Genomic DNA, 114,897 nt, shown 5'->3' with positions numbered 1-114,897 from the left:
AACGCGATTCACCATTTTCATGCTAAAGACACTTATCTGGATCAAGACAACATTAATATGTATGGATTAACAGACATGCAGCCATATGGTGAAGTTCAAACGCGTGCTTGGACATTCAGATCTGTTGGGTGTGGGCATGATGTGAAAGAGTGGTCAGATATGATGAGTGCCTTACGTACGTATGGATATGACTATGTTGTGAGCATTGAACATGAAGATCCAATTATGTCTGTTGAAGAAGGATTCCAGCGGGCTGTTACGAACTTAAAGAGCGTTTTAATTGAAGAAACCCCTTCTGAATTGTGGTGGACGTAGCTTTTATCGTTTGATGAAAGGAGGAACAACGGATGAAGCGACTTTTAGTAGGAATGTCCACATTGGCCTGCACCCTGCTCTTAACAGGGTGCGGCAGCAGTGGGGCAAAGGAAGACGATGTTGTACACTTAGAATTCTTTTCAAACAAATCAGAAAGCATCGGTACGTATGAAGGGATGATTGAGAAATTTGAAAAGGAACATCCGAATATTGATGTCTCTCTTTATGCTCCACCAGAGGCTGAGACTGTTTTGAGAACGCGTCTTGTTAAAAATGATCTGCCAGACATTGTCTCTCTAGGGGGGAATGCTCTTTATAGTGAATTAGCTCAAGCTGGTATTCTGACAAACTATGAAAATAGTTCCTTACTAAATGGAGTTCAGCCAGCTTACATTGACATGCTAGAAGAGTTGGAAGGGTCAGAAACAAAAGGGATTCACGGAATTCCATATGCTGCAAATGCAAATGCTGTTATTTATAACAAGGATAAAATGAAAGAATTAAATGGGGAAGTACCCGAAACATGGGATGAATTTATCGCTTTGTTAGAAAAAGCGAAAGCTGAAGGTGAAATTCCGATTTACTTTACGTTAAAAGATGCGTGGACAGGGTTAATCCCGTGGAATGCCGTTGGCGGGAACTTGCAGCCTGACTTATTTGCAGAGAAAAAGGCTAACGGAGAAGCAAGTTTTGAAAGCGATTACGAAGAAACAGCCCAGAAGACGAAGCAACTATTAAACTACGGTCATAAGCATATGTACGGAATGGCGTACAATGAGGGAAATAATGCTTTTGCAAATGGTGAAGGTCTCTTTTATCTGCAAGGAAACTGGGCGATTCCTGAGTTACTTAAAGTAAATCCAGAATCAAATCTAGGCGTATTCCCTCTTCCTGTAAGTAACAATCCGGAAGAAAACGAACTTGTTTCGGGTGTTGATGTTCTTCTTTCAACCTTAAAAGATTCAAAGCACCCGAAGGAAGCCCGAATGTTCCTTGAATTTATGACAGAAGAAGCGCAATCAGAACAATACATGGAAGAACAATTTGCTTTTTCAGTACTCGAAGGACTATATCCTAGCGACCCTAAGCTAGCGGGATTTAGAGAAAACTTTGAAAAGGGAAAAATTACGAGCTTCCCAGATCACTATTATCCAGTCGGAATGGGTGCTGAGAATTTAATTCAGGAGTTTTATTACCGCAAAAATGTCACAGCCTTTTTGAAGAAAATGGACAATGAATGGGACAAAATTGAACGTAGACGATAAGGGGGAGGGAGAGTTATGCTCCATCGAGGCCGTATTTTTTACTTTATGACAATACCAGCCTTGCTGCTGTTTTTCGTATTTCATACGTATCCAGCACTTCAAGGCATCTTTTATAGTTTTACGAATTGGAGAGGATATGGGGAGTGGGAGTTTGTTGGTTTGAAAAATTACTTCAACGTCTTCCAAGACTTTCGTGCCCTACACGCCTACGGCTTCACTTTTCAATTTGCCATTGTTGGGACCATTTTAGTGAATATCTTAAGTCTAATTATTGCCCTAGGTCTTAACGCAAATGTTTACTTTCAAAAAACACTTAGAGCGATCTACTTTATTCCTAATATTTTAAGCATTCTTATTGTCGGCTTTATTTTTAAGTTCATCTTTACACAATTTTTGCCTCAGATTGCCACATTTACAGGAATCGAATCTCTATCACAAAGCATTTTAGGAAATCCAACTACAGCATGGCTTGGCATTGTCCTTATGGCGGTTTGGCAAGCAACCGCTTTTAATACCATCTTATATCTAGCTGGCTTACAAACGGTACCAGGCGATATTTATGAAGCAGCGGCAATTGATGGGACAGGGCCGTGGAGAAGGTTTTTTAGCATCACATTTCCATTAATCGCTCCTTTCTTTACAATCAATATGGTTCTTTCCATGAAAGGATTCCTAATGGTGTTTGATCATATTGTTGCGTTAACAGGAGGAGGGCCTGGGCAATCAACGGAATCGATCTCTCTGCTTATTTATCGAGGGGGATTTGGAGGAGGCGAATTTGCCTACCAATCCGCGAATGCGGTGATTTACTTTATTATTATTGTTGCGATATCTATTTTCCAACTACGTGTCCTTCAGAAAAGGGAGGTTGACTTGTAGTGATTAAGAAAAAGAAAAATGTGTTTGTTACGATACTTCTTATTATTGGAACATTTGCTATCTTTCTACCGCTGTATTTAACGATTAATATTGCTCTAAAGTCACCAGGGGAGATGTTTAATCCATTACTATCTCTGCCGCAAGAATGGCGATTTCAAAATTTTACCGATGCTATAGAAGCAACGAACTTTTTTCAAGCCTTTAAAAACAGTTTTCTTGTTACCTTTTTCGTTGTCGTTTTTACGGTGCTAACAAACTCACTTGTTTCCTACGCAATTGCCCGGAACATGCATAAAAAGTATTTTAAAGCGCTTTTTTATTACTTTATTAGCGCGATGTTTGTTCCCTTTCCAATCATTATGCTCCCGATTGTAAGACAAACGGCGCTTTGGAATATGGACAACTTAGTTGGCTTAATTTTTCTTTATATTGTTTATCAGCTTTCATTCAACGTTTTCTTGTATGTTGGGTATATCAAGTCAATCCCGATCGCTCTAGAAGAAGCAGCAATTATCGATGGGGCAAGTTCATGGGGCGTCTTTTGGAAAGTTGTATTTCCCTTATTAGCGCCAATGAATGCAACAGTCGCAATTTTAACTTGTTTAGCTGCGTGGAACGATTTTATGTTGCCGCTCGTCATATTATCAGATCCAAGCGATGCAACACTGCCTCTAGCTCAATATATCTTTCAGTCTGAATTCAGCACAAATTACAATTTAGCTTTTGCTTCCTATTTATTAGCGCTCTTGCCGATGTTGATTGTCTATTTAGTTGCGCAAAAATGGATCATCAACGGTGTAACACGAGGAGCGATAAAGTAAAAGGAACGATCTTGATTTAGGAAGGAGAAAATATGGCTAAGTTAAGTTTGAATCATATTTATAAAATGTACGATAAAAACATTACAGCAGTAGAAGACTTTAACCTTGAGATCGGCGATAAAGAATTTATTGTCTTTGTTGGGCCATCTGGATGTGGAAAATCAACAACGCTTCGCATGATTGCGGGTCTTGAAGAGATTTCAAAAGGTGATTTTTATATTGATGGGAAGCGTGTCAATGACGTAGCTCCAAAAGACCGTGATATTGCGATGGTTTTCCAAAACTATGCCTTATATCCGCATATGAGTGTTTATGGTAATATGGCATTTGGGTTAAAACTTCGTAAGTTCTCCAAAACAGAGATTGATCGTCGTGTAAAGGAAGCGGCTCGGATTCTTGGATTAGAAGAATACTTAGACCGCAAACCAAAGGCACTATCAGGAGGACAGCGGCAACGGGTTGCGCTAGGACGTGCAATTGTTCGAGATGCTAAAGTATTCTTGATGGATGAGCCACTATCAAACTTAGATGCCAAGCTCCGTGTTCAAATGCGTTCGGAAATTGCCAAACTGCATCAACGTTTACAAACAACAACAATTTATGTAACGCATGACCAAACAGAAGCAATGACAATGGCAACTCGCCTTGTTGTAATGAAAGATGGCATTATCCAGCAAGTTGGGGCACCAAAAGAAGTGTATGAGAATCCCGCTAATGTTTTTGTTGGAGGATTTATCGGTTCTCCTACGATGAACTTTTTTAACGGAACGCTAAAAGAAGGAGTCTTCGAGATTGGTACAACCCGTATAGGCGTAACTGAAGGAAAGATGAAAACATTGCGTGAAAAAGGGTATGTTGGAAAGGAAATGATTTTAGGCGTGCGTCCAGAAGATTTCCATGACGAGCCCCTTTTTATCGAATCTTCTCAAGATACAGTGATTAATAGCACAGTAGAAGTAGCGGAATTAATGGGAGCGGAAACAATGGTCTATTCACACATCGATGAGCAAAGGTTTGTAGCGCGTGTTGATGCTCGGACAGAAGTGAAACATGGACAATCAATTAAATTAGCTCTAGATATGAACAAAGCTCATTTCTTTGACGCTGAGACCGAACTTCGTATTTCTCTTCCTTAATAAAAAGGAAGCTTTTGCTCTTAAAGGAGTAAAGGCTTCTTTTTTTATAGCATAGTCCTAATTCCTTTTTCCTAATTCTTAAAATGGAATTTCCGAAAGATGATTGTTAACTTTCTGTGAAGGGAAAAGAAAGGTAAAGCAAACAAAGAAAGGAGGGGAAAAAATGAATAAGCTTGGAGTCGCTTCAATCTCTGTTGCCCTTTTTAATATCTTATTGTTTCTTTTACTGCGAGGTCCAGGTGTAAATATAGGTCTTGTTGTGGGGATGTTTGGAGCGCTTTCGGTGCTTGGGCTTGTGTTTGCTGTGCTTTCGCAAAAGTGGCCGTCTGTAGTGAGCGGGGCGGTGCTAAATGGAGGCGGACTTATTTTGGCTCTCATGCTTTTTCTAGCAGAAGGAGCAATATCTTAAGGGGAAATGAAGATCGTAAGGAACACGTAAACTGCAACAGATTCTCGTTAAAGTAGTGTAAAAATACTCCGTGAAAACTTAACTTTTAAATTACCAATTTATTAGATATAATTTCCTTGAATTGTTAATTAAAAGGGGGATTAAACAATGGTTTTTAACAAGATCGATAGTTTTGTGAATCAAAATACCCAAGCGATACTGCCTTACGCAAATTCGTCGTATCAGTCTATCGTATATGAAGGAGGTGAAGCATACAAATGTCATGATACGCCGAAGAAGATTATTGAAGATGCTTGTCTTTTTGCAGGATCCACGTATGCGGGAAGAAGAATCGCCGCAACAAAGTTGTTAGGATATCAACGCAAAACACCAATCCTTGTTTGTCCGCACCGAAGAATATGCTTAATGCCAACAGGAGCTCCTGAACGATTTATGGACTGTTCCTGGTTCTCGGTTTTACATATTGCTAAAATTATTAACAATTATGAAGGAACAAATCATCCAGCAATTCAGTTAAAAAGCGGCGTCTACATTTCCGTTCCAAATTCATACATCGTGCTTCGGCAGCAGTTCGAGCGAGCACAAACATGTTTGAACTTTTTCACAGAACGAGAGAACGATTCTGGATACTTTTCACATTAAAAAGGTTGTCTATAATGAGTGTAGCATAGTAGGGATGAAGTAAGTGTAAAGTAGTGTATAAAAGTAGAAGGTGTGGCGGAAGACTTCGGGGAGAGTCTTCCTTTTTTTATGCTTTTACCTCCTTTCTAAGAAAAAAAGTACTGTTTTAATTTTGTAATTAAAAAAAGTGAAACAAAATAAAATAGTTTTAAAGTCTTGTTAAAAGACAGGGAAGGGAGCCGATATAAAAGATATAAACATTTTTCGACATATTATGCACTAGTTATTTTTAGTAACAAAAAAAGCCTCGAAACTTAGATATATTAATAAAGAAAGCGCTATCTATAATAGTTAAAAATAACTATAAAAAGTAGAAAAAAGATAAATGATGTTTAAAAAGAGAATAGATAAAAAGAAGGACCCTAGGGAAATTGATTAATTTTCAACAAAAATTATCTCTTTCTCTGGGGAATTTGTAATGCTATAATGATTAAAGTTGGAAACAACAGTATAAATATACCTTTTTTATGTTAAAAAACGCCAGAGGAGTGAACTTATTGTTAGATATTCATTGTCACATTTTATACGGCGTTGACGATGGAGCAGAAAATGAAGCGGAAGCGCTCGAAATGGCCCGAGAAGCCGTTCGTGAAGGCATCATGAAAATCATCGCAACTCCACATCACAAAAATGGAAGATATCATAATCGCAAAGAAGACATACTTTTAAAAGTAAAGAAACTAAACGATTCGCTTCAACAGAAGAGGTTCCTCTAACCATCTTACCAGGACAAGAAACCCGCATTTATGGTGAAATATTTGAAGATATTGAAAAAGATGAGTTTCTTCCTTATAAAGGAGAGAAAAGGTGAAAATCTACATAATTTAATCCCTTATGATTCAATTTAAAAAATGAGATTGAAATTTCAAAATCAATTTTTTAAGTGAGGGATAACTAAAATGACATCTTTTTTGTAATGAAATGTAGTTACTATAGTATAAGTAAAATACTTATTTGGCAGTTTAACTGTACTAAATTGATAAATTATAAACTTTGGGGGACATCATGGAAGAATCAATCAACTTGAGAGAGCTGTTTCAAACATTAAAGAAACATCTCTTACTCATTAGTATTATCACAGTTATTTTAACCGCAGCAAGTGGAGTAGTTAGTTATTTTTTTCTAACACCGATATATCAGTCTTCAACACAAATTCTTGTGAATCAATCAAAAAGTGAACAGCAAATTTATAGTCCTAATGAAGTACAAACCAACCTTCAATTAATTAATACATACAATGTCATTATTAAGAGCCCAGCGATCTTAGACGAAGTCATTAAAAAAGAGAATTTAGAAATGACTTCCGGAGCACTAAACGAATTAATTTCTGTTTCAAGTGAACAAGACTCACAAGTCGTGAATGTTACGGTGCAACATGAAGATCCACAAAAGGCAGCAAATATTGCAAATGCGATTGCAACAACATTTCAAAGTGAAATTAAAACGATTATGAACGTTGATAATGTTAGCATTTTAACAAAGGCTGAAATAAGCGATAATCCTTCACCAGTTAAACCTAATCCTATATTAAATATGGCCATTGCTTTAGTAGTGGGATTAATGGTTGGAATAGGCTTAGCGTTCTTACTTGATTATTTAGATAACACAATTAAAAAGGAAAAAGACATCGAAGATCAGCTTGGTCTCCCTGTTTTGGGTACAATAGCTATTATTAATATTGAGGGAAACACAAAGAAAAAGGGAAGCAAAATAGAGATTAACGAAACAAGAGGTGAGTCAATTGGCTCGTAAAGATAAAGATAAGATTTTCCAAAAACAAAATAAGAATTTAATCTCTTTAACAAATTCAAAATCACCAATAGCTGAGCAATTTCGAACAGTTCGTACAAATATCGAATTTTCAAGTCCTGATACGGATTTACGGACAATAGTTGTTACATCTCCCAATCCAGCTGAAGGGAAATCAACAATAACTGCTAATCTTGCTGTTGTATTTGCTCAGCAAGGAAAGCGCGTTTTGGTAATCGACTCTGATTTACGTAAACCAACCGTCCACTATACATTCCATACGGAGAACCATGTTGGTTTATCTAACATTCTAACTAGACAGGCAACACTTGAGAAAACGGTGAAGACAACTAAACAAGAAAATCTATGGGTTTTAACAAGTGGGCCGATCCCACCAAATCCTTCAGAACTTCTCGGTTCAAGAGGGATGAATGCTTTATTAGAGAAGGCCAAGAATGAATATGATATTATCATTCTCGATTCACCGCCCGTGTTAGCTGTAACAGATGCTCAAGTATTGTCAAATTTAACTGACGGAGTGGTTCTGGTTGTTAGTAGTGGGAAAACACAGATAGATTCCGCAAAGAAAACAAAGGAACTACTTGAGAGTGCGAGAGCGAAAATTCTTGGTGTCATATTGAATAATAAAAAAGTACAGAAGAATCAATATTATTACTATGGGGGAGAGTAGTTATATTTTGTCCAATCCCTCCTTTATTTGGTTTTTTAATGACGATTTCCCATTAGAAGTCTTAGAGGATAATGGGGAAATTTAGTAAAAGGTTTAATGGAGGTGAGTAGTTTGATTGATATTCATAGTCACATTTTACCTGGCATTGACGATGGTGCATTGACGATGGAGGATGCGATTAATATGGCGAGGGTAGCTGTAGACGAAGGGATTACGAAGATAATTGCTACTCCGCATCATCAGAACGGAACATTTCTTAATAAAAAACAAGATATTTTAAAGAGCGTAACGGATCTTAATCATGTGCTCCGGCATGAGAATATTCCCTTAGAAGTTTTGCCAGGTCAGGAGACGCGAATTTATGGAGAGTTGTTAGAGGATTTCGAGAAGGGAGACATTCTAACTCTCAATTACACTAACTACTTATTTATTGAGTTACCTTCTGGATATGTTCCAAGGTATACAGAACAACTTTTGTTTGATCTACAGCTAAAAGGGTTGACGCCGATTATTGTACACCCGGAGAGAAATGCTGGATTCATGGAGGATCCTGGGAAGCTACTTAATCTCGTTAAGAAGGGGACGCTTACCCAGGTTACGACTAGTAGTTTGACAGGACACTTCGGAAAGAAAATTCAGAAGTTTTCGATACAGTTAATTGAGGCGAGTTTAGCCCATTTTATTGCTTCTGATGCACATAATACTTCAACAAGAAGTTTTCGTATTAAGGAATCAATCACTGAATTAGATAAAATGTTTGGAAGTCAGGCAGTTTTTTATTTTCAGGAGAATGCCGATTTTCTTATACAGAACCAAGCTATTTATAGGCAAGAACCAAGCCAAATTAAACGTAAAAAATTTTTAGGGATTTTTTAATGTGCTTCCCTGTTATTTAACAACCATTCACTAATTTTTAGACATAGTCCTTACATTTATGGGACTTTGTAGAGGAAACTAGTGAGTAATTTTAAGAATATACCGAAAATAATAAAGAATACCATTCAATATATCTATTTTTTTTTTGGATTCATTATGCATCTTTTGTCGTGGTTTAGGGTGTTTGGTTATAGGGGTTAAATGAACTAAACCTAACCGTTTTAATGTTTAAAGCTTGAATATCGAAACAACCTACTTATATAGAGCTTATTAATTTTTTACGTTAATAAATAACAGTTATTTGGAGGGGGGGTGAAAAGAAAGGTGACAAGCTTTAACAACTACCCAAAGTCTGTAAAAAAAGCCCTGCGTTACATTAGGCAGGATGCCCATCTATCTCAATTAAAAGACTTAGAAGAGATATTCTTGCAGTCTATTAATCTTAGAAAAAGATCTTTAGAAAACAAGAAAATTGCATGTGAATTACATAACGGACTCCCCACATCTAAGAACTAATAATTACTAATCTTTCTTTATAAAACTAGGAATTAATAACAGTTAATATGAAAGGATGTAAATTTATATGGGTGTGAAGGAATTCGAAAAAGGTTCGCTAGGTAAGCCTAACATTAGCAATATAAATGTTCCTAGTGTTCACCGATATTTAATATTCAAAAGCTTTTTTGACTTTATTCTAGCATTAATAGGTATTGTAATTACTTTTCCGGTTTTGGTCTTATTTTGTTTACTTATAAAACTAGAATCTAAAGGACCTGCTTTTTACACTCAAGAAAGGGTAGGTATAAGAGGATCGAAATTTTATGTTATAAAGCTCAGGTCAATGCACACAAATGCTGAGGCAAAAGGGGCACAATGGGCCTCAAAGGATGACCCTAGGGTTACTAAAATAGGGGAATTTATTAGAAAAACGAGAATTGATGAACTTCCTCAACTAATTAATGTGTTAAAGGGAGATATGAGTATAATAGGACCTAGGCCTGAAAGACCTTTTTTTACAGAACAATTTGAAAATGAAATCCCTGGCTTTATAAATAGATTAGCTGTAAAACCGGGCCTGACTGGTTGGGCTCAAGTGAATGGTGGATACGATATCACCCCTAAGCAAAAGCTAGAACATGACTTATTTTATATTAATAATTTGTCTCTAAAAATTGATCTAAAAATCTTTCTAAAAACAATATTAGTAGTTTTCACAGGTGATGGAGCAAGGTGAATCTAACCTAATTTTACTTAGAGTTTTGAAAAGTGGTGGTTTGCGATTTTACTAGAAAAAAATATCTTTAAAAATATCCTACATCTATTCTTCAGCACTGCCTTTACCCGAGTCGCTAATGCAATAACGATAATTTTACTGGCAGGACATATTGGTGCAGAAGAATATGGAATGTTTAGCCTTTGCGTAGCCTATGCTCTTATCGCTGGTTATTTCACTGATATGGGTGTGCAGAATATAGTAATGCGTGAGGCATCTATTGAGAATGCAAATATTTCATCAATAATGTCCGCATATATAAAAATTCGAATATATTTACTACTTCTAACATTAGTTATTTCTGCTCTAATATTCGTTTCTTTTTACGACTCTACCAAGCTAATTAAAGTATTATTTCTACTAGTGTTCCCTACGGTAATTGGATTAACAATGCAGAGTATATCTGTAACTTATTTCCAATTAAAAGAGGAAATGAATTTTATTTCCAAAATTAGAATCCTCTCAGCAACTATTTGTACAATTGTAGTTTTGTTTGGTATGTGGGTAGACTGGGGCGTAGACTTAATCTCATTATTTTATGGATTGTCTTATGTTGTAGCCGGTGTATATGGTTTATATCTTTTGTTTAAAAATATTGAACTTGATCTCAAGTGTAAATTAGAAAAAAGCTCGTTTAGGGGTCTCCCATCATTTATTATAAGTGGTTTATTAATTATGTTAATACCACATATTGGGATGCTGACAATTGAAAAGGTTCTATCATTAAAAGAAGTTGGTTTTTATTCGGTTTCATATAGAATCCCAACGGCTCTTTATCAAATACCCGGAGTTGTTGCGGGGGCATTTTACCCAGTTTTATTTAAACATCATAGCTCCAATAATTACATTGCCCACCGTGAAACGAATATAAAACAAGTGAAGATTATGAGTCTCATGGGAATGTTAGCCTCATTACCATTGTTTTTCTACCCGGAATGGATAATTAAAACTTTATTTGGCGAGCAATGGTTGCCGGCATCACCGTTACTCCAGATACTATCTATAGTTGTGGTCTTACAATCTATTAATTTCCCATTAGGGGACGGTCTCACAACAAAAGGAAAACAACAACTTAGAAGTATGGTGTTAGGTATTTCTGTACTATCTGGTATATTGTACTACTATTTTCTAAGTTTGGAGTTTGGTAATGTGGGTGCGGCCTATGCCGCAGTACTAGTTGAAACTACAATGTTTATTAGTTTTATCATAGTTAACAAAGATAGGATGTGGATCATTAAAAAGGCCTTGCTAGTTAATATTTTGTTGTATTTATTAATATTACTATTAGGAACAAGGCTTTGGGGCCATCTAAATTTCTATGTGGGCACATCTTTGAATTGCCTGTTATTAATTGCATTGTTTATTTTAACGAGTAAAGAAATGAGATGCTATATAATTCAATTTAAAAAATCAAAGCAATTAGACAAGTCAAAGTAATGTATATCAACAAAATAAATTAATCTATGGGAGCGCGATACAATTGTTTAGCATTATAGTCCCTACACTAGGGGAACGAACATTTGAGTTAAAACGCTTGCTAAATAGTTTGACAAAGCAGGAAATTAAACTCGAAGTAATTATAGCGGCACAGGATAATTTCGATCTGTTGGAAGGGGTGATTAATGATTATTCATCCCTGCTTAATATCAAGTTATTGAAAATGGGGAGAAAAGGATTATCCTATGCTAGAAATAAGGCGTTAAAACATGCTTCTGGGGATTTTTTGACATTTTCTGATGATGATTGCTGGTACCCAGATAATATATTGAAAGACATACAATCGCACTTACATAAATCACAAATTTGCACCTTCCAAATTTATGATTTTGATGGGAAACAACATTACAAGAACTATCCAACTAGTGCTCTTCTAAAACATACGAGCCTTTTTAAAGCATTTAAAGTATCATCTATTGAAATTTTTATCAATCTGAGAAATGTGAGTAAGGAAGATATCAATTTTGATGAGTCCTTTGGATTGGGTGCCCGTTATCCAGGGGGAGAGGAAATAAACCTTTTAATTGACCTCATTCGTGGAGGACATAAGGTTGACTACATCCCATTACCTGTTGTCTACCATAAGAAGAATGGTCACAGAATCAATGATAAGGTCCTGGAAGTTAAAGGAGCATTCTTAGCAAGGAATTTTAATGTGTTATTATGTGTGTTTTTAGGAGCTGGTTTTTATTTTAAGAAAGTCAAACATATTGGCTTTAAACTATCTGGAATCATCGCTATGTTAAATGGATTTAGGTCATTTAAGAAAATCCAAAAGGGGGGTGAATAATATGAAAATTTTATTTATATCCCACTACTTCCCACCTGAAACTGGAGCAGCCACAAAAAGAATATATGGTTTAGCTAAACATCTAGTTGAATTTGGACATAAAGTAGATGTAATCACAGGTATGCCGAACTATCCCAACGGAAAGATACAAGAAAAATACCGTAAGAAGTTTTTTTATTTTGAGGAAATGAATGGAATTAATGTATACCGGAATTTTGTTTTTGTTTCTAAAAAAAAGAATACAATTACCCGTTTACTTAATTATTTTTCATTAGTATTTTCCTCACTTTCCTTTATTTTCAATAGAAACCAATACGATGTTGTTATAACCTCATCCCCTCCTTTATTCCTGGGCATTTCTGGTGTAATTTTAAGTAAAATTAAAAAAGCACCTTTAGTGTTTGATGTACGGGATATTTGGCCAGGAGTCGCTGCTGAAATTGGTGAGATGTCGCCCAATTCAAGGGTTTATAAGGTATTAGAATCATTAGAACTCTTTATCTATAGACATTCAAATTTAATAACTGTAGTTACTGATGGTAAGAAAAAAAAGCTAATAAATCGAGGATTAGATGAGAGTAAAGTTGAGCTGATTAGTAATGGATTTGATACGGAGTTCTTAGACTATCAAATAGACGGCAGTGTGGAACATGAATACAAAACCTCCAATAAATTCAACATTTTATATGCAGGTATTATAGGTGTAGCTCAAGGCATTGATATCATTATAAAGGCGGCTGAAAGGCTAATTGAACATAAAGATATACAGTTCCTATTGGTAGGAAACGGTGTAGAACTTGAGAAATTAAAGTTATTAACTCAGGAAAAAGGGTTAACAAATGTTGTTTTTACAAATGAACAGCCCCATGAGCGTATCCGTTCCTTCCTACATTTTTCAGATATCGCTGTTGTACCATTAAAAAACACAGCATTAAAAGATAGTATACCAACCAAAATATATGAAGCTTTAGGTGCTGGTGTTCCAGTTGTTTTAAGTGCTAGCGGTGAATCTGAATCGGTTATAAAGCGATCAAAAGGAGGCATTATCACTTTACCAGGTGATGTTGATGCTTTAGTTAGCGCGATTATGAAACTTTATTCCGATAAAGACTTTTATAAAAACTGTTCCGAAAACGGACAACGATATGTACTAAGCAATTATAGCCGTGGATCTATAGCTAAAAGGTTAGAATCGAGAATTATGAACTTAACTCAAAATCAAGATGAAAGAAGGGTAAATTAATATGAAAATATGTGTTATAGGATTAGGTTATATCGGGCTTCCAACGGCAGCTTTATTTGCAAAAGCGGGGTTTGAAGTCCTAGGCGTTGATGTAAATAGAAAGGCTGTTGATTTAGTTAATAAAGGAGAGGTTCATCTGGAAGAAGTGGGTCTTCCCGAAGTTGTTAAAGAAGTAGTGGAAACCGGTAAATTAAGTGCTTCTTCAATGCCCGAGGAAGCCGATGTATTCATTATAGCCGTACCAACTCCTATTCATGATGATCATACAGCTAATTTAGACTATATTATTGAAGCAACAGAATCTATTGTTCCATACCTTAGAAAAGGAAATGTAGTGATAGTTGAATCTACCATCCCTCCAAGAACAATTGATGACATAGTCGCCCCAATTTTTCAAAGATTAGGATGGGATGTCAACGAAGACTTATATTTAGCGCATTGCCCAGAAAGAGTACTCCCAGGACGTATTTTGATCGAGTTAATTGAAAATACTCGAATTGTTGGTGGATACACCCCTGAAGCTGCTTATTATGCTGCAGAAGTATATCGTAAGATTGTCACAGGCGAGGTAATTGAAACTCAAGCCATAACAGCTGAGATGTCAAAGCTTATGGAAAATACTTATCGTGACGTAAATATTGCTTTATCTAACGAACTAACTAAGATATCCGATAAGCTTGGAGTTAATACTCTTGATGTCATTAAATTAGCAAATCGCCATCCGCGAGTGAACTTACACCTTCCTGGCCCTGGTGTAGGCGGACATTGTTTAGCTGTGGATCCTTATTTCATTGTTGAAAAAGCACCCTTTGAATCCCCTTTGATTACAAATGCTAGGAAAATAAATAATTCAATGCCAAACTTTGTAGTTAATCATGTAAAGAAAATAGTAACTAATGGGGCAAAGATTGCAGTATTTGGTTTAACTTATAAAGGGAATATTGATGACGTTCGTGAAAGTCCAGCAATGGAAATAGTACAGTTACTAACAGAAGAGGGTTATCATGTAGGGGCGTACGATCCCCATGTAGAACAGGAACAAGTAACATTCCCTCTTTCTACTTACAAGGAAGCTATCACTAATGCGGAGTGCATTCTTGTACTTACTGATCATAGCGAATTCAAAGAATTAGATGAGAAAAGCATTGAATTAAATATGAAGACCCCTGTAGTCTTTGATACCAAGAATTGTGTAAAGGTCAACAGTGGATCTATTGTTTACTACAATTACAACAACGTATTCGAGATGGAAGGTTTAAAAAGAGAGGTAGTGCCTAAATAAATATAGTTCTTTGAGACATCGTATTCTATTTCGGTATGTTCATTAAATTTTGAAGATATAATTTAAATTACCAACCTTTATACCCCTATTTGTGGGTATAGAAGAGACTCTTAATTATTATTGTGAATCGGGTTGGTGTATACCCGATTCACGTACACTAGTAATCAGGTAATATTGTATATCTACATATAATTAGCAATGTCCCTTATTATGAGTAGAATAGGCTGATTACCTAAATGATTTACTACGATAATAGGGGAACTTTATGCGAAATATACATTAATACACTATTTGCTAAAAAACTGCTTTTACTATGATGTTATTCTCAAGTTGGACATCCGAGAAAAAGAATAATCCTTGTTATGGAATACCTCAAAGATATACCTATTAATTAACCATTATAATATGTATGGTTATTCAATTATTAGAACAATTAAGTAATCATTTATATTATAGTGGTTAGATTTTAACTTGAGTTATAGTAAAAACGGAGGGATACTTATGAATGGTATTGAGAAGTCCCATAATTCCTCAATACTTCCTGCTTACCTACTTTTTCTGTCCATTACTCTAAGTTCCTACAATATTAATGTTGGTTTTGCTTTAAAACCATATATGATTATCATTGCTGTTTGTTTTGTTCTTAGGCTTAATGGATTTAGATTTTATAAGTTACGGACTTTTGAAGTGGTGATATTTGTATTTTATATTTACTATTGCTCAACTGGGCTATTTGCTAAATACCCTGAATATAGTATTCGTTTGATATTAGGTATAATTATTACCTTAACCTCTTATATTGTAATGAAGGATATCCTTAGTAAAGTTGATATTATGAAACTAGAAAAAATAATTTCAAGCGTTGGAATTATTTTCAACCTAACCTCGATCATCCTTTACGCAATTGGTATGTATTTTCTCCATTTCAATTTTATTGGTAATCAAATAAGGTCTTATGGAGTTTTAGTTGATAGGAGTGTGCCAAGACTGATTGGGACATTTGATGATCCCAACATATTCTCCTTTTGTAACTTTGTTTTCTTTTTCTACTATTTAACACATATCGATTCGAAAAAATCTAAACTAGGATTATTACTAACTACTAGTACACTCTTGCTCACATTCTCTAGGGGGGCGATACTAGCCGTATTATTAGGACTCTTTATGTTTTTTATATTTGCAAAAGTAAAGACAAAAATAAAAATGGTTACATCAGGACTGGTACTCAGTTACCTGCTCATCCAAATTGCAAATTTTTTTCTCTCTATAAACATTTGGGATATACTTACATCTAGATTTGAATCATCAGCCAATGACAATGGAAGTGGGAGGTTTACTCTTTGGGAAAATGGAATAAGTTTATTTAAAGATCACCCTGTTTTTGGTATTGGTTTATTCAATTTTCGTCCATACAATTCCTCTTATTTCGGAAGCGATCGTTACATGCATAATACGTTTTTAGAAGTGCTTACAGAATCAGGGCTTATCGGCTTAACACTTTACTTAATTATATTTCTTCTGTTAGCTATTGACCTTTACAAGGGGCGAAAAAAAGGACCAGATATACGTTATCTGTTTTTTACATTATGTTCAATGATAGTATTGCTTAGTTCACTTTCAATGATTATTAATGAAGTTTTCTTTTTATTCATAGCATTAATATGGAGATATTTATTGGAAAGGGACAGAGTGCTTCATAAATCAGTGTCATCAAAGGGAGGATGACCTATTAAAAGTATCTTGATTTTGTTATCTATCTCATTGTCTATATTTTTGTACTTTGAATTCAAAAATGATTTCTCTAATTCTGAAAATACTTATGAATACAATGTTGTTAAATTTGGCGCAGATGGTCGTGATAATAAAGAGGACGCTTCTTCCATACAAAAAGCTATTGATCAAGCAAATAAAGATGGTGGTGGAAATGTATATGTACCAACAGGAACATACAACATTGAGAGCACAATTGAAGTTAAGAGTAATGTGACCCTTAATTTAAGTAAAGGCGCCACATTATTACCAAGACGAAATGTGAATGTGATTCATCTTCGGTTAGACGGTAGTATCCAAGGGGGTACAATCAATACCTATTTTGTTGAAAATTATGATTCCAGTGTTATTTATCTAGAGGGTAAGGATCGTTTTTTATCTGGCAACCACCTTACTACAATCTCCGATATACAGATTGTTGGAAAAAGAAAAGGCAATGGAAATGCTATTCATTTCTATACACAAAAAAATCGTGATTGTATTTCTTGGGTACATGTAAGTAATCTCAATATTTACGGTTTCGATAAAGCAATCTATTTTAAAACAACTCCAGTAGAAGAAGGAAATCTAAATTGGATTAATGGCAATACTTTTGACCAAATTCATATTAGTGACTCTAACTATGGTATTTATCTCGACGGCCATGCTTCTGTACCATATGAAATATCCGGTAATAGCTTCAACAATATACAAATCCAAATTTCAGAACGGACAAAGTTTGGCATCTATGTCAAAGGAGCTCATAACTACTTTCAAGGTACCATTTGGGATAATAAATATAATGAAGCTGCTAAGTTCGATTCAGACTCCTATAAAAATCAGTTGATAAGTAATATCAGTAAAGAGGGCCTAATTGATTTAGGGAAGCAAAACTCTATCACTACGGCTGAATAAGGTACGAAGAATATCTGATTTTATAATATAAAACAATTCTTAATTATGAGTTATATTAACTGCTTATACCTGATATTCGGTTAAAAAGGGTAGAAAGGTACAGGGATAACCAGGGGGAATTGTATAACTAACAGCGTTATTCAGTGCAGTTAAAGAACACAAGACATTCATTACAGATATATTTTTTATGAAGAGTGATTTAATTCCATTGATTTACTGTACTTAATGCCTTAACTTGTATTTCATTTCTTTAAGTAAACAGTCTATACTAAAGGACGGAATTAGCCTATATCAGCCAATGTTATACCCATAGTAAAAGTCTCCTGCTCTATATTGAGCAAGAGGCTTTTTTGTGTTACAAATATCTTTTAAATTAATTAACGTCCGTAAAAGTGTACTTTTACAATCTGTTATTTTTGTAAGGGATTCAGCTTCCCTAATGTTCTTTTAAGTTTAAAATGGAATTACGAACGTTCTTTAAATCATATATATATTTACGGACATTTAAGGGTAATAATTTTTAACTTTGATGTAGATTTAATATCTTCTGCAGTAGGTGTATCAGCTATTTATAACTTTTTTCCTGCTCACCGATAATGTGGTTATGTGAATTATTTGTACCAGGGAGATTAACATTTATATTAGATGAAAAAGTAATAAAATCATTTGTAAGGTTCTTTAAGTAGTTGTTAGTTTTTGCAAAGAATTGTGGATATAAATAGAAGATGTAGATTACTGTTACCAATGGTGGTAAAATCCCTAATAACAACAGTATCTATTGAATAAAATATAGATTTTTTTGTAATGGGTATCTAAAAAATAAAGACATCCCCAGATAAGGATGTCTTTTTTCCTATCGAAGCATTTGAAGGACGTTCTGTGGCTGTTGATTTGCTTGTGTAAGCATAGCTTGAGAAGCTTGAGCAAGGATAGAGTTTTTTGTCTGCTCCATCATTTCTTTTGCCATGTCAACATCACGAATACGAGATTCTGCTGATGTTAGGTTTTCATTTTGTGTATTTAGGTTATTAATAGTATGCTCTAATCGATTTTGTACAGCCCCAATTTTTGAACGTTGAGATGATACTGTTGTAATTGCATCATCAACCGATTTTAGTTGAGTTTTAAAATCATTACCTGTGTCCGCAAATTTGGTAACATCAATTTGGCTAATAGTAAATCCAGAAGCTTCTACAGTCTGGTCATCTCCATCATCTGGTTCAGCTGCTGTACCTAAAGCAGTAGCACTCATATTTCCAATATTCACTTTAATAGTTTGATCTGCATTAGCCCCAATTTGGAAAACTAAATCTTTTTGATCTGAATCCTTTGTAGCAAAAGTTCCATCTAATAGGTTTTTTCCATTAAATTGTGTACGATCAGAAATTCCAGACTCTCCATCAACACCTCCAATTTCACTCTGTAAAGCTTTAATCTCATCTTGAATAGCCTGAAGGTCATCTTTCCTTTGTGTTCCATCGTTCCCAGCTTGAACAACAAGTTCACGCATACGTTGGAGAATGTCATGTGTTTCATTTAATCCACCTTCAGCTATTTGAAGAAGAGAGATACCATCTTGGGCATTTTTAGAAGCTTGATCTAAACCACGAATTTGGGAACGCATTTTCTCAGAAATAGAAAGACCAGCTGCATCATCTCCGGCGCGGTTAATACGAAGCCCTGAAGAAAGCTTTTCCATATTTTTAGACATTGCATTATTACTTACCCCTAATTTGTTATAAGTGTTTAATGCTGCGATATTGTGATTAATTCTCATTACTACTACCTCCATGTAATAGATCTATTATTTTGGCGGGCACATCCTTGTGTCCATGTGAAATAAAGAGCGGTGATTTACTATAAATCATCCAAGCGCTTTCTAGAAACATCATCTTATGTATCATCTCTCCTCTCTGTTTATATCGGAGTAAAAAGGGAGATGTTAAGTCCTTTTTGGATAAAATTTATATTTTTATAGATAAAAAGGATGGTATTTTAATATTAAATTTCATAATGAAAATATAGAAGTGATAATGAAATATGGGAAGCTATTGTATAAACTAAGCTTCTCCACTATTTGAGCTCTTTCCATTTGTTAAAATACCCTTCTTAAGTCCTCTTTACAAAGATTTACAACTAGGTCTAAAGGTTAACTTCCTCTCAAAAAAGAGCTCTTTTTCCCTATCCAATCCAATTCTTTACTGTTTTATAATGGAAATAACATAGTAGAAAATGAAATTAATCCTAGAAAGGTTAGTTTGTGGAATTTTTCTAAGAGTTCTTTCTCTACTTTGATTACTATGTATTTTTTAAATTAACAGTAAAGGGAGTTTCGTATGAAGAAGAAGTTAGTTATTATCGTTCCGATTGCAATCATTATCCTTATTCTCTTTTTAGTGATCGGAAAATCACCAGAGCCAACTCAGCTTGTGGAAGATTTTCAAGAGAAGATTAGTAGCAATGATGCAAAAGGGTTAGTAGATTTAGTGGAAGTTGATGAAGATGTGAAATGGACGGAGAAAGAAGCAAAGTCAGCGATTGCTTATTTACAAGACAGTTCATCAACATATGAAGATCAAATGATGTATCTTAATTCCCAAGCTGCTCACTATGAATCAGAAGGACAAGCACCAAATCCTTTAATGGCAGATTATCCTGGTGACAGCATTTCAAACATTGGTGCTTTCTATATTGAGAAGGAAGATGGCTTCTTAGGTGATAAATATACACTAAAAGCAAGAGGCTATAAGCTTGAAGTGGAAGCAGAAAAAGACGCAACAGTAAAATTCAATGGCAAAAAGGTAGATATGGAAGGACAAGACTCTAAAGTATTAGGTGTCTTTGGTCCTGGAACATATACGCTAGAAGGGCAGAAGAAGTTTGATTATACAACAGTGAAAGATTCAAATGAATTTACGCTGTTTGATGATGATGACTTTGAAGAGACGGAAAGTTTGACCTTTAGTGGTGAAACAGTGACGGTTTCTTCCGATGTGCCGAACACAACACTTATGATAAATGGTGAGAAAGAAGGAGAAGAGTTTACGAGGAACACCGAGTTTGGTCCTGTGAAAGATGGGATTAAACTACAAGGTATTGTGAAGTTTCCATGGGGAGAAGGAAAGAGTAAAGAGGTAACAGTGGACAGTAATAAACAGTCTTATGAAATTACACCAGATCCTATTGTTAATAAGAAAACAAAAGAGGATGTTAAAAAGACAATTAATGAATTTGCGAAAAATAAGATCAATTCTTTAGTGCAAAAAGATGCTAATAAATTGACGAATGTCTCTGATAATATTAAGAAGGATTATACAGAAACAATTGGCTATTATGATGAAGACACCTATTTTGAAGGAAAGGCACTTGGTACTCGTATTGATTTTTCAAAAGTGGAGTACGAAAAAGGTAGCGGCGGTGTTGACCTTATCCATATTCCAGTAGAATTTCACGAGAAAACAAGAGATGTGTATTCAAGTATTGACACAGATCTTGAGGAAGACTTTGAGGAATCTAATGTCACGCTAGAATACGATGAAAAGAAAAAAAGCTGGATAATCTATGGTGTAACGGGAGATCATCTTACAGATGAAGATTATATGACAAGTAAAGAAGTCGAGAAAACTGAATTTTAATAGGGAAAGATAATCTCATATTTAGACACTATGAGATTATCTTTTTTTGATGGGATTAATTTTTATATAATAGAAAGTAAGGATAGAGGGAGAACAAATGATAAGCATAGATTATCAAGGTCCAAAAATAGCTTTACGAGATATAGGGAAACTTGAGGGGACCCCTAACATAACACTGCCACAACAATATGTGGACTTTTTGCTACAATACAATGGAGGATATCCTAAAGAATCTACCTTTAAAATTTCAGATGATGAAGGAGAAAGTTTGGTTAATAAGTTTTATCATTTGAATGATTTAGACAGGGTGTTTGAAATATTAGAGGGAGAAATTTCAGATGAGTTTCTTTCGATTGCAAATGATCCAGGGGAGAATGAGATTCTATTAGGAGTTAGTGAGGAGTATTTTGGGGAAGTTTACGTTTGGGTTCATAATAGAGAAGAAGAGAACTTGTTTTTTCTCTCTAATAACTTTTCTGCATTTTGTCTTAATTTATCCGAGTAACCATTAGGGAGGATCAACATGAAAAACATTTGGGATACAGAATACGAAACAAAAGCACCTGTCACAGACAGAGAAGTGATAGAAGCTGAGAAAAAGCTTGGCATTAAACTTCCGGAGGCTTATATTGAACTATGTAAAATCCATAACGGAGGGTCCATTATTTATGATTCTTTTCCAACATCAGTACCAACAGGATGGGCGGATGATCATGTCAGCGTAACATCAATTTTTGGAATAGATGAAGAAGGCATTCTATCAAGTTCTTACTATATCGAAGAGTGGGAGCTACCGGAAAACATCTTATTACTAGAAGGTGACGGACACTGGTGGATTGCGATGGATTACAGAGAGAGAAATGAAAATCCACCAATCATCTATATTGATTTAGAAGCAGATGTGGATCCTTTTATTTTAGAATTAGCTCCGGATTTTAAAAGCTTTGTAGAGGGCTTGTATACACATGAAGATTGAGGGGGAAAGTTCAGCAGAGGGTTGCTGAGCTTTTTTATTAGTATAATAGAAGTAATAGAGGAAATTAGGAAAGAGGGAGAAATCTTGCTAACGGTTAATGAATTAATTAAAAGCATATGGTATGGGCCAGCTCCTTCTGTTGGAGAAACTCAAAATATTAGAGCGTCTTTAACAGAGGAAGAGAAGCTAATTTCTCTCATCCAATTGTTTAAGAGTGGAGATTTTTCTTTGAAACATGCTTTAATCCATCTTATGAACAACACTGAAAATGAAAAGCTTTTAAATTTATGTATCCATGTGTTCTGTTCCGTTTGTACGCATGAAGATTTACGAAAAGTAGAAAATTTGAACTTTCTCTCCCGAGTGTCAGAGGATAATGCTTATGTTTTTGCGTCATGTGCAAGAGAGACGCTATCTCCTGAAGTTGTGCCGTATCTTTTAGCCCTACTAGAAGAGTGGGATGATACAGTTGTGGAAGAAGTGATTCGAGATAGTCTAGACCATATTATGGATTACACCCAGAAGCTTAATTGGAACGCTGCTGTTGATGAAATTGGCTCTTATTATATGGAGTGGATGAACACTCTTTCACCGACTTTCTACTATTATAATAGAGAACCTGTCTTGCTAGGAGACCTAACAAAGACTCTTGTTCAAAGAGCATTTGATGTACGAGAACAGAACACCTCGATAAAGATGGAGAGTATCCCTATTTTGTTATCAGTGTGGAGCGGTACGAAATGTCCTGTTCAATATGAAACATTAATGGATGAAGGAGTATTTCAACAGCTTACAGATTACATAGATGCTCTATCAGAAAGAAGCTGGGAAAGAGGCCGAAAATATTTCTACGGGCATAGTGTGGATGGAGCCCTTTAGCTTATGAGAAAATTTATATAAAAAATTTAAAAAAGGAGTTAGGTCCTCATGAACATTTTAGTCACAGGCGGAGCAGGATTTATTGGCAGCAACTTTATTCATTATATGATAGAAGCTTATCCAGCGTATTTCATTGTTAATTATGATGTTCTTACATATGCGGGGAATTTAGATAACTTAAAAGAGAGTCATAACCACGAGCATTATACGTTTATAAAAGGAGATATCAATAATCGGGAGCTTCTTGATCGAGTTGTAAAAGGGCATGAAATTGATGTTATCGTAAATTTCGCAGCAGAATCACATGTTGATCGTAGCATCACTGAGCCAGATGTTTTTATCAAAAGCAATGTCCTAGGAACTCAAACACTGTTAGATATCGCAAAAGAGAACGGGGTTAAAAAGTACGTTCAAATTTCTACAGATGAAGTGTATGGATCATTAGGAGAAACGGGTTACTTCACAGAAGAAACGCCGCTTGCTCCAAACAGTCCATATGCGGCTAGTAAAGCAGGGGCTGACATGCTTGTAAGTGCTTATTATAAAACATATGGACTGAATGTGAATATTACAAGATGTTCCAATAACTATGGTCCATATCAGTTTCCGGAAAAACTTATTCCATTAATGATTACAAATACAATGGAAGGAGAACGGCTTCCGGTTTATGGAGATGGAAAGAACGTCCGAGATTGGTTACACGTTCGAGACCATTGCATGGCAATTGATCTTGTTATTCATAAAGGGGTGGCTGGAGAAGTTTATAATATTGGCGGAGGTAATGAAAAAACAAATAATGAAATTGTGCATTTTATTGTGGAGAAACTAGGCGTTTCAAGAGAACTTATTCTGTTTGTGGAAGACAGACTTGGTCATGATCGCCGCTATGCAATTGATGCAACAAAAGTGGAAAGGGAATTGGGATGGGAACCTACATACACCTTTGAGAAAGGAATGGACGAAACAATCGGGTGGTATGTAGAGAATGAAAAGTGGTGGCGAAAGATTAAAAATAACTAGCAGGATGGTTTACGACTGTATGGTAAAGATTTCATAGAACAATCAGCCCTGAAACTATATTGTCCTCAAATTCGTAAATATATTGGAAAGATATTTTCTTATTAAAATCTATAAAAGAAAAAAGATTGATCGATATAGAAATAAAATACTTTATAGAAATGAGGGCATCATGAAAAAGTCAATTCTGCTTATTCCTGTTATGGTCGGTTTTATAGCATCCTTATTTTCATTTTCTTTATCTTTTGCAGTGAAGCTCCCAGCTCACATCAATAAAACAAATTTTATGATTCACTGGTTAGAGCGTTCGCTTCTTTATGGATTTTTTGTATTTTTAATCTTGTTAATTGCGCTTGTTCTTGTTCATTTTCGTCATGAGCGTACATCTCATGCTACGGAACTTAGAGAGAAAGATATACAGTATGGAAAGAATGGAGCTCCACGAGAAATTCAACACCTAGATTAATGAATGGAATGCTCTAGTATTGTTATGTTAGGGCTAGCTCATATGCCAAGCCTTCCACATAGACTAATATCAAAGGTTATTGTGGAAGGAGGGCGCGTATAATGGATAACTCATCTGACAAACAGAAAGGCATTCCTGACTCACTAGTGGATTCGTTAGTTAATGATGTATTAAGGAAAAACAACCTTGATCCAAGAAAAGTGAAGGGACACTTATCCGGCGATCAAAAAAGAATGCTTCAAGAGCTTTTTGGAGATTTGCAAGAACAAGTCGAAGCGTATGTAAATAAACCAAAGGTAAAGAGAAAAAAGATCCAAAAGCCAAAAGAAGATGAGAAAGAAGAATAAAAAAGAACACCTTTTGATAGGTGTTCTTTTGGTTTTTATGGACAAGTTCTTATCCCTCAGTGTCTTCGTCAGCTCTGTATTCCAAAAGGTCTCCAGGCTGACAATCTAGAGCCTTACAAATCGCCTCTAAAGTGGATAATCGAACTGCTTTTGCCTTTCCATTTTTCAATATAGAAAGGTTAGCCATCGTGATGCCAACCCGCTCTGAAAGTTCTGTTACACTCATTTTTCTTTTTGCTAACATTACATCAATATTGATTATAATCGCCATTATGTTCACCTCAGACCGTTAAGTCATTTTCTGATTTTATATCGATGGCTTCTTGTAAAAGCTTTTGAAGAACAGCCGCAAAGAATGCGATGACTAGTGAAGCAAAGATAGGGACCATTCCAATTAGGATAAGACCTGGGGCATCGTCTAGCTCTGCTACGAAATAAACGAATGGCAGCATTACAACATACAAGATACTAATTGTAATGGCACAGTATTTTATTCTCTGTAAAGCTCTTACAGAAATTTGGGAGAAAGCTTTGTTTTTATCAATGTAGTTTAGAAGTCGGAACGCCTGATACAACGCAACGAAAAATGGGATTGCTGATACATACATAATGATTACAATGGGATAGAGTATATGGGCATACTCTGGATTTGCTGGATGCTTAGCTAAGTAAAATAAGCCAAATATACATAGGGCAAGAGCTGGAGTTCCAATCAGAAAAACAGCTATTTTTAAAAAGATGGTTGAACCTCGTTTCATAAAAAACACCTCACTGATTTATTATCCATTTGAATTTAACACATTATTTATCGAATTACAATAAATAATTACTGATTATAATTATATTTTTATTGCTATAGAAAACTTATTTTTGATTTTAGATAGAGATAAAAAGCATTCCTTGTTACAAAGAAATGCTTTATAAAACTATTTCAGTTATAACTCTTTCAATTAGTCTGTTAGTTCAAGCACAAAGGCAACAATCATAGATTTTGTGAAAAATTAGTCTGTCTGCGATTCTAAAATAATGTCTATTAAGTCATTTTATCAGTAATGTTAAGGAGATTAGAATGGTGGGACTTTGTTCGTTGATAGCTATGAGTGACATGCTTATATCTCCTATAAGATATAACAGAAGTTTTAATAGAGAAGTAGAAAATAGTTCTTTTGAATCAAGGAACGTTTGTTCTTATTGGGTATAAAGGTCTTGCTGTCTTGAAAAAAGCAATCCTTCTTCCTATCCAAATTTTCCATATATTCCTTTAAAATAGTAGTTGGAAAAGAAAAGGGTTTGAGGAAAAAGGAAGGAGAGGATCAATTGGGCTACGATGTATGGGGCGGCGTAAAGAATGTAGCGAGTGATGCTTGGGATAAGACTAAAGACACAGCTAATGATGTCAAAGATAAATTGGAAGATGCAAAGGAAGAAGCGGAACGTCAACTTCTCCGGGCTAAATATTTGGCTCAAGCGGAAGCATTAGATAGCTATGCGAATAATGTAAGAAAAGCGCTTGAAGACTTTAACCAAGCGCCTCAAGAGAACGCGAAAGCTTATAATGCGCATGCGGTTGATTGGCAAGGGAAGAAAAAAGAAGCCTATGATGACTATCAGAATCAGCTTCGCACAGTGGCTGGTGAAGCCCGTGTTGATGGCCAAAATCTTATCATTGAAATCGAGAAGAAAGCCGCTCAGCTCAGAGAAAAGGCAGGTAATCTTGCATGACACAAAATGGTGGATATACAATTGAAGTTGATCCAGACAAGCTTGATGAATTAGCAAGTGGAATTGGTACAGCAGAGATGAAATGTAGCTTTGCCCTAAGTAAATTAAAGTGGGGTATGGGAAGCATAGCTGCTGATATTGCCGGTGTTGGCGGCGGTAATATTAATCACCTTCAAGAGAAGTTTGAAGGCTCTATTAAAAAATATAAAGATCTACTAGATGATTCGCAAGCATTTGTAAAGAAAACAGCTGCAGACGTAAGACAGCTTGATCAATCATGGCAAGCAAAACTAGGACGAGCAATTGGAGAATTTTCAGGCTGGTACGATCTTCAGCGCGTGTTCGGCGAGTATGACCCACAAACAGGTGAAAAAATTACAGGAGGTCAGCGTGCTGAAGCTGGGGTTATGACAATTCTCAACTTCTCGCCAGGAAAAGCCATTGGCGTTGTTGCTAAAGGCGGAAAAATGGCCAAAACGGCAAAGATTGGACAGGAAGCTTCTGCCCTTGGTAAAATAAAAAGTGGTAGAAAAGCCGTTAACCCTGCTGTTTTTAAAGACTTCTTTTCTGGTGCATGGAATAGTATGAAGGGTCGGTTTCGTTCGGCTAAGGAATATTTGGTTAAAGGGCAGGAAGCGGTTAAGCGAGTTCGAGAGAATATCGGTAAGATAGAGGTTCCTGTAGGTGTGCGTGTTGCGGATACAGGCGTAGGGATGAGAACTATAGTGCCGGAGAAAAGATCTATTAAAGATCTTACATCCCAATTTGCCGTTAAGGTTAAAAGTAATGCAACGAAAAAAGTTGATCCAAAGTATGATAATCTACCAAAAATCGATCATCGTGGTTACCCTTATACTGAACTTGATGCAGTTATTGCAAAGGGATACAATGCGGAAGGTAAAGTTGCAGAACGTTGGGTAGTACCTAAGGGATATGAAAGTGTTGAACATTTTCTTGAACATGTTAACGATAAAACTATTAAAGACCACGGTTATGATAGTATAGAAGAATTTAAAACTGTGGTAGGACTTGTTGATAAGCATTTAAATGCTTCGCCAAGACATAATATCGTAAATAAGCCATTAGCGGGAGGTACACATGTGAACGGTGTAGATTATGATGTGTTAGGTTTTCCTATATTTAAAGGTGATGATGTAAAATTTACTACTACATTAAAGGAAGATATGTTCATTGCTAAAGACCGTAAACAATTTAAAGAGTGTACAAGGGATTTAAAGAATGCGATAGAGAAAGATTCAGCACTAAAAGATAGGTTTACTGAAGAACAGTTGCAAGAAATAATGGCTGAAGAGCCATATCACAAAAGCTTTACTTGGCATCATCATCAAGTCCCAGGGAAGATGCAATTAGTGGTTAAAGAGACTCATGGAGTTAATCATTTAGGTGGTAATAAGCTATGGGGAGGAAATATAAGATGAGTGAATTAGAATGGAAGTATCTTGAAAAACCAGCTAGAGATGAAGATATAAAGAAAGTGGAAGAGAAGTTGAACGTGATTTTTCCGGAAGATTATAAACAATGTATTCGAACTAATCATGGAGCTCGTCCAAAGCGCGATATATTTGAGGTAGAAGGAATGGAAAGAGTATTTGGGGCGCTCCTTATGATTCAGACACCAGAAAAAGCCATTGATATATTAAGAGTATATGAAAATTATAAACTAACGCTACCTAAGAATGTTATTCCTTTTGCAGATGACCCATCAGGAAATCTAATCTGTTTTGACTACAAAAATCATAGTGAGAATCCTATTGTCGTATTCTGGGAACATGAAGATGCATGGGAGAAAGAAATGCTAATGAAGGAAGAAGGATTAAGTGAGGAAGAAGCAGAAGAAGTTGCAAGAGAGAATATTTTCTATGTAGCGGACACATTTACGGAGTTTCTTCAAAAGCTACATGAAGATGAAGAAGACTAATTTCATATTTGGAAATATATAAAGGTTGGGACATGCTCCCAATCTTTTTTGTCCTATAAATAAAAAAATAAGGTTTAGGATGAAAGAAGGAAAAACGCTGAAAATAGACAAGGATGGTATTTGAGTATATCCCACTAAAAAAGGACAAACTGTACGGTATCCTGATAGTTATCCAGTTTTTATACCTTATATACATCCTAATATTGAGTTGGTAAAGATCGAAGTTCATTCTCCTAAGAATGATCCAAAAAGTTTTGAAGATGCAAACAAAGCAGCTAAACTTACATAAGATACCGACTCATCAACTTTCAATAAAAGGAGACCATCTCACGGCTACATTTGACATTATTACCAAGGTAGAAAAACTATGATTCTTGTATCGTGTAGACAAAGAAATTCATAATGAATTTAAGTACATAGCATAGATGGTAATCAAAAGTTAATAATAAAAACAGTAAATAAGGAGTGATACCATGGTCAATATTGAAAGAATACATGAGAGTTTACCTAGTGAAAAATTAGAGAGGTTTGAGCAAAATCAAAGCATTATCCTTCCAAAAGAGTATAGAGAGTTTTTATTGAAATATAATGGTGGATATCCGGATTTTAGTATTTATAAGATATCTGATGAACCGGGAGAAAGTGTAGTTAATATTTTGTATGGAATCGGCAGTATGTATGATAATTTAGAGAAAAACTGTACCATTTTTGATGAAATATTAGAGATAGGATTTATTCCAATCGGAGATGAACCAAGTGGAAATCAAATATGCATTGGCATAAACAAAGAATATGATGGGCAAATATTTCATTGGGTTCATGATGAAGAACATTGTGGTATGAAAAATATGTATTTTTTAGTGAGTAATTTTAATGACTTTCTTGCCAGTTTATATGAATAAAGGAGAATATGATGAATTCGTTTAAGAAACAACTTTCTATTTTATATAAAATGCGTTTTCTAGAAAATGAAGGAGATGATATTGAAGTATTTGAGGATATTCTTAATGAATTATCGCATCGAGGCACAAACGATATAATTCCTGATCTTTGTACGGTTTTTGAGGATGATATTGCTGAACCTTCAGCAGGTAGTTACCTAATTGAAACCATTTTCTATATTGCTGAACATAAGGGTTTGGAAGAGGGACTGTATAAATTAGCTATTAGTATTCCTAAAATGTTGCTTCATGCAGAGTTTTGGGCAGAAAGAATTCATCGTACACTTTTAAATTCTAACGATCTAGTAATAGCGTATAGTGAGGCATTAAAAGATGTGAATAGTTCAACAAAACAAATCATTAAAGAGATTCTCCTTACAATAAAAGAGGAAGATCCAGATCTATATCTAGAAAAAGTGGATAAGATTTTAGCAAAAATAGACTAAAATAAGAAGCAATTTAAAAAAGGGTCACAGGAGCGGAAAAGTAGGATGATATTAAAATGGATTCCCCTTATTATTCTCTTTTCTATTTATAAAGAGTTATTTAGTAATGTTAAAGGAAACCTATTTGCAACCCGCTAAATCATCATTTGGAGGAAATGAATAATGGAACTTAATGATAAAGTATATAACCAAATTGTACAATTATGTGATATCGGAAACGCTCTTATTGAGAAAGGTCAAGTTGATAAAGCAATAGAGAGCTACACAGAGGCTTTGGATTTAGTTCCATTGCCGAAAAACGAATGGGAAACAAGTACATGGATTTATACAGCATTAGGCGACAGTTATTTTTATAACGGTAACTATGAATTAGCAAAAAGTCATCTTTATAATGCTCTAAACTGTCCAGATGGAGCTTCAAATCCATTTATTTTATTAAGACTTGGAGAAAGTTTGTTTGAATGTGGAGAGCTTGATAAAGCGAAAGAGTATTTATTAAGAGCTTACATGTTAGAAGGGTACAAACTTTTTTTTGACGAGGATGACAAGTATTTTCAATTAATAATGGATATGATTTAAGGAGGAGAAGGATGGCTGTTTTACAATCCCCAGTAAAAGAAAAATTTGAAAGTCTTGTGGCTCAAAGTGACGAACAATTTGAGAATGGTAACCATAAGGAATCTATTTCGTTATTAGAAGAGGCTTGGGATTTAATCCCTGAACCTAAAGGGATTTATAGTGTACAAAGTTATGGCTTAGTAAAGGATATCATCGACACTTATTTTATAACGAAAGATTTTGAAAAAGCGAAGGAGTGGGCAGATAGAATCTTTTTAACTGGATTCAATCGTATAGATTCAGGTGAAAAGGAGTTTACTTCAGGAAAAGTTGCTTTTGAATTAGGTGATTTAGAGGTGGCAAAAGAGTTTTTTAGTATTGCTAATAGAAAATCAGAAGGAAGATGTTTTGGAAGCCCGAAGGCTATTAAATATCTGAAGTTTTTTAAAAGCTAATGATGTAGAAGGTAGATAAACAGGTAATCTGCCTTCTTGTCATTTTATAAGAAAATTTGGTTTTCGTGTTAGGGAAAATGGCTCTTATACGTGGCGTTATATTAGAATACTAGGGGAAATACAACTAGTTCCTTATGGAATTCCTAAAGGAATGTGGGCAGTTACTCCCTGATAGTTAGAAAAAGGAGTGTTTCTAATGGAAGTAAAAAAAGAATCAGTAATTTTCCCTTTACCATCTGATAGTTTAATAGCTAAGAAAGAGGAACTTTGGAGAGTCGAACTACCAATAGACTATAAAAACTTCATAAAAGTTAATAATGGTGGATCTCCACAAAAGCAGTCTTTTATATGTAACAACCATAGTTATGCAATAAATAGATTTTTATGTATTCTTGAAGCACCAGCAAACACTGAAATGGGGATGTTTGATATTGAGGTAATATGGACTCAACTGGATGAGAGACTTACAGACGATGGAGATTTATTAGGGGTAGTCTTATTACCAATTGCTGTTTTATTCGCTGGTGATTTTCTATGTTTAGACTTTAGAGAATCAAGAAGTGAACCTAAAGTGTGTGTATGGGAGCATGAGAATTCTGCTGAATTTGAACCAGTAAGCTATCATGTAGCAGATACGTTTGATGAATTTTTAAATATGATTGATTAGTACACTTATCTATAGGAATTCTAAAAAGACTTTTAAACGCTCCATAATGCTTGTATCATCATGAGCCATGAGGGATAAAGATATAATCAAGAGATAAATATGATCATAGATAATTTAGGAACTATAACCGAAAGATATCTAGATAAAGCAGAGAATAAAATATAGAAAAAGTTAGGGGGGCTTTGTTTGTCTAGAGATATAACTAGGGATAAAGAGTATTTTGTCTATCTCATTAAAGATGAAGACAGAAGGATTGCAAAGTTTGGAACCCTTATTCATCAAGTTATACAAGAAAGAGGAGAGGATGATCCAGGGGCAAAGACTGCCTATAATTATATATATGGAATGTATTTCAATAGGTTAAAAGCAATGTACTCTGCGGGCTGTTCTTTAGGAGAAATAAAAAGCTATATTCCTAACGTTTTAAATATAATGGAGAAAAGTTGGGATATTGATAGTGGATATGTTGAGATGATATGGATGTTATCAATAGGAATTATGTTAGAAGTTAAAAGAGAAGAGATGGATCGGTTAACACGACTAGTGAAGAAGAGTGGTGTGAAAGACTATTTGATAGATTTTCTAATTTGTTCCTATGACGATGACCATAAGATAGCAACAAGTCATTTTAAATGGAAAGAACCATATGGGTTTCTAGAAAAAATTCTTAATGAAGATAATAAAGAGACGGCTATTAAATTGTTAGAAAATTATCTAAATAAGCAATGGTATAAGGGTCATGACGATATGGACTGGTATGATACTCATAAAGCAGAGGATGAGTATTTATACAGCGGTTATTGGAGTTTTGAAAGTGGGGCAATTGTGAAGATTTTAGGATTAAGTGACGATGTTCTCCAAGGTGTTCGTTATTATCCATATGATTTAGTGCATTTTAATGATAAATAGTAAAGGATTTGCATTTTTAAAGCTCTAAACCTTAAGTAAATTAATAGTAGGAAGTAGTAAAGACTGCTTTAATATCTAAAGAAAAATCACCAAAAGAAGTAACAGTTTATGTTGAGATAATTTACTCTCGGGAGAACCTGCACCCAGACAAATTTATAGTTAATTACACTATTAATGGTAAGCTGAAATATGTAGAGTTTGATAATTTACAAAAGGAGCGAATAAGTAATATGAAAGAATTTGAGGATGGGTTTAGTGAACTACAATCGGATATGATTTCTATATGTATGGAATTCGTTGAAAATCGAGCGGATAAAGTGTATGTGTATGCTTCATGTGAAGAAGGTGTGTTATCAAGCAGTTTCTTTTATTCTATTAATAATACATATGTAGAAGCTCATAAAGTGAATGATGCACTGGAGGATGGGGATCAAACTATTGATGTTTCTCCAAAACGAGGGTTTATGGTATTAGATATTATCAATGGCGATATTAGAAAAATTAGAGCATTATGCAAAGAATATAAAAGAGCTATGCCAACAGAGATGAAATTGGTATACGACGTTAAGGATGGGGAGTTTCAAGCCCAATACAAGTACGATTTAGTTTATACGAATGATGATATTAAGACGGCCCACCATATTGCTGGTGAGTGGTTTGAAGAGGTGAAAAGTAATCATCTTTAAATGGTCGACTGTTAAGGATCTGCTTGAATTTAAAACCATAACTTAGAAAACAAGAACAATTGTTTTCTAAGTTATGGTGGATTTTCACAACACTATAAAAATGCACAAAAATTAATAAAAATTGTTATAAGGAAGATTTCAAAAAAGGATATGAAGGGCTTATTGGAACATGTGCTTAAATTGTTCAAACTGATGGGATAAAAAACTTTGATGAATAGGTAAGAGGGGATATTAGTGTCAATATTAGAAAAAGTAAAACTTTTTTATTATTATTGTAAAGGAGTATGAGAATGTCAAATATAAATGATGCATATGGCGGTTTTATAGTTTCACGGAATGTACTAAATGGTGTACCTATTCAATATAGTTTTAGAGAAGAAAGCTCCATTCCTCAATTAAACGGTTGGAATGTTTTATCAGAGAAAGACGATGATGAGTATATGAACAATCCCGAAAACTTTTCTATTATTAATGCAGAATCAATGTATAGGATAGCACCCCAAGTACTAGAAATTTTTGAAGCTCCTTACGGCACAGATCTTTTCTGGATATATGAAAATGACGTTCATATTGGCTTTTATGATTTAGTTGACGAGTGTATAACAGATATAGATGAAATTTTAAATAAGTCTTCAAAGTAATATAATTGACAAGGCATTAGAAGTAAAGCAAGTGATTCTTTATCACAAGGGCTACATCAATTTAGTTAATTAATAGGCTAACGAAGAAAAGTTAAATAAAAAGAGCTGTCAAGATTGGGATAGATATCCTAATCTTTTTTATACTTTGAACAAGCATATTAACAATACATATGTGAAGACTCATAAAATAAAGGATGCATTGAAGAACAGGGAACGAAATATTGATGTATCTCTAAAATGAGAGTTTATGATATTAAATTTCATGAATGAGGATATGAAAGAGACATGCTAACGGAGATAAAACGATACATGAGATTAAGAGTGAAAACGCAAATATGAGCGGAACTGTAAAGAAGAATTTAAATTATGCGAGTATGATAAAGCTGTAAGTACATACAGGAATAATAAGGTGAGAGATTTTTCTAATTTCAAAACGACTAAGGAAAATTAAGATAGAAGAAAGGGAAAAATAGATTCCTATTTTATCTATTTTGAAGGAGAGTAAAAAGATGCTACTGCCAGAGGAATTTAAAAAGCGCTGGAATGCTAACAAAAATGGCCCTCTTATTAAATTTAATGATAAAAGTTTAAGGAACACGGATTTTTCAAACGAGTTAAAACAGTTTTTGTGTAAAGCTGGCTTACCTACATTTCCTCCTCCATATTTAGAGTTGGAGAAGACAGTAAAGCCTATTACAGCAATATTTAATATGCCAAAAGAGTTGCAGAGATATTGGTTTCTAGGATCAACTGGTTCAGGGAATCCAATATGTATAACGGAAGGGCAAGAAGATGTTGTATTTCTTGATGGTAGTGATAATTATAAAGAAGTATTAATCAATCGTTCTATACCTCAGTTTGCGGAATGTTTACTAATCTATTCAGAAATGATTGGTAAGGCGATAGATGTAAATGGTGAGGATGCTTTTGTTGATAATGATATACCAGATCTGGTAATGGAGTGGTTGAAAAAAGAATTAGAAAGAATTGATGATAAGTGTATGGAAGAAGGATGTTTTTGGTTTGATGAGATTGAAGCTTTGTTTGAATAGCTTGGCTTATAATATTGTATCATGAAAGATTCTTTAGGTTAGTCAAGGCAACCATTAGAAAGGTGATTAGTTTGAGTGAGGGAAAAACAATAAAAATGGAGTTGCTGAAAAGAAAAAGTAGACGGAAGAATTTACTCCAAGAGTTGAACTACATAACATTTACGGAGGAACCTTTTTTGAATGTAGAATATAATGATGCCTTTTGTAAGAAAGTATTTTCTTTGCTTAATACAAAGAAAAATAAAACCCAATTGCAAGGAGACGACTATAAAGAAAACATTCAAAAATCAATCGACTTGTTAAATGAAACTATTCATACTATTAGAGTGACTCCAAAAAGAGGCAGGCTCTTATTTTTTAGAGAAGATGAAATAGAAGCAGTACTGATTAATATGAATGAAGTATTTAGTAACTTACATATGATTCTTGAGTCAACAAAGTTTTTAGCTGGATATGGAGATTTCATACTAGTTGCAGAAGACTTCAGTTTTGGTTTGTGTATAGAACGAACGGAATACTTTTATGAATTTAGCACATGGGGGCTATTGTAAAAATAAAAAATATGAGGATTCTGATTGGCTATAAGCCGTTAGACTTGGTTCTAGTAAAGGATGATAACTTTGTCAACAAAAGAAGCGATGAAGACATATTTCAAAATGAGAAAAGAAGCAGCTGATAAAGGTTTGGACTTTTTATGGAAAACACCTGTTACGAATAACGATTTAATCATTTATGAAGGTGAAATAGACGATGAAGGCTATATTTCATGGCTTCCTGTAGAAATGACTGTTATACAAGACTTTAAGAAATTAGAAGATGAATTGAATATAAAGTTTCATCCATCACTTGTTGAGTATTTTAATTCCTATTGGTTTGCGGACTTAGATGGTTTTTTCAAAGATTACTATATTTGCTTAGAATCAGTGCTTCCAGATGCTGAAATGGTTTCCTTTAGAGAGTCTGTGAAAGGATATAAGAAAAATCATGAAGGTTGTCTAGAGAAAGTCCCGATTGGAATTGAGGGAAATGGATTAATCATTGTAATTGAAAATAGCAGTGGAATTGTTCAATTAGAAGACTATGAGCGAGGGACATTCTCCAATATTGCAAGCAATATTGAAGAATTAATAAGGAACTTAAGGTTGAAAAAGTAGTATCTTGTATATAAGAGACTAGAATACAGAGTTTCTCTAAAAAGGAGGTTACAAAATGGGTGTATCCATTTATTACACTGCACAACGTAAACAAAAACTCACAGACGATGAGCAAGAAGCTATCCATAAATTAATTTTGGATTACTCGGTTGATCAGGAAATTGAAAAATATATCAGTACAGGTGAAGGATATAATTGGACAAGCTTTTATGTTTATGAGCCGGAAAATCCAACGGAAGAGAACGTTATTTTTGAAGGTTCCACTCAGCTCCCTGATAACAGTGAAGAGGCTATGTGGGAAGGTGTTCAACATTGGTCTGCATTGCTCTCACAAATACGCTGTGTGATTTCGGATGCAGAATGGCATGTACATATCGATGATCATGTCCTCTTATGGGATGAGGAGTATTTAGAATATGACTTGTCGAAATAAAGGTAGTGTTAGAAGATTTTAAAATTATTTGGAGTAAAGGTGATATTAACCTAGCTTTTATATTCATTAAAAGGAGGTTTGCAATGATCATAAACGATAAGATTTTTGGTACCCTTTATCATGAATGTGGGTGGACGAACTATACGACTATTAACTTTCTTGGAAATGAACTTAAAATAGATTTAATAGTTGAAGGTGATGAAGCTGGCTTATTCGATCAAGAGCAATATGATGCATACACTTTGTTTATGCAAAAATGGGAACAAGTACAGAAAAGTCTTTTGTATCATATACTAGCCTACTACCAGAAGAAGCGGCATGAACTTGGCTATGATATAGAACCAAATGAAGATTATCCATTAGTTGAAACAACGGACGAAGTCTTAAAAATGATTAACTTAGATGGAATAATTGTTCCGTATGGTGATATTTTTGAAGGACGAGACATTGGACTTTCTTTTCATTGTACATGGGATGATGAAAATGGATTAGGTGTCAGGCTATTAGATGAAAAAGTAGCAGAAGTAGGGTATCAAGATGTTGTGATTTAAAACAGATAGAGGAGTGAAGCACAGAAAGGCGGTTAATGAAATAGTCTAAAGTGTGAGGGAGCTATTCATGAATACTCATTTAACACGTGATAGCGCTTTAAGTATTGCGGAAAATTATAAAAATAAATATAACTTATCAGGAAATATTTTAGAGGAAATAGAACATACGATTACATTTCATGATGAATTTGATAGTGTAAACGGACCTATATGGTTAGTTACTGTAAGCATAAAACCACATGAATTATGTGTAGAGAAGGAATATACAATCGTTGTTTCAGATAAAGAAGAGTTGTTAAATATATTATTGATCCGAATGGGCGTTGTTTTTACCCACATTTAGAATGACATTGAGGATGTTGAATTGAAGGAGTATCAATTAGTATCAAATAGTTTAGAAGAATTGATTATGAATTTGAAATTTAGAGATGAATAATGGAGTTATGATATCTTTGTGTAGTTTTAGAACAAATGTAAATTTAAAGAAGCTAAGCAGCTTTTGGATAAAAGGAGTAAGAGCAGATGCACAACATCCATGACAACCAAATTTTAAATTATCAAGTAGATTTTCAGCAGTCAAAAATAGAGATACATATAGTCAATGAACAAGGAAAGCGGGCAAAGATCCTGTTCCAAGATCTCTTTGCTTATCATTTTGAAGACGAGCTCCCTAATAGCACTTTATTAGATATAGTAGATGAAATGATTGACTCTTTTCTTGTAGAAAATAAGGGTTTGTTGGCTGTGAGAAAAGGCTATAGTTGGCCAATGGATTATGAAGATATAGCGGAGTTAATTATATAAAAGATAATAGTTATCGCTATTATAAACTACAAGCTTCATATGGAATGAATGGATGGGTGTTAGCTAGAAGAATGCTTATTGAAACATAAAAAAAGAAGTGTAGAACAGCTATAAGCCTGCATTATTTTAAAACAAATTATAGGGTTGGAGGTATGAGGAAGAAACAATGAAGTTAAACGAAGAAGTAATTCATAAAGTGTTACAGATAGATTGGTTATCAAATTGTGGTAGAGAAGGAAGCCTACCTAAGCATTTGCCCTTTTCTACTCTAGGTAATCAAAAGGCGGTAAAAAAGAGTATTGATTCAGTGAAATGGGAAAATGTTCGCTTAGAAGAAGTTAATAATCTAACAGGATTTCTCGCTAAAAATCATTCTGATGTTTTCAATGGATATTGGAATACACTTGTAATGGAAATCAAACATAATATTTTACCAGACGTGCATGTAAAAGCAATGGCTAACATTGTAAAACATAACTTGCCGTTAAATATCCTTCACAATGTTGAATACGATGCTGTAAATATACTCATGGTTTTAAGTTATAGAGAATACTATGAATCAAAATTTTACAATATGTTGTATGAGGTTTATGCTACTGGTCATTTGCCTTGTGGTTGGAATGGAAAATATCCGAGAGGGAATTTGCTTGTTTACTAGAGTGAAAATAAGAATCTATAGAGTTGAGTTAAATAGTTTTGAGAAATAATAGAAAAGGAGCTGAAAGTCGGAAATGAGATGGGCCGTCTTAAAACGAGCAGTATTTGGTAGCGTTAGGGAAGGGAATTTAAATGAAGTCATTCGACTTATTGAAGAATATCCGAAAGCTCTTCATGCCTCTAATCATCCTTCTGGTGAAACATTAATTCATGTAGCAGCACAATATAATCATATAGATATTTTAGAATATTTAGTAGAGAAGGGATTGCCACTTGATTGCACATTAAATCATGAGGGATTAATATGGGAGACTCCATTACATTATGCAGCAATGAGCCGAGCATATGAGGTAGTGAATTGGTTGCTCGATCAAGGAGCTGATATAAACGCTGGCCATAAATCTAAATATTCTCAATCAACTCCTTTGATTAAAGCAGCAGCGTGGGGAGACTTAGAGATGGTAAAATTGTTTGTCGATAGAGGAGCTAACATACATGCTTCTTATGAAATAGGAGAAGGAAAAGACACCATGGTTGTCAATGCCGTCAAAAAAGCACAAATGGAAGGATATCCTGAGATTGCAGACTATCTCTACAAGCAAGGTGCCACGGACCCTATTGATCCATATGAAGAAGAACGACAACTCCCAGATGAAGTCTTCTTACTTCGCCATATTGAACAACAAATTGGGACTATTGGAGATACCATAAGTGAAGTTGTACCAGTAAGTGAAGTTTCAATTCAAGTGCATATTATCTCACCAACTTTAGAGCATCAAGAGGTTACATTAGTAACAACAGGAATGAGTGATCAACCAATGGGAGAAGACGTAATTGAGTATGAATTAGAGCATGCAGAGCTTATGTTTGCCCTACCTTCTACATGGCCAACAAGCAAAGAAAAATTAGCAGAAGATCAGTATCGCTGGCCAATAGATTGGATTCGCCAAATTGCCCATTTACCCTTTTTATATGATGGCTGGATTGAAGAAGGAGTCATTATCCCAAATGGTGAGCCACCTATCACTTTTTCAGAGAATGTTCCGTTTTCTAGTTTACTTGTTCTTCGACCAGAAGACCGCTCTTTATCAAACTTTAAACCAGGTTATAAGGAGATTAACTTCTACTATCTTATCCCGCTTTATGAAGAAGAACGCCAGCTTGCGGTGGAAAAAGGGGAAGGGTATCTTTTAGAGAAGTTGAGAAGCCAAGTCTCGAATTTACATGTAATGAATCCTAAGCGAATCAATGTTGGAGGAATTTGAGAAATGCATAGGGGATTAGTGTATAAATTAAAAGTATTTTAATGATAAGGGATGGTGCAAGAAGTAAAGGATACCTCATTCGAGTTATAAAAGAAATCAATCAGATAGAAAGGGCTGATTGCCATTACAACAATCGATCTAGTAGTTTGTCATGATTCAAACGTAAATACATACATTCGATTCTTAAGAAAGAAAACAACTAAATCAATAATGGAAATTAAACAATATATAAGCCTAGGAAAGCCTGTAATCCAATGCGATTATTACGATAGAGATGAATTAATGTTTTTAGTGCAATGTTACGAAAAACTGCTTTCAATGGGAGCGACTCTAGAAATCTATGAAGATGGCAGAAGTCTCTCGATTGAAATGGTCAAAAATTTAATAGGATCAATAGAAGGCATTGAAAAGGATCGAGAGAGAATCGATAATCTTATGTTTGGTGATTTTGAATAAATGGGAGAAACAGAATGAACATAAGTGAAATAAGAAAGCATACTTTCGATGAGGATATTTACTATATCGATGTTTTCCAAGAAAAAATTGTAGTGAACCACCATAATGAGGGAATAATGGTGTTTGATCACAATCTGAATCTATTAAAAGAAATCCCCATGGTTGATAATATGGAGATATATTCTTCTTATAAAAATTTAAAAACAAATGAGCTAATTTTGTATGATTCTTACAATAATGCATTGATACATATTGAGTTGAACTCTTTTAAAGTTAAGATATACACCCACGCTAGAGATTTACCGAATTTCTCGAAACTTTATGAGTGGGAAGGGGAAAAGGTGATATTTGTCACACTTAGTGGTGACTTTCTTATTTTCGATACTGAAAATAATACTCTTAGGCACACAGATAGATCTGAAATTAAACAACATTATGTTGATTTTTATCAACTATGGTTTGAAACAAAGGAGTTTCAAATTGTGACATATAACCATAATGATCGTTCAATTATTTATAAGGGGCGGGAGGAAAAGGAATATGCTTTATACAACCCCAATTATGGTGAGAAAATCATACGGTCAACATCTAATCCTCATGAAGTAGTAGCCTTAGAGAATGTAGTTGTTTCTGTTCGAGAAGAGGATCTTTCAATGCAGCCTCAAATTCACCCTTTTATGTTGTACTCGCATTTAAATATGATATTTGCAAGATGTCAAATAGTAAAAAGAGACTCTAATTTCTTCATCTTTGTGTTAAGTCATCATCAGTTTGAAATTCAAAGTGAATTGGTGATTTATAGGTTGGAAATGGAGCTTTTATAATAAGGTATTTGTGGTAGAAATAGAATTAATATATAAAGCTCTATGTGAAAGATTTAGAGGATTTTGAAAAAGAACAGAACTTAAAACTCCCTCATTCAGATTGAAAGTGTTTGCTGAGTTGCCATAGAGAAGTACGCGAATCCTCCTGTGTTTTTCATCTTTTCTGAAGAGGGAGAAAATCTCCTGAACGTCTTCTATAGTATTGGTAATATGTAAAAAAATTTGGAGAAGAAATTTAATTTCTTTGATGAAATAGTAGAATTTAGTTTTCTTATGTATCTCCCTGCTTCCTGTTAATAACTTTAATTAGAATTTAGTGATTTTTCATCCTCTTTGTCTACTATATGTCCAACCTTCTCCATTCCATAGAAGAAAAGATAGGAAATAATATAAAAGATCAATTCAGAAGAAATATTGTTAAATGTAGCAATATTAAAGTGATTAGAGCTCCATCTCATATACATAAAGAACACAATGAATTGGAGAATTTCAGAAAGAATAAATGCTAATTTACTGTTATCAAGAATTACTCTAATAACGGACTCTAATAGGATGCTAATTGGGATAAGGATGATAAGGCCTATAAAAGCACCCACAGCCATTAATATGGGGCCAGAAGATCTTGTAAAATGAAAGTCTAAAAACAATCCTGCTAAGTACTGCACACCTATCATCATTCCTAAAATGAGAGCGAAAGAAAGGGTTACGATAATAAAGATTGGTAGTATACTTTTTTTCATTGAAATAATAGCAAAAATAGTTAACAAAATGCTAACTGATTTGCTCCTCCTTATTTATAGATTAAAGAATGATTGAAACCAGAAATATCTTCTGTTACATCTTTAGTATAAAGGGTTATTTATTACAAAAGATTATTTTGTTGATAAAGGTATAAGTTAAATTCATTGGAGAATATGTTTCAGTTACTAGGATGAAATCTTCTTTAATGTTAACATTTTACATCTTTAGTATAAAGGATTTATGTAACTAGAATTGTAGTGAAACTTGCTATTCATATTGCTAAGTTTATAATTGCACTGTCTGCAACATCTACAACAAATAGAGAAGAATATTTTCTTTACGAAAATAACAATCCATTAACAAGGAGGCTCTACTATGCAGGGAAAGGACTTTAAATTTCTAGAAAAACTTCTTTCTGAGATGGATGAAGAGAAAGTAATTGCTCAATTAAGTATCATACAAGATCCCTTTACTCTGCATGTATTTGCGGCAAATTATAATTGGGATAACGGTTTTAACATTCCATTCGCTATTCTTGAAAATAAGCATTGTGATTTAGGAACAGGTTTACTGCTTTTTTATGAGGGAGATGGCTATATTTTATTGGTAAATGAAAAAGAAGTTCTAACTTCTGAAAACAAAGAATGGAAAATATTTTTACACACTCTATATAAAAAACTCATGAACTTGGATTTTCATTCACAACAGATTGCTTTTGACTCTGGTCTAACGAAAGTACAAAAGTTTAAACTGCAAAAAGAAAATCCTTCCATTGAAGAAGTATTTATTAATATTTCACAAGGTGTGGAAGTAGATACACGTGTCTTATGAAAGGAAGAGACGAAGATGAGCACTATTGCTTTTAAAATCATATCTCCGTACAACTCAAAATATGTTGCCCCGATTAGGAAACATACAAACTTAGGGTTAACTGCTATCAAAAATAAAATAGTAGATGAAGAGCTATTAGCTAAAGTGGGAGGGAACCACGTTGAGGAATTGGAACAGTTAAAGGAATTAATAGATCAATTGATAGGGTTATGAGCCCAAGTTCAAATATTTGATAGCGGTATTTATAGTAGCGACGTTTTTCACTATGCACAAATCCCTCTTGAGGAATTACATAATAATATTGAAACATTAAAAGAGATAGAAGAGGACTTAAAGGATTATGATGATAGGTTAGTTGATGAGTAAGGGAGAGAATGATTATTACCATATAAATAAAAGGCTAGCTATTGGAGGAGTAAATGATTAGTTTGCAAAGAATCACAAATCATCAAGCACTTACTACTATTTTTGGGGAGATTCCTACGTTTGTTCATTCAGAAGTATTGGATGTTCAGCTTAATTGGGATGGTCCAGCCCTTTCGATAAGGCTATTAACAAAGGAGAGTGTAAGAAACAAACCTAGACGATGGAGTGAGTGGGATGTCGTATATGTGGAACTGTCTTTCTTTGGTGTACAAAACTTGAGAATTAGCGATTATGGAACTAATAATACAATCGTTCAATTTAAGGTTACGAATACAGAAGAAGAAGGAATATTGGATATCACCTGCGATAATGGGGCAACCATTACATGCGCGTTTGACTGCGGGAGAGTAGAAAAAATTACTCCTGGATTAATAGGGGATTAAATACTGACTTTAAATCAACGTATAATATCGTTTTATACTAGGAAGGTAATGATTCATGTGGCATAAAGAATTAAAGCACAGTGAGTTTTTAACGACTTTATATGAAGAAGTTCCTGAACTTTCTCAAATAAGTATAGAATATGTAGAAATCAAAGACGAGGGGAGAAGAATATCTCTAGGTTTTACTATGCCAAGGTTCGCTGATTACCCTCCTTTAAAATGGAAGCAGAGCGGTTATAATGCTGTTTTTGTAGAAGCTGATTTCTTTGATATAAAAGAAATGCAAATTAGCTATCGCAATGAAAAATTGAAAGGTACTATTTATATGAAAGGGACAGAGGAACAATACCATCATGTGTGGATTTCTGGATCGGTGAATTTGAATTTAGTAGCTGAAGTAGGGCTAATCCAAAAAATCAGCGGTTATATCGACGAGTTAGTTTCGCCTTCAAATTGAAGAAATAAAAAAGGAGAAGAAGCAGTGGCAACCCTATATGAAGAGTGTATAGAAGCTCTTGGTCAAGAAAATATAGAAATACTCTCGGATGAAGCAGGAAGAAAAGTTATTAAACAGTTTGAACAGTGTTTTCCTATCACTCAATGGGCACGAGTTGAGTGGGAAAAGGTAGAGAACCATATTCAAGCAGAGTATTTAGAAGACATTGAAGACTTTCTAGAACAATGTGATGAACTAGAAGAGAATGATTTCTACATAATTTGGAATGATGCTATGATGCCAGTAGTAAAAGCAAAATTAGCTTGTATCTTTGATGCGATAGACGATGTTTTAGCGGTAAGTTTTGATACGTGGCTATTTTCACTAACTATAAATGGAGTTGTGGAGTTTCATCACGAAGGGGAGACAAGAGTTGGAGTAATGAATCTAAATCCCAGCAGTGAGTGATAAGAAAGTATAGAAGGTAGGTTATAGTGATATGGATTATACAATTAAAGAGATCAACGGTAATCTTGTCATTTTCTTAATTGAACCGGGGCTAATCGGACTGCAAGAGCTCCTAAATACAATTGATACATATAAGATAACGTTAGAGGGTATTATTGAGAAAATAGATCTTGTCCGTAATGGGGAAAGTAGAGCTGAACAAATTGGGACAAAGAAAGCTATGATTGAGATTACCCCAAATGGCATTGAAATATACGATATGTTTGTTGGACTGATAGAAGATGAAGAACTGTTGTCGACGATTTATTTATCTCATGATGAGCTTTACGAGATTGTTCAAACATGGAAGTGTGAGAAAGAGCAGTATTTTAATAAAGGTAGGGACAAGATGTTTGATTTTTCAATATTAAAAAATGGCAATCACAAATTTTATAAGCTAACAGAAAATGATATTAAGGAAGCGGAAGAACGATTAGGCTTTGCTTTTCCAGCCGAGCTAAGAGCTTTTTATCAGGAAGTTGGATACGGTTTTTTAGATATAAATAATAAAAATTCATTCCATAGAATGCTCGATCCTCATTCTGTAGCAGACATTCGGCTTCGAGAAGGAATTTATGAGTATGATCCAGATTTAGATGATATATATGAGGAAGAAGACGAGCTTATTTTTTATGAAGTGAATGAAGGGGTATATTTAACAATCGATCTTGGGAATAAGAAGCAATCTCCTGTATATTATTTAGGAACAAAAATAGCGGATTCTTTTGGAGCGTTTCTTGAGAAGATGAATAAGGATACGAATTACTTTGATAATATGGTGGACTAGGTAAGGAAAGAGTAGAGAATATAATGAAAGAAGAGACAGGAACAGTATAGTTTCCGTCTTTTTTTATATTGGGAGAATTATATAGGTCTAAGGATGTGTAATGTACTAAAAAGAAAACATTAGTCCTATCCAAGATTACCAAATTTTCCTTTATGATAAAAAATAGTACATAACTTTTACCTTGAATAGATGATTTGTGAAGAACCCTACTGTGATACAACGTAAGAGTGTGGAGGTCTCAAAATGGAAAGTCCAGGTGTAATGTCTTTATGGTTAGGACATTTTGCAACTAAAGAGAAGCTAGAAGAATATATTGAAGTTGAATTTAATGAAGAAGGAGACAGAATCCGGTCTTTGTTTATGAGAGATTTTAAAATGGACTTTTCTGATTATGACGAAGATTTGTTAGAAAAAACGTTTAAAGAAGAAGCTACTTCATCATTAAAACGGCTTTTACAAAATATATCTTACGAAGAGCACATTCTCTCACAATTTGTTTCCCATTATGGAATAGAACTAGGAGAGAGCTTCAATGCTGTTATTGCTGTATACGATACCCAATACGAGGAAGAAAGGGATGAAGTTTTGGTCCAAGGTGGAAGGTTAGTGTATATGGGGTCTGTAGTATATGGGGAATAAAAGGAGAATAGGTGATGTGCATATGGAAGCAACAGTTGGTAGAAATGAAGGAGAATTCAAAGCCTCTTCACTTCCCAAGCAGTATTTGAACTTTTTACATATAGTAAATGGTCTCCAGTTTAATGGATTAAATATCTATGGTGTTGATAAAGGGCTATCGGATATAAAATCAGAGGAATCTATTGAAGGAATAATAGAGATGAATGAGCTTTGGCATGAGAATGCTGAGATGAAGAAGTATATCTTTTTTGGTGATGCTGATATTAGTTGGTATTGCTATGACATGGATGAAAACATGTATATGGAGCTTGATAAACCATCAGGCACGATTGTAAGTTCATTTGATGACTTTGATTTTATGCTAAAAAATGCGTTAGAAATGGCTCTTTCTTAGAAAAGTTGTACAGTAAAAGGAGTTAAGGTAATGGATATTAGAGTGGAAATTCAAAAGCTCTATAATTGTAGACTTTTAAAAACTGAAGAAGAATTTGAACAGTTTGAGAATACGCTAGAACGTCTTGCTGATTATAACGATGAAAGCATAATTAGAGAACTCTGTACGGTATTTGATGATAATACAGAAGATGAAGAAGTGATGTTTGGATTAATTCATTTCATTGAGAGTGTTGAAAAGGAGGTCTACCTAACAGACATGCCTAAAGCTTTACCTAACATGATTGAGAATGCAAAAGAGTGGGCAATGATTTTAAATAAGAGAATTTTAAATCACGAGTTATATAGAAAAGAATATATGAAAATACTTTCTAACATGGACGAGCCTATAAAATTAACGGTAGTGAATTTACTTACTGAAATTGCTGCTGATAATCCCGAGAGATTTCAATTCTCTGTTAATGAAATCATTCAACACTTAAATTAAAATTTTTTATTATAAGAAAAGGAGTTGACCTCAAACGATGAGATGGGCACCAATCAAACGAAAACTGTTTTCCTCTGTAGAAAAAGGAGATTACAACGAAGTTGTAGCTATAATTGAGGAGCATGATAGAGCGCTTCATGCGTCAAAGCATACAGGAGAAACGTTAATGCATATGGCAGCGCGGTGCAACCAGGTTGAGCTGTTAGAATATTTTACGAAGCAAGGATATGAGATTGATTGCAATTTTGTAGGAATGAATGATGATGAACCGATTACACCTTTACAATATGCAGCAGCTGGGGGATCATTTGAAGCCTCTAAATGGTTGATTGAGCATGGAGCACATATTGATGGAGGCGGAATTCCTGGTGGAGTTACCACTCCTTTAATCCATGCTGTTCAAAAAGGAAATCTAGATTTAGTTAAATTATTCGTAGAGCATGGTGCATCCCTTAATGCTTCTTATGAACTTGGAGAAGGTAAAGACACAATGATAGTCAACGCAGTGAAAATGGCTCAAATGAAAGATCACTCTGATATTTTATCTTATCTCTACAGCAAAGGCGCCACAGATCCTATTGATCCTTATGAAAAAGAACGAGAACTTCCCGACGAGGTGTTCTTGCTTCGTCATATAGAACAACAAATTGGACCGATTGAAAATACGATAAGTGAAATAGTGCCAGCTAGTGAAGCTTTAATTGATGTTCATATCGTTCCACCAACAGCGGAACGACAAGATGTAACGTTAGTCACAACGGGTATGAGTGGACAACCAATGGCCGAGTATGAAATTGGGGATGAACTACAGTTTGCGGAGCTTATGTTTGTGCTGCCTTCTACATGGCCTACGAGCAAAGAGAAATTAATAAAAGATGAGTGCCGCTGGCCATTGAATTGGATTCGCCAAATTGCCCATTTACCATTTTTGTATGATGGATGGATCGATGAAGGAGTTATTATTCCAAACGGTGAACCGCCTGTTGCATTTTCGGAGAATGTCCCGTTTTCGAGTTTGCTTGTTCTTCGACCAGAAGACCATTCTTTATCAAATGTTAAACCAGGATATAAGGAAATTAACTTCTATTATCTTATCCCGCTTTATGAAGAAGAACGACAGCTTGCGATGGAAAAGGGAGAAGAATATCTGTTAGAGAAATTGAGAAGTCAAATTCCTGATTTACATATTATGAACCCTAATCGAATCAACGTGGGATATACATGTTAGGTACTTTTAAATCATTAAGATCAAATACCCAAGTAGCATTTTTCTTAAGATTGAATGAAGCTATTATTCATATCAAATTATACAGTTACAACCCATGTGTTGGATGTTTGTTGTAATTGGTTTGAGAAGAAGACATCTTCAAGAGGATATTATCTATAATGCTCTTAGTGAGGGAACAGAGGAAAAGGGCCTTTTTATACGATTGCAAAATAAAAGGGGATGATTAGATGAATAAAGTAAAGTGGAAGTACCTTGAAAGACCAGTTAGTGAGCATGAGGTAAGAAAGGTTGAAGAGGAATTGAACGTAATCTTTCCTGCTGATTATAAACAGTGTGTCCAAGTCAATCACGGAGCATCTCCGGAACAATTTGTACTTGATGTAGAAGGAATAGAACGAGCATTTGGTAGTTTACTTATGATTAACACACCTGAAAGTGCAAGTGATATAGTAAGAACTTATGAAAGCTATAAGGATACTCTTCCTAAAGATATTATTCCTTTTGCTGATGATCCAGGGGGGAATCTCGTCTGTTTTGATTATAAAAATAACAAGGAAAATCCTATTATAGTATTTTGGGAACATGAAGAAGCATGTGAAAAAGAAATACTAATGGAAGAAGAAAACTTAACAGAGGAGGAAGCAGAACAAGTAGCAAGAGAGAATATTTTTTATGTGGCAGATATATTTACTGAGCTTCTTCAAAAATTACGTAAGTATGAGGCGAACTGAAATTTTAAAATAACTTAGTTTCTTTCTTTTTCAGAAACGCAAAGCGATGATCTTCTTTGTTTTGACTTCTGGAAAAGTTTAACGTTTCCGCCTATCGTCTATATGGATCATAAAGAAGAAGGAGACGAGTCTTTATCAGCGCTTTGTGACACATTTACAGATTTGGTTACAGAATTAGAATCTGAAAAAGAATAGTTTAGTAAAAAGAGTATTGAAACTAGCTTTCAATACTCTTTTTACTATCTAATAGCCACTGATTTTTAATAGATTACTAAAGTGGAAATAAGTGTTAGAATTGGATGGAAAATGTAGTAAAGGAGCTCTAACATGATAAAAAGCAAAAAGTGGCTCATAGCCATTACAACATGTATCTTTCTTTTAGCAATAGGACTCTTTCTTTTCTTAAAGTTGTCTGAACCAGACTTCAACAAAGACCTTCCGATGTCAATTTCGATTGATCATGCGAATAAAGACTTAGGTGCAGAAGATGCTGCTTACATGTTCCTGTCAGATCTTCTTGATCCTTACAAAGAAAGTAAAGCTTCTTCATGGAAAAAGCTTGATGATGTACGTTTTGATGAATTTCAACTGCTTGCAGGTGATAAAGAGGAGGCAGCAGTAGCGGTCACATTTTGGATTAAACCTGAAAATAAAACGTGGAGTATTTTTCATAATTGGGGCAGCATGGAGAAGGATGGAACGATTCAGGATATTCACTGGACGATGAGACTTAAGAAAAGGGGAGACAACACATACGAGCTTACAAAAATCGAAGAAACATCAGGCGCTGTAGCAGGACTTCCGGCGGTCGAAAACCAGTATCAAAAGGAAGCGGGCATAAAGGTAGAAAACAGTGATATGAACTACACGTTTGAGCAGGACAAATTACAAGTTACCTATAATGGCGGAAAAAGTTGGGTGAAGGTTCCGCTTGGGGTTGATCAACTATTTCAAGGGGACTATAGTGGTTCAAAGGATACGTTGATTGAAGGAAGTTTTGTTATTTCGCCAGAGAAAACAGCTTTTGTTTTTGTAGAAGACAGTATGGAAGCTAACAGAGTAAGTATTCTCTACTCTAATAATAAAGGAAAGACGTGGAAGACGAGCCGAATTTCAGAAGAGTTTGCGTCTGTACGATTGAGAACAATTGGCTTTACGTCTAAAAAGGATGGCTATCTTATCCTTACATATGACAGAACAATGGGATTTGAGGCACATACGGTTTTTAAAACAAATGATGGTGGAGCAACATGGAAAAAAGCTGGCTCTGTTCCTGACGTCAGCAATCATGTAACAGGTGGAAGCTTTATTAATGATAAGCTAGGATTTCTTTCTTTTGGTACAAAAAATGAATTGAACAAAGAGGGAAGTCCTTATCTGTTTCGAACAGGGGACGGAGGAAAAACATGGAGTGAAGTTGAATTGCCAATGCCTCCCGAGTATCAAGGTATCTTCGTTGTTGCTGAGCCACCAACTTTTGACGGCTCACAAGGAACGTTACTTGTGAATCAAGGGCCGAGTGGAGATTATCAAGGAGGGAACGTTCTAGCGAGGTTTATTTCAATAGACAAAGGGAAAACATGGAGTTTTGCTAATCTCGTGGATCCTGATCAAGTCCTTGATAGTGAAAAATCAAGATTATCATCAGAAGAGGAGTAACAGTAGGCAGTCGCTTATCTTTTGTTTGTCGGAGAAGTGTTCAATCCGTAAATCTAGTCTAAAAGCTAAACTGTAGGATAAGAAAGCATAACAACTACCCCTAATATAGATACGTTAAAACCAGTAGCTCCCATAACAGAGCTACTGGTTTTTTATATTCTTTTAGAGCAAAAAACAATCCATCCATTAAAAGGATTTATTTAATTTTGTTATTTACCATTACTATATTTTAAATTATATTAACAAAAATGAACGCAGTCTCTCTTCTTTTTCCCTCATTTTTAAAATTAGAAAATAAGAAATAGATTAAAAAATCCTCATCAAATTCTCATCTTTATGTCATTTCATTATAATTTAGTTCATTTAGGATAGAGATAACTTCAAAAAAAGAAAAGCTTCTTCATTTCTTAAGTTTTTTAAAAATTTTGTAAATTTTATGTTGATAATGTTAAAAGAATTTAAAATTTCTGTTAATGAAGTAAAAAAGATCAAAACAGTGCCGTTTATGCCCACCATTTGCTTAGAGAACGAAATTTAGTATGGGGAGCATCTAAGGAATAAATCATAAAAAAAGAAGATTAGATGCCCGCAGAGTCCCATCTTGACATAGAAAACTAGATTTTTATGAAAAGGAAAATAATCGATACTTAAAAACGGAGGTTATGTGCGTTCATGAATTTAAAAGCATTCAGAGGATATTCCTTACGCAACTTACAAAAAGACGTGCTATCAGGAATTGTTGTTGGTATTATTGCCATTCCTTTAGGATTAGGATTTGCGATTGCATCTGGGACAGATCCTGCCACAGGCCTTTACACAACAATTGTAGCAGGTATACTGATCGCTCTCTTAGGGGGATGTAGATTCCAAATTGGAGGACCCACTGGTGCTTTTGTTCCAGTTTTATTAGGAATTGTGTTGCAGTTTGGGTTTGAGAATTTACTTATTGCAGGGTTTATGTCAGGAATCTTGCTAATCATCTTTGGGCTATGTAAAGTTGGTAGCTTAATTCAATATTTCCCGAAAGCCACCATCATCGGGTTTCAATCAGGAATCGCGGTCATTATCTTCGCCGGTCAAATTCCAAACTTTTTAGGACTACACGACATTGAGAAATCTGAGTATTTTCATTTAAATATGAAAGAAATAGTAGGGAACCTTCAGTTTTTAAGTTCTTACAGCATTTTAACAGCGCTGCTTTGTTTGGGGATTGTGTTAGCAATACCACGCTTGTTCCCTAAGATTGGGAAGCTTTCGTATCTGTTAGCGATCATTATTTCAAGCGTTGTTTCATCTCTCTTCTTTTCTGGAAAAGTTGAAACAATCGGATCAATCTACGGAAAAATCCCGAGTCAGATTCCAACGCCACAGCTCCCTGAGATTACAGTTGAAAAAGTGATGATGCTTCTTCCCTCTTCTTTTATTATCGCGGTTCTTGTTGGACTACAGTCGTTATTAACGGCTCGCGTAGCAGACGAGATGACAGGAGTGAAGCATAATAGTCGAAAAGAGTTAATTGGTCAAGGCGTAGTAAACATGGTTGCACCGATATTCCAAGGTATTCCAGCAGCAGGTGAGATTGCTCGAACTGTCACAAATATTAAAAATGGGGCGTCCTCTCCCATTGCAGGAGCAACACATGCACTGTTCGTTTTAATCGTTGTTGTATTACTTGCGCCATATGCTTCATTTGTTTCTCTTGCTAGTTTGGCACCTGTCTTAATGGTTGTAGCATGGAGTATTAGTAAAAAAGAACAGTTCACAGAGATTGTCAAAGAAAAATCAAATCATTCCCTTGTGCTCGTCGTAACGTTCCTTTTAACAGTGTTTACAAACTTAACAATCGGAATTGGAGCAGGGTTAGGATTATCATTCTTGTTTTATCTCATAAGCAAAGTAAAAGCATATCAAAAACAAGTAAACAATGCTCTATAAGAGAAAAGCTTGAATTCATATGTTGAATTCAGGCTTTTTTTTTAATATGGGTAATTCTTCACTTTATAGTGTTGAAGAAAGGAGAAAAGAGTTGTTTGCGAGAATGAGTTAGTAAAGACAATTTCAATATAAAAGGAGAGATGCTGTAATGAATAGAAAAATGGAAGATATGGATAAAAATGTAGAAATGAACACTTTTATCGCCCAATTAAAAGAAAATCAAAGAAAAATAGAAAACGAGAACGAATATTACGATGAAGCGAAAGACAGAGAGGACATTCAGAACTATTACAGCGGAATCGATTTTGAGCAAACGAGCAGTAAAGAGCTTTTTACAAAGTTAAACGATCTTGTAACACGTACGCATCATACTAAGCTTCCATACAGCACAGAGACGAGAAATTATCTTTATTCATGGGCAGATCTTCAAGAAAACGGCAAGCTTAAAAGTATCTATTCCGGACAACAGCAAAATCCAGAAGAAGTGATAAAAGAAGATTATAAGGCTTTCTTAAGAAGAGAAAAGGCATATAACACATTGGTAACAAACGATAAAAGGGACGAAAAGACCCTTGAGGTGATGAAAGAGTCGATTGAAAAAGAGAACAAATACAATTGTGAGCATGTTGTGCCACAATCATGGTTTGATAAAGGAAATCCAATGAGAGGAGATTTGCATCATCTTTTTGCATGCGAGCCTAAGTGTAACTCCTCAAGATCGAACCATCCTTTTTACGATTTTGCTGATTATTCTCCAGAAGTGAGCATGAAAACCATTAGAGAAACGTGCGGGAAATATGAAGAAAACAAATTTGAACCTGAGAGCGGCAAAGGAGAAGTTGCCCGAGCTACTCTTTATTTCTTACTAAGATATCCAGGAGAGATTCGTAACTATAAAGGAGAAGATATTACGATGCTTGTAAAATGGCATAGCAATGATGAAGTCTCCCTTTACGAAAAACACCGCAACCGAGCAATTTGGGAGAAACAAGGAAACCGTAATCCTTTAATTGACTTTCCGCAATATGTGAGTAAAATTGATTTTGCATTGGGCTTGATGTAAGGAGGGTGATGGCACTTTTTATACTTTTAAAAAAAGATAGGAGATTATGAGAATGCTATGCTATCTTTTTTATAACGAAAAGTATAATGAGTAGTAAGAGGTGCTGGAAATGGAAACATCGTACGTTTTAAAAATACCTGATAAGAAATTTCAAGATTTTCATCTTCTTTTTTGTGGTTATGGGGTATGTGAGCCTCTTCATCATTTTGGTCCTGCTGTACGTCCGAACTATATTATTCATTTTATTCTATCAGGAAAAGGCTATTACTATGTTGGTGAAGAGAAGTATACGCTTGGAAAAGGGCAAGGTTTTTTAATATTGCCTGATGTGTTAACAAGATATGAAGCAGATGAGGAAGATCCGTGGACATATATATGGATTGGATTTGATGGAACAAATAGTATGGAACATCTGCGCAATATTGGACTTGGCGCTGACAAGCTGTTTTTTCAATCCTCTAGTCTCATAGAGTTAGAAGAAGTTGTGATGGATATGCTTCAGTACAAGAAGCTCGATGTGGGGGACGAGTATCGAATTCAAAGTTTGCTTTATCTATTTTTCTCTCTTATTGCAAACAGTTCATCAGACTTCTATAAGGAAGAAATGTCAAAGGAAAACGACTATATTACAAAGTCAATTGAATTTATTCAAACGCACTATAACGAGAAAATTAAAGTAACAGACATTGCCCACTATGTTTCTTTAAATAGAAGCTACTTAACAACGCTGTTTCGTAAAAGAACGGGAGTGTCTATTCAACAATATTTAGCACAGTTTCGTCTAACAAGAGCCGTTGAGCTGCTAGCGCTTACGGATTTATCTATCGAGCAGATTGCGGAGTCATGCGGCTATAGTGATCCGTTAGTTTTTTCAAAAGCGTTTAAAAGAGAGAAAGGTGTTTCACCTACAAAGTACAGAGAGCGTGAGCGGCTGGAAGGGATGAACACGAGGGAAAAAAGAGAAGGACTACGCTAAAAAGTGCGTAGTCCTTTTTTATTATTCAGCCTTTAGTACGTAGAGTACCGAACTGAAATCGCTTGGCGGTTTATTTCCTTGGAGATCTTGACCAGCAGAAGAGTCTGAAGTGATAAGTCCGATATTCATCAATTCAGAGCCGCTAAAGCTCTCGTTCAGCTTTTTGATCTCATAGATCTTATGAGGATCTAGTCCTTTTAAAGGAAGTCTGCGGAATCTGCCGTTTACTTCATTCAATACTTTATAATAGCCAACAATCGCTTCTTTCTTATCCTCTGACACAACCATCCAAGCTGTAAAATTGCCTTCAAAAGGGCTAAGCAAGCGATAAAACGTGCCTTGTGAGAGAAGATGACGATATTGTTTGAAAAAGGCAACTTGCTTTTTCATTTCATCTCGCTCCTCTTCTGACAGCTTTGTCACATCTAATTCATATCCAAACGAGCCGAAGTAGGCCACATTTGCTCTTGTTTCAAGAGGTGTTGTGCGGAATGCTTGCTCATTTGGCACAGCTGAAACGTGAGCGCCCATGCTTGATAATGGATAAACAAGCGATGTTCCATATTGAATTTTTAACCGTTCAATGGCATCTGTATCATCACTTGTCCATGTTTGCGGAGCATAGTAAAGCATACCTGGATCAAATCGTCCGCCACCGCTTGCGCATGATTCAAATAAAACGTGTGGAAATGAGGATGTTAATCGTTCATACAAGTCATACACGCCTAAAATATAGCGGTGGAAAATCTCACCTTGTCTTTTAGCGCTATATGCTTTTGAATATACTTCAGTCATTGAGCGGTTCATATCCCATTTAACATATGAAACAGATCCGTCTTTTAGGATGTCTGCCATCATCTCATAAATATGATCAACAACTTCTTTTTGAGAAAAATCAAGTACAAACTGATTGCGCCCGTGAGAAGCTCTGCGCTCTGGAGTTTCAATCATCCACTCTGGATGCTCTCTGTATAAATTACTGTTTTTATTAACCATTTCAGGCTCAAACCATAATCCAAACTTCATGCCAATCTCTTCAATTCTTTTGGCTAATCCAGAAATACCGCTTGGCAGTTTTTCGCGATTTTCAACCCAGTCCCCAAGTCCTCGTTTGTCATCATTTCGTTCCCCAAACCACCCGTCATCAAGGACAAAAAGCTCGATTCCATCTTCTTTTGCAGCCTCCGCAAACGCTAAAATTTTCTCTTCATCAAAATCAAAATAAGTTGCTTCCCAATTGTTAATAAGAACAGGTCTCGTTTTATCACGCCACTCTCCGCGCACAAGACGCGTTCTGTACAAACGGTGATAAGTTTGACTCATGGCATTTATCCCCTTATCACTGTAGACGATCACGGCTTCTGGTGTTTGAAACTCTTCGTCTTTTTCTAAATGCCATGTAAAACCATGTGGATGAATGCCTATCATAACCCTTGTTTGTCCATGTGTATCAACTTCTGCTTGTGCTAAAAAGTTGCCGCTATAAACTAAGCTAAATCCCATCACTTCTCCTTGAAACTCATCTGAGTGAGGACGTTTGAGCGCTATAAATGGGTTATGTTGAAGGCTTGAGTTACCTCTGATACTTCCAACAGACTGTATTCCTTGCTCTAGCTTTCGATTTTTAATGTGACGCTCGCGTCCCCAAGCCCCTGAAAGCTGAATCCATTCATAGTCATCGTCAGGCAAATCAAGGTTCATGCTCATCGCTGTTGTAAGATCAACACTTTCTGTTCCTCTATTTTTAAAACGAGCGCTTCTAGCAATCGCATTTTCTCCTTCAAAAATGGTATAAAGTAAAACTAATTCAACAGAGATGACAGAATCTAGTAGTGTGATTTGAAGCGTTGTTGCTTCATCATCATGTTCTGTATATGTCGCAGGCAAATTTGCTAGTTTTGGTTTCCCGCGATAAATTTCATGTGTTTTATATTCGAAGTTCGTAATTCGACTGCCGTTTCTTTGATGAATTTCAAGAGCAGGTTGCCTGAAATCAGATGTTCCGTAAGAGGGATATTCTTGTTTAAGATGATCAAGAGAAAAATATAGGTTTCCTTCAAACGGATAAGCGGTCATTGGACGATGCTGCATTTCGACTAAATAGTCAAAAGAAGCTCTGTGCGGCACTTTTTTTCCAAAATAAAGCTGCCCAAGCTGGTTGTTTTGAAGCACTTTCATAATATAGCTTATTTCATTATTGTAGAGATGAAACTCTTTCTTTTCTTCATTATAAATAATCGTCATCATAATCATCCTTTCATATTAAGCTTGATTTTTAACGAATGTTTTGAATGTTTTCTTCGTTTTTCTCATTCTCCGCGTTTTTCTCTTTCAAGTTGCTCACAATTTGGCTTAAGTAAGAGCCTTTTAGCTTGTAAGCTTTAAGATAGATAAAAAGACTAAGAGCAGCAAAAAGGAGCGGAATGGCAATCATTAAAATGCGAAGGCCCATTACAGTTCCAGGAGTTTGGACAGCGTCTGGTACATAGCCAACAAGAGAAAGGCCAACTCCAGTAAGAAGTCCTGAGACTGCTTGAGCAGCTTTCATCAGAAATGTTTGGGTAGAGACAATAATACTTTCTGAGCGAATTCCAAATTTAAGCTCACCATAGTCAATCACATCTGCAATTGAAACGGTTGTAATTCCAAGGGAAAGACCTGAACCAAATTTTAAAAGAAAGCTGCCGACAATAATGAAGAGAGGACTTTGTGGTGCAATGTACCCGCCAGCTAAAATGATCACGAGTCCTATTCCAACAAGACTGCATGCGAGTGTAAACACTTTGGTACGATTGAATGCTTTCACAAGTCTTGGAAAGAGAAGCAGAGAGAGCATTTCTGCTGTAATCATAAAGTTGAAGATTGAAAATAAGTGTTCAGCCCCTGTGACATATTTAAAGTAATAAATGGTGACACCGTTTACAATTTGCATGGCAAGATTAAAAGAAAGTAAGATTCCAATAAAAGCGACAAGTTGATCATTTTTAGCAAGCAGCTTTCCAATCTGTTTGAATTTAATTCGTGGTGCATTTCTATTTGTTGGTTTTTCAGGAACATTAAAAACGGTAACGGCAATTGTCGCAATAAAGATGATAGCGATTACAATTGCAGAAACAGTAAACCCTGTTTGACGATCTCCACTGCCGCCAAATGAGCGGTCAAAGAAATCAATCATATAAAGGCCAAACGTTCCAATTAACATGCCAGCAAGACTTGCAAAAAATCGTGGAATGACAGATACTTCTTCTCGTTCACGCGGATCATTTGTTAAGCTTGGCAACCAAGACCAATATGGAATGTCCATGATGGTATAGGTCATGCCGTAGAGAAGATAGGCAATTGAAATATACACATAAAGCTCTGTTGTAGAGAGGCCGAAGTTTGTAAATAAGAGAACAAAAATAACGGAGTTGACAAGTGTTCCAATCACAATCCATGGCCGGAATTTTCCGAATCGTGAGTGCGTATTGTCAACAACCATTCCCATAACAGGGTCGTTTGTTGCATACCATATTCGAGCAATGAAAAATAGTGTTCCAACAAATGCAGGCGAAAGCCCTAATACGTCTGTAATGTAAAACATAAGATAAATTCCGACTAAGTTTACAACAGCATCTTTTCCAATTGCTCCTACCCCAAATGAATACTTTGCTTTTGCAGATAGTTTTTCCATTCCCCATACCCCTTTGTAATCCCTTACATAACAACTCATATGTTAGAGAGAATTGTAGTGCGTGCATTTAGTATAGTTGCGGAAGAAACAGAAAAGTAGGGTATTATGTTTTAACTATCAGTCAAAATGTTAGATATATAGGAGAAATAATAGTGAAAGATAAAAAAAGAAAAGATTTTGTATCATCGTTTATTTAGTGGAAATGGGGAAAACTTTTCTTTTCTAAAAGTAAAAAAATTAGTTAAAAGAGCAATGTGGTATGATAAATGAAGATGAAAAAGTGTATATTTTATTTTAAACAAGATAAAAGGAGCAAAACATGGCGACAATCAAAGACATAGCGAAGCGAGTAGGTGTTTCCATTGCTACCGTTTCACGCGTATTGAACTATGATAAATCTCTCTCTGTTAGTGAAGAAACAAAAGAAAAGGTGTTTCAAGCAGCAAAAGAACTTCAGTACAAAAAGAAAGGCGGACGCAAGCTTGCTCAAGCATACAAATTCGCGGTTGTAAGCTGGTATACGGAAGAGGAGGAGCTTGATGACCTTTATTATCACGCGATAAGCTTAGGTGTAGAAAAAGCGTGTGAGGTTCACAATATTGAGCTTATGAAAGTGTCAATGGACAACCTGAAAGAATCAGAAGAGATAGACGGTATCATTGCGATTGGGAAGTTTAGTTTATATCAAGCGGAAAAGCTCAAGGAGAGGTCTCCACATGTTGTTTTTGTGGACTGCTCACCAGATGAGGATATGTTTGATTCAGTGATAAGCAATTTTGAAAGAGCAACTGAGAAGGCTTTGCAATATTTTCTAGATAGTGGACATACGCGTATCGGTTATATTGGTGGAATGGAATCGTATCGAGATCAAACAGCTCTTATTCAAGATCCAAGAAGCCTGGGTTTCGAGCGCTTTTTAATAGAGAAAGGTCATTATGATTCATCATTTGTTTACATTGGAAACTTCTCTGTAAATGATGGTTATGCTCTCATGAAAAAAGCAATTAGAGACCATAAAGAAAATCTCCCAACAGCCTTTTTCCTTGGAAATGACTCAATGGCATTTGGAGCATTAAAGGCACTGCATGAAGAGGGAATTTCTGTTCCGGGAACCGTTAGTATCATTGGAGTGAATGATTTTAGCGTATCAAAACATGTTTATCCCCCATTAAGCACTGTCAAAGTCTTTACAGAGCTTATGGGTAAAACAGCCGTAGATTCCTTAATGGAAAGACTTGAAGGAAGAGAAGTTCCAAAGAAAGTCGTGCTCTCAACCGTATTAAACATTCGTGAAAGCACAAAGTAAAAAAGCTTGGAATAAAAATATTCCAAGCTTTTTTCTGTATTTTTAGTAAAAAATTTAGTAAAAATATTGCTCTTTTTTACTTTTTAACTTAAAATGAAGGAGAATTCTGACATAATAAAATACTTGTAATAATAATAGTGAAAATGCTAGATGATAAAGGAAAGAGCTATTGGGGGGAGAAAAAGTGAAAACAGAAGAGCTATTAAATAAATTTGATGAGCTTTTTCAAGGAAGAGACGGGCGTCTATTTTTTTCACCAGGAAGAATTAATTTAATTGGTGAACATACAGACTACAATGGGGGACACGTTTTTCCGTGTGCCATTACATTTGGTACTTATGGAGTTGCTAGAAAGAGAGAGGATCGTGAAGTGAGATTGTATTCGCTTAACTTTCCTGAACAAGGAACAATTACTTTTTCACTTGATGAGCTTCATTATGAAGAGAGCGATGGATGGGGGAACTATCCTAAAGGAATGATTCACTATATCAGGCAAGAGGGATGGACGCTTCCGTCTGGCTTAGACATTATGATTTACGGAAATATTCCAAATGGAGCAGGTTTGTCTTCTTCAGCTTCGCTTGAGATGCTTATTGGCGTTATTATAAGCGAAATGTTTCAGCTTTACATAGAGCGCCTAGAACTTGTTTCACTCGGGAAGAAAGTAGAAAATGAGTTTATTGGTGTCCAAAGCGGAATTATGGATCAGTTTGCCGTTGGAATGGGAAAAAAGGACTGCGGAATTTTGCTTGACTGCAATACATTAACATACAAATACATGCCTTTAAATCTAGGAAATCATCAAATTATTATTATGAACACAAACAAACGAAGAGAGCTTGCGGATTCTAAATATAATGAACGTCGGAGTGAATGTGAAAGCGCTCTCTCTAGGCTGCAAAAAGGCCTTTCAATCGGATCGCTTGGCGATTTAACAGAAACTGAGTTTGAACAACATCGTCATCTTATAAACGATAGGGTGTTAGAGAAAAGAGCTAAACATGCTGTGTATGAAAATCAAAGAATTTTACGCGCTTTTCAAGCGTTAGAACATGATGGATTAGCTTTATTTGGATCTTATATGAATGAATCACACCGCTCTTTGCGTGATGACTATGAAGTAACAGGAATTGAGCTTGATACATTAGTAGAAGCTGCGTGGAAAAGAGACGGAACAGTTGGAGCAAGAATGACTGGAGCAGGGTTTGGCGGCTGTGCTATTGCGATTGTTGCAGAAGATAAGACAGAAGAATTTATTAGAGTAGTAGGCGAAGAATATGCCAGGAAGATAGGGTATGAGGCAACTTTTTATGTAGCGAATATCGGAGAAGGAACAAAGGAAATTACGCAAGAAGTGATGCGTTAAGTGCTGTAATTTATGGAGACAGGAGTGAAGAAAGTGAACATTTTTAGCGCCATACAAAGTCTGGTTGAAAAAGCATTCACGGTAAACTTAATTGAATCTGAAGACCGTATCTATGCGAGAAATAGGTTGCTATCACTTTTAGGATTTGACGTGTTCCCCGAGCATGTAGAAGAGACAGAGGAAGGAGAGATTCCAGACTTAGTTGAAAAACTTGTGAGTTATGCTGTTGAGAATCATATCATTTCAGACATGTTAGACGAAAAAGAAATGTTAAGTAGTAACATTATGAACGTGTTCTTGCCAAGACCTTCAGACGTTAATCGAACTTTTTATGAATACTATAAAAATGATCCAGAACACGCTACAAACTACTTTTATACATTTAGTCAGAACAGCAACTATATTCAAACAAAGCAAATTGCCAAAAATATTGCTTATAAAGTGAACACAGATTACGGAGAGTTAGATATTACCATTAACTTGTCTAAGCCGGAAAAAGACCCAAAACAAATTGCTGCTGAAAAACAAAAAAAACAAACGAAATATCCGTATCCAAAATGCTTGCTTTGTATTGAAAATGAAGGATATGAAGGAAGAATTGGTCATCCAGCACGTTCGAATCACCGAATGATTCGAATGAACTTAAGGAATGAAGAGTGGTTACTTCAATACTCACCATACGTGTACTACAACGAACACTGCATTGTTCTATCAAGCGAGCATTGTGATATGAAAATAAGTAAGAGCACATTTACAAGATTGCTAGAATTTGTGGAAAAGTTTCCTCACTATTTTATCGGATCAAATGCAGATCTTCCGATTGTAGGGGGTTCTATCCTAACGCATGATCATTATCAAGGTGGAAACTATGAATTCTCAATGGCAAAAGCAAAAGAAAATCATGTATTTACATTAAAAGAGTTTCCGAACGTTCACGGAGCAATTGTGAACTGGCCAATGTCTGTCATTCGTCTTCGAAGCAAAGAGCGGGAAGAGCTTGTTCGAGCTTCTTCCCTTGTTCTCGAAATATGGAAAAACTATAGTGATCCTACAGTTAGCATAGAAGCCTATACAGGAGATACTCCTCATAATACGGTTACACCAATTGCGAGAATGAGGGACGGTCAGTTTGAAATAGATCTTGTTTTACGGAACAATCGAACAACAGAAGATTACCCACTTGGCATCTTTCATCCCCATGAAGATGTTCATCATATCAAAAAAGAGAACATCGGCTTAATTGAAGTAATGGGCCTTGCGGTGTTACCCTCTCGTCTTGAAAAAGAGCTTAAAGAAGTAGCTCAGTTTTTACTAGGTGAACAAAATGAAATTGCTACTTATCATCTTCACTGGGCTGAGGAAATTAAAGAAACGTATAAAGATCAACTAACAAAAGAGAACATAACAGAAGTCCTCCAAAAAGAGGTTGGCATGAAGTTTCTGCGTGTTCTTGAAGATGCTGGGGTGTTTAAACAAGATAGAGAAGGAAGAGAGGCATTCGGGAATTTTATTGAGATTTTAACTGAGGAAAAGACTTCGTGATGAGCGAAGTCTTTTTTGTACTTTATTACTTTCATGAGAAGTTTCCTACATAAAAATGGGGGATTAATTTTTTATGAAAAAGGCGATAGTGTGAACTACTCACCACTTAGCTAACGCTTGAAGTAGGAGCTTCTCAACTCCATGACGAAAGCAACCTTTCATCTCCTTGAGCGTTACTTCCCGCAGTTCCTGCGGTAGATGTCCAACGAATGTAAGTTCTTTCGTTACCTTGATTATTTTACGAGTGGAAGGATTTAGCTTGGTTTTCGCCTTTTAGTTTGTCCACTCAACCTTATATAATCACTTGTCCAAGAACATGTCATACGTGTATTTTATCATAAGAACACTTGTACGAAAAACCTTTAGGCTAACGCCTAACCGAAATTCATCTCCCCCTTACTACTGGGCTAAGCCCTTCACGTACTTGAAGAGGGAGACTTCTTTCGGAAAGACGTTAAAAAAGTTGAAAGAAAGTTAATCTGAAAATGTTATATAAAAATACCGTTATTATAAAAACCTTAATGATCTCGCCTTTATTACAAAGTGAACGAAAGCTCGCTATTACAACAGATGCTATCATCGACAATCGAGATGAATTATTTAATAGATTAGGAATAGATATAAAATATAGAGATTCTATCAAAGATAGCGAACTTCTTTTACACGCTTATTCGAAGTGGGGAGAAGAAATGCCAAAGTTTCTCGTTGGCGATTTTGCGTTTATGATTTGGGATGAGAAAAGAGGAAAACTGTCTTGATCTCGCGATTTTTCGGGATGTCGTACACCTTATTTTTTAAATAATGAAAAAACTTTGAATAAATATGACATGCCAAGAAAGTAGTGCGAGAATCACGTTTTATCTTTTCTTTCACATTTACAGAGTGAAAAGCTTATTAAAGTAATGTAAAGGAGTGAAGAGAGTGAAACTAATTTATAAATTAAAAACGTTCTCAAAGCTAGAATGGGAGCAGCAGCTTTTACTTTTAGAAGCTTTCTTTTATTTAGGCTATGGACGGTTTTTAAAAAGCAGACCATTTGCTAAAGTAGCTCCAACGCTAGGTGAGTATATGGAAGAAACAGCAATGATCGAAAATCCTTCAAATGAGCTGATGCTACGCGATATTTCTTATGCTGTTCATATTATGAGTAAGTATACTTTTTGGGAAAGTGAATGCTTAGTGAAAGCAATTGCCGCAATGAAAATGCTTGGACGTCGAAATATTGAAGGTACGCTGTATTTAGGCACGGGAAAAGACAAAGACGGACGCTTAATTGCCCACGCGTGGCTGCGCAGCGGCCCGAAATATGTAACAGGAGCGGAAACAATGGAGAATTTCACGATTGTTGGAAAGTTTTCGAGGATCATCAGCAAATAGTGAAAATCCTTTCTGCATTTATAAGTATCGGAACATGTTAAACAATGTTTAGCATTTTTTTATGAAAAGTAAAAAAGCCTCTAGAAAATAGTGAGGTGAACAAAGGACATTAACCCTGCTTTTTTAGTTTTTCTTTAACAAAACAGTGAAAATAAGCACTATATGTAAAGAAAAGTCATTATTCTACAAAACTTCCCACATAAGAGGAAAAAGATGTTACAATAAAAAGGCATTTTGAATAATGAGGAGATCTCGAAATGGCACAACACACCGAACTGTATGAGGACTATTTTAATGATCATCGTTTAAAAGTAACAACATACCTTTATCGGGTCATTGTTGTTTTTTTAGGATTAAGCTGCGCTTGGAATACGTTTTTCTATCTTTTCCAAGTAAACTTCTCGAGAGCCAGTTTACCATCCTTTTTAATTTGCTTAGCTCTTTTAATTATGATGGGCAGTTTAAAAAGATATATTGATTTTAAAGCTAGCATCTATCAGCATATGATTCTCATCTATTCTGTTGGACTACTTATTGTTGTATACTTTCAGTCAGGCTACTCTGAAGCATGGAGCTTTTTCTTACTTCTACCGCTTCTTGCTGGCATATATGGAGAAAAGAAGACGCTTTTTTATTATTCATTGATTGGATTAGGATTGCTAGCCTTCTTCAGTATAAAGCTGCCTAAAAAGAACTATACGGCAGATAACATTGATATTTCAAATCGGATTTTATTGTATATTATTTTATCAACGTTAAGCTTTCTCGTGCTGCGAACGCTTCATCTTATCTATAGAAGACAAGTGGATCTTGTGAAAGACTCAACGGAGACAACAATCGAAGAGATTGTGAATACGTTTGTTGTGGCAGTAGAAGCAAAAGACGTTTATACGTGTGGCCATAGTGAGCGCGTCAGTCGGTATGCTGTTGCTCTTGCAAGCGCTTTGCCAGATTATCGTGAACAAGACTTGAAAAGACTTAGACTAAGCGGACTTCTTCACGACATTGGGAAAATTAACGTTTCCGAACATATTTTAAGGAAAAAAGGTAGACTGATTGAAAAAGAATATGAAACAATTAAAACTCATTCAACTGTCGGAGCTCAAATGATTGAGCGAATGAGCCGACTGCAACTCTTAAAAGCAGGGGTTCTTTATCATCATGAACGATGGGATGGAACAGGATATCCTTCAGGTCTGAAAGGGAGAGACATTCCGCTAGATGCTCGGGTTCTGGCTATTGCGGATGCTTTTGATGCGATGACAACGACCCGCTCTTATCGACAAGGAATCAAATTTGAAGAGGATTTTTATCGTTTAGAGTTAGCAAAAGGAACACAGTTTGATCCTTGGCTGATCGAATCCCTGAAAGATGTAAAAAATCGATTTAGAGAAATTTATGATGGCTTAGAGTATGGCCGAAAACAGAGAGAGAAAAGAATAGAAGGTTTGTAGGAAGCGGGAGTGCGCTTCTTTTTTTTATAGGTTTAAGGAAAGGATTGCTAGAATAGGTTTGCTCTGGAGTGTAATGAGGTAAAAGAAAGAGTATACCAGTACAACAACCGCTCTCTTAAACCTGTTGCTAACGATTTATTATATAACTTGCTGTGGCGGTAAAAATAAAAGAAAACGAGGTGAGCGTTTTATGAAAAGTACAGGTATTGTGAGAAAAGTAGATGAACTAGGCAGAGTTGTGTTGCCGAAAGAACTTAGAAGAACCTTTTCTATTCATGAAAAAGATCCGATTGAGATTTTTATTGATGAAGAAAAAATCATTTTGCAAAAATACAAATCTAACTTGGAATGTATCATTACAGGAGAAGTGTCTTCAGATAACAAAGTGTATCCAGGGAATATTGTGCTAAGTGATGAAGGCGCAGAAATATTAAAAAAAGAGCTAGAGAATAAGCTCCAGGAAAGTTAAAATAGTTTGTGTTGTATCGAAAAAGAGGAACTGTGGAAAATTCCATCGTTCCTCTTTTTGTGTGAAATAGGATTATGAACGGTATTTTTTCATCATCAAAAATTCTACGAGTGGTAGCGTAGCCATTCCAAGTGCAAGAACTCCTGCTAATAACGTATTTATTTCCCCTGTTAGGATATCCTCAACTAAGACAGCAAGGAATAGGAAGAGAAGCAGGAGAAAGTAACTTATTTTAGAGCTTTTTTCAGCTATTTTTCTTTTCTCTTCCTCACTTCTCTCTATTTTTGTTGTGATGGTTGGAAGATACAGCATAAGTAACATAGAGAAGAAAAGAAATTCGTTAAATCCAATCTTTTCTCCTGTTATAATTTTGAAAATCGTATAAGAAGTCCCAAGCAGAAAAGTTGTGATGAAAATGATGAAGTTTGTTTTATTCATTTTCTCCTCCTACATAATATTCCATATATAGTATAAAGAAGAAAAACACAGTGTGTCAAAGTAGTTTTAAAGAATTCAATCAAAAGAAGCACATTCTCAATGTGAGTGTGCTTCTTTTGATTGAATTATAGATAACGAGTTTTACGAATAGATTAAAGATGCGGAATAACAAATCCTCCGTAAGCAAATGCGGCGATAATCATAAAAGCAGGGTGAATTTTAAATTTCGCGAGTGCTAAAAGAGAAATCAGTCCGATGATTAGCGACTGCCAAATCCCAATTGAACCAACCGCATCTTTGATCATATCCCATGTTAGTAAAAGCATCATAATAGCAATTACAGGCTGAACAAGAAGAGTCATCCCTTTAACAACTTGAGACTGACGATGGCGCTGCATAAGTTTGAGAAGAAGAATAAGAGCAATTGCCGATGGAAAAACGGTCGCAAATAAGGCAATGAGAAATCCCCACCATCCAAAAACATCGTAGCCAACATATGCCGCAATCTTTGTTGCAATAGGTCCAGGGAGGGCGTTGCCAAGAGCAAGCATATTCGAAAAATCGGCATTTGTGAGCCAATGATAGCGATCAACAACTTCTTCATACATCAGCGGAATTGAAGCAGGGCCTCCGCCATATCCAAGTACATTAGCAATAAAAAAACCTAAAAATAAGCTAAGTAAAAGCATCATACGGATAACCCCTTACTTTTTGAATTTTTGTTTGCCCATTTATTTTTTAGTTTAAAATGCATTGTTCCATAAGCGAGAAAGATGACGATGACAAATGCGGGATGAAGCGCAATTGTTTGGAGAAGAAGGAAGGTAACTACAAAAAGGATACAGCCAAGTATTTTTCCTAATCCTTTGACTGCTTTTGCGGCAAATTCGTACGCCATAAGGCCGAGCATTGCGGCAATAACAGGCATAACAGCGGAAATCATGCCCGCGACAGCGGCTGAGTAGCTTAAAACATTCACAACAGTAAGTAAGATGACCATTGAAAGACACGTAGGGAGAATATGAGCGAGTACCCCAACAATTGCTCCAAGGGCTCCTTTTTCCCTGTATCCTAAATAAGCGGCCATCTTTGTTGCAATAGGTCCTGGTAACGCATTTGCAATGGCTAAAATTTCTCCAAATTCATCATCTTCAATCCATTTGTACCGTGAAACAGCTTCATGGCGGATAAGCGGAATAACAGATGGACCTCCCCCAAAGCCCAATATTCCTGTGCGTACCATTGCAATAATTAATTCTTTATAAGCATTCACTTTCATTCCCCCTTGTTTGCCCTTGTTATAGCTTCATTCCCATTCTGCTTTTATAGCGTTTAATAAGTGTTTGACAGTCAACACTCACAACGCCTTGCATTGGATAAAGCTTTTCGGTTAAAAAGCGCTCCATTTCTCCATTGTCTGCAAAAATGCCGTGCATATGAAGTTTGCTTGGTCCTGTCATATGATACAAGCTTGTGACAGCATGCTCCTCTGAAAGTTGTTCAGCAACGGTTTCTAAATATTGTGGTTCAACTTCGACATTGAAAAAAGCAGAAACATGGATCCCAATCTTAGCTGGGTTAATGATCGCCGTGAACTTTTCTATAACGCCTTTTTCCATCAAGTTATTAATGCGCGCCTGTACAGCAACGCGTGATAACCCGACTTCTTTGCCGAGATCTGTATAAGAGACTCGGCTATTTTCATGAAGAATAGAAAGGATGGTTTTATCAACATCATCCAAAATTAAATTAGGTACGTGATAATCATAATGCAAGGAATTTCCGACCTCACTTTCGTTATGTAATTGTATGGAGAGAAAAACATTCTATTTATAAACATATTACCACTTTATTTTTCTGAATCAACAGAAAAATTAAAATATAATTACTAAACGTAAAAAAACAATGGAAGAGAATCTAACAAGAATAAACCATTTGAGAAAAGAGCTGGATATAATTAATTCATAATTTTCAGAAAATAGAGGTGAGCGAAATGAAAAAAAACCATCCAGCTCTTGTTATCTTTTTATTCTTCTTAGGATGGGTGTTCATGTATGCAGATCGAAATATTCTTTCCCCTGTTATGGGTGATATTGGGGATAAGTGGAATTTAAGTCAAACAGAGCTCGGCCTTATGTCTACCGTCTTTTTTGCCTCATATGCGTTTATGCAAATTCCAACAGGGTTTTTAGCAGATAAGTTTGGACGAGTGAGAGTCCTTGTTACAGGTTATCTTCTTTTTGGGGTTGCTACATATCTAAGTGGAGCAGTCACAACGTTTGCTTTATTCCTTCTTATGCGTGCTCTTACAGGGTTAGGAGAAGGAACATACTATGGGTCACAGTATGGTATCTCTTCTAACATTACTCCGAAAAAATACCGAGGTCTTGTGTCAGCTCTTATTAACAGTGGGATGGCATTAGGAATTTCACTTGGTCTTATTGCGGCAAGCTATTTTACTTACACGTTAGATAAAGGATGGCAGTTTTCATTTTACTTGTTTGCCATACCAACTGTCATTGTGGCCATTTTAATTGGTGTCTTTGTTCGGGATGGCAATAAAGAAGAGAAAGTTTCAACTGCCGTTCTAACTGAAAACGTAAGCCTTAAGCAACTTTTTACTAAAAACCATATATGCGTCTATATTATTATCTTCTGCTCTCTTTACGGTTTTTTCGGAATGTTAACATGGCTGCCATATTATTTGCAGACAGCTCGTGGTGTTGATGGATCACAAACAGGCATTATTGCTTCACTTGTTCCATGGGCATCAATTCCAGGCGCCATTTTCTTTGGTTACATTTCAGATCGTGTGAAAAGCAAAAAGCCTCTTATTATCTCTCTAGCTGTTGCAGGAGCTTTCTTGCAGATTGTTATTCCTTATACAGAAAGTTATTCACTTCTCCTTACAGGGTTAGTCCTCTATGGCTTGCTTGGAAAACTAGCTCTTGACCCTGTCCTAATCTCATACATCGCAGACATTACACCAGCTTCTATGTATTCAAAGGTCTATGGCTTCTTTAATTTTAGCGGCATGCTTTCTTCCATTTTTGCACCTTATATTACAGGCTATTTTGCAGATCGAACAGGAAGTCTTGAGCTTGGTTTTTACTTATCTGGAGCATTATTACTCGTTGGCGCTGTCGCTTTTCTGTTCACAGACAAAGGGACAAAAGAAAGTCCAGTTTCACAACTAGCTGTGAAAAAGAACTATAAATCAGGGGAGGAAAACTTAATATGAATGAAGCAATTGTTGGAACAAAATCAATGGTCGTTAGTCCACATTATTTAGCCTCTGGAGCAGGAGATAAGATTCTTCAGCGAGGCGGGAATGCCTTTGATGCGGCTGTTGCGATGAGTGCTTGTTTAGCAGTTGTGTATCCTCATATGACAGGGCTTGGCGGAGATTCATTTTGGCTCATGAAGCAGAAAGAAGAGGGAAAAGTGCGCGCTTATAATGGAAGCGGCCGCTCAGGTCGTGAAGTGACAAGAGATAAATATCGGGGAGAAAAAGCAATTCCAACAAGAGGGATTAAAAGTGCAATTACCGTCCCAGGCATGGTTGACAGCTGGGATGCTGTTTTAAAAAAATACGGGACGATGTCACTAGCAGAAGTTCTTGAACCAGCCATCGGCTATGCCTTATTTGGCTTTCCATTTTCAAAAGATCAGCATGAAAACACGCTGAACAATTTAAAGTTATTTGAAGAACAGCCTGACACTGCTACTGTTTTCCTTCCGAATGGGCGTGTGCCAGATGTAAATGAAAAGTTCGTTCAAAAGAACCTTGCTCATACGCTAAAAGAGCTTGCTGAAAAAGGGCGGGAATGCTTTTATAAAGGAGAGCTTGGCAAACGAATTGTGAGGAGTCTTCAAGAAAAGGGAAGCTTATTAGACTTTGAAGATTTCGCTGAGCATCAAGGCGCATGGGTTGAACCTCTTTCAACAACGTATCGCGGTTATACGATGTACCAAGTACCACCGAATTCGCAAGGGTTTGTTGGGTTAATGACGTTAAACGTGCTAGAAAATTATGATTTACGATCTATCCCGCACGGCTCCTATGAATATTATCACCTGTTAGTCGAAGCATTAAAACGAACGTTCCAAGATCGGAACGAATTTTTGACAGATCCTCACTTCTCAGCCATTCCTCTTCAGAATTTGTTAAGTAAATCGTATGGAAAAGAAATAGCGAATGAGATTACTTTCGAAAAAACAAACGATGTGACAACACAGCCAATTGGAAATGATACAGCTTATGCCGCAGTTGTTGATGAACAAGGAAATGCAGTGTCATTTATTCAAAGCCTCTATTTTGAATTTGGCTCAGGTGTAATCGCAGGAGATACCGGTATCCTTATGCAAAATCGAGGATCATTTTTCTCTCTTGATGAGAATCATGTGAATACACTAGAACCAAAGAAAAGAACGTTCCACACCCTAATGCCCGCAATGGCTTGTAAAAACGGAAACCCTTCTATTTTATACGGAACACAAGGTGGAGAAGGGCAGCCGCAAACCCAAACAGCCCTTATTACAAGAATGATTGATTATGGAATGAATCCCCAAGAAGCGATTAGCTCTCCACGCTTTTTATGGGGAAGAACATGGGGAGAGGAAACACAAGAGTTAAAAATCGAAGGGCGCATTAGTGAGGAAGTGGAAAAATCGCTAGCTCGTGCTGGTCATCTTGTAAAAAGAGTAAGTGATTTAGATGGAGTAATGGGGCATGCACACGCAATTGTTATTGATGATCAAGGATTTTTACACGGTGGAGTAGATCCAAGGAGTGATGGAGGAGCGTTTGGGAGATAGAAAATAAATAAAAAAGACCGCTTAGCAGAGAATGACTACTAGGCGGTCTATATTGAAAGGGATTAACTTTTAGCTTTCCCACTTTTACTTTCTTTCATACTTAATACAACTCCGAAAATAACGATAATGCCTCCAATAATTTGAGCTGTGCGAATCACTTCATGGAGCACAATGACAGAAAAGATAACTCCAAAGATCGGAACAAGATTCATAAGCGTTACAGCGGAACTTGAAGATAATTTTCGTAAACTATAATTATATAGAAGAAAAGCGACAACAGAACAAAATATTCCAAGATAAAGAAGCACTAAAAATGATTCCATCGTCGGCATTTTCCAACTTGATTTTTCAATAAAAGCAACAGGAATAAAAGTAATCGCTCCTGCTAATGTTTGGTAAAAGGAAATCGTAATCATCGAATATTTTTTAACGACTTTACGTGTTGTAAAATTATAAAAAGCAAATACGAAACCTGCTAAAACTAAAATCACGTTTCCAAGTAGGGCATGCCCGCTTTCTGCTACATGCGGATTATAAGAAATTTGGTAAACCCCAATAAGTGCAATTAGAATGCCTATCCCTTTAGCCCATGAGATTTTAACTTTATAAAATATAAATTCAATAAGAGCGGTAATAGCTGGATAAGCGGCAATAATAATAGCAGCATTCGAGGCTGTTGTAAGCTCAACTCCGATATTTTCCATTGAAAAGTAAAGCGTTGTTCCTAATACACCACTTAGTGACATTACGCTAATGTCTTTAAGTGATGGAATTGTTTTGTCTTTTTTTAGGAGCATGATGATTCCTAAAATGATGGCTGCTACCATAAAACGTGCTGCACCAAGTGTAAGTGGAGAAAATGATGCATAAGCTATTTTTGTACCTACAAACGATGTACTCCAAAAGAGAACAGCAATAAGTGTAGCCATTATGTATAATGTAAGGCCTTTTTTCACTTTTTTTGCTTTCACTTTTGGTTCATACTGATTCAAAACCGTATCCATTCTACCCCTCCATTGAATCTAAAAGTAGTTGCTACAAATGTAGCGACTATATATAACTTATAATTATCGCCATTATCTGTCAAGGGCAATAATGATATAATAGCTCTAATAGTGCTCGGATAATGAAGGAGGAAAACATGAAAGTAGACATTATTAAAATTTTGCAAGATCTGAATTTTACAGAGTATGAAGCAAAAGCATATATAACGTTGTTAGAAAAATCACCATTGTCAGGTTACGCGATTTCTCTCAACTCAGGCGTGCCTCGCTCTAAAATTTATGAAGTACTTGGTGGCCTTGTTGACAGAGGGGAAGTCATGATAAGTCATGAAAACCCGGCTCTTTACACACCGCTTCCTCCACATGAGCTCATTAACTTGAAAAAAAGAAAAGCAGAAACATCGTTTGAAGTAGCAGAAGAGGCGCTTGAACATTATTCTTATGTTTCATTAAATCGAGAAAACATTTGGAACATTACAGGGCATGAAGCCATTATTAATCGTGCCAAAGAAGCGATTAAAGAAGCAAAAGGACGAATTCTCCTCGAAATCTGGATGGAAGATGCAGAAGAAATACGCAAAGAACTCGAAGAAGCGGCCGGGCGTGGTGTGCAAATCTTAATTGTTTCTTACGGCACACTTGGTTTTGATTTCGCGGAAGTATATGAACATGATGCAAGTGATGAAATTACTGAAGAATATGGGGGACGTTGGATTGTTTTAAGCGTTGATGATCAAGAAGTTGTGGCAGGCATTCTCTCACTTGGTGACGACAGCCGTGCTGCATGGACAATGCATCCAGGTCTTGTGATGCCGATTACAGAAGTGATTGTACATGACTTGTATATATACGAGATGATGAAAGAACATCGGGACACATTGGAAAAAAGCTTCGGTCCGAATTTGATTGAGCTTAGAAATCGCTTTAAGTTTGGCTCGTCTGGGTATAGTGTTGCAGCGAGATTGGGATTGATTGAATAAAGAAGGAGCTTCCGTTAGTTATTTAGCGGAAGTTCTTCTTTTTATATGTAGAAAAACAGTGAAAGTAAGCGCGAGACAAACGCAGGAGTTAACGGTTGAGATAAAGGAAGATGTAAAAAGGGGGGAATTGTTATTAACAAAAATCATGATAAGAATGGATAAAAGGGGCATTAATCCTGTAAACTTTTTCATTCTTTCTCCTCTTTTCCAAAAATATAAAAGGTACTATATTCTATTGTAGGGGAAATTTTAAACAAGAGCAAAAAAGGAATATGGAATGAATACGTCAAAGACAATTTTGAATGGTGAAGAGGAGGAGAATGATTCTATTGATGGCTATTCATCCCCCATTACTTCACCGAGCACAACCACAAGCAAGATTAACAAAATGCGAATGAGTTTGTCTTTGCATACTATTTTTAATAAAAGAGCTAAAACAATTCCAATAAGTGGTTCATCTTCAATGGAAATAATCACAATGATGTCCAAAAGAGAAATAACAAGACCAAGAATATCAAAGTCTCCGTTCATTTTACACCTCGCTTTTATAGTGTATGTGTCAGGGGGAAGTATGTGAAAAATGATGCAAATGGGATAGAGGGACAGAGTGTGAGAGAAATTTTATGATTGCAGCAAGTGGGCGCTTATAGAGAACGATGAAATCCTTCACTTAATATAATTAAAAATTATCTTTGTAAGTAATTTGAAAATATAATATGGTAAAATATGAAACAGATGGAATATAAAAACGTCATTTATTAGGAAGATTTTTTAGAGGAGTAATCATTAATGAAAAAAATGTTAAAACCCGTTTCAATTTTACTTTTTATCCTTCATTTTTTTATTTTATACTTGTGGCTTTTTGAATGGGAAAAGCTCTATACGGCTCCTTGGTTATGGGGATGGGGAATTTCAACTTTAGGAGGAGGAGTGATTTATTTTACTTACTACAAGAAGTCGACAGATCATATCGTATACAAAAAGCTGCTTCTTTCTTCAACTTTTACAATGGTTGCGATTGCGGTATTAAGCTTTTTAGTTGATAGTACAGTAGACTCTATGCCATAGATAAAAAATACATGGGAGCAATACAGTGAAGAAATATATTTTCCTTTTTATGTTTTGTCTACTAGTTGGACAAATGCTAGGCTACAAAGATATTCGTCATAAAGAATTGGAACGTTCTCTACACACGGCATTGCAGAGTGATGTTCATAATGTCAACATAGCATCTTTAACAGATTTCCAATGGGATAAAGCGTATGTTTTTCCACCATATACACCAGTTGAGGTGATGAGGAACGAGCTTGGGGTTCAAAGCTATAAGGATTGGAGTGGCTTAGGTTTTCGAGATGATATTAATTTGCTTGTATTTTTACATGGAGATCAAATTGTTCATTATGCTGAAATGAATATAAAAGATGGACACTTTGTTCAAAACGAGGAACTTTCCTTTACGCCCTCACACGCCACCCTGACTGTTCAAAGATTTTAGAACATATTAAGAAACATCTAGCCTAATTAAAAAAGACTAGATGTTTTATTTTTGCAAAATATAGTGGTATCTTTTGCAGGAAAATTCTTATATTAAAAGGTAGGGAAAATCATTTACGAATTTTTTCACAAAGTTGTTGACAGTCCAATCTAAAACCAATATTATTATATAGACCAATTGTTATAATTGGAGAAGGAAGGGTAGGATTGGATGAAGAAAGGGAACACAAAAGACGTCATCTTACATACGGCGTCTGAACTGTTTCAGCGTCAAGGCTATCATGGCACTGGACTAAACCAAATTATCGAGAAAAGCGGAGCACCAAAAGGATCACTTTATTATCACTTTCCAAATGGGAAAGAAGAAATTGCTATCGAAGCGATTAAATTAATGGGGCAACATATATTAGAGAGCGCCCGAGAAGACTTAAGCGAGAAAGACACAGCAATAGAAGCTTTTCAACATCATGTAGCAAAAATTGCGGATGTTTTTGACGGAAAAGCTTGTGTAGATGGACTGCAAATTGGTTTGATTGCTTCTGAAATGGCATCATCTCACGAGTCCATTCGTCTTGTTTGCAAATCTGCTTATGAAGACTGGCAAGCACTTTATACAGAATGTTTACAGCGATTTGATTTTGAAACAGAGCGAGCAAAAGAGCTTGCTGTTGTCATCAATTCGTTGCTTGAAGGTGCGTCTATTTTGGCACAAACAAATGAGAGCGGTTGGCCGCTTCGAGCTGCCGCAAAACAGCTGCCAGCTTTGCTTGTTCATTAACATATAAAAGAATTACGTAAGAGAGGGGAAAACAGATTAATATGAGTAATCAACAAAATGCAGCAGTGGATTCTAATATCAAAGCGCTGCCGATTATTACATCATTTCTTATTGCTGGATTTATCGGCTTGTTTAGTGAAACAGCCTTGAATATGGCCCTAAGAGATTTAATTACAGGGTTTGGGATTCATGAAACAACAGCACAGTGGCTTACAACAGGCTACTTATTAACATTAGGGGTACTTGTCCCAATTTCAGGCTTAATTTTGCAGTGGTTTACAACAAGACAGCTTTTTATAACATCGCTAGTGTTCTCTATTATTGGCACATTTATTGCAGCAATTGCTCCAACGTTCAGCGTATTAATGATTGCCCGTGTTGTGCAAGCGGTCGGAACAGCTTTGCTTTTACCACTTATGTTTAACACCATTCTAGTGATTATTCCACCACACAAACGGGGAAGATCAATGGGGATTATCGGGCTTGTGATTATGTTCGCCCCAGCTGTTGGGCCAACTGTTTCAGGCTTAATTTTAAAAACTTTAACATGGCACTGGATTTTCTGGATTTCACTGCCGTTACTAATTGTAGCATTAGTGTTTGGTGCCTTCTTTATGCAAAACGTTACAAAACCAACAAAGCCAAAAATCGATATTTTCTCAATCGTCCTTTCAACAATTGGGTTTGGTGGAGTCGTATATGGGTTCAGCAGCGCTGGTGAAGGTGGCGGCTGGGGAAGCTCAAACGTTATTTTTGCCATTGCAATTGGAGTTGTAGCGTTAGTTGCCTTCTCTATTCGTCAAGTGAAGATGGATAAACCAATGTTAAACTTGAACGCTTTTAAATATCCAATGTTCGTTCTTGGGCTTCTCTTAATTTTAGTTTGTATGATGGTTATGCTTTCAGCCATGATGATTCTACCATTATACTTGCAAACATCATTAGCATTAACAACATTTGCAGCTGGTCTTATGCTTCTTCCAGGAGGAATCATTAACGGAATTCTTTCCCCTGTTATGGGTGGATTGTTCGATCGTTTTGGCCCTAAATGGCTCGTTATTCCTGGTCTTGTTATTGTAGCAGGAACAATGTATGGTTTCTCAACAGTAACGCTTGAGACATCAACAGGATTTATTGTTGGATTACACATCGCGCTTATGATTGGTATTTCAATGATTATGATGCCTGCTCAAACAAATGGACTGAACCAGCTTCCACCTGAGCTATATCCAGATGGAACAGCAATTATGAACACATTACAACAAGTAGCAGGAGCGATTGGTACAGCGATAGGAATTTCAATCCTTTCTTCAGGAAGAAGAAGCTTCCTTGAAACAGTGTCTGATCAAAAAGATCCGCTCAACCAACTTCTTGCGTTTACAAATGGCGTTCAACATGCCTTTATCTTTGCGATTATCGTTGCTGTTATTGGTTTGGTTATCTCGTTCTTTATTAAACGAGTAAACGTTGAACAGCGCGCACATTAATAAAAAGCCGATGCTTATGCATCGGCTTTTTTGGTGTTTATTTAAGTATTAATATTTGATTCCTTTTAGAAGTATTGCTATAATCAAAAGGGAACAAACGTTCGTTTCAGTTACAAAGGTGAGCAAAGCGTTTAAAAACTTACTGAAAAAGGACATTTGAAAAACGAGAACGACCGTTTTAGAATGTGGTTTCCAAAATGAAAATTGATTATGGAGGTATTACATATGTATGTAACGATTGCAGACTTTATTAGAGAGTGGAATAAAGAAGCCTTATTAACTCAAAAGGTTTTAGATGGTTTGACAGACCATTCGTTAAAACAACAAGTTTATCCAGAAGGTCGTACCTTAGGAAGAATTGCGTGGCATTTCACAATAAATATTCCAGAATACTTAGCTCATTTCGGGTTGAAGATAGATGGAGTGGAAAAGGCAGGAAATGTCCCAACTTCCGCCAAAGAAATCGCTGAAACCTTTAAAAATGTAAGTTCTTATGCCTCCAAAGTCATTGAAGAACAATGGACAGATGAATCACTAGAACATATACAAGAAGCGTTCGGAAGACAGGAATCAAACGCTATGATTTTAATGGGATTAATTAAGCATATTATTCATCATCGCGGACAAGTTACAGTTTTGATGCGTCAAGCAGGACTAAAACCTTTTGGGGTTTATGGACCACCAAAGGAAGATTGGATTCGTTTAGGTATGGAAAATCCACCGCTTTAATAGTATGATGAACGGTTTGTTAGTAGGAGAATAAAGGAAACCCTTAGAAATGGGGTTTCCTTTAATTTTGACTTATTATCAACATTAAAAATGTAACAGATCCGTTATTTATGAAAGGTGTCTATCTAGAAATTCGCGCATATTTACGACTTTTCCGCTTTGGATAGATTCATCAGCAGCGCTTGCGACTGCAATAGACCAAAATCCTTCAGCAGGAGTGGCCGCTTTTGTGTTTTTTCCAGCAATTGCATCAACAAATGCCCTATGTTCATAGTACGTTCCGCCGTTATGACCACTATTTTGAATGATTTCAGGATAGCATGGAGTAGTAATCTTAGCAGGAGCGCTTTCTCCACAAAGCACTTCTAAATGTGTAGATGGTTTATGATAAGGAAGAAAATCTTCATTTTCATATCCATATAGTCTTCCACGGTCTCCGCACAGCGTTAAATCTTCACGGAAAAGGGGAGAGAACATGCACAAATTAAAAGAAGCATGTATTCCATTTTCATAAATAATGATGGCGTTTGCATGATCTAATATATCAGCTTTCTTTCCTTCATATTGAAAGTCTTTAAAATTGATAGCGTTTCCACCTGTTGCATAAACAGAAAAGGGTTTAGCATCTGCAAATAGATTTAATAAATCAAAGTAATGGCAACATTTTTCAATAAGAGTCCCGCCTGAAAGTTCTGAAAACTTATTCCACTGCTCGACTTTATCTAAGAAAGGAAGGCGGTGTTCTGTCATCATCATCGTTTTTATATTTCCAATTGAGTTGCGCTCTTTTGCCTCATAAAGGACTTCTTGATAAAGCGCTTTGTAGCGATATTGCAAACCAATTTGAAAAACGTTCTGATAAGACTCAGCCCATTGTTGAATGATCCATGCATCTTTCATCGTAGTTGCCATTGGTTTTTCAAGTAAAATATGTTTTCCGGATTTCATTGCTTCTTCCACAATTTCTTTATGTGTATAATTTGGGGTACAAATAATGAGTCCATCAACATCAGGATCTTCGCACGCTGCTTTTAAATTATCATAAACATGTACAACATGACCCCGAAAGTTTTCCTCAATCATATGAAGGGATTCTTTGACACTTTTTTGGTTAGGATCATATATGCCATGAACTGAAGCACGTCCTTCTAACATTGTTGCTTTAAAATGCTCATGCCCAATCATCCCGGCACCAATAATGTTAAATTTATAAAGAGGTGTTTCGTTTTTATAAATGTGTTTGTCTTTTTCACGCAAATAGTTGCTGTTTAGAAAACCCGAAAAAAAGGTGCTATGACGTTCAAATTCCCCCATATCCATGCCTCCTGTTTTTTAGAAACTCTCATTAAAGTATAAAAAGCATTGTTAGAAAATACAACAGAGGTTATTTATGTTCTTATTAATATATGTTCTAAAAGATTAATTAGTATAAAAAAAGACTCACATTATGAAAATGTGAGTCTTCCTTCATTTAATCAAGAAACTCTTGTAGAGCTTTTTTATTTTCTTCTTTATCAATACTTAACACAGCTCCAACGTCTTCACGGGCATTTTCAAATGTACCGTCAAGAGGGAGGCGAAGTGTTTTAACTTCCTTTGTACTTCCTGTAGCAAAGTCTTTTCCAAGGAGTAGAAGTGTTTTTTGATCAATGTTTGTATCAACATACGGATCTGTAAGGCCGAGCAATTTTGGAAGTTTGAAGACACTGCCAATGCTTGCGGCTTCTTTTTTCAGTTTTGTTAGCACTTCTTGCTGACGTTGAACACGTCCAAAATCGCTTAAACTATCGTGACGGAAGCGAACATAGCCCAGAAGTTTGTCACCATGTAATGTTTGTTTTCCTTCATGAAGGGTCATACCAATACCAGAAGACATTTCTTCTTCAACGGTTACGGTAATACCGTCTGGAGCAATCGCGTCCACGACTTTTGGGAAGCCTTGAAAGTCTACGACAGCATAGTAGTTAATATCAACACCGAAGTTTTCTTCAATTGTTTTACGTAAAAGCTCAGGTCCTCCAAAAGCAAAGGCAGAATTTAATTTTTGTTTTCCGTGTCCTGGAACGTCAACATACATGTCTCTCATAAGGGAAACGATTTTAGGTTGTTTTGCGTCTTGATCATAGTGTGCAATAAGGATGGAATCTGTACGAGCGTGATTTTCACCTCGTGAATCACTTCCAAGCAAAAGGACATTCATTTTTCCGTCATTAGGAAGTGAGCCATTAAAGTCATCATAAAGCTCTCCGTCTTTTGCGAAACTTCCATCTTGAGCTTCAGAGAGTCCTATTTTATATTGAATAAAGCTATAAATTCCTCCAGCGACGACTACAAGAAGGATGAGCGCTAGAATAATGCGGCCCCATCTTGGTCGACGTCTTCTTTTTCTCTTTCTTGTTCTTTCGGTTCTTTCCAATGTGCTTTTCACCACTTTCTCTATCATGATGCCAGTAGCATTTGTACTCTTAAGCAAACATTGTATCAAACTTTTCTTTGTTTGGCATCTCAGAAGAGAAAGAGTGTAATCAGATTTCTTGCGCGCATTCTTTCTGCTAGTGTATATTAGGATATACTTTATAGGAAAGGAGAGGGGAAAATGAATCGTTATTTATTTCAATATGAAGTGCTTTCGCTAAAGAAAGAAGGAGAATTTAGCGTTGTTGCGCAAAGTGAAGAAGAAGCAGCATCTCAAATTCTAGAGCGCGTGGCAGATATTGAGTTCACAGATGAAGATGATGTGAAGATTGGCAAACTGATCAAAGTTATTGAAGCAAAAGATCATTATTACGAGTGCGAAGGTTGTACATGATCACTACATAGCGTAAAAAATCCCTCTTTAAATAAGTAAGAGGGATTTTTTACGCCTTCTAATGAATCGAGCGATATACGCCAATAACTTTTCCTAAAATTGAAACATTGTTCAAAATAATAGGAGCCATTGTGGCGTTTTCAGGTTGTAAACGAATATAGTTTTCTTCTTTAAAGAAACGTTTTACTGTTGCTTCATTTTCTTCTGTCATGGCAACAACAATATCGCCGTTGCTTGCTGTTTGTTGTTGTCTCACAATTACCATATCGCCATTTAGAATTCCAGCTTCAATCATACTATCTCCAACAATTTCAAGCATAAATACGTGCTCATCAGGAGCCGCATATTTATCAGGTAACGGAAAATATTCTTCAATGTTCTCTATAGCTGTAATAGGCTGTCCTGCTGTTACTTTACCAATAACCGGAACATTAATAACATTATTTTTTTGAACATCGTTTGTTTGATCTAAGTCCAGAATCTCGATTGCACGCGGTTTTGTAGGGTCACGTCGAATTAATCCTTTGCTTTCAAGGCGAGCTAAGTGCCCGTGAACCGTTGAGCTTGATGCAAGTCCGACTGCTTCACCAATTTCGCGTACTGACGGGGGATATCCTTTAAGTTTTACACATTCTTTTATATGACTCAAAATCTGTTGCTGTCTCTTCGATAACTTTGTCATTGGGATTCACCTCAAATCTAGCTCAATCTTACTAGGATTATAACATGGTTTTTTCATAGATACAAACATAAGTTCGAAAAAAATCCGTTGACAATAAAAGAATGAAAGAGATAAAATAAGAACGTATATTCCGAACATACATTCTTGAAGGTGGGAAAAAGATGAAAAAGAGGACTAATTCACTTACATACTATGTCACATTTTTTGCAGGACTTGCACTTTTTTCATTTATTATATTAAACGTGTCAAAAGAGCCAGAGCTTGATCAATATGCTATTGTTACCGTTAAATCAGGTGACACGCTTTGGGGATTAGCGAACGAGTATCACGGGAATCATCAGCTTTCAATTGTTGATTTTATAGATTGGGTCGAGAAGCAGAACAATATAGAGAAGAAAGATCTTAAAGAAGGCGAAGAAATTTATATTCCAGTTTTAAAAGAAAAACTAAACAATGCACTTGTTGCTAAAACACAGTAATAGATCCTTGCTGTTTTCTTTTCTTTCGTGAAATAATAGATTAAAAACACTGTGTAGGGGCGAAATATGAGAGCGATTATTTATTGTCGGGTAAGCACGGAAAAAGAAAGTCAAACAACATCATTAATAAGGCAAAGAGAAGAGTTAGAAGAGCTTGCTAAAAAGCACGATTTTGAAATTATAAAAGTTATTGAAGAGCGTCATAGTGGATATGACGTTGAACGTGATGGAATTATTGAAGCACTCACTCTTTTTCAAGAAGGAAAAGGAGATGTGCTTCTTGTACAGGATGATACAAGACTTGGACGTGGCAACAGTAAAGTAGCGCTTATGCATGAGCTGAAAAAAGCGGGTGCTAAAGTTTATACGTTGAATGAACAAGGTGAGCTTTATTTATCTGAAAGTGACACAATGGTTTTAAATATTTTAGCTGCTGTTGAAGAATATCAGCGCCAAATTGTTCGTTTTAAAATTAAGCGGGGAATGAAGAGAGCTGTAGAAAACGGATATAAACCTGAACTAAACTTAAAAAATAGAACAAGCGGTGGACGAGACAAAAAAGAAGTTCCTATTGAAGATATTATAAGACTTCGCGCTAAAAAGCTGACGTTTTATGATATTGCTTTAACGCTAAGAGGATTAGGGTATGATGTTAGCAAAGCAACAGTTCATCGTCGCTATCAGGAACATATGAAAGAACAAGAAGAGAATGAAAAAATGGACATTGAAATAGAATAAGGTAACTTACTTGCTAATTTACCCTCTCTTTTGTACGATATGTACATAAACGAGAACTTTTTATAAGGAGAATACAATGTTATCAAAAGATAAAATTGCTCGAATTAATGAGCTTGCAAACAAAGCAAAAACAGAAGGTTTAACAGAAAAAGAAGCTTCTGAACAAAAAAATTTACGACAAGAATATTTACAAACTTTTCGTAAATCAATGACCAATTCTTTACATTCCGTCAAAATTGTCGATCCAGAAGGCAATGATGTTACACCGAAAAAGCTAAAAGAGAGTCAAAAACGTAACAAATTAAATTAATGGGTTATCATAAAAAGGTTAGAGGAGAAATAGTGCTATACTCTGACCTTTTTGTGTATTTTATGAGTGAAAACAGCGTTAATGAGAAATGATATAATTGCTATTGAATTGTTGTACAAATCAAGGCAATATTAGTATGATAGAGTTATTATTAGATTTTTGTTAGCAGAAAGGAAGGAAAGAAAATGTCACAACGTATTGAAGATTTATCAGTCACTACTATTCGCACACTTTCTATTGATGCAATTGAGAAAGCAAACTCAGGACACCCTGGAATGCCGATGGGCGCAGCTCCAATGGCATATGCTTTATGGACAAAATTTATGAATCATAATCCGAAAAACCCTGAATGGTTTAACCGCGATCGTTTCGTGTTATCAGCAGGTCACGGATCAATGCTTCTGTATAGCCTTCTACACCTTTCAGGCTATGATCTATCAATGGACGAAATCAAAAACTTCCGTCAATGGGGAAGTAAAACGCCTGGACATCCAGAATACCGTCATACAGCTGGTGTTGAAGCAACAACAGGTCCACTAGGACAAGGTATCGCAATGGCTGTAGGTATGGCTATGGGTGAAAGACATTTAGCAGCAACTTACAACAAAGAGAACTTTGACATCGTAAACCACTATACATATTCGATTTGTGGAGACGGAGACCTTATGGAAGGGGTTGCAAGCGAAGCTGCTTCACTTGCTGCACACTTACAACTTGGTCGTCTTATCGTTCTTTATGATTCTAATGACATCTCATTAGATGGTGAACTTGATCGTTCATTCTCTGAAAACGTAGAAGATCGTTTTAAAGCATATGGATGGCAAGTTATCCGTGTTGAAGACGGAAACAACATTGAAGAAATTAATGCGGCGATTGAAGAAGCACAAAAAGATACAAAACGTCCAACATTAATTGAAGTGAAAACAGTAATTGGTTATGGTTCTCCAAACAAGTCTGGTACATCAGGTGTTCACGGTGCACCACTTGGTGAAGACGAAATGAAGTTAACAAAAGAAGCTTATCGCTGGACATTTGAACAAGATTTCCATGTGCCTGATGAAGTGTACGAGCATTTTGAAAGCACAATTGTTCAAAAAGGACAAGAAAGCGAAGAAAAATGGAACAAGCTTTTTGCAGAATACAAAGAGCAGCATGGTGAGCTTGCTGAGCAGTTTGAAAAAGCTTTAAAAGGTGAAGTAGACGTAGACTGGAACAGCATTTTACCAAGCTTTGAGGCTGGTAAAGAAGTTGCAACACGTGCATCTTCAGGAGACGTGCTAAACGCGATTGCTGAAAACATTCCATCTTTCTTCGGCGGCTCTGCTGATTTAGCTGGTTCAAACAAAACAACAATTAAAAATTCTGGTGACTTTACAGCAGAAGACTATAGCGGACGTAATATTTGGTTCGGTGTTCGTGAATTTGCGATGGGAGCAGCTTTAAATGGTTTAGCTTTACATGGCGGTTTAAAACCATTTGGCGGTACGTTCTTCGTATTCTCTGACTATCTTCGTCCAGCAATTCGTCTTTCAGCTTTAATGGGAACACCTGTAACATACGTGTTCACACATGATAGCATTGCTGTTGGTGAAGATGGTCCAACACATGAGCCTGTTGAACAACTTGCATCATTCCGTGCAATGCCTCATCTTTCTGTATTGCGTCCAGCAGATGCAATGGAAGTTGGAGCAGCATGGCGCTTAGCAATTGAATCTACTGATCAACCAACAATGCTTGTGCTTACTCGTCAAGGTTTGCCAACGCTTGATATTACGCACGAAGAAGCATACGAAGGCGTTTCAAAAGGTGCTTACGTCGTTTCTCCTGCACAAAAAGAAACAGCAGATGCGCTTTTACTTGCGTCAGGTTCTGAAGTAGGTTTAGCTATGAAAGCACAAGAAGAGCTTAAAAAAGACAATATCGATGTTGCAGTTGTTAGCATTCCGTCATTTGATCGTTTTGAAGCTCAATCAGCTGACTATAAAGAAAGCGTACTTCCAAGCGCTGTAACAAAACGTCTTGGCATTGAAATGGGATCTTCATTCGGCTGGCATAAATATGTAGGCGGAGAAGGCGAAGTTCTAGCAATTGACGGTTTCGGTGCTTCTGGCCCAGGAGAAAAAGTATTAGAAGAATACGGCTTCTCGCCTGAAAATGTTGTAGCTCGCGTGAAAAATTTATTAAACGCATAAAATCTACAGTAATGAAAAAAAGACTGTCGTTATGACAGTCTTTTTTTCAATTCGACAAAACAAGTGCTTCTCCTCGTCAGCGATAGACAAGCCTTTTTTCTTTTTCCCTTTATAATAATAGGAAAAGACGCAAAGGGGAGAACAAGCGTTGAGAACTTATGAACTCTATTCAATTAAAGAGCCGTTTTGGACTCACTACGGGGCGAGACCAGAAATGATTGGCGGTCTTTTAAAGGAATATAAACATAAAGAGCATGTTTATTATAAAGAAATTGAAAAACAGGTACGCTATATTACAAACCTTGTGCCGGTTTTAGAAGTGCGCGAATATTTGCGAGATGGGTTTGCAGGGCTTCCTCGTTTTCGGGTATTTATGAGAGGATCACTTCTTGTATGTCAACAAAACGGAAGTGAAGCTGCTCTTTGCATGAATGATCATCTTATGATTTTACATGCAAACGGCCCGTATAAAATAGAGCATCTTGTGTTAAAACTGTTAGCAACGTATGATTCTCGCTATTTTATTACAAATTCTGAAAACGGACACTACAATTGGTTGAAAAGTCCTGTTGAGGACCAAAGAAAATTTGGGTAAAATAGAGAAATTGTAGATGAAGTGTTGTATAATAAAATGTGTTTTAGTACACTGTAATGTAGACAACATGAAGGAGGAAATATAACTATGTGGGTACCCATTCTAGTTGGTGTTCTAGCATTACTTGTTGGAATAGCACTAGGATTTTTCATTGCTCGTAAGTATATGATGAGCTACTTAAAGAAAAATCCACCAATTAATGAGCAAATGCTCAAAATGATGATGATGCAAATGGGCATGAAGCCGTCGCAAAAGAAAATTAACCAAATGATGAAAGCTATGAACAGTCAAATTGACAAGTAATTTGTTTTCATCTTTACAAAGGACAAGCATTTGGTTTGTTTCTCGATTGTGAAAGCTACCATAATAGCGGAATCCGTCTGAAAATCACTTTTTCTATTGTACAGTATCACAATAGAGAGGGTGGTTTTTTTATGTTAAAACAGTTGGAGATATATGGTATTATAAGGGTGGTTGGATATTTTTAACTCGAGTATGTAAAGGGGGAAGTAGATGGGAAGCTTTGCTATCGGAGATGCTATTTATCAACTATTGATGATGATTCTTCTTGCCATTGTAGGCTTTATCATACAGTTCACCTTAAAGATGATAAAGCAACAAAAAAAGAAACAACAACATTTAGCACGATTAGAACAGAAAATAGACTAATTATCTGAGAAAGTTGACCGAAAAATGTAAGTCTAGAAAGAAGCATCCATTCTCTCCTATATTTTTCTTTTTTTGAAAACCTTTGAATGGAACAAGGAGAAAGAAGGAGAGAGAACGAAACATAACATAAAAGATACCTGTCTCACTTCGTTTAGAGAGTAGAGCATATGAAAGATTGAAACTAAAACTGGAGGAATGGAAAAGAGTGAACACGTTTAAATTTCCGCTACCTTACTTTGTTTTATTGATCATTTTCACTTTCATTACTTATGTTACGTTTGATTGGGGGATTTTTGTCGTTATTGGAGTGCTCCCACTTCTTGCTATTTTACTTGCTGTTCTTTGCCATGAGCTTGGTCATTTCTTATTTTGTAAAGCAAATGGTTATACATTTGAACGTTTTGTAATTGGTCCTCTTGTTGTATCTAAACAGAGGGATAAATTCCAAGTGACAGAGAACAAGAGCTGGGTTAACTGGGGTCAAGTTGTGATGACGCCAGGGATGTCTGAATATGAAAAAATGAGAAAGAGATATATAGGTTATTTTTTGTCAGGAAGTATGCTTAATGTTCTCGTCTTTATCGGGGCCTTTGTAGCTTTCTTCATAAACGGCTCTTTCTTCTCTATCCTTCTTGGCCTTTCTAATCTTGTTGTAGCTGTTATATCGCTTACACCAGCAACATATCATAAAGAGTATTCTGATGGGTATAGTCTTACTCTTTTATTTAAAAATGACAATACGAGTCGCCTCTACGCGAATATGATAAAAGCTCGTCACTATTTAGAAAGTGTGGAGAAGGTAACAGAGCTTCACAATGAGGCTTTCTCTAAAATGAAAAAAGAGTTGTTAGATCAAATGAAAACGCTTGATAAGGATAATAGTGTCCAGAGTGATTTAGTTTGTCTCACAATGCTTTATATAAGTTCTTACTATCTTCTACAAGAGCGATACCGAGAAGGGGCAGGACTCTTAAAGAAAGCTTTCTCCTCCTCTTTTGAAAGTATATACAAACGTCAGCTTCTCGCTAACTATCTTTTTATGCAAAACATGATTTATGAGTATGAGGAAGTTTATGAGGAAGAGGGATCACTAGACGATAGAAGTGAGCGAATTTCTTCCTTAAAAATCAAAGCATGTTTTCATCAAAGAAGCGGTCAACGAAAGCTTTCTGTTCAAACGCTTAATAAAGCCTTACAGCAAGTTGCATTTGTGAAAAGTCCAGCAATGACAGGAGAAATAGAAACAAAGCTTTTACAGAGTATGAAAGGGAAAGTAACGGATTTTTCAACTTCTCATAAGGAAGAATACGCTTCCGTAAGTGAAGTGCATAAAGTGTAGAGAGGAGACGCCTCTTTTGATGGCTGACAACAGGGATAGGATGAAAGAGATGAGGGAAAGCCTAGAAAGCGCAATGCTCTAAAACAAGCGCTTTGCGTCCTGCTCTGCACTTATCTTCTTTGAGTAGTTCATAGTTTGTTTCCTTTCTTATCGTAAAGATATCAAAAAAGAGAAGGGCACTAGAAAATATCTTTAAAAAAATAAAGCACGTTCTCGGACTTTAGACTTGTCAAGCCGTGAACGTGCTTACTATTGAAACATCTTTTTGCTGTAATTCATTGTGTGAAGGTGTTGCTCATATAATTTGTTATATTGATTAAGTAAGTGATCGAGTTCCTGACTTCTGTGAAGAGCAGGATCTGAATTTAATCCTGTGTGTTGAACAATTTTTGCTAGCTCTGATCGTTTTTTTTCGATTTTCAGTAACATTTCCTGTTTTGACACGCTTATTGTCCTTTCTCCTTAAGGTTGTTTTTATTATACTAGATTATGGAATTCAAGAAAAGGAATTCAGGGCATTAAAATAAAAATTGTTAGATATGGTATTTTTATACTACATGTAAAAGTAGAGCAAAAGGAGGAGGAACATATATGGTTTCTGATATTAATCTTTTCCTTGCCTTTGGCGCAGGTGTTTTGTCATTTATTTCTCCTTGCTGTCTACCATTATATCCAGCCTTTCTTTCTTATATAACGGGGGTTTCAGTTGAAAAATTAAAAGAAGGAGAGCGATCTGGACGGAAAATGGCGATGGTTCATACGCTTTTCTTTATTTTAGGTTTTTCCGTCATTTTTATTGCCCTTGGGTTTGCCACATCTCTTGTTGGAACGTGGTTTCATAACTATCAAGACTTTATTAGACAAATAGGGGCGATTTTCATTGTGTTTTTTGGGCTGATTGTGCTTGGTATTTTAAAACCTACTTTCTTAATGAAAGATCGAAAACTTAGTTTTACAAAGAGGCCAAGCGGGCTTTTAGGTTCGTCTTTAATTGGTGTTGCCTTTGCAGCAGGATGGACACCGTGTACAGGGCCTATTCTTGTATCTGTTATGGCGCTTGCTGCAACAAATCCAAGTTCAGGGCTCCTTTATATGACAGCATACGCTCTTGGTTTTTCAATTCCTTTTTTCCTCCTGTCTTTCTTCATTGGAGGAGCGAAATGGATTAAAAAATATAGCCGCCACTTCACAAAAGTAGGGGGAGGCTTGATGGTAGCAATGGGGGTTGTTCTTTATTTTGACTGGATGACAAAAATAATTGTGTACTCTACAAGTCTCTTTGGAGGGTTCCAAGGGTTTTAATGGTGGAAAGCGTTGAAAAAGGTCTTATTGGTTGGTAGAGTAAAACATAGAATGTACAAGGATTTTTTAGGAGGCTACAAGAGTGGCAAGTGTTCTCATCGTGGATGATTCCCAATTTATTCGGCAAACTCTTGCACAGATTTTACAAACAAGCGAATATGAAGTCGTAGGAGAAGCAGTGACAGGGACAGAAGCCGTTGCCAAGTATCGACTTCTTCGCCCTGACTTTGTGATTATGGATGTGACAATGCCTGAAATGGATGGAATTCAAGCATTAAAACGTATACATAGTGAATTTCAGGATGCACAAATTGTGATGTGCTCAACTGTTAGTCAGCAGAGGATGATGGTCAAAGCAATTGAATCTGGCGCTAAAGATTTCATCGTCAAACCATTTCATAAAACAACAGTACTTGATACAGTTCATCGGTTGTTTCGAAAACCTGTTTAACAGATGTTAAATAGGTTTTTTTTACGCGTTTCTTCATTTTTTAACATGTGACGCAATCCCTTGAAAGACAAGGGATTGACAGGTCTTGAGTCTCTAAAAAAAAATAATAAAAAAAATTATGAAAAAGTCTATTTCCAACGAAGAACTTGAGTGGTAAAATAATATCGATTCAATGGATAATTGAAGATCTTAAAGGTACGAAGAGGTGGGTCTTTTGAAAGAGATTATCTTGATTTTGCTGCTGCAGCTTGTGTATGTTCCTGTTTTAACATTAAGGACGCTTCTGCTTGTTAAAGGGATGAGTACGTATGCTTCAGTTTTCGGTTTTTTGGAAGCTCTTATTTATGTTTTTGGATTATCCCTTGTTTTTAGTGGTGATCAAAGTACAGCTGCGATGGTTGTATACGCAGTAGGCTTTGGTGTTGGAATCTTAATTGGAAGCTATGTTGAAAATCGTCTAGCAATTGGCTTTACAACATTTATTGTGAATTTGGACAATAAAAATGAAGAGCTTATTGCACGTCTTCGCCAAGAAGGATTTGGTGTAACGGTCTTTGAAGGTGAAGGAAGAGACAGCGTACGCTACCAGCTTGAAATTCTAACAAAGCGAAATCGAGAAGTCGAACTTTTTCGTCTTATTGAGGAGTATGACGCGCGTGCTTTTATTATTTCTTACGAGCCGCGTAAATTTAAAGGTGGCTTCCTTTTAAAAAGCCTAAAGAAACAAAAGGTGAAAAAGAATGCTGTAACGCCAGAAGGAAGTTCTCCAACTTCGCCACATCCTTAATATAAGGACACAAGCAAAAGAAAGATCTTCTTTCAAATAAAAAAGGTGTCCCACTTCTTTTTTAACGTTATATTGGTTATACTAGAAGTATAACTTTATCGAAAAAAGGAAGGATTATAATGGTCAATACAGTTACGATCTTTTCAGCGATAATTGCAACATTAATGGCTCTTACTGTTATTGTGGTACGGATTAAAGCCTCAAAGAAACCAACAAATGCTAAAAAAATTATCCTGCCGCCATTTTTTATGAGCACAGGAGCACTTATGTTTATTGATCCGTTTTTTCGAGTTTCTCTATCTGAGTTTTTAGAAGCTATTCTTTTAGGTATGCTCTTTTCTATTTTACTTATCAAAACATCAAAATTCGAAATACGAGATGAAGCTATTTATTTGAAACGATCTAAAGCTTTTGCGCTTATCCTTATTACTCTTTTAATTGTAAGAATCGGTCTTAAATCATATTTAAGCATGTCCATTGATATTGGACAGCTTAGCGGCATGTTCTGGATTTTGGCCTTTGGTATGATTGTGCCTTGGCGCATTGCGATGTATCGTTCGTACCGTAAGTTAGAGCAAGAAATGTTCAATAAAACAAAAATGGTATAAAAGAAAAGCGGCCGATTGGCCGCTTTTTATATTCTTACGTGAAAAATTGCTGATATTGGGCGAGGTCGATTTCTTTTTCTTTTAACTTTTTGCGAAGAAATTTATGGTCGCGTTTTGGTGTTGCGATGATGTAGCCTTCAATGATAATATCATCTGTCAGTTCCTTTACTCGGCGTTTGAAAGCAAGATGTCCTATACTTCCAGCAATCTTGTTGCGAGCTACATCACGAAATAGCTCTGGAACAGGTTCAATAAGCTCTTCAAGCAGCTGTTTTTGTTCTTTGCTCCATAGTTGTCGAGTTTGTTTAATATAGTAGTCTTCCCAGTCTAGATCGCTCATACCATCTTCTTTTGGGAGGCGCTTTAAAAACTTGCGAAACATAAAAAAACCGCCGATTGCAAATAGGCCAAAAAGTATGATCACCCAAAAAAGAATAAACCATAAAAACCACCCTGACAGCATATGATCACCCTTTATTTATAAGTTATCTCTATTTTACTTCATGAAAACAGGATTTTCCATGATTGATTCTATCGAAAAAAACGATTATGCTACATATGAAATGAAAGATGAGGTGATATAATGTTTGCATTCTTAACAGCACTTGGGTTTTTGGGCCTCATTTTATACGCTACAACGTTTATGTATGGAGTGTTTAAAAAAGAGAAAAAAAAGAAGTCACCGCTTCTTATTAGCTTTCTTTTGATGATTATCGGTTTAATCGGACTTCAGTTAACGTAAAAAGGGGACGTTAAGCAACACGTCCCTTTTTAGCGGCTAGTAATAGGGATATGAGAAGAGAGGGTAAAAGCAGTACGAGTTTTAGCTATAAAAATTTCTAAAATAGATTTATGAAAAACAGCGCGAATTTCTCGCTCCTGTAAGCTGAAGGGGAAATCGATAATTTGTTCTATCTTTTGCTCATTTGAAAGAGAATGAAAAGCTGAAAGCTTAAGCGCATCTTCCTCTAGCAGAAGGGAAATATCCTCTCGTTCATAACCAATAAGTTCGGCTTCAATAATATAGTTTTGCTCTGTTTCAAAAAGATCAATACGGGCATAGTTTTGTTCAGCATAATGCAAAAAAGGGTGTGAAAACACATAATCTACCCATGCATTAAAATCGTCGCTAAGCTCACTTTCATTGTGAGCGTTTTCCTTTTTCATTATTCTTCCTCCACCATTGTATTCTTCCTCGTACAGTGTATTCTGCAAGGGAATAAATGGTGTGTAAAAAGAGAACAGGATACCAAAAGGTATCCTGTTTTTTTACATGTCATGATGACTGTGTTGTTTTTGACGCGAGTGCTGTCTGTTTTTTACTTTATGTGAGCCGCTCAATGGAGCAGGCTGACCGGGGTTATCGCCTTTTGGTGCGTTTTTTCGAATATCTTTACCGTTGTTTTTGTTCATTGTGGGCCTTCCTTTCTCTTGTAAAGGATGAGCAGAACTGCTCTCTTATAGAATGAGAAAATGAAGAAGTTTTATGTATGGGAAAAGGAGACAATAGACGTGGGGAGTTTGGTAAATGATAATAAAAAAGAACGTTTTCTTTTCTTTTTTTCGGGAAAGGGAGAAAAGACTGAAATTCTAGAAAAAGGAAAAAGTAATCATAAAAAAACAAACCATTATAAATTATTAGATAAAATTGTAGAAAAGTAAACTTAATAATAAGTAAAACTTATAACAACTAATAACATTCTTTTTATTTACTTATGTATGAGGTTATATTAAGATAAGTTTGAGAGAAGTTTTACAAGGTGGAAAAGTCTGTTGATACATATTACTTAAGGGGGTAATCGAATGAGCAAAGATTTATTCAATGCACGTTCATCATTTACTGTAGATGGAAAAACATATCATTACTATCGTTTGCAAGCGCTTGAAGAAGCAGGAGCAGGAAAAGTTTCAAAACTTCCGTACTCTGTGAAGGTCCTTCTAGAATCAGTTCTTCGCCAAGCAGACGGACGCGTAATTACAAAAGAACACGTAGAGAATTTAGCAAAATGGGGCACATCAGATATTAAAGACATAGATGTTCCATTCAAGCCTTCTCGCGTTATTCTACAAGACTTTACAGGTGTTCCAGCCGTTGTTGACCTTGCATCTTTACGTAAAGCAATGGCAGATATGGGTGGAGATCCTGATAAAATTAACCCTGAAATCCCAGTTGACCTTGTTGTTGACCATTCTGTTCAAGTTGATAAAGCAGGAAGCGAAGATGCACTTCGTTTTAATATGAACCTTGAGTTCGAACGTAATGCAGAGCGCTATAACTTCCTTAACTGGGCACAGAAAGCATTTAACAACTATCGTGCAGTTCCACCAGCAACAGGGATTGTTCACCAAGTAAATTTAGAATATTTAGCAAACGTTGTGCAAGCTGTTGAAAATGAGGATGGAGAAGTTGAAACATTCCCAGACACGCTTGTTGGAACAGATTCACATACAACAATGATTAATGGTATCGGTGTTCTAGGATGGGGCGTTGGTGGTATTGAAGCTGAAGCAGGTATGCTTGGTCAACCATCTTACTTCCCAGTACCAGAAGTTATCGGTGTTAAATTAACAGGAGCACTTCCAAACGGAACAACAGCAACAGACTTAGCGTTAAAAGTAACACAAGTACTTCGTCAAAAAGGTGTTGTTGGAAAGTTTGTTGAATTCTTTGGCCCTGGTATTAAAGCTCTACCGCTTGCAGACCGTGCAACAATTGCCAATATGGCACCTGAGTATGGAGCAACATGTGGATTCTTCCCTGTTGATGAAGAGTCACTAAATTACATGCGTCTAACAGGTCGTAAAGAAGAACAAATCAAACTTGTTGAAGAGTACTGTAAGAAAAATGGCCTCTTCTATACAGAAGGTACGCCAGATCCAGCGTTCACATCCGTTGTTGAGATCGACTTAAGTGAAATCGAAGCTAACTTGTCTGGACCAAAACGTCCACAAGACTTAATTCCACTTTCTCAAATGAAAGATGAATTTAATAAAGCACTTGTTGCACCAGCTGGAAACCAAGGATTCGGCTTAGAAGCAACAGAGAAAAATAAAGAAGTAACAGTGAAATTTAACGATGGCCGTGAAACAACGATGAAAACAGGCGCAATTGCGATTGCTGCAATTACGAGCTGTACAAATACATCAAATCCATACGTACTTGTTGCAGCAGGTCTTGTTGCTAAGAAAGCCGTTGAAAAAGGTCTTATCGTTCCTGAGTATGTGAAAACATCACTAGCACCAGGATCAAAAGTTGTAACAGGTTATCTTGAAGAAGCAGGTCTTCTTCCATACCTTGAGAAAATCGGTTTCAACGTTGTAGGCTATGGCTGTACAACATGTATCGGAAACTCTGGTCCACTTGAGCAAGAAATCGAAGAAGCAGTAGCTAAGAGCGATCTTCTTGTAACGTCTGTTCTTTCAGGTAACCGTAACTTTGAAGGACGTATTCACCCGCTTGTAAAAGGAAACTATTTAGCATCTCCACCGCTTGTTGTAGCATATGCACTAGCTGGAACGGTTGATGTTGATCTTCAAACAGATTCATTTGGAAAAGATAAAGATGGAAATGAAATCTACTTCAAAGATATCTGGCCATCTATGGCAGAAGTTGATGAAGTTGTGAAAAATAACGTAACACCAGAATTATTCCGCAAGCAATATGAGCGCGTGTTCGATGATAATGAACGTTGGAACGACATTAAAACAAGTGAAGAACCTCTTTACACTTGGAATGATGATTCAACATACATTCAAAACCCACCGTTCTTTGAAGGATTAACACAAGACATTGAAGAAGTAAAACCACTTGTTGGTCTTCGTGCAGTTGGTAAATTTGGAGATTCTGTAACAACAGACCACATTTCACCAGCAGGTTCAATTGCAAAAGAATCACCAGCAGGTCGCTATCTTCTAAACAACGATGTTGAAATTCGTGATTTCAACTCATATGGATCTCGTCGTGGTAACCACGAAGTGATGATGCGCGGTACATTCGCTAACATCCGTATTCGTAACCAGCTTGCTCCAGGCACTGAAGGCGGTTATACAACATACTGGCCAACAGGCGAAACAATGTCTATCTATGATGCGTGCATGCGCTATAAAGAAGACAACACATCGCTTATCGTAATGGGTGGAAAAGACTATGGAATGGGAAGCTCTCGTGACTGGGCTGCTAAAGGAACAAATCTTCTTGGCATTAAAACAGTTATTGCAGAAAGCTTCGAGCGTATTCACCGTAGCAACCTTGTTCTTATGGGCGTGCTTCCTCTTCAATTTAAAGAAGGCGACAGCGCTGATAAGCTAGGTTTAACAGGAAAAGAAACGTTTAACATTGCGATTGATGAAAATGTAAAACCACGTGACTTCGTCAAAGTAACAGCAACAGATGAAACTGGTAAAGTTACAGAGTTTGATGCACTTGTTCGCTTTGATAGTGAAGTGGAAATTGATTACTATCGTCACGGCGGTATCTTACAAATGGTACTTCGCGACAAGCTTCAATCTAAATCAATGGCATAATGTTTTGAAAGAAGGATTCTTTAGAGAATCCTTCTTTTTTTATGGATGAAAAAAGGAACAAGAGAAAGAAAAAGCGAAGTTTTATAAAAAGTATGGATTAAAAAACACATGCATATATACATAATATTGAGAAAGAAGGTGAGAGACTTGTGGAGAAAAGGATTAGCTGTTGTATTATTGCTTATTATGATTGGTTATACAGGATGGCAAATGATACAGCCAAAAGAAAATAAAGCAAACGGTTCATATGAGAATGGAAATGTTGAAAATAACCAAACCTCAATGGGGATTGAAGAAGGGAAAATGGCTCCATCTTTTACACTCTCTTCTCTAAGCGGAGAGGAGATCGCACTAGAGCACTTAAAAGGAAAAAAAGTGATTCTTAATTTCTGGGCAACATGGTGTCCACCTTGCAAAAAAGAAATGCCTGAAATGCAAAAAATAAGCAAGGCACATGGAGAGGAAGTTGAAATCCTAGCGATCAACTCAACAGACAACGAAAAAAGTGTGAAAAGTGTGGAAGATTTTATTGAAGAAGGAGGATATACTTTTACTGCTTTACTTGATCCAGAAGGGGAAGTGAACGGAAACTTGTATAAAACTGTGGCATTCCCAACCTCTTATTTCATTAATGAAGAAGGCAAAATTGTTAAACGTATCAATGGACAGCTCACTGAAAAAGAGATGCTCCAATTTATTAACAGTTAAAAAGTCTGAAGATTTGTATGAGTCGCGTTTTTCTGGGGATAATGAAAATACAAAGAATCTTAGGAAATGGAAGGAAGAGAAAAATGCGAAAAGTTAGAAAACGTTCATTTACACAGCTTTTACATGAAAACAAGCAGGCGCTATTAAACGATAAGGAAGCATTGGATAAATTGGAAGAGCGTCTTGAAGCACGTATGAGTCGGGAAGAAGGATAAATACGTACATAGTTTTCTCTCGTCTTGGTTATAGTAAAAGGCGAGGGGGGAAAACTATGAGCAATCCGAAACGACATAGCCAGCACTTTGTTCCAAGTCACATTGGTACACAACCTCGTGCTGCAGGTGGAAACAAAGGAAAAAAGATGCAAGATAAATCAGGCAAACACGCCCAAGTGATGCAAACAAAAGGCGAATAACCAACATAAATGGGATATCTCCCATGCTCATCATAAAACAGTTTCTTCAACTACCATTGTTATTCATCAAAGGAGGAAATGAAAAATGGCATGGCAACAACCAAATCCAGATGATCGTAGTGATAACGTAGAAAGACTTCAAGAAGCAATTAACAACACAGTTGAAAACATGTGCAAAGCAGAAGATGCTCTTGAACATGCTTCTGAAAAGGACCGTGCTGATATTGAAGCGAAAAATCATCGTCGAGAAGAAAGCCTTACAGCGATGCGTAATGAAGTAAAAGAAGAAGCCGCTGACCGCGAAAACGGCTATTCGTAAAAGAGAAAGGCTGCGTAATGCAGCCTTTCTTTTTTTATTCAAAAAGAAACATATGATAAAATAAAAGAGAAAACTTAGAAGATAGAAGGGAAAATTATGATTTTATCCAAAAAAGATATTGAAGTACGCTATGCTGAAACAGATCAAATGGGCATTGTATATCATGCAAACTATGTAATATGGATGGAAATTGGGCGCACCGCATTGATTGAAGAGCTTGGATTTCGCTATGCAGATATGGAGAAGGATGGGATTCTTTCGCCTGTGCTAGAAATTAATGCTCAATATAAAAAGCCCGTTAAATATGGAGAAATAGCTTCTGTACATACATGGATTGAAGAATATGATGGAGTGCGAGTAACATACGGGTATGAAATCTATAATGGTAACGGTGATTTATCTGTTATTGGCTATAGTAAACATGCGTGTGTAAAAAAAGAAAACTTTCGCCCAGTTTCAATGCGAAAGTATTTTCCAACGTGGCATGAAGCTTATTTAAAAGCAAAAAAAGCGTAGAAGAATATTCTTCTACGCTTTTTCTTATTTGTTGTAGTGAAATAGAGGTTCTTCCCCTTGTTCATCAAGTGTAACTGATACATCATGCTCATCAAAGAACCAGAGATCTTCATCTTCGATAAAGAAAGTAATTCCATTTTGTTCGTCAGAAGCGCCAATTTTAAGCGGGTCGTCTGATTTCACGCCAAGGGAAAATCCTTTTTGAACAGTGCTGCAGCCACCATAGCGTACGAAAAAGCGAACTTTACTTCCGTTATCGATATGTAAAGCTTCCTTGTACCAGTTTGCTGCCTCTTCTGAAACAGTCAATTTCATGCTAATCAACTCCCTTTCTTAGCTCTTCTCCCTTTCTTCATTATAAGAGAAATAAAAGAGAATGAAAAGGAATTGATCGTTTTTTAATAAAACGTTGTTCTAAAAAATATATAATAAATTTTCCTGGAGTCTTTATAGATCATACTATGAAGATTTTACTCCATCATAACGTTGGAGTGCACGTTCACGAGCTTCTTTATGGTCAACAATTGGATGAGGGTAGTCTTTTCCAAGTTCAATATAAGCTTCTTTTAAAACTTCAGCAGGTGCTTCCCAAGGCTTATGAAGATAGTGCTTTGGAAGGTGCTTAAGCTCTGGTATCCATTTCTTTACGTAATCGCCCTCTTTGTCAAAACGCTCGCCTTGAACAGTTGGATTAAAAATGCGAAAGTATGGTGCAGCATCAGCGCCGCTTCCACCAGCCCGTTGCCACCCAAATGTATTATTCGCAAGATCTGCATCTACAAGCGTATCCCAAAACCACTTTTCCCCTTCTTTTCAATGAATAAGAAGGTGCTTAACTAAAAAAGAACCAACAATCATACGGACTCGATTGTGCATATAACCTGTTGCCCAAAGTTCCCGCATTCCTGCATCAACGAGCGGGTACCCTGTCTTTCCTCGCTTCCACGCTTTATACTGGTTTTCTGACTTTTCCCATGCAAATTTTTTGAAACGTTCATTTAACGGTTCTTTTACAGAATGGGGGAAGTGATATAGAACATGATACGAAAATTCTCGCCAAATAAGCTGTTTAATAAAACTTTCTGCTTGCTCAGGAAACTTGTTATTTTGAGTTTCATCTATTTTTCGAAGAAGATAGTGATATAGGGAACGAACAGAAACTTGACCAAAGGCTAAGTAGGGGGAAAGCTCTGAAACATAGCGATTCCCAGGGAAATCTCGTCCATTGTCATAATTCAATATGCGCTTTTTTAAGAAACGTTCTAAAACATGATGAGCTCCTTGTTCTGTTGGATTCCATGTTTCTTGTATGGTTTGATCCCAGCGAACAGTAGGAGTAAGCGCTAATTCTTCAATTTCTATACTGTCCAACGAAACACCTGGAATAGACAGAGAAGAAAGTTTTTTAACAGGAGCTTGTACAGGCCTCTTTCGAAAAGATTTGTAATAAGGGGTGTACACTTTATATGGTTCACCACTCTTATTTAAGTTTCCCCAAGGTGGAAGAAGAAGGTGAGATTCAAATGTTTCCACTGTAAAGTGCTCCGTTTTTAACTCTTTTACAAGCTTAACGTCATTTTTTAAGATGTCAGGCTCGTAGCGACGATGAAAATAAAGAGCATTAGCCCTCGTTTTTTGAATCACTTTTTGGAGCTCTTCTTTTGTATTTCCTTTCCGGACAATAAGTGTTGCTCCAAGGTCTTCAAGCTGCTTTTTAAAATCTTTTAATGCATGATGCAGCCACTACTTACTTGCTGCACCTCTTTGGTGACTTCCTTCATATTGCTCATCATGAATATAGAGCGGAACAACAAGACCTCGCTTGGCTCCTTCGCTTAATGCCTGATGATCTATTGTTCGGAAGTCTTGTCGTATCCAAACAATGGTTATGTTAGTCATTGTTCTGCTCCTTTCTGTATTATGTTAGTAAAAGTACCGTGTTTAGAAAGGATGAACAACTTTCAATGTGTTTCCTTTGTAATCTTATAAAGAAGAAAATGAAATGTTTCCTTTAACAATGTTTTCGCCTTCACATACCCCTTTTATGTGTAATGTTTCTCCTTTTTCCTCTACAGTTAAAGAAATGGACTGTCCTATATATATAGGAGAAAGAAAGGTCATGTTATACTGCTTGACGTATGAGCGTTTTGGGATGGAAGAAGACAGAGCAGCCATTACTTTCCCCATCGAAAGCATGCCATGCCCAATTCGGTCTTTGAACCCATACTTTTTTGCTTCTTCTTTGTTCATATGAATTGGATTATAATCAGAAGATACCTTTGCATAGTTGTTGATATCTTCTTCGCTTACAAAAATGGTATAAGTTTTCATTCTCTTTCTCCTTTGATTAGAGTTGAGGAACATGTTGCAACTTGATTTCCCTTTTCGTTAAAAATAGTAAGTTTTTGTTCGTAAAAAATATAGCCGTGTCGTCTTTTCACTTCTTTAAAGGTATATTCGCACATGTAGTTTGTATCGATGTATAGCGGTTGATTATAGTCAAAAGATTGTGTTCGATGAACGACTCCATGGAATAATTCTTCTTTCGGTTTAAGAAATAAAAAAGGCATAGAAGGAGGGAGGGGGATCGAGGCAAAACCATGTTGTTTGGCTTCCTCTTCAGAAAAATAGATACCCTCTTTTTCGTTAACTGAGTTAGCATACTCTTGAACATCTTGCTTTGTTATCAGAATCGAAAATTTATCATTGATCATTTTATCACCTCAAATAATATAGAGAGTCCAAGTCCGCCAGCAATTCCAGCTGAAGCTATTGCATAGCGGGCATCTCTTTTTTGCCCTTCATAAAAAAGGCAAGTAGCAAGCATGGCACCTGATGCTCCATACGGATGACCGAGGGCAATCGCTCCGCCTCTTACATTAAGACGTTCTATTGGAATGTGAAGTTCGCGAGCGCATGCCACAACTTTAGAAGAAAAAGCTTCATTAATTTCAAATAAATCAATATCATGAACAGTTAAATTTTGTTCGTCAAGCAGTTTACGTATTGCTTTAATGGGTGCTTCTCCAGGGAAGTGAGGATGCACGCCAACTGAAGTGGTACCGAGTATTTTAAGTCCTCTGTACATGTTAAGTTCTTTCGCTCGTTCACCTTCCATCACAACGGTAACACAGCTGCCATCACTAATGCCTGCACAGTTTGCTGCTGTAACTGTTCCATCATGTAAAAAAGAAGGAGCTGCGCGCGAAAAGAGTCGCTCACTAGGTGGTTTACGAGTTAATGTTTCATCACGATCAATCCCAAAGAGAGGGAGGATTTCCTCTTTTAAACTACCGTTGTGAAGAGCTTCATACGTCCTCGTATAGCTGATGCGAGCATACTCATCTTGCTTAGCACGTGTAATGCCGTATTTTTGAGCCACATATTCTGCAGCAAGGCCCATATCAGGATCACCAATTTCATCAGGAGAGAATCTCGCTCTTTTTTTGTAGGAAGAGGTGCTTGTACTTTCTGAACCTCCCGCTAAGTAGCATGTTCCACTGCCGCTTTTAATCAAAGCAGCTGAGAGGCGAATAGCCTCAAGACCACCTCCGCATTGGCGATCAAGCGTTAAGCCAGGGATACTTGGGGAAAGCCCCCCTTGCAAAAGAGAAAGGCGAGCAAGGTTTCCGCCTGGGCCAATGGTATGAGCTAAAATGACTTCATCAATTGTTCCAGGAACACAGCGCGATAGCTCGTAAAGGAGAGGAGCTGTTAATTCTTCTACATTTTTTGTCTTAAAGACGCCATTTTGACGCCCAATTGGCGTTCGTTTTGCTTGAACAATTAAGGCTTCCTTCACTGTATTTCCTCCGTTTCTAGGTGTTTTTTTAACGCTTGCCGAGCAATCTTTCCACTTGATGTATACGGGAGTTCCTTCACAAATCGCCATAACCTTGGTACTTTGTACGAGGAAAGGTGCTTTCGTACAAAGGAAGAAAGTTCTCTTTTTGAAGCATTTCCTACAATAAAAGCAAGTGGTTTTTGTCCCCAATAAGCGTCAGTTACCCCAATGACTGCTGCTTCTTGTACATTTTCATGTTTCTTTAATATTTCTTCAATTTCTTCAGGAAAAATATTTAAGCCGCCATAAAGAATCATATTATGCTTTCGTCCAATAATGTAGAGAAAGCCTTGTTCATCAAGATAGCCCATATCATCAACGGTCATCCACTCATCAGGAGAGTCCATTTCGTCTCCATTTAAATAGCCAAGAAAACGCAGCTCGCTTTTTACGTAAACAGTTCCAATTTCACAAGGAGGGAGCATTTCTCCTTTGTCACCGACAATTTTAATAGAAACATGCTGACAAGGTGTCCCAACAGAAGAAGCACGTTTTCGATTTTCATTATTCAACACAGAAACAAAGCTAAGTTCAGATGCTCCGTAAAATTCGTAATGCTTCATAAAAGGAAAAAGGGCAAGAGCTTTTTGACGCGTGGATGGTTCCCATTTTGCGCCTGAAGAGAGCATTTTAAAGGAGGAATTCACTTTTTCTCCTTTAGAAAGCAGTGCCTCAATCATTGTTGGAACACTGTATACGGTTGTTATATTTTTGGATTTTAGGAGAGAGAGAACAGCAGAAGAAGAAAATCTCTCCATAAGATGGACGGTTCCTCCGAGAAAGAGCGTGCTAATAGCTCCATACAAAAATAAAGAATGAACAAGAGGCCCTGGTACAAGCACACATTCTTCACTATGCATATGAAAATCCGTTTTGTTGCAATCAAAGCTTTTTACCCATGACTTCTGTGAACGTAGAAAAGCTTTTGGTTTTCCTGTTGAACCTGATGTGAATCCCATATAGAAAGGGGAATGTGGGTCAACAGAGAGAACAGGAGAAGGTAACGTTTTCTCTACATCTATTTTCCAATCCTCTACTAAGGTGAATTTCTTTGTAAAAGAGAGTTTCCTAGAAAGAGAGGAGGAAGTTAGTAAAACGTGTGGAGAAGAAAGAGAAAGACGTTCTTCTAGTTCCATTGGTGATGAACGGGGATCAAGCGGGATAGCTGTCCATCCCGCTCTTGATGCCCCAGTGAATATTTGTAAAAATTCTAGACTGTTTTGGAGCAAAAAGGCTACTTTTAAAGGTTTCTTTGAATAGTTTTGAAACCAGCCTGCTGTTTTTTGAATTAAGTTGTTCCACTCTTTATAAGAAAGGGTTTCTTTCGCTGTAACAAGGGCAGGACGAAGTGGATTGCTGTCTGCATATTTTTCGTATGTACTTGTAATATTCATGATTATTCCACCTTTAAAAACGAGCACTCTACGATGCTTTAGATGTTGGTATTTTTAACTTTGGTCGTAATACTCGCGCTAGCTTTAAAATAAAAAAGGAAGCAGCAGCTGCCTTAATAAGGTCGCCAGGTAAATAAACAACGCTAAGCTTTAGTGCATGAAGAAAAGATATATTCATAAAAGCGGCCTGTACGGGAATACCAACTGCATAAGTAGTCAAAATACCTCCTACTATTGTAGCACTAAAAATGTTTAAAAAATTCTGTTTCTTTATTGTTTTATGTACAATAAAACCAGTAACAAAGGCAGCAAGTGGGTAGCTTAATACAAATCCTCCGCTTGGACCAACAAAAACACTAAATCCGCCTCGTCCACCTGTTAAAAGCGGCATGCCTGCTGCAATTAGAAGAAGAAAAAGTCCTTGACTTAAAGCGCCAAGCCGCGCTCCAAGTAGTCCTCCAGAAAGCATAACAACAAAGTTTTGTAGCACAATAGGAACAGGTGTAAAAGATAACATAATAGGTGGAAAAAGACCAAATACGCCCATAATGGCTGCCATCATACTAACAAAAGCAAGTTCTTTTGTTTTCATTATTCGAAAACCCCCTCAATGTATTTGTTAAGAGTTTATAAGAAAAATGGTTTTTATGTCAACTTATTTTTAATTTTAGTTTACGTAAAAAAGAGAAAGACCTAGCAAAAAGGACTCTTTTCGTTGAGAGAAAGATAGGGTAGTGTAAAAGAAATTCAGGAGGAGGTGGCTGTTGTGTTATTAGAAATTGCGGTAACAACAGTGGAAGATGCGCTTATTGCTCAAGAGAATGGTGCAGATCGAATGGTTGTCATGTCGTCTGTTGGAAATGAAGGTGTAACGCCAAGCTTTGGCCTTGTTGAGGAAATTAAGAAATTTTCATTTGTTCCACTAAGCGTTCTTATTCAACCACATTGTCAAACATATGCGTATAACAAGTATGATGTAAAAACAATGTGTCGCGACATTGAAATGATGAAGGAATTAAAAGTAGAAGGAGTATCTTTTGGATGCTTAACAAAAGAAGGAGAAATTGACAAACAGATGTTAGAGCTTCTCTTATATAGAGCAAGAGGGATGCATGTTTCTTTTCACAATGCCTTTGATTTTATAAGAGATCAAGGGGAAGCTTTGGAGCTTCTTGCCCAATATAAAGAAGTAAAAAGCGTATGGACATCAGGGCGTGAGCGAACAGCTTTAAATGGTCTTCCACATATTAAAAGGCTTTTAAAGAAAAGCAATCGTCCACATTTAACGGCTTGCCGAGGGTTAAAACCTGAAAATTTAAAGGCTTTTTTAGATGTTACAGATGTTGAGGAAGTTCACTTGTTTTCAGGTGTTCGAGAATCTTGTCATGTGAGAAAACCAATCAGTGCAAAAAGTGTTGCAAAAGCAAAAGAAATTGTTGAATGGATAAACAAAAAACGTGAAAAATGAGTAAAGGGATTTTATAATGAGTAGTGGGAGGTGTAGAGTATGAAGAAATTAACATCAAAAGAAGAGTTTCAGCAAGCTATTGCAGGTGATGAAATAAGCGTTGGGATTTTTACAACAACGTGGTGCCCAGACTGCAAGCGCCTTGATATGTTTATCGACGATATCATTAATAAACACGACGATAAAAAGTGGTTTACCGTTGATCGTGATGAGCTTGAAGAAGTGGCAGATGAAAACCAAGTAATGGGTATTCCATCACTTCTTGTATATCGAAACGGAGAAAAAACGGCGCATCTACATAGCGCTAATGCTAAAACTCCAGAATCTGTCGAAGAATTTTTGGAGTCTGTAAAATAAGAAAAAGAGAGGCATAATCCTCTCTTTTTTTATGTGCGAAGTGATATAAACCGCAAAGACTGACTTAATACGGCTAGAACAACAGACATATGGTTTTCTCCTTTTGCTTCGACAAAAGAAAAGGAAAAAGAGCTGCTGTTTATCGCTGAAAATCGTTTTGCAAGATCTTGTGCGTCTGTGACCATATGGTCTTTTTCTTCTGAACCAATGCTCACAAATAGCTTTTTATGTAAAGTCTCATTGTGGAGGTTTTTTCTAAACTCTTCTTCTTTTGCTAAGATAGCGCGCTCGTTCCACCAAAGGGAAGGGCTGCTTGCAATATAAGCGCTAAAAAGAGAAGGCTTTGTGTAAAGCGAATAAAGAGCAAAGAGTCCACCAAGTGAATGACCAAAAAGTGCTTCGTTTTCAATATCAATCCGATAGTGTTCTAGAAGCTGTGGCTTCAGTGTTTCCTCTAGAAAAGCTAGAAAAGTATCTGCTCCTCCTGTTTCAGACCATTGTTCGCCGTTTGGTTTCTTCGGTAACTTAAGAGAAGAAGAGGGGGGAGTGAAGTCATAGCATCTTCTCTCAGAAACAAAGTCTTCACGTCTAGCGTCCCCAATGCCAACTACAATCATAGGTAAAACATTCGTTTTTGCAGAACGTCTTGCTTGAAGTCTAACAGCATCACGAAATGTTCTAAAAAAAGCATTGCCATCAAGAACATATAAAACAGGAAATCCTTGCTGTGGAGGAGGTGTATTAGGGACATAAACAGAAATTTGATATGAAACTCCTTCTTTAGAATGAAGGTCGAAAGAGTCTTCGTTGTGATTGACAGACTGAATAGAAATCATCTTTTTTCTCCTCTCATTATTAGTTTGTGATATATACTTTTTCAAATGATTTTTCTTGTTTTTTTCCAATGCTATCGTATCCAAAGCAAACAGGTGCGCCATTATACGGATCAATCATAATGCGTGCTTCAATTTCAAAGACTTCGCGCAGCACATCTTCGATAATAATATCTCGCGGTGCGCCTTTTTGAATGATTTCTCCGTTTTTCATAGCCACAATATGATGAGAAAAACGAGCTGCATGGTTGATATCATGAAGAACCATCACAATTGTGCGCATCTTATCCCTATTTAGATTTTCTACAATTTCTAATACCTCAAGCTGGTGGGCCATATCGAGATATGTTGTTGGCTCATCAAGAAGAAGCACTTCTGTTTCTTGCGCAAGTGCCATTGCAAGCCATACTTTTTGGCGCTGACCTCCTGATAGTTGCCCAATTTCACGATGTTTAAAAGAAGAGGTTCTCGTCACTTCCAGAGCCCAGTTGATCATTTCTTTATCATAAGAAGAGAGTTTGTTTTTATTTGTGCGATGTGGATAACGACCATATGACACAAGTTCTTCTACTTTCAACTCGCTTGGTGAAGTTGGTGTTTGAGGAAGAAGCGCTAAATTTTTAGCAATTTGTTTTGTTGGCATCTTGTTTAGATTTTGACCCTGTAAATACACGTTTCCATGTTTCTGTTTTAAAATACGACCCATTGTCTTAAGCAACGTTGATTTTCCACAGCCGTTTGGACCAATAATAGTAGTGATTTCTCCTTTTGGGATTGTTACATTAAGATCTGTAAACACTGAGAACTTTTCATAGCTTGCAGCTAGATTTTCCGTTCGTAAAATACTCATTTTATTCCTCCTATGCTTTTGCTTTTGAAAGTAAGTAGAGAAAATAAGGAACACCAATAATCGATAACACGATACCAACCGGAAGCTCAAGCGGTTGAAAAATGGTTTTTCCAATATAATCAGAAAGTAAAACAAGCAGCATTCCAATTCCGCCACAAACAGGAATAACGTGTCTATGGTGAACGCCAACAAGCCTTCTTGCAATATGTGGAGACAAAAGGCCAACAAAAGCAATGCTTCCTGAGACAGCTACACATGCACTAACAATCCCAATACTTCCTAATAGTAAAAGTACCTTCTCTTTTTCAACTGAAACACCAAGGCTTTTGATACTTGATTCTTCAAGCTGGAAGAGATCGAGCAAATGAGCTTTTCGATATAAAAGAGGGATAAGAATGAGCAGCCAAGGCACAACAGACAGAACATAGTGCCAGTTAGCATCGTAAATACTTCCGGAAAGCCAGACTGTTGCCATTTCAAAATCAGAGGAGTTCATTTTAAGAGAAAGATAGAGAGAAAGAGCTCCAAACCCTGAGCTAATCGCAATTCCTGTTAAAATTAGCCTTCCTGTATCAATTCGTCCGTTTTGCCATGAAAATATGAAAATTACGAAGGCGGCTAAAAGGCCTCCACAAAGTCCAAAAATCGGCATAATCATGAGGGAAAAGAAGCCGGCATTAGCTATTTGACCTTGAAAGAAAAACATAAATAGAACAATTGCTGTTCCAGCTCCTGAATTAATTCCAAGTATCCCTGAGTCTGCTAGTCCGTTGCGCGTTACCCCTTGAATAACGGCTCCTGCAATTCCTAATCCTAAACCAACTAATCCAGCAATTAAAATCCGTGGAAGTCTAAAATCAAATATAACAAGATCGTATTTAGGATCCTCATTGATGCGTAAAAGCGTTTCTACTACGTTTCGTACCGTCATTTCGAACGCTCCGCTTGTTAAGCTAAAATACCCTGTTGTTAAGATTAATAGCAACAGAATGATAATTGTAAGCGTATAGCGTTGCCATGAATCTTTAGGCATTTTTTTCGCCCCCTTTCTTTTTCACAAGATATAGAAAGAAAGGAATGCCAATAAGGGATGTAACAACTCCAATAGGTGTTTCAAAAGGATAGTTTACAAAACGACTTATCACATCACAAAGAGCAAGAAAAACGGCTCCAATAGCTCCCGCACAAGGAATGAGCCATTTATAATCAATCCCAACTAAAAAACGGGTCATGTGAGGGATAATAAGGCCAACAAAGCCAATCTTTCCAACAAGTGCAACAGTTGTACCGGTTAAAATTACAACTGCTAAAATTGCTAGTGTTTTAATCAATCCTGTACGTTCTCCTAAATTAGTAGACACTTCATCACCGAGTGAAAGAATTGTGACAGATTTAGAGATAAAAAGAGCAAGGAAGATTCCGATAATCCCAGCCGGTACAGAAAGAGTTAAAACGTCCATATCGACACTATGAAGCTTCGCATTGTACCAAAAGCTTATATTTTGGGACACTTGAAAATAAGAGGCAATAGCAGAAGAGATGCCGCTTAAAAATGTTCCAATGACCGTTCCGATGATGGCAAGACGAATTGGAGACAAGCCGTTTGGAACAAGAGACCCAAAACCAAGGACAAGTGCTGCACCAAGAGCAGACCCTGCGATTGAGTAGAGAATCATTGTTGTTGAACTTAAGTTTGGAGAGACAACCATCAAAATTGTAATTACAAAAGCAGATCCATCTGAAACCCCCATAATAGAAGGAGAGGCAAGGTAATTTCGTGTGATTCCTTGCATAAGTGCTCCTGATATAGCTAGAAAAGCCCCGACAAGCAGGGCTGCTAGCACTCTCGGCAAACGAGAGGTGAGAATAACATTGTGATCAACATTCGATGGGTCATAATGCATGAAAGCATTCCAAACGCTAAGAATACTAATGTCTTTTGCTCCATATAAAATGGATAATAGAATCGTAGCAATTACAAGAAATGGAGTGCTACATAAAATTAGAATAGGAATAGCGCTTGTTTTTAGCATATGTGAACGCACCTTACATTATTTTGTTAAGTCTTTCTTTGCTGCTTTCAAGAATTCTTGTTTACTATAAGCTGTTCCACCTTGGAAAAGAGGATCAACAGAATTTACAAATACTTTGTCATCTTGCACTGCTTTTATGCTTTTCCAAATTGGGTTTTTCTGAAGATCTTCTAATGCTTTTGGTGTTTTAGCATTCTCGCTATCTGCAAACTGAACAAAAAGGTAATCTGGATTAATATCTGCAAGTTTTTCAAGTGAAACAAGTTCTTGTGTTTTTACAGGCTTAATTTCTTCTGGTACTTTGATGCCAAAATCATTGTATAGAGAAGAGTTAAAATATACATCTTGTGGGTAAACATACAAGTTACCACCACGTACGCGTACAAGAAGTACTTTTTTATCTTTTACAGATCCACTAATATCTTCTTTTAACTGAGCTGCTTCTTTTTCATAGTCACTAATAATCTTTTTCGCTTTGTCTGTTTTCCCTGCTAGTCCTCCTAAAAGAAGCAAGTTATCTTTCCAATTTGCTGAAACGTGAGAGTATGGAATTGTTGTAGCTACTTTATTTAGCTTTTCAGTCACGTTTTCAGGAGACTTTGATGTCCATAAAATAACGTCAGGATCAACATTGAGAAGCGTTTCCTCATCAGGCTGCATTTTTTCCCCAATGCCTGTAGCCCCATCTAAGTCTTTTGCTAAATATTCAGGTATTTTCCCACCTACTGTAATTGTTGCTGCTGGTTTAATGCCAAGCACCGCAGAATCTTCCATAGATTCTAAGCTTGCTGCTGCAATTTTATCCACATTAGCAGGGAGAGTGTACTCTTTTCCTAAATATTTGATTGTTTGTTCCTTTGCACTTGTCTCTTCTGCTTTTGAATCAGACTGCTGAGCTGTTTTTTCTGTGTTGCATGCAGCAAGTCCTAGTGTAAGTAAAGTAGACATTCCAATTAGAGCAATTTTCTTTTTCATGTTCTTAACCCCTTTTATATTTTTTTATGTACAGCTAAAATAGCGTGTTCACCTTTCTAAAATTTGATACTGATAATCATTATCACTATCAAATATAGCGAGAAATCTTTCAAAATTCAAGGAAGAATTTGAAAAAAATAAAAATAAAAAGCTTCTTTAGGCAACGTGTTTAGGTCTTTATGCTTAGAAAATAAAGGGAAAAGGAGTGTGGAAGAAGAGAAAAGTCTTTATATATAAGGGGAATTTAAAAAATAAAATAGCTCTAGGCTTTTAAAGAAAGATAGTCGAAAAGTTGTTTTTTTTCTTTAAGAAGTTTGAGAGGGTTGACGAGAGTAGTTGAGAAGTATTATCATTTGAACTGTTCAATCGATAGTGAAAATCATTATCAATTGATCTAGTACTACTAAGACAATTTTTCAGCATAGAAAAAAAGGAAGTGAAGATATGGGTGAAGGAAAGCCTAGTGTTGCCCTTATAACAGGGGCAGCCCAAGGGATTGGGAAAGAAGTAGCAAGGAGATTTGCTCAGGAAGGATTCTTTGTTGCTTTATTGGATCAAAATGTTCAAAATCTTCACGCTGTTGAAGAAAGTTTGAAAAGTGAACATTATCAGGTAAAAGCTTTTTCAGTAGATATTACAAAAAGCAAATATGTTGAAGAAATAATTGATGATATCGAAAAGAATATAGGGCCTATTGAATGTTTAGCAAATGTTGCAGGAGTTCTTCGGATGGGAAAAACAGTTGAACTTAGCGATGAAGATTGGGCGGCAACTTTTGCAGTCAATACAACAGGAGTATTTGTTATGTCTCGAACAGTGAGCCGCTATATGATCAATAGAAGACGCGGCTCTATCGTAACAGTTAGTTCAAATGCAGGTCATATGCCAAGAATAGATATGGCTGCTTATGCTTCATCAAAGGCAGCTGCAACGATGTTCACGAAATGCCTAGGATTAGAGCTTGCTCAGTTCGGAATTCGTTGTAACGTTGTAGCTCCAGGATCAACGAACACGGAAATGCTGAAGTTGCTATGGGAAGACGAAAAAGGAGAAGAAAACGTTATTAAAGGTTCACTTGAAACGTATAAAACGGGTATACCTCTTCACAAAATAGCAACTCCATCAGATATTGCTGAAGCCGTTTTATTTCTATCGTCTGACAAAGCAGGTCACATTACGATGAATAGTTTGTGCGTCGATGGGGGCGCAACCCTAGGTGTGTAACCTTAAAAGGAGGAACAAAAGATGAAGCAAAGCGTAATGGAGGAAGCTACAAAACCATTGCTTGAACAGTATGAGAAAGGAGACTTTTTCTTTTCTTCACCAACAAAAACGTTACTCGGAAAAGGAAAAGTAAAAGAAGTTCCTTTTACAGAAAGAAGCGAAATACCAAGCACAGTAAAAAAATTATTACATAATGCAAAACAACAAGGATATGAGAAGCCAGTTGCTGTTGGGGCCATTCCATTTTTGCCGTCTCAACCGTCTAAGCTCATCATTCCTGAACATGTTCATATTGAAGAAACAGAAAAAGTGAAAGAACACGTTTTTTCTAACGAGGACATTCAATATGAAGTACGCTCTTTTCCAAGCGGAGAAGAATATGAAGAAGGAGTAAAAGCTGGATTACAAAGTATTCGAGAGGGAGAAATCAACAAGATTGTCCTAGCTCGCTCCCTTTTAGTATCCGCTTCAAAAGCAATTAACGTACCAGAGCTTTTATATAAGCTCGCTTCAAAAAATCAGCATGGTTATACATTTGCCACTAACGTTAGTGATGAGATAGATAACAAAACGCTTGTAGGAGCAAGTCCAGAGCTTTTAATTGCCAAACGTGGCAACCAAATTGTTTCAAATCCTCTAGCAGGCTCAAGACCGCGAAGCAAAGATCCGATTGAAGATAAACGAAGAAGTGAAGAGCTTCTTTCTTCTGAAAAAGACTTATATGAACATGCGTTTGTTGTTCAAGAAATTGCTCGGGCACTTAAGCCATATTGTAAAAATCTACATGTACCAGAAAAACCAGAGCTTCTTCATACCGAAACAATGTGGCACTTATCAACAGTGATAACAGGAGAAGTAGTAGATGACAGCATTTCTTCGCTTGATCTTGCTCATGTGCTTCATCCAACACCTGCTGTATGCGGGACACCTACTGAACAAGCTCGTCAGAAGATTCAGGATATTGAGCCGTTTGACCGGAGCTTTTTCACTGGCACTGTAGGGTGGTGCAATGAGAAGGGGGATGGAGAGTGGATTGTAACAATTCGTTGTGCTGAAGTACTAGAAGAATCTCTTCGTCTTTTCGCTGGTGCTGGAATTGTTGAAGGTTCTATTCCAAGCGAGGAGCGAGCTGAAACAGCGGCAAAGTTTAAAACAATGCTGCGAGCAATGGGGATTAATGAGGAGGAAAAAGAATGACGTCAGGATTTCCAACGTGGCCGGAAGAGCTTTTTCATTTTTATGAAAAAGAATGTTGGACAAACGAAACGTTTGGCAGCATGTTGAAAGACCGCGCTAAAACATATGGAGAAAAAATCGCTGTAAAAAGTAGTACAAAAGAGTTGAGCTATAGAGAGTTAGATCAAAAAGCAGATGAGCTTGCCGCTGGATTTCAAAAGCTTGGATTGAAAAAAGGCGATAAAGTCGTCTTGCAGCTTCCAAATGAAGCAGAGTTCTTTGAAGTATGCTTTGCTTTATTCCGGTTAGGTGTTCTTCCTGTTTTTGCTTTGCCGTCACATCGTTATAGTGAGATTCAATATTTTTGTGAGTTTGCAGAAGCTGCTGCTTACATTATTTACGATAAGCATGGTGGATATGATTACCGAAAGCTTGCACGTGAAGTTCAAAAAGAAGCTCCTTCTTTAAAACATGTCATTGTAGTAGGAGAGGCGGAAGAGTTCCTCTCACTTAGCGATGTGTATGAAAGAGAGGCTTCTTTCACAGCAGATGTTGGGCCAAATGACTTTGCTTTTCTCCAACTATCAGGAGGAAGCACAGGACGATCAAAACTGATTCCGAGAATGCATAATGACTATATTTATAGTTTGGTAAAAAGTAATGAAATTTGCGGAATGAATGAAGATAGCGTATATCTTACCGTTCTTCCTGTTGCGCATAACTATCCCTTAAGCTCACCAGGTGTACTTGGAACGCTATATGGGGGAGGGAAAGTTGTTCTTGCGAGAGATCCTAGCCCTGATGAAGCCTTTTCACTTATTGAAAAGGAAAACGTCACAATTACAGGTGTTGTTCCTCCTGTTGTGCTTATTTGGCTAGAAGCAAGAAAAACGAGAAATGAAGCCTTATCAAGTTTACAAGTGATACAGGTTGGCGGTGCGAAGCTAAGCGCTGAGGCGGCGAAACGAATTTCTCCTGCATTTGGATGCACGCTTCAACAAGTGTATGGAATGGCAGAAGGTCTTGTAAACTATACGCGTCTTCATGATTCAGACGAGCGGGTAATTTTCACCCAAGGAAAGCCGATGTCAGAGTACGATGAAATTCGTATTGTGGATGAAAATGACCAAATCGTTGGAATCTCTGAAGTTGGTGAACTATTAACTCGTGGTCCTTATACAATTCAAGGTTACTATAAAGGCGGTTCTCATAACGAACGAGCGTTTACAAAAGACGGATTTTACCGTACAGGTGACCTTGTCAAAGTAGATGAAGAGGGTTACATCACAGTAGAAGGACGTCATAAAGATCAAATTAATCGTGGCGGAGAGAAAATCGCGGCTGAAGAAGTAGAAAACCATCTGCTTGCACATGAGGATGTTTATGATGCGGCGATTGTTTCTATGCCAGATCCGTTTTTAGGAGAGCGTTCATGCGCTTATATTATCCCGCATCGTGAGGGAGTGAAAGCAACGAGTCTTAAAAAGTTTTTAAAAGAGATCGGACTTGCGGCATTTAAAATTCCAGACCGAATTGAATTTGTTCAAAAATTCCCGCAAACCCCGCTTGGCAAAGTGGATAAAAAAAGTTTACGACAAATGATTGAAGAAAAGCTTAACCAACAAACTTTAGTATAAAAAAGGAGTGATTTTGATGGGCCTTCCATCTATTACATCATACAATATGCCAACTGAAAAAGATTTTCCAAAAAACAGAGTAAACTGGACGCCTGACGCAAGCCGTGCCGTCCTACTTGTACATGATATGCAAGAATATTTCCTAAATTCTTTTGATAGAGAACAGTCGCCAGTTCCCGAGCTTGTAGAGCACATTGCTTTATTGAAAAAAACGTGCGATAAACTCGGTATACCTGTTGTTTATACAGCTCAGCCTGGAAACCAAGATCCTCGTGATCGTGCGCTGTTACAAGACTTTTGGGGAGAAGGATTGACAGATGATCCAGAGCAAACATCGATTTTAAAAGAGTTATCACCTTCAGAAAAGGATGTTGTGCTAACAAAGTGGAGATATAGTGCTTTTAAACGCACGGACTTGTTAGAAAGAATGAAAAAAGAAGGACGCGATCAGCTTATCATTTGCGGTGTTTATGCACATATTGGCTGCTTGATAACGGCAGGAGAAGCATTTATGGAAGATATCCAAGCCTTTTTTGTTGGCGATGCACTCGGAGATTTTTCTTTAGAAAACCACAATATGGCACTGAAGTATGCTTCAGAACGATGCGCTTTTACATTATCAACAAACAATTTAATTCATCAGTTAGAAAGCAAAAATGGAGTAGACGTAAAAGGAAAGGTAGCTTCTCTTCTTGAAATTTCACAATCAGAAATCGAGGACAATGACGATTTAACAGATCTAGGATTGGATTCTATTCGGATTATGAGTCTTGTGGAAGAATGGAGAGATCATAACGAAGAGATTACTTTCATGACGCTTGCAGAGCAACCAACGATAGCCGCATGGACGAAACTGCTTTCACAAGGCAAAGAAAAAACGTTTGCAAAAGTAGAATGAGTAGGGAGTTGATGAGATGAAGAAGAGTGAAAAAACGCGCTGGGCTCTGTCCGGCGCGCAATATGGTATTTGGTTTGCACAGCAGTTAGACCCGAAGGATCCAATATACAACACAGGTGAATACATAGATCTTAATGGCGATATAGATGTCACAAAGCTTCAAGAAGCAATTAAAATAGCTGTTTCAGAAGCTGATGCCTTGCACGTTTCTTATTCAGAGGATGAAAACGGACCTTTTCAACTCCTCGATGATTCAAAGCCTGTGAACGTTCATTACATAGATTTAAGTCATGAAGAAAATGCAGAAGAAAAAGCAAAGAAGTGGATGCGTGAAGACTTAGCTAAACCTATTTCACTAGAGAAAGATCCTCTTTTTTTACAAGCTGTTTTTAAAATAGAGTCCAAGCGTTTCTTCTGGTATCAACGTATTCATCATATTGCTATGGATGCATTTGGTTTTTCGCTTATCACAAAAAGAGTAGCAAGCCTTTATACATCTCTTCTTAAGGGAGAGAAAGAGGCAGGAACCTTTTCTCCTTTCACCAACGTATTAGAAGAAGATATAGCGTATCACCAATCAAAGAAGTTTCGTGATGATGAGAGCTTTTGGATGAACTATTTTGAAGATAATCCTGATGTTGTGAGTTTAGGGGAAGAGGTTTCTAATCCTTCTTCAGATATTGTGCAACATACTGTATATTTGCCAAGCAACATTGTTAGAGAAGTAAAATCATCTTCTGTCTCAAGTAGAAACTGGCACGAAACGATTACAGCAGCTCTCGCGGTTTACATCCATCGTTTAACATCGACAAGAGACGTTGTACTATGTTTGCCAATGATGAACAGATTAGGGTCTGCTGCTCTGAACGTTCCAACGATGGCTTTGAATCTTCTTCCTCTTCGTCTGCAGATTACTTCGAGCATGAATTTCTTAGACGTTATTGAAGCTGTTTCGAGCGAGATGCGAAAAATACGTCCACATCGCCGCTACAGACATGAGGAGCTGCGAAGAAAGCTAGGAAAGGTCGGCGGGAATGAACGTATCTTTGGTCCACAAATTAACATTATGCCTTTTCAATATGCGCTGAATTTTGGAGGATATAAAGCTACTACACATAAGCTTGCAACAGGTCCAGTTGATGATATTACTTTTAATGTGTACGACCAAGAAGATGAAAATGGTCTCCGTATTGATGTAGAAGGAAATGCTTCTATCTATACAAAAGAAGATATTGCCCTTCATAGCGAACGTTTCTTACAGCTCCTTCAAACGTTTATGAAAAGCCAAACATCTCTTACTGTTGGAAAAGTACCTCTTTTGCTTGAAAAAGAGCAAGCGCAGTTAGCGGAATATAACGATACTACTGTAAAGCTTCCGCCTCAAACGCTAGTAGAACTCTTTGAACAAAGTGTAGAACAATATGAGGGAAGAACGGCTTTTTCAGACAGCTCTGTTTCTCTTACATATAAAGAAGTAAATGAAAAAGTAAATCGACTTTCTCGTTTGCTAAGAGAGCACGGAGTAAAGAGTGAAGATTTTATTGGAATTATGATGGATCGATCGGTAGACATGGCTA

General features: G+C 36.4%; 134 protein-coding genes and 2 pseudogenes (2 of these 136 only partly in view). 105 read left to right on the top strand and 31 right to left on the bottom strand.

The features are described 5' to 3' along the window. The 18 genes from MOC86_RS09950 to MOC86_RS09865 all read left to right on the top strand — a co-directional run. Nucleotides 1–315 carry the 3' portion of a sugar phosphate isomerase/epimerase family protein gene (locus MOC86_RS09950; protein WP_268584032.1) on the top strand. The gene continues 654 nt to the left of window position 1, outside the view, so the window shows 315 of its 969 coding nt (coding positions 655–969); the start codon falls outside the window, past its left edge; the stop codon is at nt 313–315. Nucleotides 316–347: 32 nt separating this feature from the next. Beyond that, on the top strand, nt 348–1,580 hold the full coding sequence (locus MOC86_RS09945; RefSeq protein ID WP_268584031.1) for an ABC transporter substrate-binding protein: 1,233 nt from the start codon (nt 348–350) through the stop codon (nt 1,578–1,580). Between the two features lie 15 nt (nt 1,581–1,595). Then, nucleotides 1,596–2,459 carry a carbohydrate ABC transporter permease gene (locus MOC86_RS09940; protein ID WP_268584030.1) on the top strand — a complete coding sequence of 288 codons (864 nt, stop codon included), beginning with the start codon at nt 1,596–1,598 and terminating at the stop codon, nt 2,457–2,459. Between the two features lie 2 nt (nt 2,460–2,461). After that, entirely contained in the window at nt 2,462–3,280 is an 819-nt protein-coding gene (locus MOC86_RS09935) for a carbohydrate ABC transporter permease (RefSeq protein ID WP_268584101.1), read from the top strand. 32 nt (nt 3,281–3,312) lie between these two features. Beyond that, nucleotides 3,313–4,416: an ABC transporter ATP-binding protein gene (locus MOC86_RS09930; protein ID WP_268584029.1), complete on the top strand. Its 1,104-nt coding sequence runs from the start codon at nt 3,313–3,315 to the stop codon at nt 4,414–4,416. A gap of 163 nt (nt 4,417–4,579) precedes the next feature. Continuing rightward, complete coding sequence (locus MOC86_RS09925) at nt 4,580–4,825, top strand: hypothetical protein (protein ID WP_268584028.1); 246 nt, start codon at nt 4,580–4,582, stop codon at nt 4,823–4,825. Nucleotides 4,826–4,972: 147 nt separating this feature from the next. After that, nucleotides 4,973–5,467, top strand: a complete 495-nt coding sequence (locus MOC86_RS09920) for a competence protein ComK (RefSeq protein ID WP_268584027.1) — start codon at nt 4,973–4,975, stop codon at nt 5,465–5,467. A 536-nt stretch (nt 5,468–6,003) separates the two neighbouring features. Next, nucleotides 6,004–6,222, top strand: a complete 219-nt coding sequence (locus MOC86_RS09915) for a CpsB/CapC family capsule biosynthesis tyrosine phosphatase (RefSeq protein WP_419146622.1) — start codon at nt 6,004–6,006, stop codon at nt 6,220–6,222. A gap of 289 nt (nt 6,223–6,511) precedes the next feature. Then, nucleotides 6,512–7,258, top strand: coding sequence for a YveK family protein (locus MOC86_RS09910; RefSeq protein WP_268584026.1), 747 nt, complete (start codon nt 6,512–6,514; stop codon nt 7,256–7,258). After that, a complete protein-coding gene (locus MOC86_RS09905) occupies nt 7,248–7,946 on the top strand; it encodes a CpsD/CapB family tyrosine-protein kinase (RefSeq protein ID WP_268584025.1) in 699 nt (232 codons plus the stop codon). Before MOC86_RS09910 ends, MOC86_RS09905 begins: the two co-directional genes overlap by 11 nt. Before the next feature lie 111 nt (nt 7,947–8,057). After that, nucleotides 8,058–8,822, top strand: coding sequence for a tyrosine-protein phosphatase (locus tag MOC86_RS09900; RefSeq protein ID WP_268584024.1), 765 nt, complete (start codon nt 8,058–8,060; stop codon nt 8,820–8,822). Nucleotides 8,823–9,405: 583 nt separating this feature from the next. After that, entirely contained in the window at nt 9,406–10,056 is a 651-nt protein-coding gene (locus MOC86_RS09895; RefSeq protein ID WP_268584023.1) for a sugar transferase, read from the top strand. A gap of 45 nt (nt 10,057–10,101) precedes the next feature. Beyond that, complete coding sequence (locus tag MOC86_RS09890; protein ID WP_326847719.1) at nt 10,102–11,532, top strand: flippase; 1,431 nt, start codon at nt 10,102–10,104, stop codon at nt 11,530–11,532. Nucleotides 11,533–11,575: 43 nt separating this feature from the next. Further along, nucleotides 11,576–12,382 (top strand): glycosyltransferase, encoded by an 807-nt coding sequence (locus MOC86_RS09885; protein ID WP_268584022.1) that lies wholly within the window; start codon nt 11,576–11,578, stop codon nt 12,380–12,382. A gap of 1 nt (nt 12,383) precedes the next feature. Further along, nucleotides 12,384–13,625 carry a glycosyltransferase family 4 protein gene (locus MOC86_RS09880; RefSeq protein ID WP_268584021.1) on the top strand — a complete coding sequence of 414 codons (1,242 nt, stop codon included), beginning with the start codon at nt 12,384–12,386 and terminating at the stop codon, nt 13,623–13,625. After that, nucleotides 13,621–14,907, top strand: a complete 1,287-nt coding sequence (locus MOC86_RS09875; protein WP_326847718.1) for a nucleotide sugar dehydrogenase — start codon at nt 13,621–13,623, stop codon at nt 14,905–14,907. Before MOC86_RS09880 ends, MOC86_RS09875 begins: the two co-directional genes overlap by 5 nt. Nucleotides 14,908–15,408: 501 nt before the next feature. Further along, a complete protein-coding gene (locus tag MOC86_RS09870) occupies nt 15,409–16,632 on the top strand; it encodes an O-antigen ligase family protein (protein ID WP_268584019.1) in 1,224 nt (407 codons plus the stop codon). Nucleotides 16,633–16,653: 21 nt separating this feature from the next. Then, complete coding sequence (locus tag MOC86_RS09865) at nt 16,654–17,571, top strand: glycosyl hydrolase family 28-related protein (RefSeq protein WP_268584018.1); 918 nt, start codon at nt 16,654–16,656, stop codon at nt 17,569–17,571. Nucleotides 17,572–18,424: 853 nt separating this feature from the next. Here the strand turns inward: MOC86_RS09865 and hag are convergent. Further along, nucleotides 18,425–19,348, bottom strand: a complete 924-nt coding sequence (gene hag / locus MOC86_RS09860; RefSeq protein WP_268584017.1) for a flagellin Hag — start codon at nt 19,346–19,348, stop codon at nt 18,425–18,427. Between the two features lie 559 nt (nt 19,349–19,907). Between hag and MOC86_RS09855 the strand changes: the two genes are divergently transcribed. The 7 genes from MOC86_RS09855 to MOC86_RS09825 all read left to right on the top strand — a co-directional run bounded on the left by MOC86_RS09855 (nt 19,908) and on the right by MOC86_RS09825 (nt 24,891). Next, entirely contained in the window at nt 19,908–21,206 is a 1,299-nt protein-coding gene (locus tag MOC86_RS09855) for a TcaA 3rd/4th domain-containing protein (protein WP_268584016.1), read from the top strand. Between the two features lie 97 nt (nt 21,207–21,303). Beyond that, nucleotides 21,304–21,711, top strand: a complete 408-nt coding sequence (locus MOC86_RS09850) for an SMI1/KNR4 family protein (protein ID WP_268584015.1) — start codon at nt 21,304–21,306, stop codon at nt 21,709–21,711. 18 nt (nt 21,712–21,729) lie between these two features. Continuing rightward, complete coding sequence (locus MOC86_RS09845; RefSeq protein ID WP_268584014.1) at nt 21,730–22,182, top strand: SMI1/KNR4 family protein; 453 nt, start codon at nt 21,730–21,732, stop codon at nt 22,180–22,182. 84 nt (nt 22,183–22,266) lie between these two features. Next, a complete protein-coding gene (gene imm47, locus MOC86_RS09840) occupies nt 22,267–23,061 on the top strand; it encodes an Imm47 family immunity protein (RefSeq protein ID WP_268584013.1) in 795 nt (264 codons plus the stop codon). A gap of 48 nt (nt 23,062–23,109) precedes the next feature. Next, entirely contained in the window at nt 23,110–24,081 is a 972-nt protein-coding gene (gene rfbB / locus MOC86_RS09835; RefSeq protein WP_268584011.1) for a dTDP-glucose 4,6-dehydratase, read from the top strand. Nucleotides 24,082–24,250: 169 nt separating this feature from the next. Beyond that, nucleotides 24,251–24,544 (top strand): hypothetical protein, encoded by a 294-nt coding sequence (locus tag MOC86_RS09830; RefSeq protein WP_268584009.1) that lies wholly within the window; start codon nt 24,251–24,253, stop codon nt 24,542–24,544. A gap of 101 nt (nt 24,545–24,645) precedes the next feature. Continuing rightward, on the top strand, nt 24,646–24,891 hold the full coding sequence (locus MOC86_RS09825) for a spore coat protein (RefSeq protein WP_268584008.1): 246 nt from the start codon (nt 24,646–24,648) through the stop codon (nt 24,889–24,891). Nucleotides 24,892–24,940: 49 nt separating this feature from the next. Here the strand turns inward: MOC86_RS09825 and MOC86_RS09820 are convergent, their stop codons facing one another. Together MOC86_RS09820 and MOC86_RS09815 are read right to left on the bottom strand one after the other, a co-directional pair. Beyond that, nucleotides 24,941–25,162, bottom strand: coding sequence for a helix-turn-helix domain-containing protein (locus MOC86_RS09820; protein WP_111925324.1), 222 nt, complete (start codon nt 25,160–25,162; stop codon nt 24,941–24,943). A gap of 10 nt (nt 25,163–25,172) precedes the next feature. Continuing rightward, complete coding sequence (locus tag MOC86_RS09815; RefSeq protein ID WP_268584006.1) at nt 25,173–25,649, bottom strand: DUF2975 domain-containing protein; 477 nt, start codon at nt 25,647–25,649, stop codon at nt 25,173–25,175. Between the two features lie 559 nt (nt 25,650–26,208). On the opposite strand from MOC86_RS09815, the gene MOC86_RS09810 reads away from it, so the two are divergent. The 22 genes from MOC86_RS09810 (at nt 26,209) to MOC86_RS09705 (ending at nt 41,051) form a co-directional block, all read left to right on the top strand. After that, nucleotides 26,209–26,613, top strand: coding sequence for a hypothetical protein (locus MOC86_RS09810; RefSeq protein WP_040056573.1), 405 nt, complete (start codon nt 26,209–26,211; stop codon nt 26,611–26,613). Further along, nucleotides 26,610–28,052, top strand: coding sequence for an HNH endonuclease (locus tag MOC86_RS09805; protein WP_268584005.1), 1,443 nt, complete (start codon nt 26,610–26,612; stop codon nt 28,050–28,052). The genes MOC86_RS09810 and MOC86_RS09805 overlap by 4 nt, the downstream gene beginning before the upstream one ends. After that, nucleotides 28,049–28,552, top strand: coding sequence for an SMI1/KNR4 family protein (locus tag MOC86_RS09800; protein ID WP_243518513.1), 504 nt, complete (start codon nt 28,049–28,051; stop codon nt 28,550–28,552). Before MOC86_RS09805 ends, MOC86_RS09800 begins: the two co-directional genes overlap by 4 nt. A gap of 473 nt (nt 28,553–29,025) precedes the next feature. Continuing rightward, entirely contained in the window at nt 29,026–29,454 is a 429-nt protein-coding gene (locus MOC86_RS09795; protein ID WP_268584003.1) for an SMI1/KNR4 family protein, read from the top strand. 11 nt (nt 29,455–29,465) lie between these two features. Further along, nucleotides 29,466–29,939, top strand: a complete 474-nt coding sequence (locus tag MOC86_RS09790; RefSeq protein ID WP_268584002.1) for an Imm30 family immunity protein — start codon at nt 29,466–29,468, stop codon at nt 29,937–29,939. Nucleotides 29,940–30,101: 162 nt separating this feature from the next. After that, nucleotides 30,102–30,518, top strand: a complete 417-nt coding sequence (locus MOC86_RS09785; protein WP_268584001.1) for a tetratricopeptide repeat protein — start codon at nt 30,102–30,104, stop codon at nt 30,516–30,518. An 11-nt stretch (nt 30,519–30,529) separates the two neighbouring features. After that, complete coding sequence (locus tag MOC86_RS09780; protein ID WP_268584000.1) at nt 30,530–30,952, top strand: hypothetical protein; 423 nt, start codon at nt 30,530–30,532, stop codon at nt 30,950–30,952. A 196-nt stretch (nt 30,953–31,148) separates the two neighbouring features. After that, nucleotides 31,149–31,619 (top strand): SMI1/KNR4 family protein, encoded by a 471-nt coding sequence (locus MOC86_RS09775; RefSeq protein WP_268583999.1) that lies wholly within the window; start codon nt 31,149–31,151, stop codon nt 31,617–31,619. A 186-nt stretch (nt 31,620–31,805) separates the two neighbouring features. Continuing rightward, nucleotides 31,806–32,528 carry a PoNe immunity protein domain-containing protein gene (locus MOC86_RS09770; protein ID WP_268583998.1) on the top strand — a complete coding sequence of 241 codons (723 nt, stop codon included), beginning with the start codon at nt 31,806–31,808 and terminating at the stop codon, nt 32,526–32,528. 230 nt (nt 32,529–32,758) lie between these two features. Then, nucleotides 32,759–33,214 (top strand): immunity protein YezG family protein, encoded by a 456-nt coding sequence (locus MOC86_RS09765; RefSeq protein WP_268583997.1) that lies wholly within the window; start codon nt 32,759–32,761, stop codon nt 33,212–33,214. A gap of 290 nt (nt 33,215–33,504) precedes the next feature. Beyond that, a complete protein-coding gene (locus MOC86_RS09760) occupies nt 33,505–33,855 on the top strand; it encodes a DUF2185 domain-containing protein (protein WP_268583996.1) in 351 nt (116 codons plus the stop codon). Nucleotides 33,856–34,364: 509 nt separating this feature from the next. After that, nucleotides 34,365–34,907 (top strand): SUKH-4 family immunity protein, encoded by a 543-nt coding sequence (locus tag MOC86_RS09755; RefSeq protein WP_268583994.1) that lies wholly within the window; start codon nt 34,365–34,367, stop codon nt 34,905–34,907. A 62-nt stretch (nt 34,908–34,969) separates the two neighbouring features. After that, nucleotides 34,970–35,458: a YxiF family protein gene (locus tag MOC86_RS09750; RefSeq protein WP_326847716.1), complete on the top strand. Its 489-nt coding sequence runs from the start codon at nt 34,970–34,972 to the stop codon at nt 35,456–35,458. 87 nt (nt 35,459–35,545) lie between these two features. Continuing rightward, entirely contained in the window at nt 35,546–36,061 is a 516-nt protein-coding gene (locus tag MOC86_RS09745) for a SecY-interacting protein Syd (RefSeq protein ID WP_268584098.1), read from the top strand. 55 nt (nt 36,062–36,116) lie between these two features. Then, nucleotides 36,117–36,494, top strand: a complete 378-nt coding sequence (locus MOC86_RS09740) for a hypothetical protein (protein WP_268583992.1) — start codon at nt 36,117–36,119, stop codon at nt 36,492–36,494. Nucleotides 36,495–36,577: 83 nt separating this feature from the next. After that, on the top strand, nt 36,578–37,045 hold the full coding sequence (locus tag MOC86_RS09735; protein ID WP_268583990.1) for a DUF6985 domain-containing protein: 468 nt from the start codon (nt 36,578–36,580) through the stop codon (nt 37,043–37,045). A 67-nt stretch (nt 37,046–37,112) separates the two neighbouring features. After that, the gene (locus MOC86_RS09730; RefSeq protein WP_268583989.1) at nt 37,113–37,388 is read left to right on the top strand and encodes a hypothetical protein; all 276 of its coding nucleotides are present in this window, start codon (nt 37,113–37,115) and stop codon (nt 37,386–37,388) included. Nucleotides 37,389–37,567: 179 nt separating this feature from the next. Then, nucleotides 37,568–37,849, top strand: coding sequence for a hypothetical protein (locus tag MOC86_RS09725; RefSeq protein WP_268583987.1), 282 nt, complete (start codon nt 37,568–37,570; stop codon nt 37,847–37,849). 166 nt (nt 37,850–38,015) lie between these two features. Beyond that, complete coding sequence (locus MOC86_RS09720; protein WP_268583985.1) at nt 38,016–38,507, top strand: hypothetical protein; 492 nt, start codon at nt 38,016–38,018, stop codon at nt 38,505–38,507. 73 nt (nt 38,508–38,580) lie between these two features. After that, on the top strand, nt 38,581–39,771 hold the full coding sequence (locus MOC86_RS09715) for a suppressor of fused domain protein (RefSeq protein WP_268583983.1): 1,191 nt from the start codon (nt 38,581–38,583) through the stop codon (nt 39,769–39,771). A 210-nt stretch (nt 39,772–39,981) separates the two neighbouring features. Next, the gene (locus tag MOC86_RS09710) at nt 39,982–40,227 is read left to right on the top strand and encodes a hypothetical protein (RefSeq protein ID WP_268583982.1); all 246 of its coding nucleotides are present in this window, start codon (nt 39,982–39,984) and stop codon (nt 40,225–40,227) included. Nucleotides 40,228–40,241: 14 nt separating this feature from the next. Further along, complete coding sequence (locus MOC86_RS09705) at nt 40,242–41,051, top strand: hypothetical protein (protein WP_268583981.1); 810 nt, start codon at nt 40,242–40,244, stop codon at nt 41,049–41,051. A gap of 302 nt (nt 41,052–41,353) precedes the next feature. Here MOC86_RS09705 and MOC86_RS09700 read toward each other — a convergent pair whose 3' ends face one another. Then, nucleotides 41,354–41,818, bottom strand: a complete 465-nt coding sequence (locus tag MOC86_RS09700; protein ID WP_268583980.1) for a hypothetical protein — start codon at nt 41,816–41,818, stop codon at nt 41,354–41,356. Nucleotides 41,819–42,167: 349 nt separating this feature from the next. Here MOC86_RS09700 and MOC86_RS09695 point away from each other — a divergent pair, with 349 nt between their 5' ends. The 15 genes from MOC86_RS09695 (at nt 42,168) to MOC86_RS09625 (ending at nt 54,273) form a co-directional block, all read left to right on the top strand. After that, nucleotides 42,168–42,623 carry a DUF4274 domain-containing protein gene (locus MOC86_RS09695; RefSeq protein WP_268583978.1) on the top strand — a complete coding sequence of 152 codons (456 nt, stop codon included), beginning with the start codon at nt 42,168–42,170 and terminating at the stop codon, nt 42,621–42,623. A 15-nt stretch (nt 42,624–42,638) separates the two neighbouring features. Next, on the top strand, nt 42,639–42,836 hold the full coding sequence (locus MOC86_RS09690; protein ID WP_268583977.1) for a hypothetical protein: 198 nt from the start codon (nt 42,639–42,641) through the stop codon (nt 42,834–42,836). Nucleotides 42,837–43,042: 206 nt separating this feature from the next. After that, the gene (locus MOC86_RS09685; RefSeq protein ID WP_268583975.1) at nt 43,043–43,432 is read left to right on the top strand and encodes an immunity 50 family protein; all 390 of its coding nucleotides are present in this window, start codon (nt 43,043–43,045) and stop codon (nt 43,430–43,432) included. 55 nt (nt 43,433–43,487) lie between these two features. Next, the gene (locus tag MOC86_RS09680) at nt 43,488–43,889 is read left to right on the top strand and encodes an Imm50 family immunity protein (RefSeq protein ID WP_268583973.1); all 402 of its coding nucleotides are present in this window, start codon (nt 43,488–43,490) and stop codon (nt 43,887–43,889) included. 24 nt (nt 43,890–43,913) lie between these two features. Further along, entirely contained in the window at nt 43,914–44,336 is a 423-nt protein-coding gene (locus tag MOC86_RS09675; protein ID WP_268583972.1) for a hypothetical protein, read from the top strand. A gap of 31 nt (nt 44,337–44,367) precedes the next feature. Continuing rightward, nucleotides 44,368–45,162: an SMI1/KNR4 family protein gene (locus tag MOC86_RS27475; protein WP_419146621.1), complete on the top strand. Its 795-nt coding sequence runs from the start codon at nt 44,368–44,370 to the stop codon at nt 45,160–45,162. 243 nt (nt 45,163–45,405) lie between these two features. Then, a complete protein-coding gene (locus MOC86_RS09665; RefSeq protein WP_268583971.1) occupies nt 45,406–45,801 on the top strand; it encodes an immunity 22 family protein in 396 nt (131 codons plus the stop codon). A 22-nt stretch (nt 45,802–45,823) separates the two neighbouring features. Continuing rightward, nucleotides 45,824–46,195 (top strand): YrhA family protein, encoded by a 372-nt coding sequence (locus tag MOC86_RS09660; protein ID WP_268583969.1) that lies wholly within the window; start codon nt 45,824–45,826, stop codon nt 46,193–46,195. A gap of 30 nt (nt 46,196–46,225) precedes the next feature. After that, nucleotides 46,226–46,681 (top strand): Imm30 family immunity protein, encoded by a 456-nt coding sequence (locus tag MOC86_RS09655; RefSeq protein ID WP_268583968.1) that lies wholly within the window; start codon nt 46,226–46,228, stop codon nt 46,679–46,681. A 37-nt stretch (nt 46,682–46,718) separates the two neighbouring features. Beyond that, on the top strand, nt 46,719–47,909 hold the full coding sequence (locus MOC86_RS09650; protein ID WP_268583966.1) for a suppressor of fused domain protein: 1,191 nt from the start codon (nt 46,719–46,721) through the stop codon (nt 47,907–47,909). Between the two features lie 227 nt (nt 47,910–48,136). Beyond that, nucleotides 48,137–48,640: an SMI1/KNR4 family protein gene (locus MOC86_RS09645; protein ID WP_268583965.1), complete on the top strand. Its 504-nt coding sequence runs from the start codon at nt 48,137–48,139 to the stop codon at nt 48,638–48,640. Between the two features lie 327 nt (nt 48,641–48,967). Then, nucleotides 48,968–50,299 carry a WD40/YVTN/BNR-like repeat-containing protein gene (locus MOC86_RS09640; protein ID WP_268583963.1) on the top strand — a complete coding sequence of 444 codons (1,332 nt, stop codon included), beginning with the start codon at nt 48,968–48,970 and terminating at the stop codon, nt 50,297–50,299. A gap of 672 nt (nt 50,300–50,971) precedes the next feature. Next, nucleotides 50,972–52,234 carry a SulP family inorganic anion transporter gene (locus tag MOC86_RS09635; protein ID WP_268583962.1) on the top strand — a complete coding sequence of 421 codons (1,263 nt, stop codon included), beginning with the start codon at nt 50,972–50,974 and terminating at the stop codon, nt 52,232–52,234. A 148-nt stretch (nt 52,235–52,382) separates the two neighbouring features. Beyond that, nucleotides 52,383–53,297 (top strand): endonuclease I family protein, encoded by a 915-nt coding sequence (locus MOC86_RS09630; RefSeq protein ID WP_268583961.1) that lies wholly within the window; start codon nt 52,383–52,385, stop codon nt 53,295–53,297. A 109-nt stretch (nt 53,298–53,406) separates the two neighbouring features. Further along, on the top strand, nt 53,407–54,273 hold the full coding sequence (locus MOC86_RS09625) for an AraC family transcriptional regulator (protein WP_268583960.1): 867 nt from the start codon (nt 53,407–53,409) through the stop codon (nt 54,271–54,273). 21 nt (nt 54,274–54,294) lie between these two features. On the opposite strand, the gene MOC86_RS09620 is transcribed toward MOC86_RS09625, so the two are convergent. Continuing rightward, nucleotides 54,295–56,517 carry an alpha-galactosidase gene (locus MOC86_RS09620; protein ID WP_268583959.1) on the bottom strand — a complete coding sequence of 741 codons (2,223 nt, stop codon included), beginning with the start codon at nt 56,515–56,517 and terminating at the stop codon, nt 54,295–54,297. A gap of 31 nt (nt 56,518–56,548) precedes the next feature. Then, nucleotides 56,549–57,946: a melibiose:sodium transporter MelB gene (gene melB / locus MOC86_RS09615; protein WP_268583958.1), complete on the bottom strand. Its 1,398-nt coding sequence runs from the start codon at nt 57,944–57,946 to the stop codon at nt 56,549–56,551. A gap of 319 nt (nt 57,947–58,265) precedes the next feature. Between melB and MOC86_RS09610 the strand changes: the two genes are divergently transcribed. From MOC86_RS09610 to MOC86_RS09580, 7 genes and pseudogenes are all read left to right on the top strand, one after another. Then, complete coding sequence (locus tag MOC86_RS09610) at nt 58,266–59,252, top strand: LacI family DNA-binding transcriptional regulator (protein ID WP_268583957.1); 987 nt, start codon at nt 58,266–58,268, stop codon at nt 59,250–59,252. A 184-nt stretch (nt 59,253–59,436) separates the two neighbouring features. After that, nucleotides 59,437–60,618, top strand: a complete 1,182-nt coding sequence (locus MOC86_RS09605) for a galactokinase (protein WP_268583956.1) — start codon at nt 59,437–59,439, stop codon at nt 60,616–60,618. Between the two features lie 12 nt (nt 60,619–60,630). After that, entirely contained in the window at nt 60,631–62,160 is a 1,530-nt protein-coding gene (gene galT, locus MOC86_RS09600) for a UDP-glucose--hexose-1-phosphate uridylyltransferase (protein ID WP_419146620.1), read from the top strand. Between the two features lie 530 nt (nt 62,161–62,690). Further along, nucleotides 62,691–62,915, top strand: a pseudogene (locus MOC86_RS09595) (asparagine synthetase B); the annotation flags it as partial. Nucleotides 62,916–63,081: 166 nt separating this feature from the next. Then, nucleotides 63,082–63,537 carry a lasso peptide biosynthesis B2 protein gene (locus tag MOC86_RS09590; protein WP_268583954.1) on the top strand — a complete coding sequence of 152 codons (456 nt, stop codon included), beginning with the start codon at nt 63,082–63,084 and terminating at the stop codon, nt 63,535–63,537. A gap of 257 nt (nt 63,538–63,794) precedes the next feature. After that, on the top strand, nt 63,795–64,991 hold the full coding sequence (locus tag MOC86_RS09585; RefSeq protein WP_268583953.1) for an HD-GYP domain-containing protein: 1,197 nt from the start codon (nt 63,795–63,797) through the stop codon (nt 64,989–64,991). A 190-nt stretch (nt 64,992–65,181) separates the two neighbouring features. Continuing rightward, nucleotides 65,182–65,460, top strand: coding sequence for an AbrB/MazE/SpoVT family DNA-binding domain-containing protein (locus MOC86_RS09580; RefSeq protein WP_268583951.1), 279 nt, complete (start codon nt 65,182–65,184; stop codon nt 65,458–65,460). Between the two features lie 72 nt (nt 65,461–65,532). On the opposite strand, the gene MOC86_RS09575 is transcribed toward MOC86_RS09580, so the two are convergent. From MOC86_RS09575 to MOC86_RS09560, 4 genes are all read right to left on the bottom strand, one after another. Next, entirely contained in the window at nt 65,533–65,898 is a 366-nt protein-coding gene (locus tag MOC86_RS09575) for a hypothetical protein (protein WP_268583950.1), read from the bottom strand. Between the two features lie 152 nt (nt 65,899–66,050). After that, nucleotides 66,051–66,587, bottom strand: coding sequence for a chromate transporter (locus MOC86_RS09570; RefSeq protein ID WP_026009526.1), 537 nt, complete (start codon nt 66,585–66,587; stop codon nt 66,051–66,053). Next, nucleotides 66,587–67,177 carry a chromate transporter gene (locus MOC86_RS09565; protein ID WP_268583949.1) on the bottom strand — a complete coding sequence of 197 codons (591 nt, stop codon included), beginning with the start codon at nt 67,175–67,177 and terminating at the stop codon, nt 66,587–66,589. The genes MOC86_RS09570 and MOC86_RS09565 overlap by 1 nt, the downstream gene beginning before the upstream one ends. A 19-nt stretch (nt 67,178–67,196) precedes the next feature. Further along, entirely contained in the window at nt 67,197–67,673 is a 477-nt protein-coding gene (locus MOC86_RS09560; RefSeq protein WP_061805278.1) for an Lrp/AsnC family transcriptional regulator, read from the bottom strand. A gap of 218 nt (nt 67,674–67,891) precedes the next feature. On the opposite strand from MOC86_RS09560, the gene MOC86_RS09555 reads away from it, so the two are divergent. Both MOC86_RS09555 and ggt read left to right on the top strand, forming a co-directional pair. Further along, nucleotides 67,892–69,139, top strand: coding sequence for an MFS transporter (locus MOC86_RS09555; protein ID WP_268583948.1), 1,248 nt, complete (start codon nt 67,892–67,894; stop codon nt 69,137–69,139). Beyond that, entirely contained in the window at nt 69,136–70,716 is a 1,581-nt protein-coding gene (gene ggt / locus MOC86_RS09550; RefSeq protein ID WP_268583947.1) for a gamma-glutamyltransferase, read from the top strand. The genes MOC86_RS09555 and ggt overlap by 4 nt, the downstream gene beginning before the upstream one ends. A gap of 62 nt (nt 70,717–70,778) precedes the next feature. Here ggt and MOC86_RS09545 read toward each other — a convergent pair whose 3' ends face one another. Then, nucleotides 70,779–71,720, bottom strand: coding sequence for a DMT family transporter (locus tag MOC86_RS09545; protein ID WP_268583946.1), 942 nt, complete (start codon nt 71,718–71,720; stop codon nt 70,779–70,781). Nucleotides 71,721–71,857: 137 nt separating this feature from the next. Here MOC86_RS09545 and MOC86_RS09540 point away from each other — a divergent pair, with 137 nt between their 5' ends. Beyond that, nucleotides 71,858–72,700 (top strand): TrmB family transcriptional regulator, encoded by an 843-nt coding sequence (locus tag MOC86_RS09540; protein WP_243518598.1) that lies wholly within the window; start codon nt 71,858–71,860, stop codon nt 72,698–72,700. A 336-nt stretch (nt 72,701–73,036) separates the two neighbouring features. On the opposite strand, the gene MOC86_RS09535 is transcribed toward MOC86_RS09540, so the two are convergent. Further along, nucleotides 73,037–73,231: a hypothetical protein gene (locus MOC86_RS09535; RefSeq protein WP_268583945.1), complete on the bottom strand. Its 195-nt coding sequence runs from the start codon at nt 73,229–73,231 to the stop codon at nt 73,037–73,039. A gap of 258 nt (nt 73,232–73,489) precedes the next feature. On the opposite strand from MOC86_RS09535, the gene MOC86_RS09530 reads away from it, so the two are divergent. The 5 genes from MOC86_RS09530 (at nt 73,490) to MOC86_RS09510 (ending at nt 77,188) form a co-directional block, all read left to right on the top strand. Continuing rightward, nucleotides 73,490–73,768 carry a hypothetical protein gene (locus tag MOC86_RS09530; RefSeq protein WP_268583944.1) on the top strand — a complete coding sequence of 93 codons (279 nt, stop codon included), beginning with the start codon at nt 73,490–73,492 and terminating at the stop codon, nt 73,766–73,768. 25 nt (nt 73,769–73,793) lie between these two features. Then, the gene (locus MOC86_RS09525; protein ID WP_268583943.1) at nt 73,794–74,195 is read left to right on the top strand and encodes a hypothetical protein; all 402 of its coding nucleotides are present in this window, start codon (nt 73,794–73,796) and stop codon (nt 74,193–74,195) included. A 210-nt stretch (nt 74,196–74,405) separates the two neighbouring features. Beyond that, nucleotides 74,406–74,972: a TetR/AcrR family transcriptional regulator gene (locus MOC86_RS09520; RefSeq protein WP_268583942.1), complete on the top strand. Its 567-nt coding sequence runs from the start codon at nt 74,406–74,408 to the stop codon at nt 74,970–74,972. Between the two features lie 41 nt (nt 74,973–75,013). Beyond that, the gene (locus tag MOC86_RS09515) at nt 75,014–76,459 is read left to right on the top strand and encodes a DHA2 family efflux MFS transporter permease subunit (RefSeq protein WP_268583941.1); all 1,446 of its coding nucleotides are present in this window, start codon (nt 75,014–75,016) and stop codon (nt 76,457–76,459) included. A 225-nt stretch (nt 76,460–76,684) separates the two neighbouring features. Continuing rightward, the gene (locus MOC86_RS09510; RefSeq protein WP_268583940.1) at nt 76,685–77,188 is read left to right on the top strand and encodes a DinB family protein; all 504 of its coding nucleotides are present in this window, start codon (nt 76,685–76,687) and stop codon (nt 77,186–77,188) included. A 108-nt stretch (nt 77,189–77,296) separates the two neighbouring features. On the opposite strand, the gene MOC86_RS09505 is transcribed toward MOC86_RS09510, so the two are convergent. After that, a complete protein-coding gene (locus MOC86_RS09505) occupies nt 77,297–78,502 on the bottom strand; it encodes a Gfo/Idh/MocA family protein (protein WP_268583939.1) in 1,206 nt (401 codons plus the stop codon). A gap of 157 nt (nt 78,503–78,659) precedes the next feature. After that, complete coding sequence (locus tag MOC86_RS09500; RefSeq protein WP_268584096.1) at nt 78,660–79,631, bottom strand: LCP family protein; 972 nt, start codon at nt 79,629–79,631, stop codon at nt 78,660–78,662. 153 nt (nt 79,632–79,784) lie between these two features. On the opposite strand from MOC86_RS09500, the gene MOC86_RS09495 reads away from it, so the two are divergent. After that, nucleotides 79,785–79,997 (top strand): hypothetical protein, encoded by a 213-nt coding sequence (locus MOC86_RS09495; RefSeq protein ID WP_019392027.1) that lies wholly within the window; start codon nt 79,785–79,787, stop codon nt 79,995–79,997. 58 nt (nt 79,998–80,055) lie between these two features. On the opposite strand, the gene lexA is transcribed toward MOC86_RS09495, so the two are convergent. Next, nucleotides 80,056–80,679, bottom strand: coding sequence for a transcriptional repressor LexA (gene lexA / locus MOC86_RS09490; RefSeq protein ID WP_019392028.1), 624 nt, complete (start codon nt 80,677–80,679; stop codon nt 80,056–80,058). A gap of 161 nt (nt 80,680–80,840) precedes the next feature. Between lexA and MOC86_RS09485 the strand changes: the two genes are divergently transcribed. The 8 genes from MOC86_RS09485 (at nt 80,841) to MOC86_RS09450 (ending at nt 87,001) form a co-directional block, all read left to right on the top strand. Continuing rightward, on the top strand, nt 80,841–81,158 hold the full coding sequence (locus MOC86_RS09485; RefSeq protein WP_268583938.1) for a cell division suppressor protein YneA: 318 nt from the start codon (nt 80,841–80,843) through the stop codon (nt 81,156–81,158). A gap of 66 nt (nt 81,159–81,224) precedes the next feature. Continuing rightward, nucleotides 81,225–81,896 (top strand): YneB family resolvase-like protein, encoded by a 672-nt coding sequence (locus MOC86_RS09480; protein ID WP_268583937.1) that lies wholly within the window; start codon nt 81,225–81,227, stop codon nt 81,894–81,896. A gap of 76 nt (nt 81,897–81,972) precedes the next feature. Next, nucleotides 81,973–82,206: a DUF896 domain-containing protein gene (locus MOC86_RS09475; protein ID WP_019392031.1), complete on the top strand. Its 234-nt coding sequence runs from the start codon at nt 81,973–81,975 to the stop codon at nt 82,204–82,206. 185 nt (nt 82,207–82,391) lie between these two features. Further along, nucleotides 82,392–84,398, top strand: a complete 2,007-nt coding sequence (gene tkt / locus MOC86_RS09470) for a transketolase (RefSeq protein ID WP_268583936.1) — start codon at nt 82,392–82,394, stop codon at nt 84,396–84,398. 148 nt (nt 84,399–84,546) lie between these two features. Then, nucleotides 84,547–84,993: a sporulation inhibitor of replication protein SirA gene (gene sirA, locus MOC86_RS09465; RefSeq protein WP_234961792.1), complete on the top strand. Its 447-nt coding sequence runs from the start codon at nt 84,547–84,549 to the stop codon at nt 84,991–84,993. Between the two features lie 81 nt (nt 84,994–85,074). After that, nucleotides 85,075–85,296, top strand: a complete 222-nt coding sequence (locus MOC86_RS09460; RefSeq protein ID WP_026009529.1) for a YneF family protein — start codon at nt 85,075–85,077, stop codon at nt 85,294–85,296. Nucleotides 85,297–85,506: 210 nt separating this feature from the next. Then, nucleotides 85,507–85,662, top strand: coding sequence for a hypothetical protein (locus MOC86_RS09455; RefSeq protein WP_268583934.1), 156 nt, complete (start codon nt 85,507–85,509; stop codon nt 85,660–85,662). A gap of 205 nt (nt 85,663–85,867) precedes the next feature. Next, the gene (locus MOC86_RS09450) at nt 85,868–87,001 is read left to right on the top strand and encodes a site-2 protease family protein (RefSeq protein ID WP_268583933.1); all 1,134 of its coding nucleotides are present in this window, start codon (nt 85,868–85,870) and stop codon (nt 86,999–87,001) included. Between the two features lie 249 nt (nt 87,002–87,250). Here MOC86_RS09450 and MOC86_RS09445 read toward each other — a convergent pair whose 3' ends face one another. Next, nucleotides 87,251–87,445, bottom strand: a complete 195-nt coding sequence (locus tag MOC86_RS09445) for an aspartyl-phosphate phosphatase Spo0E family protein (RefSeq protein ID WP_268583932.1) — start codon at nt 87,443–87,445, stop codon at nt 87,251–87,253. A gap of 147 nt (nt 87,446–87,592) precedes the next feature. Between MOC86_RS09445 and MOC86_RS09440 the strand changes: the two genes are divergently transcribed. The 4 genes from MOC86_RS09440 to MOC86_RS09425 all read left to right on the top strand — a co-directional run bounded on the left by MOC86_RS09440 (nt 87,593) and on the right by MOC86_RS09425 (nt 90,149). Then, nucleotides 87,593–88,303 (top strand): cytochrome c biogenesis CcdA family protein, encoded by a 711-nt coding sequence (locus MOC86_RS09440; RefSeq protein WP_243518638.1) that lies wholly within the window; start codon nt 87,593–87,595, stop codon nt 88,301–88,303. Nucleotides 88,304–88,385: 82 nt separating this feature from the next. Further along, nucleotides 88,386–88,754: a response regulator gene (locus tag MOC86_RS09435; protein WP_268583931.1), complete on the top strand. Its 369-nt coding sequence runs from the start codon at nt 88,386–88,388 to the stop codon at nt 88,752–88,754. A 214-nt stretch (nt 88,755–88,968) separates the two neighbouring features. Next, nucleotides 88,969–89,541, top strand: a complete 573-nt coding sequence (locus MOC86_RS09430; RefSeq protein WP_019392040.1) for a DUF2179 domain-containing protein — start codon at nt 88,969–88,971, stop codon at nt 89,539–89,541. A 119-nt stretch (nt 89,542–89,660) separates the two neighbouring features. Next, entirely contained in the window at nt 89,661–90,149 is a 489-nt protein-coding gene (locus MOC86_RS09425; protein ID WP_019392041.1) for a CcdC family protein, read from the top strand. A 34-nt stretch (nt 90,150–90,183) separates the two neighbouring features. Here the strand turns inward: MOC86_RS09425 and MOC86_RS09420 are convergent, their stop codons facing one another. After that, nucleotides 90,184–90,612: a DUF2621 family protein gene (locus MOC86_RS09420; RefSeq protein ID WP_268583930.1), complete on the bottom strand. Its 429-nt coding sequence runs from the start codon at nt 90,610–90,612 to the stop codon at nt 90,184–90,186. A 120-nt stretch (nt 90,613–90,732) separates the two neighbouring features. On the opposite strand from MOC86_RS09420, the gene MOC86_RS09415 reads away from it, so the two are divergent. Beyond that, nucleotides 90,733–90,891, top strand: coding sequence for a hypothetical protein (locus MOC86_RS09415; RefSeq protein ID WP_268583929.1), 159 nt, complete (start codon nt 90,733–90,735; stop codon nt 90,889–90,891). Nucleotides 90,892–90,920: 29 nt separating this feature from the next. On the opposite strand, the gene MOC86_RS09410 is transcribed toward MOC86_RS09415, so the two are convergent. Continuing rightward, nucleotides 90,921–91,316 carry an Hsp20/alpha crystallin family protein gene (locus tag MOC86_RS09410; RefSeq protein WP_268583928.1) on the bottom strand — a complete coding sequence of 132 codons (396 nt, stop codon included), beginning with the start codon at nt 91,314–91,316 and terminating at the stop codon, nt 90,921–90,923. Between the two features lie 102 nt (nt 91,317–91,418). Beyond that, nucleotides 91,419–91,562 (bottom strand): small acid-soluble spore protein P, encoded by a 144-nt coding sequence (locus MOC86_RS09405; protein ID WP_019392045.1) that lies wholly within the window; start codon nt 91,560–91,562, stop codon nt 91,419–91,421. A 99-nt stretch (nt 91,563–91,661) separates the two neighbouring features. Between MOC86_RS09405 and MOC86_RS09400 the strand changes: the two genes are divergently transcribed. The 7 genes from MOC86_RS09400 (at nt 91,662) to MOC86_RS09370 (ending at nt 96,631) form a co-directional block, all read left to right on the top strand. After that, a complete protein-coding gene (locus MOC86_RS09400) occupies nt 91,662–91,811 on the top strand; it encodes a hypothetical protein (protein ID WP_268583927.1) in 150 nt (49 codons plus the stop codon). A 141-nt stretch (nt 91,812–91,952) separates the two neighbouring features. Continuing rightward, nucleotides 91,953–94,673, top strand: coding sequence for an aconitate hydratase AcnA (gene acnA / locus MOC86_RS09395; RefSeq protein ID WP_268583926.1), 2,721 nt, complete (start codon nt 91,953–91,955; stop codon nt 94,671–94,673). A gap of 147 nt (nt 94,674–94,820) precedes the next feature. Continuing rightward, the gene (locus tag MOC86_RS09390; RefSeq protein WP_268583925.1) at nt 94,821–95,381 is read left to right on the top strand and encodes a TlpA family protein disulfide reductase; all 561 of its coding nucleotides are present in this window, start codon (nt 94,821–94,823) and stop codon (nt 95,379–95,381) included. Between the two features lie 83 nt (nt 95,382–95,464). Continuing rightward, a complete protein-coding gene (locus tag MOC86_RS09385; RefSeq protein ID WP_019392049.1) occupies nt 95,465–95,596 on the top strand; it encodes an FbpB family small basic protein in 132 nt (43 codons plus the stop codon). Nucleotides 95,597–95,652: 56 nt separating this feature from the next. After that, complete coding sequence (locus MOC86_RS09380; RefSeq protein ID WP_019392050.1) at nt 95,653–95,796, top strand: acid-soluble spore protein N; 144 nt, start codon at nt 95,653–95,655, stop codon at nt 95,794–95,796. Nucleotides 95,797–95,881: 85 nt separating this feature from the next. Further along, nucleotides 95,882–96,115, top strand: a complete 234-nt coding sequence (gene tlp, locus MOC86_RS09375) for a small acid-soluble spore protein Tlp (protein ID WP_268583924.1) — start codon at nt 95,882–95,884, stop codon at nt 96,113–96,115. A 96-nt stretch (nt 96,116–96,211) separates the two neighbouring features. Continuing rightward, nucleotides 96,212–96,631, top strand: coding sequence for an acyl-CoA thioesterase (locus MOC86_RS09370; protein ID WP_268583923.1), 420 nt, complete (start codon nt 96,212–96,214; stop codon nt 96,629–96,631). 24 nt (nt 96,632–96,655) lie between these two features. Here MOC86_RS09370 and MOC86_RS09365 read toward each other — a convergent pair whose 3' ends face one another. From MOC86_RS09365 to MOC86_RS09335, 7 genes and pseudogenes are all read right to left on the bottom strand, one after another. Then, complete coding sequence (locus MOC86_RS09365) at nt 96,656–96,946, bottom strand: HesB/YadR/YfhF family protein (protein ID WP_040056535.1); 291 nt, start codon at nt 96,944–96,946, stop codon at nt 96,656–96,658. Nucleotides 96,947–97,090: 144 nt separating this feature from the next. After that, nucleotides 97,091–98,530, bottom strand: a pseudogene (locus MOC86_RS09360) (cryptochrome/photolyase family protein). A gap of 84 nt (nt 98,531–98,614) precedes the next feature. Beyond that, entirely contained in the window at nt 98,615–98,962 is a 348-nt protein-coding gene (locus MOC86_RS09355) for a MaoC/PaaZ C-terminal domain-containing protein (RefSeq protein ID WP_268583922.1), read from the bottom strand. Continuing rightward, a complete protein-coding gene (locus tag MOC86_RS09350) occupies nt 98,959–99,345 on the bottom strand; it encodes an FAS1-like dehydratase domain-containing protein (protein ID WP_268583921.1) in 387 nt (128 codons plus the stop codon). The genes MOC86_RS09355 and MOC86_RS09350 overlap by 4 nt, the downstream gene beginning before the upstream one ends. Next, the gene (locus tag MOC86_RS09345) at nt 99,342–100,433 is read right to left on the bottom strand and encodes an acetyl-CoA C-acyltransferase (RefSeq protein WP_268583920.1); all 1,092 of its coding nucleotides are present in this window, start codon (nt 100,431–100,433) and stop codon (nt 99,342–99,344) included. The genes MOC86_RS09350 and MOC86_RS09345 overlap by 4 nt, the downstream gene beginning before the upstream one ends. Continuing rightward, entirely contained in the window at nt 100,430–101,869 is a 1,440-nt protein-coding gene (locus MOC86_RS09340; RefSeq protein WP_268583919.1) for an AMP-binding protein, read from the bottom strand. Before MOC86_RS09340 ends, MOC86_RS09345 begins: the two co-directional genes overlap by 4 nt. A 28-nt stretch (nt 101,870–101,897) precedes the next feature. After that, nucleotides 101,898–102,461, bottom strand: coding sequence for a biotin transporter BioY (locus MOC86_RS09335; protein ID WP_268583918.1), 564 nt, complete (start codon nt 102,459–102,461; stop codon nt 101,898–101,900). Between the two features lie 174 nt (nt 102,462–102,635). On the opposite strand from MOC86_RS09335, the gene MOC86_RS09330 reads away from it, so the two are divergent. Beyond that, nucleotides 102,636–103,337, top strand: a complete 702-nt coding sequence (locus MOC86_RS09330) for a copper homeostasis protein CutC (protein ID WP_243518668.1) — start codon at nt 102,636–102,638, stop codon at nt 103,335–103,337. Between the two features lie 39 nt (nt 103,338–103,376). Then, nucleotides 103,377–103,694, top strand: coding sequence for a thioredoxin family protein (locus tag MOC86_RS09325; protein WP_268583917.1), 318 nt, complete (start codon nt 103,377–103,379; stop codon nt 103,692–103,694). 29 nt (nt 103,695–103,723) lie between these two features. Here MOC86_RS09325 and MOC86_RS09320 read toward each other — a convergent pair whose 3' ends face one another. From MOC86_RS09320 to MOC86_RS09300, 5 genes are read right to left on the bottom strand one after another with little or no spacing between them, the layout of a single operon-like run. Further along, nucleotides 103,724–104,530, bottom strand: coding sequence for an alpha/beta hydrolase (locus MOC86_RS09320; protein WP_268583916.1), 807 nt, complete (start codon nt 104,528–104,530; stop codon nt 103,724–103,726). Nucleotides 104,531–104,549: 19 nt separating this feature from the next. Next, nucleotides 104,550–105,377, bottom strand: a complete 828-nt coding sequence (locus MOC86_RS09315) for an ABC transporter ATP-binding protein (protein WP_268583915.1) — start codon at nt 105,375–105,377, stop codon at nt 104,550–104,552. A gap of 10 nt (nt 105,378–105,387) precedes the next feature. Next, nucleotides 105,388–106,410, bottom strand: coding sequence for a FecCD family ABC transporter permease (locus tag MOC86_RS09310; RefSeq protein ID WP_268583914.1), 1,023 nt, complete (start codon nt 106,408–106,410; stop codon nt 105,388–105,390). Beyond that, nucleotides 106,403–107,410, bottom strand: a complete 1,008-nt coding sequence (locus MOC86_RS09305) for a FecCD family ABC transporter permease (protein WP_268583913.1) — start codon at nt 107,408–107,410, stop codon at nt 106,403–106,405. The genes MOC86_RS09310 and MOC86_RS09305 overlap by 8 nt, the downstream gene beginning before the upstream one ends. A gap of 18 nt (nt 107,411–107,428) precedes the next feature. Beyond that, nucleotides 107,429–108,385 (bottom strand): ABC transporter substrate-binding protein, encoded by a 957-nt coding sequence (locus MOC86_RS09300; RefSeq protein WP_268583912.1) that lies wholly within the window; start codon nt 108,383–108,385, stop codon nt 107,429–107,431. 444 nt (nt 108,386–108,829) lie between these two features. Between MOC86_RS09300 and MOC86_RS09295 the strand changes: the two genes are divergently transcribed. The 5 genes in view from MOC86_RS09295 to MOC86_RS09275 are tightly spaced (at most 21 nt apart) and all read left to right on the top strand, a layout consistent with a single transcriptional unit that may run on beyond the window. Then, the gene (locus MOC86_RS09295) at nt 108,830–109,609 is read left to right on the top strand and encodes a 2,3-dihydro-2,3-dihydroxybenzoate dehydrogenase (RefSeq protein WP_268583911.1); all 780 of its coding nucleotides are present in this window, start codon (nt 108,830–108,832) and stop codon (nt 109,607–109,609) included. A gap of 21 nt (nt 109,610–109,630) precedes the next feature. Beyond that, on the top strand, nt 109,631–110,806 hold the full coding sequence (gene dhbC / locus MOC86_RS09290; RefSeq protein ID WP_268583909.1) for an isochorismate synthase DhbC: 1,176 nt from the start codon (nt 109,631–109,633) through the stop codon (nt 110,804–110,806). Next, entirely contained in the window at nt 110,803–112,422 is a 1,620-nt protein-coding gene (locus MOC86_RS09285; RefSeq protein WP_268583907.1) for a (2,3-dihydroxybenzoyl)adenylate synthase, read from the top strand. The genes dhbC and MOC86_RS09285 overlap by 4 nt, the downstream gene beginning before the upstream one ends. Before the next feature lie 16 nt (nt 112,423–112,438). After that, the gene (locus MOC86_RS09280) at nt 112,439–113,320 is read left to right on the top strand and encodes an isochorismatase (protein WP_268583905.1); all 882 of its coding nucleotides are present in this window, start codon (nt 112,439–112,441) and stop codon (nt 113,318–113,320) included. Between the two features lie 16 nt (nt 113,321–113,336). Further along, nucleotides 113,337–114,897 carry the beginning of an amino acid adenylation domain-containing protein gene (locus MOC86_RS09275; protein ID WP_268583904.1) on the top strand. Its footprint extends 5,567 nt past the window's final position, so 1,561 of the gene's 7,128 nt are visible here — the first part of the coding sequence; the start codon lies at nt 113,337–113,339; the stop codon falls past the right edge of the window.

The sequence above is a fragment of the Priestia endophytica genome (assembly GCF_026790145.1).
Classification (GTDB): domain Bacteria; phylum Bacillota; class Bacilli; order Bacillales; family Bacillaceae_H; genus Bacillus_I; species Bacillus_I endophytica_A.
This window is presented reverse-complemented; position numbering and strand designations above follow the sequence as displayed.

Coding starts and splice junctions, on each gene's coding strand:
- MOC86_RS09565 (WP_268583949.1), bottom strand. CDS start 67,177: ATGAAAGTGAATGCTTATAAAGAATTAATTATTGCAATGGTACGCACA.
- MOC86_RS09480 (WP_268583937.1), top strand. CDS start 81,225: ATGAGAGCGATTATTTATTGTCGGGTAAGCACGGAAAAAGAAAGTCAA.
- MOC86_RS09925 (WP_268584028.1), top strand. CDS start 4,580: ATGAATAAGCTTGGAGTCGCTTCAATCTCTGTTGCCCTTTTTAATATC.
- MOC86_RS09295 (WP_268583911.1), top strand. CDS start 108,830: ATGGGTGAAGGAAAGCCTAGTGTTGCCCTTATAACAGGGGCAGCCCAA.
- MOC86_RS09455 (WP_268583934.1), top strand. CDS start 85,507: ATGGGAAGCTTTGCTATCGGAGATGCTATTTATCAACTATTGATGATG.
- MOC86_RS09870 (WP_268584019.1), top strand. CDS start 15,409: ATGAATGGTATTGAGAAGTCCCATAATTCCTCAATACTTCCTGCTTAC.
- MOC86_RS09555 (WP_268583948.1), top strand. CDS start 67,892: ATGAAAAAAAACCATCCAGCTCTTGTTATCTTTTTATTCTTCTTAGGA.
- ggt (WP_268583947.1), top strand. CDS start 69,136: ATGAATGAAGCAATTGTTGGAACAAAATCAATGGTCGTTAGTCCACAT.
- MOC86_RS09830 (WP_268584009.1), top strand. CDS start 24,251: ATGAAAAAGTCAATTCTGCTTATTCCTGTTATGGTCGGTTTTATAGCA.
- MOC86_RS09780 (WP_268584000.1), top strand. CDS start 30,530: ATGGCTGTTTTACAATCCCCAGTAAAAGAAAAATTTGAAAGTCTTGTG.
- MOC86_RS09785 (WP_268584001.1), top strand. CDS start 30,102: ATGGAACTTAATGATAAAGTATATAACCAAATTGTACAATTATGTGAT.
- MOC86_RS09415 (WP_268583929.1), top strand. CDS start 90,733: ATGTTTGCATTCTTAACAGCACTTGGGTTTTTGGGCCTCATTTTATAC.
- MOC86_RS09690 (WP_268583977.1), top strand. CDS start 42,639: ATGAGCACTATTGCTTTTAAAATCATATCTCCGTACAACTCAAAATAT.
- MOC86_RS09620 (WP_268583959.1), bottom strand. CDS start 56,517: ATGACGATTATTTATAATGAAGAAAAGAAAGAGTTTCATCTCTACAAT.
- MOC86_RS09815 (WP_268584006.1), bottom strand. CDS start 25,649: ATGAAACGAGGTTCAACCATCTTTTTAAAAATAGCTGTTTTTCTGATT.
- MOC86_RS09685 (WP_268583975.1), top strand. CDS start 43,043: ATGATTAGTTTGCAAAGAATCACAAATCATCAAGCACTTACTACTATT.
- MOC86_RS09680 (WP_268583973.1), top strand. CDS start 43,488: ATGTGGCATAAAGAATTAAAGCACAGTGAGTTTTTAACGACTTTATAT.
- MOC86_RS09765 (WP_268583997.1), top strand. CDS start 32,759: ATGAAAGAATTTGAGGATGGGTTTAGTGAACTACAATCGGATATGATT.
- MOC86_RS09365 (WP_040056535.1), bottom strand. CDS start 96,946: ATGAAATTGACTGTTTCAGAAGAGGCAGCAAACTGGTACAAGGAAGCT.
- MOC86_RS09410 (WP_268583928.1), bottom strand. CDS start 91,316: ATGAAAAAGGAAAACGCTCACAATGAAAGTGAGCTTAGCGACGATTTT.
- MOC86_RS09855 (WP_268584016.1), top strand. CDS start 19,908: ATGAAGAAGAAGTTAGTTATTATCGTTCCGATTGCAATCATTATCCTT.
- MOC86_RS09910 (WP_268584026.1), top strand. CDS start 6,512: ATGGAAGAATCAATCAACTTGAGAGAGCTGTTTCAAACATTAAAGAAA.
- MOC86_RS09635 (WP_268583962.1), top strand. CDS start 50,972: ATGAATTTAAAAGCATTCAGAGGATATTCCTTACGCAACTTACAAAAA.
- MOC86_RS09385 (WP_019392049.1), top strand. CDS start 95,465: ATGCGAAAAGTTAGAAAACGTTCATTTACACAGCTTTTACATGAAAAC.
- MOC86_RS09880 (WP_268584021.1), top strand. CDS start 12,384: ATGAAAATTTTATTTATATCCCACTACTTCCCACCTGAAACTGGAGCA.
- MOC86_RS09800 (WP_243518513.1), top strand. CDS start 28,049: ATGAGTGAATTAGAATGGAAGTATCTTGAAAAACCAGCTAGAGATGAA.
- MOC86_RS09775 (WP_268583999.1), top strand. CDS start 31,149: ATGGAAGTAAAAAAAGAATCAGTAATTTTCCCTTTACCATCTGATAGT.
- MOC86_RS09380 (WP_019392050.1), top strand. CDS start 95,653: ATGAGCAATCCGAAACGACATAGCCAGCACTTTGTTCCAAGTCACATT.
- MOC86_RS09545 (WP_268583946.1), bottom strand. CDS start 71,720: ATGGATACGGTTTTGAATCAGTATGAACCAAAAGTGAAAGCAAAAAAA.
- MOC86_RS09440 (WP_243518638.1), top strand. CDS start 87,593: ATGGTTTCTGATATTAATCTTTTCCTTGCCTTTGGCGCAGGTGTTTTG.
- MOC86_RS09535 (WP_268583945.1), bottom strand. CDS start 73,231: ATGAACGGAGACTTTGATATTCTTGGTCTTGTTATTTCTCTTTTGGAC.
- MOC86_RS09300 (WP_268583912.1), bottom strand. CDS start 108,385: ATGAAAAAGAAAATTGCTCTAATTGGAATGTCTACTTTACTTACACTA.
- tlp (WP_268583924.1), top strand. CDS start 95,882: ATGGCATGGCAACAACCAAATCCAGATGATCGTAGTGATAACGTAGAA.
- MOC86_RS09850 (WP_268584015.1), top strand. CDS start 21,304: ATGATAAGCATAGATTATCAAGGTCCAAAAATAGCTTTACGAGATATA.
- MOC86_RS09625 (WP_268583960.1), top strand. CDS start 53,407: ATGGAAACATCGTACGTTTTAAAAATACCTGATAAGAAATTTCAAGAT.
- MOC86_RS09315 (WP_268583915.1), bottom strand. CDS start 105,377: ATGAGTATTTTACGAACGGAAAATCTAGCTGCAAGCTATGAAAAGTTC.
- MOC86_RS09405 (WP_019392045.1), bottom strand. CDS start 91,562: ATGAACAAAAACAACGGTAAAGATATTCGAAAAAACGCACCAAAAGGC.
- MOC86_RS09715 (WP_268583983.1), top strand. CDS start 38,581: ATGAGATGGGCCGTCTTAAAACGAGCAGTATTTGGTAGCGTTAGGGAA.
- MOC86_RS09285 (WP_268583907.1), top strand. CDS start 110,803: ATGACGTCAGGATTTCCAACGTGGCCGGAAGAGCTTTTTCATTTTTAT.
- melB (WP_268583958.1), bottom strand. CDS start 57,946: ATGGAAAAACTATCTGCAAAAGCAAAGTATTCATTTGGGGTAGGAGCA.
- MOC86_RS09740 (WP_268583992.1), top strand. CDS start 36,117: ATGGGTGTATCCATTTATTACACTGCACAACGTAAACAAAAACTCACA.
- MOC86_RS09660 (WP_268583969.1), top strand. CDS start 45,824: ATGGAAGCAACAGTTGGTAGAAATGAAGGAGAATTCAAAGCCTCTTCA.
- MOC86_RS09745 (WP_268584098.1), top strand. CDS start 35,546: ATGAAGACATATTTCAAAATGAGAAAAGAAGCAGCTGATAAAGGTTTG.
- MOC86_RS09475 (WP_019392031.1), top strand. CDS start 81,973: ATGTTATCAAAAGATAAAATTGCTCGAATTAATGAGCTTGCAAACAAA.
- MOC86_RS09710 (WP_268583982.1), top strand. CDS start 39,982: ATGGAAATTAAACAATATATAAGCCTAGGAAAGCCTGTAATCCAATGC.
- MOC86_RS09930 (WP_268584029.1), top strand. CDS start 3,313: ATGGCTAAGTTAAGTTTGAATCATATTTATAAAATGTACGATAAAAAC.
- MOC86_RS09730 (WP_268583989.1), top strand. CDS start 37,113: ATGAATACTCATTTAACACGTGATAGCGCTTTAAGTATTGCGGAAAAT.
- MOC86_RS09500 (WP_268584096.1), bottom strand. CDS start 79,631: ATGATAGAGAAAGTGGTGAAAAGCACATTGGAAAGAACCGAAAGAACA.
- galT (WP_419146620.1), top strand. CDS start 60,631: ATGGAGACAGGAGTGAAGAAAGTGAACATTTTTAGCGCCATACAAAGT.
- MOC86_RS09665 (WP_268583971.1), top strand. CDS start 45,406: ATGGAAAGTCCAGGTGTAATGTCTTTATGGTTAGGACATTTTGCAACT.
- rfbB (WP_268584011.1), top strand. CDS start 23,110: ATGAACATTTTAGTCACAGGCGGAGCAGGATTTATTGGCAGCAACTTT.
- dhbC (WP_268583909.1), top strand. CDS start 109,631: ATGAAGCAAAGCGTAATGGAGGAAGCTACAAAACCATTGCTTGAACAG.
- MOC86_RS09940 (WP_268584030.1), top strand. CDS start 1,596: ATGCTCCATCGAGGCCGTATTTTTTACTTTATGACAATACCAGCCTTG.
- MOC86_RS09320 (WP_268583916.1), bottom strand. CDS start 104,530: ATGATTTCTATTCAGTCTGTCAATCACAACGAAGACTCTTTCGACCTT.
- lexA (WP_019392028.1), bottom strand. CDS start 80,679: ATGACAAAGTTATCGAAGAGACAGCAACAGATTTTGAGTCATATAAAA.
- MOC86_RS09280 (WP_268583905.1), top strand. CDS start 112,439: ATGGGCCTTCCATCTATTACATCATACAATATGCCAACTGAAAAAGAT.
- MOC86_RS09645 (WP_268583965.1), top strand. CDS start 48,137: ATGAATAAAGTAAAGTGGAAGTACCTTGAAAGACCAGTTAGTGAGCAT.
- MOC86_RS09540 (WP_243518598.1), top strand. CDS start 71,858: ATGAAAGTAGACATTATTAAAATTTTGCAAGATCTGAATTTTACAGAG.
- hag (WP_268584017.1), bottom strand. CDS start 19,348: ATGAGAATTAATCACAATATCGCAGCATTAAACACTTATAACAAATTA.
- MOC86_RS09640 (WP_268583963.1), top strand. CDS start 48,968: ATGATAAAAAGCAAAAAGTGGCTCATAGCCATTACAACATGTATCTTT.
- acnA (WP_268583926.1), top strand. CDS start 91,953: ATGAGCAAAGATTTATTCAATGCACGTTCATCATTTACTGTAGATGGA.
- MOC86_RS09515 (WP_268583941.1), top strand. CDS start 75,014: ATGAGTAATCAACAAAATGCAGCAGTGGATTCTAATATCAAAGCGCTG.
- MOC86_RS09340 (WP_268583919.1), bottom strand. CDS start 101,869: ATGAATATTACAAGTACATACGAAAAATATGCAGACAGCAATCCACTT.
- MOC86_RS09570 (WP_026009526.1), bottom strand. CDS start 66,587: ATGCTTTTACTTAGCTTATTTTTAGGTTTTTTTATTGCTAATGTACTT.
- MOC86_RS09495 (WP_019392027.1), top strand. CDS start 79,785: ATGAATCGTTATTTATTTCAATATGAAGTGCTTTCGCTAAAGAAAGAA.
- MOC86_RS09505 (WP_268583939.1), bottom strand. CDS start 78,502: ATGGGGGAATTTGAACGTCATAGCACCTTTTTTTCGGGTTTTCTAAAC.
- MOC86_RS09425 (WP_019392041.1), top strand. CDS start 89,661: ATGGTCAATACAGTTACGATCTTTTCAGCGATAATTGCAACATTAATG.
- MOC86_RS09575 (WP_268583950.1), bottom strand. CDS start 65,898: ATGAATAAAACAAACTTCATCATTTTCATCACAACTTTTCTGCTTGGG.
- MOC86_RS09630 (WP_268583961.1), top strand. CDS start 52,383: ATGAATAGAAAAATGGAAGATATGGATAAAAATGTAGAAATGAACACT.
- MOC86_RS09520 (WP_268583942.1), top strand. CDS start 74,406: ATGAAGAAAGGGAACACAAAAGACGTCATCTTACATACGGCGTCTGAA.
- MOC86_RS09580 (WP_268583951.1), top strand. CDS start 65,182: ATGAAAAGTACAGGTATTGTGAGAAAAGTAGATGAACTAGGCAGAGTT.
- MOC86_RS09945 (WP_268584031.1), top strand. CDS start 348: ATGAAGCGACTTTTAGTAGGAATGTCCACATTGGCCTGCACCCTGCTC.
- MOC86_RS09420 (WP_268583930.1), bottom strand. CDS start 90,612: ATGCTGTCAGGGTGGTTTTTATGGTTTATTCTTTTTTGGGTGATCATA.
- MOC86_RS09655 (WP_268583968.1), top strand. CDS start 46,226: ATGGATATTAGAGTGGAAATTCAAAAGCTCTATAATTGTAGACTTTTA.
- MOC86_RS27475 (WP_419146621.1), top strand. CDS start 44,368: ATGGATTATACAATTAAAGAGATCAACGGTAATCTTGTCATTTTCTTA.
- MOC86_RS09790 (WP_268584002.1), top strand. CDS start 29,466: ATGAATTCGTTTAAGAAACAACTTTCTATTTTATATAAAATGCGTTTT.
- MOC86_RS09795 (WP_268584003.1), top strand. CDS start 29,026: ATGGTCAATATTGAAAGAATACATGAGAGTTTACCTAGTGAAAAATTA.
- MOC86_RS09610 (WP_268583957.1), top strand. CDS start 58,266: ATGGCGACAATCAAAGACATAGCGAAGCGAGTAGGTGTTTCCATTGCT.
- MOC86_RS09735 (WP_268583990.1), top strand. CDS start 36,578: ATGATCATAAACGATAAGATTTTTGGTACCCTTTATCATGAATGTGGG.
- MOC86_RS09305 (WP_268583913.1), bottom strand. CDS start 107,410: ATGCTAAAAACAAGCGCTATTCCTATTCTAATTTTATGTAGCACTCCA.
- MOC86_RS09335 (WP_268583918.1), bottom strand. CDS start 102,461: ATGAAAACAAAAGAACTTGCTTTTGTTAGTATGATGGCAGCCATTATG.
- MOC86_RS09720 (WP_268583985.1), top strand. CDS start 38,016: ATGAAGTTAAACGAAGAAGTAATTCATAAAGTGTTACAGATAGATTGG.
- MOC86_RS09695 (WP_268583978.1), top strand. CDS start 42,168: ATGCAGGGAAAGGACTTTAAATTTCTAGAAAAACTTCTTTCTGAGATG.
- MOC86_RS09650 (WP_268583966.1), top strand. CDS start 46,719: ATGAGATGGGCACCAATCAAACGAAAACTGTTTTCCTCTGTAGAAAAA.
- MOC86_RS09820 (WP_111925324.1), bottom strand. CDS start 25,162: ATGGCGATTATAATCAATATTGATGTAATGTTAGCAAAAAGAAAAATG.
- MOC86_RS09350 (WP_268583921.1), bottom strand. CDS start 99,345: ATGATCAATGATAAATTTTCGATTCTGATAACAAAGCAAGATGTTCAA.
- MOC86_RS09825 (WP_268584008.1), top strand. CDS start 24,646: ATGGATAACTCATCTGACAAACAGAAAGGCATTCCTGACTCACTAGTG.
- MOC86_RS09355 (WP_268583922.1), bottom strand. CDS start 98,962: ATGAAAACTTATACCATTTTTGTAAGCGAAGAAGATATCAACAACTAT.
- MOC86_RS09760 (WP_268583996.1), top strand. CDS start 33,505: ATGTCAAATATAAATGATGCATATGGCGGTTTTATAGTTTCACGGAAT.
- MOC86_RS09755 (WP_268583994.1), top strand. CDS start 34,365: ATGCTACTGCCAGAGGAATTTAAAAAGCGCTGGAATGCTAACAAAAAT.
- MOC86_RS09510 (WP_268583940.1), top strand. CDS start 76,685: ATGTATGTAACGATTGCAGACTTTATTAGAGAGTGGAATAAAGAAGCC.
- MOC86_RS09845 (WP_268584014.1), top strand. CDS start 21,730: ATGAAAAACATTTGGGATACAGAATACGAAACAAAAGCACCTGTCACA.
- tkt (WP_268583936.1), top strand. CDS start 82,392: ATGTCACAACGTATTGAAGATTTATCAGTCACTACTATTCGCACACTT.
- MOC86_RS09895 (WP_268584023.1), top strand. CDS start 9,406: ATGGGTGTGAAGGAATTCGAAAAAGGTTCGCTAGGTAAGCCTAACATT.
- MOC86_RS09805 (WP_268584005.1), top strand. CDS start 26,610: ATGACACAAAATGGTGGATATACAATTGAAGTTGATCCAGACAAGCTT.
- MOC86_RS09310 (WP_268583914.1), bottom strand. CDS start 106,410: ATGCCTAAAGATTCATGGCAACGCTATACGCTTACAATTATCATTCTG.
- MOC86_RS09325 (WP_268583917.1), top strand. CDS start 103,377: ATGAAGAAATTAACATCAAAAGAAGAGTTTCAGCAAGCTATTGCAGGT.
- MOC86_RS09725 (WP_268583987.1), top strand. CDS start 37,568: ATGCACAACATCCATGACAACCAAATTTTAAATTATCAAGTAGATTTT.
- MOC86_RS09705 (WP_268583981.1), top strand. CDS start 40,242: ATGAACATAAGTGAAATAAGAAAGCATACTTTCGATGAGGATATTTAC.
- MOC86_RS09585 (WP_268583953.1), top strand. CDS start 63,795: ATGGCACAACACACCGAACTGTATGAGGACTATTTTAATGATCATCGT.
- MOC86_RS09530 (WP_268583944.1), top strand. CDS start 73,490: ATGAAAAAAATGTTAAAACCCGTTTCAATTTTACTTTTTATCCTTCAT.
- MOC86_RS09370 (WP_268583923.1), top strand. CDS start 96,212: ATGATTTTATCCAAAAAAGATATTGAAGTACGCTATGCTGAAACAGAT.
- MOC86_RS09485 (WP_268583938.1), top strand. CDS start 80,841: ATGAAAAAGAGGACTAATTCACTTACATACTATGTCACATTTTTTGCA.
- MOC86_RS09920 (WP_268584027.1), top strand. CDS start 4,973: ATGGTTTTTAACAAGATCGATAGTTTTGTGAATCAAAATACCCAAGCG.